This is a genomic window from Pseudomonas sp. MEJ086, from assembly GCF_030209025.1.
Taxonomy (GTDB): domain Bacteria; phylum Pseudomonadota; class Gammaproteobacteria; order Pseudomonadales; family Pseudomonadaceae; genus Aquipseudomonas; species Aquipseudomonas fulva_A.
Genome location: NZ_JARVSV010000019.1, coordinates 115023 through 198294, shown reverse-complemented (window position 1 = coordinate 198294; position 83272 = coordinate 115023). Strand labels below are relative to the sequence as shown.

The 83272-nt window shown below is 61.5% G+C and carries 69 protein-coding genes and 2 pseudogenes (1 of these 71 running past the window's edge); 43 read left to right on the top strand and 28 right to left on the bottom strand.

Annotated elements, in window-relative coordinates; genetic code table 11:
- Nucleotides 1–364: 364 nt before the first annotated feature.
- Both QRN22_RS12575 and gbca read right to left on the bottom strand, forming a co-directional pair.
- Nucleotides 365–4321, bottom strand: a complete 3957-nt coding sequence (locus tag QRN22_RS12575) for a hypothetical protein (protein ID WP_052493791.1) — start codon at nt 4319–4321, stop codon at nt 365–367.
- A 312-nt stretch (nt 4322–4633) separates the two neighbouring features.
- On the bottom strand, nt 4634–5926 hold the full coding sequence (gene gbca, locus QRN22_RS12570) for a glycine betaine monooxygenase oxygenase subunit (RefSeq protein WP_042553857.1): 1293 nt from the start codon (nt 5924–5926) through the stop codon (nt 4634–4636).
- Nucleotides 5927–6282: 356 nt separating this feature from the next.
- Between gbca and gbcB the strand changes: the two genes are divergently transcribed.
- Nucleotides 6283–7383 (top strand): glycine betaine monooxygenase reductase subunit, encoded by a 1101-nt coding sequence (gene gbcB / locus QRN22_RS12565; protein ID WP_042553858.1) that lies wholly within the window; start codon nt 6283–6285, stop codon nt 7381–7383.
- A 1286-nt stretch (nt 7384–8669) separates the two neighbouring features.
- Here gbcB and QRN22_RS12560 read toward each other — a convergent pair.
- From QRN22_RS12560 to QRN22_RS12545, 4 genes and pseudogenes are all read right to left on the bottom strand, one after another.
- A pseudogene (locus tag QRN22_RS12560) lies at nt 8670–8789 on the bottom strand (threonine aldolase); the annotation flags it as partial.
- 106 nt (nt 8790–8895) lie between these two features.
- Nucleotides 8896–9357, bottom strand: a complete 462-nt coding sequence (locus QRN22_RS12555; RefSeq protein ID WP_082045784.1) for a hypothetical protein — start codon at nt 9355–9357, stop codon at nt 8896–8898.
- Between the two features lie 49 nt (nt 9358–9406).
- A complete protein-coding gene (locus QRN22_RS12550) occupies nt 9407–10555 on the bottom strand; it encodes a PAAR domain-containing protein (protein WP_082045782.1) in 1149 nt (382 codons plus the stop codon).
- A 278-nt stretch (nt 10556–10833) separates the two neighbouring features.
- Complete coding sequence (locus QRN22_RS12545; RefSeq protein WP_042553859.1) at nt 10834–11874, bottom strand: threonine aldolase family protein; 1041 nt, start codon at nt 11872–11874, stop codon at nt 10834–10836.
- Nucleotides 11875–12075: 201 nt separating this feature from the next.
- Between QRN22_RS12545 and QRN22_RS12540 the strand changes: the two genes are divergently transcribed.
- The 9 genes from QRN22_RS12540 (at nt 12076) to fdhA (ending at nt 22501) form a co-directional block, all read left to right on the top strand.
- Nucleotides 12076–12375, top strand: coding sequence for a hypothetical protein (locus QRN22_RS12540; protein WP_042553860.1), 300 nt, complete (start codon nt 12076–12078; stop codon nt 12373–12375).
- Nucleotides 12376–12509: 134 nt separating this feature from the next.
- On the top strand, nt 12510–13220 hold the full coding sequence (locus tag QRN22_RS12535) for a TraX family protein (RefSeq protein ID WP_156152703.1): 711 nt from the start codon (nt 12510–12512) through the stop codon (nt 13218–13220).
- A 168-nt stretch (nt 13221–13388) separates the two neighbouring features.
- Complete coding sequence (gene glyA / locus QRN22_RS12530; protein WP_042553862.1) at nt 13389–14642, top strand: serine hydroxymethyltransferase; 1254 nt, start codon at nt 13389–13391, stop codon at nt 14640–14642.
- A gap of 114 nt (nt 14643–14756) precedes the next feature.
- Nucleotides 14757–16007, top strand: a complete 1251-nt coding sequence (locus tag QRN22_RS12525; protein WP_042553863.1) for a sarcosine oxidase subunit beta family protein — start codon at nt 14757–14759, stop codon at nt 16005–16007.
- A 55-nt stretch (nt 16008–16062) separates the two neighbouring features.
- Nucleotides 16063–16389 carry a sarcosine oxidase subunit delta gene (locus tag QRN22_RS12520; protein WP_042553864.1) on the top strand — a complete coding sequence of 109 codons (327 nt, stop codon included), beginning with the start codon at nt 16063–16065 and terminating at the stop codon, nt 16387–16389.
- Entirely contained in the window at nt 16386–19403 is a 3018-nt protein-coding gene (locus tag QRN22_RS12515) for a sarcosine oxidase subunit alpha (RefSeq protein WP_042553865.1), read from the top strand. Before QRN22_RS12520 ends, QRN22_RS12515 begins: the two co-directional genes overlap by 4 nt.
- Complete coding sequence (locus QRN22_RS12510; RefSeq protein WP_042553866.1) at nt 19396–20025, top strand: sarcosine oxidase subunit gamma; 630 nt, start codon at nt 19396–19398, stop codon at nt 20023–20025. The genes QRN22_RS12515 and QRN22_RS12510 overlap by 8 nt, the downstream gene beginning before the upstream one ends.
- A gap of 206 nt (nt 20026–20231) precedes the next feature.
- The gene (gene purU / locus QRN22_RS12505) at nt 20232–21089 is read left to right on the top strand and encodes a formyltetrahydrofolate deformylase (protein ID WP_042553867.1); all 858 of its coding nucleotides are present in this window, start codon (nt 20232–20234) and stop codon (nt 21087–21089) included.
- A 212-nt stretch (nt 21090–21301) separates the two neighbouring features.
- Complete coding sequence (gene fdhA, locus QRN22_RS12500; RefSeq protein ID WP_042553868.1) at nt 21302–22501, top strand: formaldehyde dehydrogenase, glutathione-independent; 1200 nt, start codon at nt 21302–21304, stop codon at nt 22499–22501.
- Nucleotides 22502–22550: 49 nt separating this feature from the next.
- Here the strand turns inward: fdhA and yihG are convergent, their stop codons facing one another.
- The 10 genes from yihG to ubiE form a co-directional block, all read right to left on the bottom strand.
- On the bottom strand, nt 22551–23441 hold the full coding sequence (yihG, locus tag QRN22_RS12495; RefSeq protein WP_042553869.1) for a 1-acylglycerol-3-phosphate O-acyltransferase, YihG family: 891 nt from the start codon (nt 23439–23441) through the stop codon (nt 22551–22553).
- 261 nt (nt 23442–23702) lie between these two features.
- Nucleotides 23703–24410: a 16S rRNA (uracil(1498)-N(3))-methyltransferase gene (locus QRN22_RS12490; RefSeq protein WP_042553870.1), complete on the bottom strand. Its 708-nt coding sequence runs from the start codon at nt 24408–24410 to the stop codon at nt 23703–23705.
- The gene (gene tatC, locus QRN22_RS12485; protein WP_042553871.1) at nt 24407–25198 is read right to left on the bottom strand and encodes a twin-arginine translocase subunit TatC; all 792 of its coding nucleotides are present in this window, start codon (nt 25196–25198) and stop codon (nt 24407–24409) included. The genes QRN22_RS12490 and tatC overlap by 4 nt, the downstream gene beginning before the upstream one ends.
- Nucleotides 25195–25626, bottom strand: coding sequence for a Sec-independent protein translocase protein TatB (gene tatB / locus QRN22_RS12480; RefSeq protein WP_042553872.1), 432 nt, complete (start codon nt 25624–25626; stop codon nt 25195–25197). The genes tatC and tatB overlap by 4 nt, the downstream gene beginning before the upstream one ends.
- 9 nt (nt 25627–25635) lie before the next feature.
- On the bottom strand, nt 25636–25902 hold the full coding sequence (locus QRN22_RS12475; RefSeq protein ID WP_042553873.1) for a twin-arginine translocase TatA/TatE family subunit: 267 nt from the start codon (nt 25900–25902) through the stop codon (nt 25636–25638).
- A 24-nt stretch (nt 25903–25926) separates the two neighbouring features.
- Nucleotides 25927–26268 carry a phosphoribosyl-ATP diphosphatase gene (locus QRN22_RS12470; protein ID WP_042553874.1) on the bottom strand — a complete coding sequence of 114 codons (342 nt, stop codon included), beginning with the start codon at nt 26266–26268 and terminating at the stop codon, nt 25927–25929.
- Nucleotides 26261–26662 (bottom strand): phosphoribosyl-AMP cyclohydrolase, encoded by a 402-nt coding sequence (hisI, locus tag QRN22_RS12465; protein WP_042553875.1) that lies wholly within the window; start codon nt 26660–26662, stop codon nt 26261–26263. Before hisI ends, QRN22_RS12470 begins: the two co-directional genes overlap by 8 nt.
- A 54-nt stretch (nt 26663–26716) precedes the next feature.
- Complete coding sequence (gene ubiB / locus QRN22_RS12460) at nt 26717–28324, bottom strand: ubiquinone biosynthesis regulatory protein kinase UbiB (protein ID WP_042553876.1); 1608 nt, start codon at nt 28322–28324, stop codon at nt 26717–26719.
- On the bottom strand, nt 28321–28938 hold the full coding sequence (locus QRN22_RS12455; protein WP_042553877.1) for a ubiquinone biosynthesis accessory factor UbiJ: 618 nt from the start codon (nt 28936–28938) through the stop codon (nt 28321–28323). The genes ubiB and QRN22_RS12455 overlap by 4 nt, the downstream gene beginning before the upstream one ends.
- The gene (gene ubiE, locus QRN22_RS12450) at nt 28938–29708 is read right to left on the bottom strand and encodes a bifunctional demethylmenaquinone methyltransferase/2-methoxy-6-polyprenyl-1,4-benzoquinol methylase UbiE (protein WP_042553878.1); all 771 of its coding nucleotides are present in this window, start codon (nt 29706–29708) and stop codon (nt 28938–28940) included. Before ubiE ends, QRN22_RS12455 begins: the two co-directional genes overlap by 1 nt.
- A 147-nt stretch (nt 29709–29855) precedes the next feature.
- Between ubiE and QRN22_RS12445 the strand changes: the two genes are divergently transcribed.
- From QRN22_RS12445 to QRN22_RS12435, 3 genes and pseudogenes are all read left to right on the top strand, one after another.
- Nucleotides 29856–30134, top strand: coding sequence for a polyhydroxyalkanoic acid system family protein (locus QRN22_RS12445; RefSeq protein WP_042553879.1), 279 nt, complete (start codon nt 29856–29858; stop codon nt 30132–30134).
- Nucleotides 30135–30570: 436 nt separating this feature from the next.
- Nucleotides 30571–30954: a hypothetical protein gene (locus QRN22_RS12440; protein WP_052493793.1), complete on the top strand. Its 384-nt coding sequence runs from the start codon at nt 30571–30573 to the stop codon at nt 30952–30954.
- A 122-nt stretch (nt 30955–31076) separates the two neighbouring features.
- Nucleotides 31077–31777, top strand: a pseudogene (locus tag QRN22_RS12435) (transposase).
- Nucleotides 31778–32070: 293 nt separating this feature from the next.
- Here the strand turns inward: QRN22_RS12435 and QRN22_RS12430 are convergent.
- The gene (locus QRN22_RS12430) at nt 32071–32565 is read right to left on the bottom strand and encodes a hypothetical protein (RefSeq protein WP_231570157.1); all 495 of its coding nucleotides are present in this window, start codon (nt 32563–32565) and stop codon (nt 32071–32073) included.
- A gap of 188 nt (nt 32566–32753) precedes the next feature.
- On the opposite strand from QRN22_RS12430, the gene QRN22_RS12425 reads away from it, so the two are divergent.
- On the top strand, nt 32754–33800 hold the full coding sequence (locus QRN22_RS12425) for a hypothetical protein (RefSeq protein ID WP_042553881.1): 1047 nt from the start codon (nt 32754–32756) through the stop codon (nt 33798–33800).
- 33 nt (nt 33801–33833) lie between these two features.
- On the opposite strand, the gene QRN22_RS12420 is transcribed toward QRN22_RS12425, so the two are convergent.
- Complete coding sequence (locus QRN22_RS12420) at nt 33834–34286, bottom strand: TIGR02444 family protein (RefSeq protein ID WP_042553943.1); 453 nt, start codon at nt 34284–34286, stop codon at nt 33834–33836.
- A gap of 49 nt (nt 34287–34335) precedes the next feature.
- Here QRN22_RS12420 and QRN22_RS12415 point away from each other — a divergent pair, with 49 nt between their 5' ends.
- Genes QRN22_RS12415 through QRN22_RS12400 form a run of 4 tightly spaced genes read left to right on the top strand, consistent with a single transcriptional unit; the run spans nt 34336 to nt 37940 of the window.
- Entirely contained in the window at nt 34336–36246 is a 1911-nt protein-coding gene (locus QRN22_RS12415) for an ATP-binding cassette domain-containing protein (RefSeq protein ID WP_042553882.1), read from the top strand.
- Nucleotides 36247–36296: 50 nt separating this feature from the next.
- The gene (locus QRN22_RS12410; RefSeq protein ID WP_042553944.1) at nt 36297–36830 is read left to right on the top strand and encodes a mechanosensitive ion channel family protein; all 534 of its coding nucleotides are present in this window, start codon (nt 36297–36299) and stop codon (nt 36828–36830) included.
- A gap of 25 nt (nt 36831–36855) precedes the next feature.
- Nucleotides 36856–37485, top strand: coding sequence for a homoserine/homoserine lactone efflux protein (rhtB, locus tag QRN22_RS12405; RefSeq protein ID WP_042553883.1), 630 nt, complete (start codon nt 36856–36858; stop codon nt 37483–37485).
- A 2-nt stretch (nt 37486–37487) separates the two neighbouring features.
- On the top strand, nt 37488–37940 hold the full coding sequence (locus QRN22_RS12400; RefSeq protein WP_042553884.1) for a YaiI/YqxD family protein: 453 nt from the start codon (nt 37488–37490) through the stop codon (nt 37938–37940).
- 208 nt (nt 37941–38148) lie between these two features.
- Here QRN22_RS12400 and elbB read toward each other — a convergent pair whose 3' ends face one another.
- Together elbB and QRN22_RS12390 are read right to left on the bottom strand one after the other, a co-directional pair.
- On the bottom strand, nt 38149–38808 hold the full coding sequence (gene elbB, locus QRN22_RS12395; RefSeq protein ID WP_042553885.1) for an isoprenoid biosynthesis glyoxalase ElbB: 660 nt from the start codon (nt 38806–38808) through the stop codon (nt 38149–38151).
- A gap of 148 nt (nt 38809–38956) precedes the next feature.
- A complete protein-coding gene (locus tag QRN22_RS12390) occupies nt 38957–39508 on the bottom strand; it encodes a DedA family protein (protein WP_042553886.1) in 552 nt (183 codons plus the stop codon).
- Nucleotides 39509–39755: 247 nt separating this feature from the next.
- Between QRN22_RS12390 and hemB the strand changes: the two genes are divergently transcribed.
- Nucleotides 39756–40769: a porphobilinogen synthase gene (hemB, locus tag QRN22_RS12385; protein ID WP_042553887.1), complete on the top strand. Its 1014-nt coding sequence runs from the start codon at nt 39756–39758 to the stop codon at nt 40767–40769.
- Nucleotides 40770–40787: 18 nt separating this feature from the next.
- Entirely contained in the window at nt 40788–43001 is a 2214-nt protein-coding gene (ppk1, locus tag QRN22_RS12380; RefSeq protein WP_042553888.1) for a polyphosphate kinase 1, read from the top strand.
- 237 nt (nt 43002–43238) lie between these two features.
- Here the strand turns inward: ppk1 and QRN22_RS12375 are convergent, their stop codons facing one another.
- Nucleotides 43239–45041, bottom strand: a complete 1803-nt coding sequence (locus QRN22_RS12375; RefSeq protein ID WP_042553889.1) for an acyl-CoA dehydrogenase — start codon at nt 45039–45041, stop codon at nt 43239–43241.
- A 171-nt stretch (nt 45042–45212) separates the two neighbouring features.
- Here QRN22_RS12375 and QRN22_RS12370 point away from each other — a divergent pair, with 171 nt between their 5' ends.
- Entirely contained in the window at nt 45213–46055 is an 843-nt protein-coding gene (locus tag QRN22_RS12370) for a 23S rRNA (adenine(2030)-N(6))-methyltransferase RlmJ (protein WP_042553890.1), read from the top strand.
- Between the two features lie 12 nt (nt 46056–46067).
- On the opposite strand, the gene QRN22_RS12365 is transcribed toward QRN22_RS12370, so the two are convergent.
- The 6 genes from QRN22_RS12365 to aceE form a co-directional block, all read right to left on the bottom strand.
- Entirely contained in the window at nt 46068–46820 is a 753-nt protein-coding gene (locus QRN22_RS12365; protein ID WP_042553891.1) for an alpha/beta fold hydrolase, read from the bottom strand.
- A gap of 32 nt (nt 46821–46852) precedes the next feature.
- The gene (locus QRN22_RS12360) at nt 46853–48133 is read right to left on the bottom strand and encodes an HD-GYP domain-containing protein (RefSeq protein WP_231570158.1); all 1281 of its coding nucleotides are present in this window, start codon (nt 48131–48133) and stop codon (nt 46853–46855) included.
- 54 nt (nt 48134–48187) lie between these two features.
- Nucleotides 48188–48835, bottom strand: coding sequence for a peptide-methionine (S)-S-oxide reductase MsrA (msrA, locus tag QRN22_RS12355; RefSeq protein ID WP_042553892.1), 648 nt, complete (start codon nt 48833–48835; stop codon nt 48188–48190).
- A gap of 64 nt (nt 48836–48899) precedes the next feature.
- Complete coding sequence (locus QRN22_RS12350) at nt 48900–51593, bottom strand: sensor domain-containing phosphodiesterase (protein WP_042553893.1); 2694 nt, start codon at nt 51591–51593, stop codon at nt 48900–48902.
- Nucleotides 51594–51924: 331 nt separating this feature from the next.
- The gene (aceF, locus tag QRN22_RS12345) at nt 51925–53913 is read right to left on the bottom strand and encodes a dihydrolipoyllysine-residue acetyltransferase (protein WP_042553894.1); all 1989 of its coding nucleotides are present in this window, start codon (nt 53911–53913) and stop codon (nt 51925–51927) included.
- Nucleotides 53914–53924: 11 nt separating this feature from the next.
- A complete protein-coding gene (gene aceE / locus QRN22_RS12340) occupies nt 53925–56573 on the bottom strand; it encodes a pyruvate dehydrogenase (acetyl-transferring), homodimeric type (RefSeq protein WP_042553895.1) in 2649 nt (882 codons plus the stop codon).
- Nucleotides 56574–56842: 269 nt separating this feature from the next.
- Here aceE and glnE point away from each other — a divergent pair, with 269 nt between their 5' ends.
- The 15 genes from glnE to QRN22_RS12265 all read left to right on the top strand — a co-directional run bounded on the left by glnE (nt 56843) and on the right by QRN22_RS12265 (nt 75052).
- On the top strand, nt 56843–59788 hold the full coding sequence (glnE, locus tag QRN22_RS12335; RefSeq protein WP_042553896.1) for a bifunctional [glutamate--ammonia ligase]-adenylyl-L-tyrosine phosphorylase/[glutamate--ammonia-ligase] adenylyltransferase: 2946 nt from the start codon (nt 56843–56845) through the stop codon (nt 59786–59788).
- Nucleotides 59789–59831: 43 nt separating this feature from the next.
- Entirely contained in the window at nt 59832–60863 is a 1032-nt protein-coding gene (gene waaF, locus QRN22_RS12330) for a lipopolysaccharide heptosyltransferase II (RefSeq protein ID WP_042553897.1), read from the top strand.
- Between the two features lie 6 nt (nt 60864–60869).
- Nucleotides 60870–61871, top strand: a complete 1002-nt coding sequence (gene waaC / locus QRN22_RS12325) for a lipopolysaccharide heptosyltransferase I (RefSeq protein ID WP_042553898.1) — start codon at nt 60870–60872, stop codon at nt 61869–61871.
- Nucleotides 61872–61891: 20 nt separating this feature from the next.
- A complete protein-coding gene (locus QRN22_RS12320) occupies nt 61892–63013 on the top strand; it encodes a glycosyltransferase family 4 protein (protein WP_042553946.1) in 1122 nt (373 codons plus the stop codon).
- Between the two features lie 124 nt (nt 63014–63137).
- Nucleotides 63138–63974, top strand: coding sequence for a lipopolysaccharide core heptose(I) kinase RfaP (gene rfaP, locus QRN22_RS12315; RefSeq protein ID WP_042553899.1), 837 nt, complete (start codon nt 63138–63140; stop codon nt 63972–63974).
- Nucleotides 63967–64704 carry a lipopolysaccharide kinase InaA family protein gene (locus tag QRN22_RS12310; protein ID WP_042553900.1) on the top strand — a complete coding sequence of 246 codons (738 nt, stop codon included), beginning with the start codon at nt 63967–63969 and terminating at the stop codon, nt 64702–64704. Before rfaP ends, QRN22_RS12310 begins: the two co-directional genes overlap by 8 nt.
- Nucleotides 64701–65450 (top strand): lipopolysaccharide kinase InaA family protein, encoded by a 750-nt coding sequence (locus QRN22_RS12305; protein WP_042553901.1) that lies wholly within the window; start codon nt 64701–64703, stop codon nt 65448–65450. The genes QRN22_RS12310 and QRN22_RS12305 overlap by 4 nt, the downstream gene beginning before the upstream one ends.
- The gene (locus tag QRN22_RS12300) at nt 65447–66877 is read left to right on the top strand and encodes a lipopolysaccharide kinase InaA family protein (RefSeq protein WP_042553902.1); all 1431 of its coding nucleotides are present in this window, start codon (nt 65447–65449) and stop codon (nt 66875–66877) included. Before QRN22_RS12305 ends, QRN22_RS12300 begins: the two co-directional genes overlap by 4 nt.
- Nucleotides 66878–66955: 78 nt before the next feature.
- Nucleotides 66956–68725, top strand: coding sequence for a carbamoyltransferase family protein (locus tag QRN22_RS12295; RefSeq protein ID WP_042553903.1), 1770 nt, complete (start codon nt 66956–66958; stop codon nt 68723–68725).
- A gap of 23 nt (nt 68726–68748) precedes the next feature.
- Entirely contained in the window at nt 68749–69801 is a 1053-nt protein-coding gene (locus QRN22_RS12290) for a polysaccharide pyruvyl transferase family protein (RefSeq protein WP_156152704.1), read from the top strand.
- Between the two features lie 294 nt (nt 69802–70095).
- Complete coding sequence (locus tag QRN22_RS12285; RefSeq protein WP_042553905.1) at nt 70096–71229, top strand: glycosyltransferase; 1134 nt, start codon at nt 70096–70098, stop codon at nt 71227–71229.
- Nucleotides 71208–72131: a glycosyltransferase family 2 protein gene (locus QRN22_RS12280; protein ID WP_042553906.1), complete on the top strand. Its 924-nt coding sequence runs from the start codon at nt 71208–71210 to the stop codon at nt 72129–72131. The genes QRN22_RS12285 and QRN22_RS12280 overlap by 22 nt, the downstream gene beginning before the upstream one ends.
- A 107-nt stretch (nt 72132–72238) precedes the next feature.
- A complete protein-coding gene (locus QRN22_RS12275; protein ID WP_197077014.1) occupies nt 72239–73312 on the top strand; it encodes a CgeB family protein in 1074 nt (357 codons plus the stop codon).
- Nucleotides 73309–74163 carry a glycosyltransferase family 2 protein gene (locus tag QRN22_RS12270; protein ID WP_197077015.1) on the top strand — a complete coding sequence of 285 codons (855 nt, stop codon included), beginning with the start codon at nt 73309–73311 and terminating at the stop codon, nt 74161–74163. The genes QRN22_RS12275 and QRN22_RS12270 overlap by 4 nt, the downstream gene beginning before the upstream one ends.
- 28 nt (nt 74164–74191) lie before the next feature.
- Entirely contained in the window at nt 74192–75052 is an 861-nt protein-coding gene (locus QRN22_RS12265) for a glycosyltransferase (protein WP_052493794.1), read from the top strand.
- On the opposite strand, the gene QRN22_RS12260 is transcribed toward QRN22_RS12265, so the two are convergent.
- Nucleotides 75049–76290 (bottom strand): hypothetical protein, encoded by a 1242-nt coding sequence (locus tag QRN22_RS12260; protein WP_042553908.1) that lies wholly within the window; start codon nt 76288–76290, stop codon nt 75049–75051. The two genes, QRN22_RS12265 and QRN22_RS12260, sit on opposite strands and share 4 nt — an antisense overlap.
- A 105-nt stretch (nt 76291–76395) precedes the next feature.
- On the opposite strand from QRN22_RS12260, the gene QRN22_RS12255 reads away from it, so the two are divergent.
- The 7 genes from QRN22_RS12255 to QRN22_RS12225 form a co-directional block, all read left to right on the top strand.
- Nucleotides 76396–77139 carry a lipopolysaccharide kinase InaA family protein gene (locus QRN22_RS12255; protein ID WP_042553909.1) on the top strand — a complete coding sequence of 248 codons (744 nt, stop codon included), beginning with the start codon at nt 76396–76398 and terminating at the stop codon, nt 77137–77139.
- Between the two features lie 140 nt (nt 77140–77279).
- A complete protein-coding gene (gene msbA, locus QRN22_RS12250; RefSeq protein WP_042553910.1) occupies nt 77280–79106 on the top strand; it encodes a lipid A export permease/ATP-binding protein MsbA in 1827 nt (608 codons plus the stop codon).
- Nucleotides 79107–79383: 277 nt separating this feature from the next.
- Nucleotides 79384–79716 (top strand): hypothetical protein, encoded by a 333-nt coding sequence (locus QRN22_RS12245; protein ID WP_042553911.1) that lies wholly within the window; start codon nt 79384–79386, stop codon nt 79714–79716.
- Nucleotides 79716–80771 carry a glycosyltransferase family 9 protein gene (locus QRN22_RS12240; RefSeq protein ID WP_042553912.1) on the top strand — a complete coding sequence of 352 codons (1056 nt, stop codon included), beginning with the start codon at nt 79716–79718 and terminating at the stop codon, nt 80769–80771. Before QRN22_RS12245 ends, QRN22_RS12240 begins: the two co-directional genes overlap by 1 nt.
- A complete protein-coding gene (locus QRN22_RS12235) occupies nt 80768–81679 on the top strand; it encodes a glycosyltransferase family 2 protein (protein ID WP_042553913.1) in 912 nt (303 codons plus the stop codon). The genes QRN22_RS12240 and QRN22_RS12235 overlap by 4 nt, the downstream gene beginning before the upstream one ends.
- The gene (locus QRN22_RS12230) at nt 81672–82817 is read left to right on the top strand and encodes a glycosyltransferase (RefSeq protein ID WP_042553914.1); all 1146 of its coding nucleotides are present in this window, start codon (nt 81672–81674) and stop codon (nt 82815–82817) included. Before QRN22_RS12235 ends, QRN22_RS12230 begins: the two co-directional genes overlap by 8 nt.
- Nucleotides 82814–83272, top strand: the 5' portion of a protein-coding gene (locus tag QRN22_RS12225; RefSeq protein WP_042553915.1) for a glycosyltransferase. 426 nt of this gene lie beyond the right edge of the window; 459 of the gene's 885 nt are visible here — the first part of the coding sequence; it begins with the start codon at nt 82814–82816; the stop codon falls past the right edge of the window. The genes QRN22_RS12230 and QRN22_RS12225 overlap by 4 nt, the downstream gene beginning before the upstream one ends.

Sequence of the window (83272 nt, the reverse complement as noted above, 5' to 3'; positions counted from 1 at the left end):
AAGCGCCACCCTACGGTTGATGCCCCTGGGGGTAGGGTGGGCTTCAGCCCACCACCGACAACGCCCACAGCCCGAAGCTCCGAGCCGCATGCTCTGAATAGCCAGCCACCATCGGTGTTGATGGCTTTGGTGGGCTAAAGCGCCACCCTACGGTTGATGCCCCTGGGGGTAGGGTGGGCTTCAGCCCACCACCGACAACGCCCACAGCCCGAAGCTCCGAGCCGCATGCTCTGAATAGCCAGCCACCATCGGCGTTGATGGCTTTGGTGGGCTAAAGCGCCACCCTACGGTTGAGGCCCCTGGGGAGTAGGGTGGGCTTCAGCCCACCAGAGGAGTCCATTGCCAATCGAACCGTTCTGGCCAATCAACCGCGCATCACCCGCCAGGCCGGTGTGTTTTCGTTGGGGTTGTAGGTCAGCTCGCTCTTGTCGGTTTTCTCCACGCCGATGGCTTTCAACCAGGTTTCCAGGTCGCCGGTACTGATCTTGCCGTCACGTTTGTCGTTCTTGGCCAGGTTGTCGAGCTGGTCGAAGAAGCCCTGATTGTCGAGCAGGAAGCGCGCCGCCTCCTTCTCGGCGTCGCTGCCATCGCCGTTGGCGATCTTCTCCAGGTCCTTCTTGCTGACGATGGCGTCCTTGCCGTTCCAGTCGTCCCAGCGATCACGGATGGTGTCGATGATGCCCTTGTGCTCGTCGAAGAAGGCGCGGTCGTACTGGTCCTCATGGGCGCCGACCATCTTCAGCCAGGTATTGAGATCGTTGGTGCTTACCTTGCCATCCTGGCCTCCCTTGCCCCACTGGGTATCGAGCTGGTCGAAGAACTCGCTGTTGTCGAGCAGGAAGCGTGCGGCCGCCTTCTCTGCGTCGCTGCCGTCGCCGTTGGCGATCTTTTCCAGGTCCTTCTTGCTGACGATGGCGTCCTTGCCGTTCCAGTCGTCCCAGCGCTCGCGGATGGTGTGCATGACTTCGCGATTGTCCTGATAGAAGTCCTTGTCGAACTTGGCCAGGTGCATGTCGTCATCCAGACGGTTGATGGATGAGCCACCTTCCTGGGGCGTTTCCTTGAAGTGCTCCCATTCATCCTTCTGGTAGTCGTAGATGCTCTGCCCTGCCGGGGCGTCGCGGCCTTCGTACTCGTAGAAGCTGTAGCGCGCGTACTCGAGCTTGTCGCCCCAGTCTTCCTGGGTCAGGCCGAGTTCGGCGAGATCCTTGAACCACTGGCCTTCCTTGTCGGTGGCTTTCTGTTTTTTCTCGTGGTCGACGAAGATGCCGATAATACCGGCGATCAGCCCGAGGCCCGCGGTGATCAGAAACAGCGGGCCGGTCGCTCCAGCCAGCGCGCCGATGCTGGCGAACAGGCCGGCGGTGCCGATCACGCCGGCCGTTGTGCCCGCCACGCCGCTGATGATCTGCAGGGCACCAGCCGCCTTGCCCATATCGCTGTTGTTGGCGATGGCGTCCTTGATGGCGTAGCCGCCCATGACGATATCCGCAACGCTGAGAATGTCCGGTGCCACGCCCAGCACCTTGGTCAGCGTGCCGCCAATCTTTGCCGCCAGGCCGGGCTTGATGGACGGCACGTCTACCGCGCCGTTGGGGCTCAGGGCGTCGCGAACGGTCGCGTTGTCGACGACGCTCTGCGCCGGAGGATTGTTGCGGATGGCATCGTTGATCGGTTCGATGGCGTCATCGAGCACGTCCGCTGCGGGTGGTGGGCGGTTGTCCTGCTCGTACATCTGTTCGATGGCCTGACGATCCAGCTCCACGTCTGCACCGGGTGCCGCCGAGGCACGCTCACTCATCACCCGCTCGAAGGATTCGACACTGGGTGGAGCGATATTGCGCTCTTCGAAGAACTCCACCGCATCTTCGTAGACCGAATAGCCTGAGGATGTCGTGGAGGGCGGCAGCGGACGACTGGCTGCGTTTTCCAGGTGATCGGCGAACTCGAGAATCGAAGCATCGTCGGGCACCTGCCCCAGACCCGCCGCGGCCTGTCTTTCGGCGATGCTCTGATTGATGGTGTCCTCGGTTATCACGAGGTTCTGCTCGTTGGCGAGCTGATTGAGGCTGTTGTAGCGCGAGTAGTCTGCGGGTGGATTGCCGCCGGCACGCTGGACGACGTCGTCCAGCAGGGCGCGAATGCCGTCGTCGTCCAGGGGGCCGATGCCTGCGGCTTCAGCCGAAAGCCTGACCTGATCGAGTACGTTGCCGCCGCCACCACCATTCAGCGAGCCGAGCTCGATGACGCTGTTGGCGCGGCTCTCTACCGCGTCGGGGATACCGGAGATGCCGCGTTCGCGCAGGAAGCCTTCGATCTTCTTGCCGATCGTGCCATTTTCCTTGCCCCAGATTTCCGGCAGCGTTTTGCTCAGGCCCAGCAGTTCGGCGGTATTGGTCTTGGTGAACTTGTCGAAGATCTTGGTCTTTTCGAACTGCGCACCGCCACTGAGGAAGGTGATGAAATCCTTGGCGATGGCCAGGCGTTCCAATGGCTCGTCGGACAGTTGACCGTTCTTGGCCGAAAGCATGTAAATCGCGCCGCCCAGCGAGCCGAACGCGGAGATGGTACCAAGTACGCCGTACTGGTTGAGCGTGCCTATGGCCCTGGTGAAGTCATCCTTGCTGACTTCCGCCGGGATGTATTTGGTTTGTAGCTGCTGGTCGAAATCAGCCTGGCTGATGGTGCCGTTGTTGAGCTGATTGCTGAGCTCGACGAAGTCGGCCATCTTGGTCTTGTCGTTGAGCAGTTCGTTGTAGAACTTCTCGATGCTGTCCTGGACGCGGCGAGGGATGTCGGCGGACTTGAGCACGGTCTTTATCAGCGCCCCCATGTCCTTGTAGGCCATCTCCTTGTATTCGTCGGGGATCGCTCCAGGGTCGCCGACCAGGGTATCGATCTCGACCAGGATACTGTTCTGCTTGAGCTCCGACTCGGCCTTGCGGGCGCGCTCCGGGTCGAGCAGTTCGAGGCTCGAAGCGAGGCGGGCGACTTCCGATTGGCCCTCGCTGTCGAGCCCCTGTTTCTTCATGTCCGCGAGGTATTCGACGAAGTCCAGACTGGTCAGGGTTTCGTAGATCTCGTCGGCCAGCTTGGTCTTGTCCTCGCCGCTGATTTTCTCGATGGCACTGTCCAGCTCGGCCTGGAATTCCTTGCCGATCTTGTCCTTCTCGCCGTCGCCGCTGGTGAACATTTCGCTGAGCAGCTTATCCACCGAGTTGCCGTTGAGGATGTCCTGCATATCCTCTTCGCTCAGCGTCTCGCCATCGGTGTCGAACTTTCGCCAGGTGGTGTCGCCACCGCGTGGGTCTTCGATGTAGGGCGTGATGCGGTGCCCGCTTTCCATGGCTGCCTTGGCCTCGATGGCCTTGACCAGCTTGTAGACGTCGCTGTCCTTGTCGACCTTGCCGTCGTCGATGAGCTTCTTGTACTTGTCGAGCAGGTTCTTGGTGGCCAGCTCGACCACCGTCATCTCTTCCTTGTCGTCCTTGTTGGCCTTCTCGCCGCTGCTCTGGCCGAGCAGATCCAGTGCATCGAGGTCGGGCAGGTCGTACTTGTCACGAAGGTCCTGGATCGAGTCGCCGCCTTTGACGTGGTCACTCCACATCCCGGCGACCCGGTCGTACATTTCCTTGTTTTCGTGTTCGGATACGACGTACTTCTTGCCGTCCTTGGTCTCGAACTGGATGACCCCGTTGCCGAACTCGTCCGGGCTACCCCAGACGGCAATGTCGTGCTCGGCCACATAGGTGTCGGCACCGGCGACTTCACGGCCATCGGCCACGCGCTGCTCGAGGGTATAGCGTGACAGGCCGATCTGCTGCACCGAAGCGAACAGCTCTGGGGTCAGTGCTTTGGAGACGCTGACGGTTTCGCCGTTGGTGGTGATGTAGGTGATCACCTCGGTGTCTTCGAGATTGTCCTGCCACTTGAACTGGGTGTAGTCGCCCGCCTTCTGCACCTCGGTATTGCGGTCGGCGATGGCGTGGTCGTCGCCCATCGCCGCGACCACCTGGGCCTTCTGCTCGGGGGACTGGTTGAGGGCATGCAGGTTGAGCAGGAACTTGTACAGCTCGGGATTGACCGAGCGGTCCACCACCACGCCCTGACCATCCAACTGGTAACGGATCTTTCCATCCTTGGGCGCTTCGACCTGGGTCTTGTCCACTGGCGGCCACGTCTCGTTGTCGGTGGCGACGCGGTCTTCCTTGGGCTTGGGATTACCTTCGGCCTTCAGGCTCAGACGCATGACGTTGTCGAAACGCAGGCCGTCACCGCCTGCCTGATCGTTGGGGCCTTTGCTCAGTGGTTTCACGCTCACGGTGGTTTCCTCGCGAAAGTGGAAGCGCGTGGCCGGGCTGCTTCGCAGAGAAAACCGCGTGTGTGCCGATGGCCGGGACTGCCTCGATTGTTTCGCTTACGGGCGTGAAATGCTGTGAAACATTCCGTTCATAAATCGAACGGGCAGGGAGAGGCCCCGCGGAGCATTGGTAGGTTAAAGGCGATAGCCGCCGTTCGTAGTCGGGCGCCAATTGGTGGGCTGAAGCCCACCCTACGGTTAGATGCGCGGCTGTAGGGTGGGCTTTAGCCCACCAAATCGAAGGTCCGCTATCGCCTTTTTGCAGCCCTTGTTTTACTGCGCCTTGACGTCGCGCAGGTAGGGCGCAGGCGCGGCGCCCAGGTTGTTGAGCATGCGGCCGCTGTACCAGTCGATGAAATTGACCACGCCGAACTCGTAGGTCTTCGAGTAGGGGCCGGGCTGGTAGGCGGTGGAGTTGATGCCGCGCTGGTTCTCTTCGGCCAGGCGGCGATCCTGGTCGTTGGTGGCATCCCATACCTGGCGCAGGCGGGCCACGTCGTAGTCGACGCCTTCGACGGCATCCTTGTGCACCAACCACTTGGTGGTGACCATGGTTTCCTGGGCACTGATCGGCCACACCGTGAAGACGATCATGTGATCGCCCATGCAGTGGTTCCACGAGTGCGGCAGGTGGAGGATGCGCATCGAGCCCAGGTCGGGGTTCTGGATGCGGCCCATCAGCTTCTGGCTGCCCTGCTTGCCATCCATGGTCATGGACACGGTGCCTTTGAGCAGGGGCATGCGCACGATGCGGTTACGCAGGCCGAAACCCGCGTGCAGGTAAGGAATCTTCTCGGCCTCCCACTTGGCCGCGGACTCGGCGACATGATCCTTGAAGGACTGGCTGGCGCGCGGGTCGTTGGTGTCGTCCCATTCCAGCAGGGTGTTGAGCAGTTCCGGGTGCGAACCGTTGCAGTGGTAGCACTCGCGGTTGTTCTCCAGCACCAGCTTCCAGTTGGCCTTCTCGTACAGGTTGGTCTGCACCGCCACCTTGGCGTTCTCCATGTCGTACGGTTCCATGTAGTGCGACAGGGTGGCGAGGAATTCGTCGATGGCCGGTGGGTTCTCGGCCAGGGAGATGAAGATGTAGCCGCCAGCGGTCTTGCAGCTCACCGGCTTGAGGTTGTAGTCCTTGAGGTCGAAGTCGGCGCCCATTTCGGTACCGGCGAACAGCAGGCGGCCATCCAGCTCGTAGGTCCACTGATGGTAGGGGCAGACCAGCTTGGCCACCTTGCCCTTGTCGCTGGTGCACAGGCGCGAGCCGCGATGCCTGCAGACATTGTGGAAGGCATGCACGCTGCCCTCGGCACCGCGGATGACGATGATCGGGTTGTTGCCGATCTGCAGCGTCAGGTAATTACCCTTGGTGGGGATCTCGCAGGTCATGCCGGCGATCAGCCATTCCTTGTGGAAGATCTCCTGCATGTCGAGCTGGAACATGCGTTCGTCGTTATAGAACGGCTGTGGCAGGGAAAAGGTGCGCTCGCGGTTCTGCAGCATGTCGGCGGCTGCGGCGCGTGCCGGTTCCAGCGGGTCGCCAAGGCTCAGTGTGGAGGTGACGGTCATCGGAGAACTCCTCGTGGCGAGCGCGCTGCGCTGGCCGTGAAAGTGGCTATTGCGGTGGTACGCAAGGTGGCGCATCGCACCCCTGGGCGCCTGCCGATTGGCGCTTTTCAGAGGGGGCTGCGGCTGGCGCTCTTATCCTGTTCGGCTGGGGGCGAGTGTGGAGCCGGGCGCGGCGTGAACCTTATCCATGGGCGACATGGCCGAATCATTTCCCGACTCGGTAGGCCAGTGTCTACGGGGCAGGTCGCCGTTAGCATGCCGATGTCGCTGGCAGGTAAATGAACGACAGGTGCGTTGCGCACAATCGCGGCAGAGACAGGGCCGGTGAGCGGCCTGCTTGCGCGAGAGAAACGACCATGTCGAACGAATTCCTCTATCCCGTCACTACCCAGACCTGGAGCAATGGCCGCCACGTGGTGCGCTGCGTCAAGGTCATCCAGGAAACATGGGATGTGCGCACCTTCTGCTTCATGGCCGACCAGCCGGTGCTGTTCTTCTTCAAGCCGGGTCAGTTCGTCACCCTGGAGCTGGAGATCGAAGGCCGGCCGGTGATGCGCTCCTACACCATCTCCAGCTCACCCTCGGTGCCCTACAGCTTCTCCATCACCATCAAGCGGGTACCGGGCGGCAAGGTGTCCAACTGGTTGCACGACAACCTGTCCGAAGGCCAGGAGCTGGCGGTGCATGGTCCGGTCGGGCTGTTCAATGCCATCGATTTTCCGGCGGACAAGGTGCTGTTTCTCAGTGGCGGGGTGGGCATCACCCCGGTGATGTCGATGGCCCGCTGGTTCTACGACACCAATGCCAACGTCGACATGGTCTTCGTGCACAGCGCGCGCTCGCCCAAGGACATCATCTACCACCGTGAGCTGGAGCACATGGCGGCGCGGATCAACAACTTCAATCTGCACGTGATCTGCGAGAAGCATGGTCTGGGCGAAGCCTGGTCGGGCTATCGCGGCTACCTCAACGAGCCCATGTTGCAGCTGATGGCGCCGGACTATCTGCAGCGGGAGATCTTCTGCTGCGGGCCTACGCCCTACATGGCGGCGGTCAAGCGGCTGCTCGAGGCCAAGGGCTTCGATATGAGCCGCTACCACGAGGAGGCCTTCGGCCCGGTACCGGCAGACGTGCGCGAGGAGGTCAAGGAACTGGCCGAGCAGGCTGCCGATGCGCCGGACGTGCCGGCTGCAGATCTCAATCAGGTGGCATTCACCAGCACCGGCAAGAGCATTCAGGTCGGCCCTGGCGAGACGGTGCACGCGGCGGCGGCGAAGCTCGGGCTGCATATCCCCAAGGCATGCGGGATGGGGATTTGCGGAACCTGCAAGGTACTGAAGACGGCCGGCGATGTGGATATGGAGCACAACGGCGGGATCACCGACGAGGACGTGGCCGAGGGATACATCCTGTCCTGCTGCAGCGTGCCACGTAACGACGTGAGCATCGATTACTGACCGCTCCAGTCATTGGTCATAAAGTAGACAGCTTTGCCTGGGCCACGCAGCGCCTGGGCTGCAGGCGGTGTCGAACAGCTTATCCACAGCCGGGCACACAGTAATTGTGCGCAAGCTTGCTGGTTGATCGCTGCCCTGCTTCTGCAGATCACCTGGCGGTGTCAACTGCCAGGCCTCACCTGGCGTGGCGACGCGGGAGGCGATCGAAAATGCGCCAATTACCGACAGGCTTCGCAGGCGTTGACGCCTGGCCATCGCTGGACAGGTTATCCACAAGTGTATGCACAACTATTATGAATAACTTGCAGCCCTGCTCAGGTTGGCGGCGGCCTTGGTGGATACGTCAACCTCATGAAATCGTTCGTTTTTTGATCGCTGGCCTGCAAGCAGCGTGGATACTGGCCTGTAGGCGAGTGGCGACAGGTTATTCACAGCTTGATCCACGGACTTTGGGGGAAAGCGGGTCGCTGGATCAGTCATCTGTACACAGCCCCGCTCTTTATCGGGCGTCATCGGCAGCGCCGTCGCCCTGGCTCGGGCCCCTGTTCAGAAAATGATCATTGCGCTGAGGGCGCCGTATTCGGTGGCGTGCAGCCCGGTCTGAACACCTTATGCACAGGTAAGCGCACAGCTTCTGTGTGTAGATAACTTTCCAACCTGTTGAAATCGAACGTTTTTCAACCGAATCGCTGCAGCCCTCTGGTAGCGGGGTGTGTAGCGGTTTACCTACAGTTTATCCCCGTCATCATCCACGGATTGTGGGGACGGCTGTCCACAATGCGCCGGCAACGCTGCAAAGGTGCTGTGGATGAATCGACCGTCAAATGGGCTGATCAAAAAAAGATCAGCTCCCTGCAGGCGCCGTGGTATTTGGGCTGCAGCTACATATGCACAGCTTGTGAAAGGGTTGCTGCACAGTGAATGTGCGTAACCCGTAAGACAACTCATTGAAATAGAACGTTTTTTGTACGAATCGCCAGAGGCGCCGAACTGCCTGGCGTGTAGCCCGTTGCCGACAGCTTATCCACACCATCGTCCACGTGATCTGGGGATGGTGTCGGTGTTTATCCCCAGTCGCCTGAAATCGCCTCTTATCAGCAGAAGTTATGCCGCCAAGGATGCTGTCGCTCGCGAACTGCAGCGCAGCTGTGCTGATTCCCGCGCACCGACAGGCCGTGGCTTTTATCCACAGAGTGCCTGAGACGTGTGGGAGGTTTTGCGAGGAGGGTGGGTGGATCAGGCGAGCGCCGCGATCCACCTTGTTTGCTTGCCGTCCGACCGTGCGCTTAGCCGGCCATGACCTCGCGGATATCCGCGGCCAGCTGACGGACGCGGGCTTCCTCGGTGTCCCAGGAGCACATGAAGCGTGCGCCACCGGCGCCGATGAAGGTGTAGAAGCGCCAGCCGTCGCTCAAATAGCTTCGCGGTCAACGTAGCGAACTGGCGCAAGGCTGGGACCTCGCCCCTGGAGGGATCTTGGGGCGGCACGAGTTGACCGCAGGGAGCTAAGGCTTATGGGGTGGGCAAGGGCTTGCAGCGCCACTCATGCGTGCCCTCTATTCGTTCAGCGTCTCTAACAGACCAGTTGCCAGCCTCATCGATCAAACAGAAGCGTTTGTAGAACCAGGCTCTTCGATTTTTCTGGTCGCCGGCCTGTAGAAAAACTTCATAAATATCTGGCTTGAGCGTTTGAGGTGGCACCTGGTTTTCTAAGGAAACAATAGGTTGGCCATATTCGATGCAGGTGTCCGATCGTAGTCGTAAGGTAGAACTTGTGGCACCGGGTGGTGTACTGGCTTCCCAGACTTGAGCCGACGGACGATTGACTTGAACCGCATATAGCACGACATGATTTTGATCGAGGCTAGCCTTGCGGGAAAACAAACCAGGCACTTCATAAGTTTCGTCGGCGCCTATGCATAGCGCGCCATTGCGTATCCATACGCGAGCGTCACCATCGTGGTGTCGAGACATTGCATGCCCGTCACATAGAAAGCCGAAGACCATTACGGAGAGTAGAGCGCTACGGTAGCAGTTTGCGGTCATTTGGATTGCTCAGGAAATCGCTAAGGACGCTCTTGTAAATATCTATGCTGGTTACTCGGCGACCGCTGGCGCTCCTTGTGGAGTTACCGGCCGACCAACAATAGTAATCGGCGATGACATCGCCTTGCTGTTCCATATTGAAATCTTGCAATTTATCGCCCGGCTTCAGTTCGTACTGATAAGGGTCACCCAGAAGCCCCCAAAGTTTGCCAGGGTGCAGCAGAAGACCATGTAGTTTCACCCAATACCCCAGTTGGTACTGCCATACATGCACCATCTCGTGTATGAACCAATGTTGGTCATTAGGCAGAAGGGAGAAGTCTTCTTTGTAGTAGTCGGGGTTGAAATACATCTCGCCATTCGGGGTCATCGCAGTATTGTCTGGCTGTAGCCCGAACGGCAGGTATTCCTCGCTGTGGATCTTGATCTTGGTGTAATCCACCGAGTCTTTGAACAGGCTTTGCGCCATGGCTAGCTCGCCACTGGTCAGCATCCGGAAACTGTCGCTTTTGCTCACTGATAAAGGCGGTACTTTCGCTCCAGCACTTGCGGCGGTTTGCACGCCATTTAGAGGAATTGATAATCCATTCGATTGGGCCGGGGCGTGCCGATCGCAGCAGTTCGTAGTGAGGGCCGGTGGCAGCAGGTTCACACTGGCAATGGCCATTTGCGTGAGCGTTCGTATAGGTTGGGTAGTGCCAGATGCATTGGTAATCCCTTTCTGAATCGAACCATCTTCCAGGATCACCCTATATGGTAGGCACGAATAGGGTTGGCCATTAGATGCAGAGAGTTGCAACTGGCAACTAAAGGCTCCAGGCATCGGCACAGGAGGGGTGAAGGGGGCAGGGATGTGCTGATTACCAACCAGTACATCTCCAGATCCCGTAATAATTGTGCCTCCATGACTGGTCGAACTGCCAAGAAAAGCGATGGGTAATCCATTGACCAGAATGGTGCTCATGCCTTCGGCTACAGTATCGCCACAAGCACTTCTATCTCCTACGCGCAGAGCCGGCAGGCCGTTGATCAAAACGTCAGGAGAGCCGGTAACGGTAGGGTTAGCGCCGTGCCCCGGGAGTTGGCAGGAGTCTTGATCGCTTTGGCGAGCTGCGGGCTTGGACATATATTTGCTTCCTGCAATAAGACCAGGCAGGCCTGGTTGGCTCCAGTGATCCGTTTACCTGGTGTTTAGAATGTACTCAATATTGCCCCAAACTACTGTTCTCATCCATGACGTGTGTCGTTTTTCACCGAAGCAGGGGCGCAGCGGGCAACCTAGTGTGTGGCTATTTCGTTTTTAAGCTGTTTGCTATGCATCTGTGCAGCGTTATGGAGGGCGATTCGCTTGTCTGGACTGGCAGGGCGCAGTACGCCCTGCCGTGGCCGGCCGGAGCGATGGGCTCAGGCGCTCATCACTTCGCGGATATCCGCGGCCAGCTGACGGACGCGGGCTTCCTCGGTGTCCCAGGAGCACATGAAGCGTGCGCCACCAGCACCGATGAAGGTGTAGAACCGCCAGCCGCGAGCGGTCAGGGCGGCGATGGCGGGTTCTGACATCTGCAGGAACACGCCGTTGGCCTCCACCGGGAACATCAGGCTCACGCCGGGCACGTCTTCCACCATCCTGGCGAGCAGTTGTGCGCAGTGGTTGGCGTGATTGGCATAGCGCAGCCAGGCGTCGTTTTGCAGGATGCCGACCCAGGGCGCCGACAGGTAGCGCATCTTCGAGGCGAGTTGCCCGGCCTGCTTGCAGCGGTAGTCGAAATCTTCGGCCAGCTCGCGGTTGAAGAACAGGATCGCTTCGCCGACTGCCATGCCGTTCTTGGTGCCGCCGAAGCAGAGTACGTCGACACCGGCTTTCCAGGTCAGGTCCGCCGGGCTGCAGCCGAGGAAGGCGCAAGCATTGGAGAAGCGCGCGCCGTCCATGTGCAGGTGTAGGCCGAGTTCCTCGCAGGTCTGGCTGATCGCGCGGATTTCTTCGGGGCTGTAAACGGTGCCGACTTCGGTGGCCTGGGTGAGGGTCACCACGCGGGGTTTGGGGTAGTGGATGTCCTTGCGCTTTAGCGCGATCTCGCGGATCGAGGCGGGCGTCAGTTTGCCCTGCTCGGTATGGGCGGTAAGCAGCTTGGAGCCGTTGGAGAAGAATTCCGGCGCGCCGCACTCGTCGGTCTCGACGTGGGCGGTCTCCGAGCAGATCACGCTGTGGTAGCTCTGGCACAGCGCGGAGAGCGCCAGGGAGTTGGCGGCGGTGCCGTTGAAGGCGAAGAACACGTCGCAGTCGGTTTCGAACAGGCTGCGGAAGTGGTCGGCGGCGCGGGCCGTCCATTCGTCGTCGCCATAGGCGCGCTGGTGGCCCTGATTGGCTTCTGCCATGGCTTCCCAGGCCTCGGGGCAGATGCCCGAGTAGTTGTCGCTGGCGAATTGCTGGGAGTTGTCGGGCATTGGAAAATCCTTGTCTGCTTCGCCCCAACCGGGCGTATGCCGCTACTTTAGCCCGCCTTGGCCAGCCTTAGAACTCGCTGGCGCGACATATTGTTCAGGGCTCGTCGAGGGCAATCATTCTGAACTCACGGCAGTCTGTGGGCTCACAAAGCAGAGAGTCGTAATCAAGGACTCGCCGATTCCAAGCTACAGGAGCCCACCATGAGCTACCGTCATCTGATCGCACTTTTCGCACCGCTCGCCTTCGCCTTGCCGGCCGTGGCAGCCGAACCCTGGTCCCCCGAAGCCAAGTCGACCTTCGTGCAGGAGTGCGTGAAAGGCGCCCAGTCCGGCCACTCGCAAGAGAAGCTGACGGCGTTCTGCGACTGCGCTGCGACCAAGGTCAGCGAGGAGTTCAGTGAGGCCGAAATGGCCGAGATGAGCAAGCAGGTGCCGCCGGATGCCGCGCTGCAGCAGCGCTTGGTCACGGCCTCGAGCAGCTGCAACACCAAACTGCAGTAAGCCTCGAACCGGCGGCGCAGGGTTTAGCCCTGCGCCGCCTTCTGATTTGCGTCGAGGCAGCCAGAGCCTCTACCGTGCAGCCTCATATCCCAGCGTGACGCGTGCACATGCCTCCAGCATCACTTGCTCAGCCAATGCCTTTCGGCCGTGACGCGGCCCTCGATCTGATCAAATGGCTGGCGCTGCTGACCATGCTGATCGATCACCTTCGCCATGTCTGGCCCTCCCTGTATTTCCTCTACGTACCTGGTCGTCTGGCCTTTCCATTGTTCTGTCTGGCCATTGCTGCCAACGTCGCGCGACCGAGAGTGGGTGATTCCGGCGCCGTATCGCTGAGTTATCTCGGCTGGTTGCTGCTGTTCTCGCTGCTATCGGAGTGGCCCTACCGGCTGCTGGTGCCCACGGCGGAATCGCTCAACGTGCTGCCGACCCTGGTGCTCGGCCTGCTGATCGCCAATGCGGTGCAGCGCCCGCAGCCCCAGGCCTGCTGGCTGGGTGGGGCGGCGCTGTTGATCGCCGTGTTCGGCCATGAGTGGCTGATGTTCGGCGCTTTCGGCGCGGTATTGCCGGCGGCGTTCCTGCTGGCGCTGCGCAAGCCTCATGGCGCCTGGCTGCTGCCGATGGTCTGCTGCCTGGCGGCCAACTACTGGGCGCCTTTCTATCGCGACGCCGCCCGGGGCGACCCGTTCGCCTGGAGCGTGCTCGCCATCTGCCTGTTCGCCCCGCTGGTCGGTCTGCTGCTGTTGCGCACCCGTCCGCCATTCCCGGTACCACCGGTACGACGCTGGGCCTATCTGTTCTATCCCGGACACTTTCTCGCGCTGGTCGCACTGCGCTTCATCTGAGTTTGCGGCATGTGCAATTGCGACACTCGGTCATGTCGCAAACGCAATCTCCCGTGGCGTGCATAGGCATCTGGTTCTCGAGGGCGAGTCATACCATCGCTGCAACAAGACTCATATCGAGCAACCGAGCCAGATGCGGCGCCTTCAGGCGCCTCGGGGAGATACGTGATGTTCAGCAAGCAAGATCAGATCCAGGGCTACGATGACGCACTGCTCAGCGCGATGAATGCCGAGGAGCGTCGTCAGGAACATCACATCGAACTGATCGCCTCGGAAAACTACACCAGCAAGCGGGTGATGGAGGCGCAGGGCAGCGGGCTGACCAACAAGTACGCCGAAGGCTATCCGGGCAAGCGCTACTACGGTGGTTGCGAGCATGTGGACAAGGTCGAGGCGCTGGCCATCGAGCGTGCCAAGCAGCTGTTCGGCGCCGATTACGCCAACGTGCAGCCGCACTCCGGCTCCTCGGCCAACTCTGCCGTGTACCTGGCGCTGTTGCAGCCCGGCGACACCATTCTCGGCATGAGCCTGGCCCATGGCGGCCACCTGACCCACGGGGCCAAGGTCAGCTCGTCCGGCAAGCTGTACAACGCCGTGCAGTACGGTATCGATACCGACACCGGGCTGATCGACTACGACGAAGTCGAGCGCCTGGCCATCGAGCACAAGCCGAAGATGGTCGTCGCCGGTTTCTCGGCTTACTCCAAGACCCTGGATTTCCCGCGTTTTCGTGCCATCGCCGACAAGGTCGGCGCCTACCTGTTCGTCGACATGGCCCACGTTGCCGGTCTCGTTGCGGCTGGTCTGTATCCGAACCCGATTCCCCTTGCGGACGTGGTCACCACCACCACCCACAAGACCCTGCGCGGGCCCCGTGGCGGCCTGATCCTCGCCAAGGCGAACGAAGAGATCGAGAAGAAACTCAACGCTGCGGTATTCCCCGGTGCCCAGGGCGGCCCGTTGATGCATGTGATCGCCGGCAAGGCGGTGTGCTTCAAGGAGGCGCTGGAGCCTGGCTTCAAGGATTACCAGGCGCAGGTCATCAAGAACGCCCAGGCCATGGCCGAGGTGTTCATCGAGCGTGGCTTCGATGTGGTGTCCGGTGGTACCGACAACCACCTGTTCCTGCTCTCGCTGATCAAGCAGGGCATCACCGGCAAGGATGCCGACGCAGCCCTCGGGCGCGCTGGCATCACGGTGAACAAGAACGCCGTGCCCAACGATCCGCAGTCACCGTTCGTGACCTCCGGCCTGCGTATCGGTACGCCAGCGGTCACCACCCGTGGTTTCAAGGAAGCCCAGTGCCGTGAACTGGCAGGCTGGATCGCCGACATCCTCGAGCATCTCGGCGATGCCGATGTCGAGGCTCAGGTAGCCGGCCTGGCTGCCGGTCTGTGTGCCGACTACCCGGTGTATCGCTAATTCGTAGGGTGGAAGGCGCTGTTTCCTTCCACCGCGCATCGGTGGATCGGTAAAGCGTGATCCACCCTACGGGCCGCCAGCCAGACGGCAACACCCAGAATTCAGGAGTCTCCCATGCAGCGCTATTCCGGCTTCGGCCTGTTCAAGCATTCCTTCAGTCACCACGAAAACTGGCAACGCATGTGGCGCAATCCGACTCCCAAACCGGTGTATGACGTGATCATCGTCGGCGGTGGCGGGCATGGCCTGGCCACAGCCTACTACCTGGCCAAGGAGTTCGGCGTGAAGAACGTCGCCGTGGTCGAGAAGGGCTGGTTGGGTGGCGGCAACACCGCACGTAACACCACCATCGTGCGTTCCAACTACCTGTGGGACGAGTCCGCGCACCTCTACGAGCACGCGATGAAGTTGTGGGAAGGTCTATCGCAAGACCTGAACTACAACGTCATGTTTTCCCAGCGCGGTGTGTTCAATCTCGGCCACACCTTGCAGGACATGCGTGACATCGAGCGCCGCGTCAGCGCCAACCGCCTCAATGGGATCGATGGCGAGGTGGTCGATGCCAAGCAGGTGGCGGAGATGATTCCCTACCTCGATTGCTCGAAGAACACCCGTTACCCGGTCCTCGGTGCCTCGCTGCAGCGCCGCGGTGGCGTCGCCCGTCACGACGCCGTGGCCTGGGGTTTCGCCCGCGCCGCCGACGCCTTGGGCGTCGACCTGATCCAGCAGACCGAAGTCATTGGCTTTCGCAAGCAGGACGGCGCGGTGATCGGCGTGGAAACCAGCAAGGGCTTCATCGGCGCCAAGCGCGTCGGCGTGGTCGCTGCCGGTAACTCCGGTCACCTGGCCAAGCTCGCCGGCTTCCGCCTGCCGCTGGAATCGCACCCGCTGCAGGCGCTGGTCTCCGAGCCGATCAAACCCATCATCGACACGGTGATCATGTCCAACGCCGTGCACGGTTACATCAGCCAGTCTGACAAGGGCGACTTGGTCATCGGCGCCGGGATTGACGGCTACAACGGCTACGGCCAGCGCGGTTCCTATCCGACCATCGAACACACCCTGCAGGCCATCGTCGAGATGTTCCCGGTGCTCTCGCGGGTGCGCATGAACCGTCAGTGGGGCGGCATCGTCGACACCACGCCGGACGCCTGCCCGATCATCGCCAAGACCCCGGTGAAGAACCTGTTCTTCAACTGCGGCTGGGGCACCGGTGGCTTCAAGGCCACGCCAGGCTCGGGCAACGTGTTCGCGGCCAGCCTGGCCAAGGGCGAGATGCATCCGCTGGCCAAGGCCTTCTCCATCGAGCGCTTCCACAACGGTGCGCTGATCGACGAGCACGGCGCAGCCGGTGTGGCGCACTGATTTTGGCGCCCTCTCTCGCTGAGAGAGGGACGATGGTTTTCTGGAGGTACCGAACATGCTGCACATCTTCTGCCCTCACTGTGGCGAACTGCGTTCCGAAGAAGAATTCCACGCTGGCGGCCAGGCGCACATTCCCCGCCCGCTGGATCCGAATGCCTGCACCGATGCGCAGTGGGGCGAGTACCTGTTCTTCCGCGACAACCCGCGTGGCATCCACCACGAGCTGTGGATTCACGCAGCAGGCTGCCGTCAGTACTTCAACGTCACCCGCCACACGGTGAGCTACGAGATTCTCGAAACCTACAAGATTGGCGAGCGCCCCAGCGTCACTGAGGCTTCGCTCGCCGAGAAGAAGGCCGTCGACCAAGGAGTAACGGCATGAGCCAGGTCAATCGTCTTTCCCAGGGTGGCCGCATCGATCGCAGCCAGCCGCTGACCTTCAGCTTCAACGGCCAGACCTATCAGGGTTATGCCGGCGACACCCTGGCCGCCGCGCTGCTGGCCAACGGCGTCGACGTGATCGGCCGCAGCTTCAAGTACTCGCGCCCGCGCGGCATCGTTGCCGCCGGCGCCGAAGAGCCCAATGCCGTGCTGCAGATCGGTTCCGCCGAAGCGGCGCAGATCCCCAACGTGCGGGCAACTCAGCAGGCGCTGTACGCGAACCTGACGGCCACCAGCACCAACGGCTGGCCGAGCGTCAACACCGACCTGATGGGGATTCTCGGCAAGGTCGGCGGCGGCATGATGCCGCCCGGTTTCTACTACAAGACCTTCATGTACCCGCAGAACCTCTGGCTGACGTACGAGAAGTACATCCGCAAGGCTGCAGGCCTCGGCCGCGCGCCAAAAGAGAACGACCCGGATATCTACGACTACCTGAACCAGCACTGCGACGTGCTGGTTGTCGGTGCCGGCCCTGCCGGGCTGGCTGCAGCCCTGGCCGCCGGCCGCAGTGGCGCCCGGGTCATTCTCGCCGATGAACAGGAAGAGCTCGGTGGCAGCCTGCTCTCTACCCGCGAGATGCTCGACGACAAGCCGGCTGCCGAGTGGGCCGCCAAGGCCATCGCCGAGCTGCAGGCCATGCCGGAAGTGACCCTGCTGGCGCGTGCCACGGTCAACGGTTACCACGACCACAACTTCCTCACCATCCACCAGCGCCTCACCGACCACCTCGGCGAAGTCGCGCCAATCGGCCAACCGCGCCAGCGCCTGCACCGTGTGCGTGCCGGCCGCGTGGTGCTGGCCACCGGCGCCCACGAGCGCCCGCTGGTGTATGCCAACAACGACGTGCCCGGCAACATGCTGGCCGATGCCGTGTCGACCTACGTGCGCCGTTATGGCGTGGCGCCCGGGCAGAAGCTGGTGCTGTCGACCAACAACGATTACGCCTACCGCGTGGTGCTGGACTGGCTCGACGCCGGTCGCCAGGTGGTGGCCGTGGCGGACGCGCGCAGCAACCCGCGCGGCAGCTGGGTCGAGGAAGCGCGCCGACGTGGCGTGCGCGTGCTCACCGGCAGCGCTGTGGTCGAGGCGCGTGGCAGCAAGCGTGTCACCGGTGCGCGCATCTGCGCCATCGACGCTGCCAGGCACAAGGTCACCAGCCCGGGCGAGACCCTCGACTGCGACCTGATCGTCAGCTCCGGCGGCTACAGCCCGGTGGTGCACCTGGCGTCGCACCTTGGCGGTCGTCCGGTCTGGCGTGAAGACATCCTCGCTTTCGTGCCGGGTGACGGTTTCCAGAAACGTCATTGCGCCGGTGCCGTGAACGGTGTGTTCGGCATGGGCGACAGCCTCGCCGATGGTTTCGAAGCCGGTGCCAAGGCGGCCGCCGAGGTGGGCTTCCAGCCGGTGAGCGGCACGCTGCCGAAGGCCGAGAAGCGCATCGAGGAAGCGTCGATTGCGCTGTTCCAGGTGCCGCACGACAAGAACACCGCGCGTGCACCGAAGCAGTTCGTCGATCAGCAGAACGACGTCACCGCCGCCGGTATCGAGCTGGCCACGCGGGAGGGCTTCGAGTCGGTCGAGCACGTCAAACGCTACACCGCGCTGGGCTTCGGTACCGACCAGGGCAAGCTGGGCAACATCAACGGCCTGGCCATCGCCGCCCGTTCGCTGGGCATCAGCGTCAGTGAGATGGGCACCACCATGTTCCGCCCGAACTACACCCCGGTGACCTTCGGCGCCATCGCCGGCCGTCATTGTGGCGATCTGTTCGAGCCCAAGCGCTACACCGCCATGCAGAAATGGCACCTGGAAAACGGCGCCGAGTTCGAGGACGTCGGCCAGTGGAAGCGCCCCTGGTACTTCCCGAAAAAAGGTGAAGACCTACACGCCGCCGTGGCCCGCGAGTGCCTGGCCGTGCGTAACGCGGTGGGCATTCTCGACGCCTCGACCCTGGGCAAGATCGACATTCAGGGCCCGGATGCGCGCGAGTTCCTCAACCGCGTGTACACCAACGCCTGGACCAAGCTGGACGTGGGCAAGGCCCGCTACGGCCTGATGTGCAAGGAAGACGGCATGGTCTTCGACGACGGCGTGACGGCCTGCCTGGCCGACAACCATTTCGTCATGACCACCACCACTGGCGGCGCTGCCCGCGTGATGGAATGGCTGGAGATCTATCATCAGACCGAATGGCCGGAGCTGAAGGTGTACTTCACCTCGGTCACCGACCACTGGGCGACCATGACCCTGTCCGGCCCCAACAGCCGCAAGCTGCTGGCCGAAGTCACCGATATCGACCTGGACAAGGACGCCTTCCCGTTCATGACCTGGAAGGAAGGCAACGTCGGCGGCGTGCCGGCTCGGGTATTCCGGATCTCCTTCACCGGTGAGCTGAGCTACGAAGTCAACGTCCAGGCCAACTATGCCCTGGGGGTGTGGGAGAAGATCATCGCCGCCGGCCAGAAGCACGGCCTGACTCCATACGGCACCGAGACCATGCACGTGCTGCGTGCCGAGAAGGGCTTCATCATCGTCGGCCAGGATACCGATGGCTCGGTCACCCCGGACGACCTGAACATGGGCTGGTGCGTCGGGCGTACCAAGCCGTTCTCCTGGATCGGCTGGCGCGGCATGAATCGCGAAGACACCCTCAAGGAAGACCGCAAGCAACTGGTCGGCCTCAAGCCGGTGGATCCGAACAAGGTGCTGCCAGAAGGCGCGCAACTGGTGTTCGACCCCAAGCAGCAGATTCCGATGACCATGGTTGGCCACGTCACCTCCAGCTACATGAGCGCCGCGATGGGCCATTCCTTCGCCATGGCCCTGGTCAGGGGCGGCCTCAAGCGCATCGGCGAGCGGGTCTTCGCGCCGCTGGTCGATGGCAGCGTGATCGAGGCCGAAATCGTCAGCTCCGTGTTCTATGACCCGAAAGGGGATCGCCAGAATGTCTAACGCCAATCTTTATCAGCAACGCCCTGCCGACATCGCCGGGCAGTCGTCCCTGCACCATGCCGGGTTGCACGAATTGGCCGGCAAGGGCCGCCAGGGCGCTGGCGTCAGCCTGCGCGAGAAGAGCCTGCTCGGCCATCTGGTCCTGCGTGGCGACGCCGACGATGCCAATTTTGCCGGTGGTGTACACAAGGCCCTCGGCCTGGAGCTGCCGGGCGCACTGACCCTGGTAGCCAACGGCGATACCTCGCTGCAGTGGCTGGGCCCGGATGAATGGCTGCTGATCGTGCCTGGCGGCAGCGAGTTCGAGGTCGAGCGCACGCTGCGCGAGACCCTGGATGGTCAGCATATTTCGGTGGTCAACGTCAGCGGTGGGCAAACCCTGCTGGAGCTGCGTGGGCCCAAGGTGCGCGAGCTGCTGATGAAGTCCAGCAGCTACGACGTTCACCCGAAAAACTTTCCGGTGGGCAAGGCGGTCGGCACGGTGTTCGCCAAGTCCCAACTGGTGATTCGCCGCACTGGCGAGGAGACCTGGGAACTGCTGATCCGCCGCAGCTTCTCCGACTACTTCTGGCTGTGGCTGCAGGATGCCAGCGCCGAGTACGGGCTGGCCGTGGAGGCCTGAGGTCTCTTTGCTGTAACCCACTGTGGGAGCGGGCCATGCCCGCGAAAAATCGCGGGCATGGCCCGCTCCCACAGAATAAATGCTGACCGTCGCTCCTGCTTTAGCTTCACCACTCCCAAAGGCCGCGCACTAGCGCAGCCAATGACGCTCCCCGTCGTGCACTGCCGGCCGGCGCATGGGAGCGATCACCACAAGGAATCGCTTTCATGAGCCGCACCCCCGACACCTGGATTCTCACCGCTCACTGCCCGAGCCTGCTGGGCACCGTGGATGTGGTGACCCGCTACCTGTTCGAGCAGGGCTGCTATGTCACCGAGCACCACAGCTTCGATGACCGGCTGGCCAGCCGCTTCTTCATCCGCGTCGAATTCCGCGTCCAGGCCGATTTCGACGAGGCGGCGTTTCTCGCCGGCCTCGATGAGCGCACCGCGCCCTTCGAGATGCGCACCGAGCTGACGCCGCCAGGCTATCGCGCCAAGGTGGTGATCATGGTCTCCAAGGCCGATCATTGCCTCAACGATCTGCTCTACCGTCAGCGCACCGGCCAGTTGCCGATGGACATCACCGCGATCGTCTCCAACCACCCGGACCTCAAGCCCCTGGCCGATTGGCACGGCATCCCGTATCACCACTTCGCCCTCGACCCCAACGACAAGCCGGCGCAGGAACGCAGGGTGCTGCAGGTGGTCGAGGACACCGGCGCCGAACTGGTGGTGCTCGCTCGCTACATGCAGGTGCTGTCCGCCGAGCTGTGCCGCAGGCTCGACGGCCGGGCGATCAACATCCACCACTCGCTGCTGCCCGGCTTCAAGGGCGCGAAACCCTATCACCAGGCCTATCAGAAGGGGGTGAAGCTGGTCGGCGCCACGGCTCACTTCATCAACAATGACCTCGACGAAGGACCGATCATCACCCAGGGGGTGGAAAGCGTCGATCATGCGCACTACCCCGAGGATCTGGTGGCAAAAGGCCGGGATATCGAGTGCCTGACGCTGGCCCGGGCCGTGGGCTACTTCCTCGAGCGGCGCGTGTTCCTCAACGCCAACCGCACCGTCGTGCTCTGACTGGCACGGGTGCCGCGCACAGAACGCTCGCTGTCGGTTTTGTCCCCATGGCAGCGCCAAGCGCTCGCTAGTCTGCCTAGACCGTTTGCGCCACCAGTCGGCGCGACCACTCGGTAGCCGTCCTGCCCTTACCGGCGGGTGCCGAGACAGACGCTTCAATACTCCATTGCAGGGCCTGCGTGCCTTGTATCCACAACAAGAAGGAGATTCATATGTCTGGTAATCGCGGTGTCGTCTATCTCGGCACGGGCAAGGTCGAAGTTCAGAAGATCGATTATCCGAAGATGCAGGATCCGCGTGGTCGCAAGATCGAGCACGGGGTCATCCTCAAGGTGGTTTCCACCAATATCTGTGGCTCCGACCAGCACATGGTGCGCGGTCGCACCACCGCCCAGGTCGGCCTGGTACTGGGCCACGAGATCACTGGTGAGGTGATCGAGAAGGGCAGCGATGTCGAGAACCTGAAGATCGGTGATCTGGTGTCCGTGCCCTTCAACGTCGCCTGTGGCCGCTGCCGCTCCTGCAAGGAACAGCACACCGGCGTGTGCCTGACCGTCAACCCGGCGCGTGCCGGTGGCGCCTATGGCTACGTCGACATGGGCGACTGGACCGGTGGCCAGGCCGAATACGTGCTGGTGCCCTACGCCGACTTCAACCTGTTGAAACTGCCTGATCGCGACAAGGCGATGGAGAAGATCCGCGACCTGACCTGCCTGTCCGACATTCTGCCCACCGGTTATCACGGCGCGGTCACCGCAGGCGTGGGGCCGGGCAGCACCGTGTATATCGCCGGTGCCGGCCCGGTCGGCCTTGCCGCAGCGGCTTCGGCACGGCTGCTTGGCGCCGCGGTGGTGATCGTCGGTGACGTCAACCCGGTGCGCCTGGCCCACGCCAAGGCCCAGGGCTTCGAGATCGCCGACCTGTCCAAGGACACGCCGCTGCACGAACAGATCGCCGACCTGCTCGGTGAGCCGGAAGTGGATTGCGCCGTCGACGCGGTGGGCTTCGAGGCCCGTGGCCACGGCCATGCCGGTGCCCAGCACGAAGCACCGGCCACGGTGCTCAACTCGTTGATGGGCGTGGTACGGGTGGCCGGCAAGATCGGTATTCCCGGCCTCTACGTCACCGAGGACCCGGGCGCGGTGGATGCGGCGGCGAAGATCGGCAGTCTGAGCATCCGCTTCGGCCTCGGCTGGGCCAAGTCGCACAGCTTCCATACCGGGCAGACCCCGGTGATGAAGTACAACCGTGCCCTGATGCAGGCCATCATGTGGGACCGCATCAACATCGCCGAAGTGGTTGGCGTGCAGGTCATCAGCCTGGAAGACGCCCCCCGTGGCTACGGTGAGTTCGATGCCGGCGTGCCGAAGAAATTCGTCATCGACCCGCACAAGACCTTCAGCGCGGCGTGATCGATGCCGGCGGGGCTCGCTGAGCCTCGCCGCTTCCACTGCCCAGCAATCAGCGTATTTCCCGCCTCAGTTGCGCGATCAGCGCATCCTTCTCTTCCCACAGGCCACTGACCCAGTTCTGCACGTACAGGCGGAATTCGTCGTCGTTCTGGTAGTCGCCCTGCCACAGCGCAGGCTCGAGCGGCCGCGTGCGGATATCCATGATGACCTGGGGTACCTGGCCGCTGATCAGCTTCCAGAAACCGGGCGGTGTGCCTTCCGGGTAGACGATGGTGACGTCGAGGATGGCGTCCAGTTGTTCGCCCAGCGCGGCCAGCACGAAGGCCACGCCGCCTGCCTTGGGCTTGAGCAGATGGCGGTAGGGCGAGCCCTGCTGCGCCTGTTTGGCCGGGGTGAAGCGCGTACCTTCCAGGTAGTTGACGACCGTGACCGGCAGATCGCGAAATTTCTCGCAGGCACGACGGGTGATGTCCAGATCCTGCCCTTTGAGGTGCGGGTGCTTCTCCAGCTTGGCCTTCGAATAGCGCTTCATGAATGGATAGTCCAGCGCCCAGAACGCCAAGCCGAGAAAGGGCACCCAGATCAGCTGCTGCTTGAGGAAGAACTTGAAGTAGGGCGTCTTGCGGTTGAACGCCTGCACCAGTGCCGGGATGTCGACCCAGGATTGGTGATTGCTGATGATCAGGTAGGAGGTGTCCTGCCGCAGCTCACCGCCGCCGCGAATATCCCAGTGGGTCGGAGTGAGCGCTGCGAAGATGCGTTTGCAGTTCTCCGCCCAGAACTCGGCGACCCACATGACCTGGCGTGAGCAGGCAGCCTTCAGTGGCTTGCCCGGCAGCACGAACTTGCCGAGGGCGATGAGCAGCATCGGCCCGATCAGAATCAGGGTGTTGAACAGCAGCAGGACGATAACGGTGAGGCCGGTGAGCAGGCGGCGCATGGCAGCTCCTTGGGGGGCGCGAGGTGTTCATCATAGGCAGACAGGATGCTGGCGCCAAATCGGTACGGTGAGCAAGGCGTTACCGGATGTCCCGTTGATAAGCGATGGCTTTGGTAGGGCAGAAGCGGACATCCAATTGTAGGGTGGATGACGCTTCACCCATCCACCGCTCTGCAATCGCAATGGTGGACAAAAAGAGCATTGTCCACCCTACGGGAATGACCGGCGGCATGCGCCATTGAGCTGCCCACGAGCGACCACTCAGAACAACCTGGCCAATAGCGCAGTAACCGCCGTTTCCACCCGCAGAATACGCTCGCCGAGCTGCACGGGCTGCAGGCCGGCCTCGGCCAGTTTGTCCACCTCGTAGGGGATCCAGCCGCCCTCGGGGCCGATGGCCAGGGTAACCGGCTGCTCGACGGCGCGGGGGCACGCCGGATAGAGGCCGGGGTGGCCGACCAGACCGAGGGTGCCAGCTGCCAGTTGCGGCAGGCGATCCTCGACGAAGGGCTTGAAGCGCTTCTCGACGATCACCTCGGGCAGCACCGTATCGCGGGCCTGTTCCAGGCCGAGAATCAACTGCTCGCGAATCGCCGCCGGCTCGAGAAAGGGCGTCTGCCAGAAGCTCTTTTCCACCCGGTAGCTGTTGAGCAGGATCAGCCGTGGCACGCCCATGGCGGCCACGCTTTGCAACACGCGCTTGAGCATCTTCGGTCGAGGCAGGGCGAGCAGCAGGGTCAGCGGCAGCTTGGCCGGTGGTGGCTGGTCGAAGCTGACCTGCAGCTCGGCGCTATCGGCCTCCAGCTGCAGCAACTGGCCGCGGCCCATCTCACCGCCGAGGCGGCCGACCCGCAGGGTGTCGCCGCTTTCGGCGCGGTGCACTTCATGCAGGTGGGTCAGGCGTCGTCCATCGAGGCGCACGCGGTCGGCGGCGATGAAGTCGCCGTCCTCGAGGAGCAGCAGGTTCATGCTTGCGTGCTGGGCGGCTGATCGGCCGGGGCTTCCTCGTCCTCGTCGGGCTCGCCGCGACGCGTACGAATCAGGCTGCCGGCAATGATGCCCAGCTCGAACAGCAGCCACATCGGCACGGCCAGCAGGGTCTGCGAGAAGATGTCCGGTGGCGTCAGGATCATGCCGACCACGAAGCAGCCGATGATCACGTAGGGACGAATCTTGCGCAGGTACTCGACATCGACCACGCCGATCCAGATCAGCAGCACCACGGCCACGGGTATCTCGAAGGCCACGCCAAAGGCGAAGAACAGCGTCATCACGAAGTCGAGGTAGCTGGCGATGTCGGTCATCATCGACACACCTTCGGGCGTCACGCTGGCGAAGAAGTGGAAGATGATCGGAAAGACCAGGAAGTAGGCGAAGGCCATGCCGCTGTAGAACAGAATGATGCTGGAGACCAGCAGCGGGATGGCGATGCGCTTCTCGTGCTTGTACAGGCCCGGCGCGATGAAGCCCCAGACCTGATGCAGGATCACCGGCATGGCCAGGAACACCGCGACGATCATGGTCAGTTTGAACGGGGTGAGGAACGGCGAGGCCACATCGGTGGCGATCATCGTCGCGCCTTCCGGCAGGTACTGGCGCAGCGGGGCGGAAACCAGGGTGTAGATCTTCTGTGCGAAGTAGAACAGGCCTGCGAAGATCAGGAAGATCGCCGCGACGCAGCGCAGCAGGCGCGTACGCAACTCGGCGAGATGGGAAACCAGCGGCATTTCCTGGTCGTTGTCGGAGAGTCGACTCATGGTTGCGGCGTCTTGTCCTGGCTGGCGACGGGCGCCGGGGCTGGCGGTGTGACAGAAGCTGGAGCAGGCTCAGCCGGAGCTACCGGAGCTACCGGAGCTACCGGAGCTACCGGAGCTGACTCGGCGACGGGCGCCGATTGCTGCGCGGGCGGTGGCACTGCCGCTTGGGGGGCTGGCGGCAGGATATCGTTCTTGACCGCCTGCATTTCCCGCTCGAGCTCGAGGATATGTTCGTTATGCAACTGGCGACGGATTTCGTCAGCGCCGATTTCGCGCTCGACCTCCGACTTGATCGCATTGAAGCTGCGTTTTATGCGGCCGATCCACAAGCCTGCGGTGCGTGCAGCGCCGGGCAGGCGTTCGGGGCCGAGCACCAGCAGGGCAATCAGCCCGACCAGCAGCAGCTCGCTGAAACTGATACCGAACATGCTCTGGCCTCAGTCCTTGCGCAGCGGTTCTTCGACCTTGCTGGCCTGGCCTTCCACGGTATGCGGCTGGTTCAGCGGCGCTTGCTGCTGATAAGGCTGCTGCGGCTGCTGGGCCTGAGGTTCGGCCGGCTTGCCCTCGTCTTCGTTCATCGCCTTGCGGAAACCCTTGATGGTCTCACCGACGTCGGAGCCGAGGTTCTTGAGTTTCTTGGTGCCGAACACCAGCACGACGACGATAAGGATGACTACCCAGTGTTTCCAATCGAAAATGCCCATGCTGCATTGTCCTCGTCAGAGTCTTTATTGAGTGTCGCTGTCGCTTCGTGCGGCTTTTTCCGCATGCCCGGACAGGCCGAAACGGCGATCCAGTTCATCCAGCACCGCCTGCGGGTGCTGATCCAGTGCGGCCAGCATGACCATGCTGTGGAACCACAGGTCGGCGGTTTCGTAGATCAGGTCGCTGCAGTCACCGCTGGTGGCAGCGTCCTTGGCGGCAAGAATGGTTTCCACCGACTCTTCGCCGACCTTCTCCAGAATCTTGTTCAGACCCTTGTGGTACAGGCTGGCCACGTAAGAGCTGTCTGGCGCCGCGCCCTTGCGCGATTCCAGCACTTCGGCCAAGCGCTTGAGGGTATCAGTCATGGCGGTGTTCCGGTGCATATATGGTGTGCGGATCTTTCAAGACGGCATCGACGGTCTTCCACGCGCCATTCTCGAATACCCGATAGAAGCAACTTTCGCGCCCGGTATGGCAGGCGATGCCGCCGAGCTGCTCGACCATCAGCACGATCACGTCGGCATCACAGTCCAGGCGCAGTTCATGAAGCTTCTGCACGTGACCGGACTCCTCGCCCTTGCGCCACAGCTTGCCACGCGAGCGTGACCAGTAGATGGCGCGCTGCTCGCTGGCGGTCAGGGCCAGTGCCTCGCGGTTCATCCAGGCCATCATGAGGATGCGCCCGGTCAGGTGATCCTGGGCGATGGCCGGCACCAGGCCGTCGTCGTTCCAGTTGATTTCATCTAGCCAGTCGTTCATTGCTTTTCCGTCTTCATATCTGGAGCCAAGTGTGCCAGCCAGGGCGCTGGCTGGCTATCGGCGCAGGATCAGGTACAGACCGCTGGCGGTCATCAGCCAGGCCGGCCAGGCAAGGCTCGGCTCGCTCAGATTGGCGACACCCAGGGCCAGTACCACGCCGCCGCCGATCAGCGCTGCACCGATCAGGCGCAGGGTCCAGCTGTCGCGTTCACGCCATGGTGGTGGCGGATCGTTGGCGTGGGGCTGGGCCATGCGTTCGAGCAGGCTGCGGGTCATGTTGGCCAGGTGCGGCACCTGCTCGACCTGGCTCTGCAGGTTGTGCAAGAGGTTGCGCGGGCTGACGCGCTGGCGCATCCAGCGCTCGAGGAACGGCTGGGCGGTCGTCCACAGATCCAGGTCCGGGTACAACTGGCGGCCCAGGCCTTCGATGTTGAGCAGTGTCTTCTGCAGCAGCACCAGTTGCGGCTGGATTTCCATGTTGAAGCGCCGCGCGGTCTGGAACAGGCGCATCAGCAGCAGGCCGAAGGAGATGTCCTTGAGCGGGCGCTCGAAGATCGGTTCGCACACGGTGCGGATCGCCGCTTCGAAATCGTTGACCTGGGTCTCCTGGGGCACCCAGCCGGAATCGATGTGCAACTGCGCTACCTTGCGGTAGTCGCGCTTGAAGAAGGCCACCAGATTGCGCGCCAGGTAGTCCTGATCCTCGGGTGTGAGGCTGCCGATGATGCCGCAGTCGATGGCGATGTACTGCGGGTTCCATGGCGTTCGCGTGCTGACGAAGATGTTGCCCGGGTGCATGTCGGCATGGAAGAAACTGTGGGTGAACACCTGGGTGAAGAAAATCTCCACGCCGCGTTCGGCCAGCAGTTTCATGTCGGTGCGCTGGTCGGCCAGGGTTGCCAGATCGGTGACCTGAATGCCGTAGATGCGCTCCATGACCAGCACCTTGGGGCGGCACCAGTCCCAGTAGACCTGAGGCACGTAGAGCAGGTCCGAGCCCTCGAAGTTGCGCCGCAGCTGGCTGGCGTTGGCCGCCTCGCGCAGCAGGTCGAGTTCGTCGTAGATGGTTTTCTCATAATCGCTGACCACGTCCACCGGGTGCAGGCGGCGGGCTTCGGCGGAGGCGCGTTCGGCCAGCTTGGCGAGCAGGAACAGCCAGGCCATGTCGGCGCGGATGATCGGCTTGAGGCCGGGGCGCACCACCTTGACCACCACTTCCTCGCCGCTTTTCAGCCGTGCCGCGTGCACCTGGGCGACGGAGGCCGACGCCAGGGGCTCGGTGTCGAAGCGTGCGAACGCCTGGCTGACCGGCACGCCCAGTTGCTCCTCGATCAGGGCAATGGACTTGGCCGGGTCGAACGGCGGTACGCGATCCTGCAGGTGGGTCAGCTCATCGGCGATATCCGGCGGCAGCAGGTCACGGCGAGTGGACAGCAACTGGCCGAACTTGATGAAGATCGGCCCCAGCTCCTCCAGGGCCAGGCGCAGGCTCTCGCCACGGCTCAGCGACGACTTGCCGCGCGGCACCCAGCGCCAGGGCAGCAGGAAGCGCGGTGCACGCAGCCAGAAGGGCAGCGGCAGAGCGAACAGCAGGTCATCCAGGCGGTAGCGGATGACCACGTAGAGAATGCGCAACAGACGACGAACGGCAAGCAGCTTCATGCGATGGGCTTATGGCGTTGGGCGAGGCGCTCGATGCGCGCGTCGAGACGGTCGAGGGAAAGTTTCAGGTCATCCAGTTCGGCGAAGCGCGCCTCGGCCTCGCGGCGGCCGACCAGCGTGCGCGATTCCTCGCTGAGGTAATCGGCCAGGCTCAGTTGCAGGCTGTGCAGATTGTCTCGCGTCCAGCCCGTGCGGCTGCGCAGGTGACCGGCCAGCAATGGCGTGGCGATCGGGCCGAGCCAGCGCGACAGCTCGTATTCCCAGTCCAGCTCGAGATCCTGCAGCACGCCGGCCAGCTCCATCAGCACGCCGCTGTCGCCATCGAGGTCGACCTCCGGCGCGTGCAGCACGGCCTGCTTGTCCCTGGCCAGCGCCAGGCGCAGCAGAGCGCTGGCCGGCGCGCGCAGGGTGCAGTCGATCTGCCCCGCCCACTGGCTGGCCAGGCGCAGGCCTTCGCCATCGGCGAGGATGAACAGTTGGAATGCCGGTGCGCGCGATTCGACCGCAATCACCCGGCCATTGAGCCGGGCCAGGCGTGGCAGGGCGGTGCTGTCCAGCGCCAGTACGCGGTTGAGACCGCGCTCGACGCCGGCGAGCAGGGCCAGGGTCAGCATCAGGGCTTGATACCGCGGTGTAGGGCGACGATGCCGCCGGTCATGTTGTGGTAGGTCACGCGGTCGAAACCGGCATCGAGCATCATCGCCTTGAGGGTGTCCTGATCCGGGTGCATGCGGATCGACTCGGCCAGGTAGCGATAGCTCTCGGCGTCGTTGGTCACCAGCTTGCCCACCAGCGGCATGAAGTTGAACGAGTAGGTGTCGTAGACCTTGGACAACAGGCTGCTCTTGGGCTTGGAGAACTCCAGCACCAGCAGGCGACCGCCGGGCTTGAGCACGCGCAGCATGGAGGCGATGGCGGCGTCCTTGTGGGTGACGTTGCGCAGGCCGAAGGCGATGGTCACGCAGTCGAAATGGTTGTCCGGGAAGGGCAGCTTTTCGGCGTCGGCCTGGACGAATGCGATGTTGCCCGACACGCCGCGGTCGAGCAGGCGGTCACGGCCGACCTTGAGCATCGAGGCGTTGATATCGGCCAGCACCACTTCGCCGGTCTCGCCGACGATGCGCGAGAACTGCCGGGCCAGGTCACCGGTGCCGCCAGCGATGTCCAGTACGCGGTTGCCGCTGCGCACGCCGGACAGCTCGATGGTGAAGCGCTTCCACAGACGGTGCATGCCGCCGGAAAGCAGGTCGTTCATCAGGTCGTACTTGGCAGCCACCGAATGGAACACTTCGGCGACCTTCTCCGCTTTTCTGCTTTCCGGAACATCCTGGAAGCCGAAGTGGGTGGTGGGTTCGCTGCCGTCGTTCTTGCGCGGATCGTTCATGTCGCCCTTTCCTGAAATCCGAGGCTCTATAAAGCCGAGTGGGGGCATTCTAAACCTAAAACCCCGGGCCAGGCTGCAAGCGCGGTAGTGGGTCACAGGTGCTTCTTGTATATTCCCCCGCCAGCGATTTCAGTCAGGAGAGCCTTGATGGCCAAAATTACCGTCGACCGTCCCCACAATCTGGGGATAGAGGCCGCCCGGGGCAAGGCCGAAAAGCTCGCCGAGCGCCTGGCGCGCGAATACGACGTGCGTTACCAGTGGAACGGCGACACCCTCGAATTCAAGCGCAGTGGCGCCGACGGACGGATCGAGGTCAGCGAAGATCGGGTCAACCTGCACCTCAATCTCGGCCTGCTGCTGTCGGTGATGAGCGGCAAGATCAAGAGCGAAATCGAAGAAGTGCTGGATCGGGAGTTGAAGGCCTGATATCCAAGCGATGTCAGGTCTTAATGTGGCGATAGCCACGCAAGGTGGGATTAGCCGAGAGCGTCGGTCGCGAATGAATTGAGCCGTTCGTCACGTACTGCACTACCTGGCCCGGCGCTATAGGCGAAATGCGAAGCCGGTCTCCCGCCCCAAAAAGGCGGTAGTGGCAAAATGCCTAATCTCTGTCAGGGACGAATCACTTTTCCAGGTACGGATTTCCATGCGCTTGTATTTCTCGCTGTTGCTTATTGCAGTGCCGTTCACTGCGCTTGCTCAAACGCCCCCCGAGTACGATTGTGGTTAATTTGGTTGACTCTCCGCTTACGTTTTCGCAAGTTGAAAAGGCGCTCGAACAGAGTCCTGTTAGTGGTCTAAAAACTCTATATTTGATGAAGAATGGCGAGTCTAAAGTGATAGAAGTGTCAAAGTGACTATAATGATGAGTCTTGAAGTTGAAAGCGGCGCTTCTTTGGGAGTTCTTTCCGAAATTCTTTGTTTTATGGGGGCTAGCTTTGAAATTTCAGAGACTCATGTTATCGGAAACTTCGAAATTTCAAATTGTTACTTTGTTTTCAGGCGTTTGCAGGCTTCTGAAAGTATCACCGCCGAGGGTGCAGGTTTGGGTTGGTGTGTGGGTATTGGAGGCGCGTTCCATTGTCGCGCAGATGTCCTTTCGGAAAGCTGGGCAGATATCAAAAGCTTCCTTGTTAATCTATCGAAAAGAATCGAGCTGGGCTTTGTTCTGTCCTTCCAGTATGAAAGCATATATGCGATTCGTGATGGGGGGGACGTAGTGTTTGTTAAACAAATGGTTGAGTAGGGGGGATGGAAAAGGAGACACCCATTAGCCGGCCCTGCTTCAAGACTCAACGGGGAAAAGGGGGACAGATTTATTTTATTGCTGATGGACTATGCTGAAAGCCTCAATGGAAGGAGGTTGTTATGCCAAGGAGGGGACGCATTGTGGTGCCGAACTACCCGCATCATGTGGTGCAGCGTGGTCACAACCGGCAGGTGGTCTTTCCGCTACGCAGGGTTATCAACGTTACATTGCTGATCTGCGCGAGTTGAAAGACGTCTTCGGGATCAAGGTCTATGCCTACCGCCTGATGACGAATGACGTTCATCTGCTGCTGGCGCCCGGTGAGGCCATCGCTGGGTTGGGGCAGTTGATGAAGGCGCTGGCAGCACGTGCCACGCGGTATAGAAATCGTCTGGAAGGGCGCACCGGCACTCTCTGGGAGAGCCGTTACAAGTCCAGTGTGGTCGAGTCAGACGCCTACTTGCTTGCCTGCTGCCGCTATATCCAGTTAAACCCGGTTGGGGCCCGGATGGTTGCCGAGGCCGGCGACTACCCCTGGTCGAGTTACCAGATGCGCACCACTGATCAAGCGGACAGTGATTGGTTGGATATTGACCCTTGCTTCATCGCACTTGGCGATACGCCTGAAAGGCGTCGTATCCGTTATATGGAGTTCATGCGCCAAGCTGTAACGTCAAGTGAAATTGAACTGATCCGGTCTGCACTTCAGAGAAGGCAGTTAACCAGTAGTGCTCGTTTTGTGGATGAAATAGAGAGAGTTCAGGGGCAACGGATAGAGCTACGGGGTCAGGGGAGGCCTAGGAAAGTGTCAGAAAAATAAATCTGTCCCCTTTTGCACTCTTTTGCACTGGCGCTGAACTGCAAAGGCCAGTCATTCGACTGGCCTTTTTTATGAGCGTCCGGCGACGCCACGCAATCCTTTGTCAGATGAGGCGCAAATCGTATGGGCGTCAGGCAATTGAGTTCGAGCGATTTCCAATCAATGAGGCAGTCATCATAAATTTCCCATGCAGCGAGGTGCGCGCGGCACGTCATCTGGAGCCCGGCTGGCTCTCGCGTGAGTGGCAGCAGGTTTGAGGGCTGCGAAACCTGCAGCCTCTCATCTGTTCCTTATCAGCGGCCCATGACTGCGGAGCGAACGGGCATATCTGCGAATTCAGGATGCATTTTCAGGAACCTGCGCAGTGTCTGCTGCTGGCGATCCACGGTGCAGACACCTACGCTGGGCGATGGCACAGAGCAACTGCCGAGCGCCAGGAGTCCGCAGTTCCTGACCCCATAAAGTGCGGCTGGTCGGCTCTCTGAGGGGCAGCCGTAGACCAACTCCCCTACGTAATTGAGCTGACCTTGCGCCACGCTGAAACGCAGTGGGCTGGAGTAAGGATCCATGACGCCACGCCTTGAGCCCAGCGAAGAGACTTCGTATTCACCCGCTGGCAACCAAACCGAGTAGTAGTCCTTTGCGCCCCAGCCGAATCGTTTGTCCGTCTTGATGTTCCGGAACTCCAGCCAGGTGCCGTAAGGACCGCTGTTGACCATCGCACCGACTACCAGGCCCGCGTTCTTTTCGGAATATACCTTCGAGTCGAGGCCCATCTCCTCGGGCATCGATGAGCACCCTGTAATGAGCACTGACAAGCAAATAGTCAGAAAACGCCGCACACCAAACATTCTTCCCCCCTTAGTTCATCGACACACGTCCAGCACGCTAGCCTGACCCGCCGCGCTGGACGCTATTGGCGTCATTTATTAGGATTGCCGCCCTCGTTTATCCTCGCATCAAGGACGATACATTCATGCCAAATTTTCGCTCATTGCGCGCGTCCGCTGCGTTGATCGGCGCTGCAGTTCTGCTGGCCGGCTGTAGCTTCAATGGTACTTATCCAGATAGCAATGCGCCCGATGCAGCCAAGTTGCGCTTCATCAGCAATATGGAAAGCGCCACCCTGAGCGTGTTCGACGCTGAACATTGCGACGGCCGAACCACTGGCTTGCTCAACAACTTGTTCGCGGCCAATACCAAGCGCCGGGCGGACATGCGTGTCGCGCCGTCGGAAGGTGCAAAAGCCTACTTGGAAGTTCGCCTCGAGCCAGGCAATGAGACGCTTCTGCTCACCAATTCGGTGAGCACGGGCAGCGTGTGTGGTAATGCCTTCAACTTCACGCCGCAGAGCGGTTCGGAATACGAGCTTACCTTCAACTACTCCGGCGGCCAGTGCGTGTCGATGCTCAAGCGCCTGGATGAGGTCAACGGCAAGGCCGTCCGTACGAGCGTTGTTTTAGTGAATAAAGGTCTTCCCAGCTGTGCAGGCCACAATGCGCTGTTTCCGAAGGCCCCGGAGGGCTTGCCTGACACCCCCGAGCGTACCGCGCTGATTGACCGCATCATCGAGGACAGCATCATCGAGAAGATGAGGCCTGCTTCGTCGGACAATGTTCAGGCGGAAGGCAAGAGCGATTCGATTGAGAAGAGCATCGCCGAGCGCAAGGCGCAGATTGGGTTCACGCTGCCTGAAACCTACTGGACGGAGTATCGCAGTAGCCTGGAGCGCTTTGCGCATGATGTCTCGATGCAGAAAGAGCGTGCTCTGCAGCGCTACAAGGAAGGCTATCGGGCGGATCTGCGCCGATTGGATATCGAGAAGATAAAAGAGCTGGTGCCGGACAGCGAGACAGCTGATGTGAGCAAGGCGCTTGCGGTCAACAACGGGATGCTGCAGTACTACGACCGCTTGAACCGGGACCTGATCAAGGAAGCCCTGAGCGAGCATATAAATCGACTGGCGGATCTTGATCGGCGGTACTCCGTATGCGAACGCTTCGCCAAATGCTGGAAGAACTGACACCGCGGATTGCTCGCTAGACACTTGGCAGGCTCATGGGCGCGCCTGATGAAGTCGCTTTAGCGCTGCTTGCGCTTCCATTGGGCTCAAGGCATCCAGCCAGGTATTCGGTTTTGTCACGTCAGTCTGCGGTGGCCACTTCAGGCAGCAGTTCTGCAGGCGCAGCAATTGTTCGCGCTCGGCATCCAGCTCCAGTTGCTTGACCCGTTGCCGCAGCTCGGCGAGTGCTGGGTCTTGCTGCGCCGATGTGCGCCAGGCCTGGCGCAGCGCTCTAAGTGGCTTGACGACGTCCTCCTGCCAGGGCGCGGCGAGCTGGCGTAATTGGTTCTCCCTATCCGGCTCGTGGGCCACGGCCTGGCTATCCAGCCACAGCCCGCAGAGCAGCAGGCAAACGTCCGCACCGGCGGCCTGCAGTTCCAGGCACGCGGCTTCGACGCCTGGGCGCGCGTAGAGGGTGGTGGCGAAGCTCCATAGGTCAGCGGTCATGCGTGCTCCGAGTATGCGGCGGGGGACTCTGATAGAATCCGCCGCCATTATGATCCGACTCCTGAACCTTACCTTACAGCGTGGCCCGCAGCGTCTGCTAGAAGACGCCGAGCTGACCCTGCACGCCGGCCACAAAGCCGGTCTGATCGGTGCCAATGGCGCCGGCAAATCCAGCCTGTTCGCCCTGCTGCGGGGCGAGTTGACCCCGGACGCCGGCGATTGCCTGTTGCCTGGCGACTGGCGCATCGCCCACATGCGCCAGGAGGTCGACAACCTCGAGCGCCTGGCTGTGGACTACGTGCTCGACGGCGACCACAACCTGCGCCGCGTGCAGGCTGAGCTGGCGACTGCTGAACAGCGCCAGGATGGCAGCGCCATCGCTCGCCTGCACAGTGAGCTGGACAGCGCCGACGGCTATACCGCCGACGCTCGCGCACGCAAGCTGCTGGCCGGTCTGGGCTTCGACAACGCGCAGATGGATCGCCGGGTCGGCGACTTCTCCGGTGGCTGGCGGATGCGCCTGAACCTGGCCCAGGCGCTGATGTGCCCATCCGATCTGCTGCTGCTCGACGAACCGACCAACCACCTGGATCTGGATGCCATTCTCTGGCTCGAAGGCTGGTTGCAGAGCTATCCCGGCACCTTGCTGCTGATCTCCCATGACCGGGATTTTCTCGATGCCGTGGTCGACCACGTCGCCCATGTCGATCAGCGCAAGCTGACCCTCTATCGCGGAGGCTACAGTGCCTTCGAGCGCACCCGCGCCGAGCGTCTGGCTCAACAGCAGCAAGCGTACGAGAAACAGCAAGCGCAGCGCGCGCACATGGAAAAGTACATCGCCCGCTTCAAGGCCCAGGCGACCAAGGCCCGCCAGGCGCAGAGCCGCATCAAGGCACTTGAGCGCATGGAGGAGCTGAGCGCCGCCCACGTCGACTCGCCCTTCGATTTCGTGTTTCGCGAGGCCGACAAGATTTCCACGCCGCTGCTCAGCCTCAGCGAAGGTCGCCTCGGTTATGGCGACAAGACCATTCTGCAACAGGTCAAGCTGAGCCTGGTGCCGGGTGCCCGCATTGGGCTGCTCGGCCCCAACGGTGCGGGCAAATCGACGCTGATCAAGAACCTCTCCGCTGAGCTGCAGCCGTTGAGTGGCAGCCTGCAGCGTGGCGAGAATCTGGTGATCGGCTACTTCGCCCAGCATCAGCTCGATGCGCTGGACGACAAGGCCAGCCCCTTGCTGCACCTGCAGCGCATCGCGCCGACCGAGCGCGAGCAGACGCTGCGCGATTTCCTGGGGGGCTTCGACTTCCGCGGGCCGCGCTGCGATGAGCCGGTGCTGAATTTCTCGGGTGGCGAAAAGGCCCGTCTGGCCCTGGCGCTGATCGCCTGGGGCAAACCCAACCTGCTGCTGCTCGATGAACCGACCAACCACCTGGATCTGGAGATGCGCCTGGCACTGACCATGGCGCTGCAGGAGTTCGCCGGTGCAGTGGTGGTGGTGTCTCACGATCGCCACCTGCTCAAGAGCACCACCGACGAGTTCCTGCTGGTCGCCGACGGCCGCGTGGCGCCGTTCGACGGTGATCTGGAAGATTACGCGCGTTGGCTGGTGGATTATCGTCAGCGGCAGGCCGCTCCGGCGGTCGCCACTTCGGCCGGCAGCGGCAACGACAAGCGAGGTCAGCGCCAGGCCGCGGCTGCCCTGCGTCAGCAGTTGGCACCGCACAAGAAAGCGGCGGACAAGCTCGAAGCCGAACTCGGCCAGGTGCAGGGCAAGCTTGCGGCACTGGAGGAGCGGCTGGGCGATAGCGGGATTTACGAGGCCGCCCGCAAGGACGAGTTGCGCCAGGCGCTGGCCGACCAGGCCGGGCTCAAGAGCCGTGAAGCCGAGCTGGAAGAGCAGTGGCTGGAAGCGCTGGAGACCCTGGAAACCCTGCAACAGGAACTGGAGGCAATAGGTTGAATTTCGACGTTATCGATCTGGCCTGGTTGACGGCCTGGAGTCAGCCGCTGATGCGCACCGGTCAGGTCATCCTGATTCTGGCGCTGGCCTGGCTGGCGCAGCGCATCCTTACCCGTGGCATCACCCGCCTGGGCCACCGCTATCCGCAACTGCCAGCGGAGTTGCTGGTGCCGTTGCGCGGCCTGACCCGCTGGCTGATCCTGGGCAGCGCCTTCATGCTGGTACTCGAGCGACTGGGAGTCTCGGCGCAGGTGTTGTGGGGCGCGCTGACCGGTTTCGTCGCGGTTGCCGCTATCGCTTTCTTCGCCATTTGGAGCGTATTGTCGAACCTGTTCTGCGCGCTGCTGATCTTCGCCCTCGGGCCGTTCCGTATCGGCGACTGCGTCGAGGTGCTGGAAAGCGCCGACAAGCCAGGCGTACGGGGCCGGGTACTGGATATCAACCTGTTCTACACCACCCTGGAAGACCTGACCGGTGACGCGCCGGGCACCTGGGTGCAGATTCCCAACAGCCTGTTCTTCCAGAAAGCCGTCAGGCGCTGGCGCAACGGCGATGTACCGGCACCGCGCAAGATCGAACCCTGATCGTTACTAATACGAGGTCGTCATTATGGCTCTGGAAACCTGGCTCGCTTTTCTCGTTGCCTGCTGGCTGATCAGCCTGTCGCCGGGTGCTGGTGCCATCGCATCGATGTCCGCGGGGCTGCAGTACGGTTTCTGGCGCGGCTACTGGAACGCCCTGGGCCTGCAGCTTGGCCTGGCGCTGCAGATCGCCATCGTCGCAGCTGGCGTTGGGGCGATCCTGGCGACTTCGGCGCTGGCCTTCACCCTGATCAAATGGTTTGGCGTGGTGTACCTGTTGTACCTCGGCTGGTGCCAGTGGCGCGCACTGCCGGCTGATATGAACGTCAGCGGCGAACGCCCCATCGGTCGACCACTGAGCCTGGTGCTGCGCGGCTTTCTGGTTAATTTCGGCAACCCCAAGGCGATCATCTTCATGCTCGCCGTGCTGCCGCAGTTCATCAACCCCCATGCACCGCTGACCGAGCAGTACCTGATCATTGGCGTGACCATGGTGACTGTCGACCTGATCGTCATGGCGGGTTATACCGGCCTGGCCGTGCGTGTTCTGCGCCTGCTGCGCACGCCGCGTCAGCAGCGCATCATGAACCGCAGCTTTGGTGCGCTGTTTGTGGGCGCCGCGGCGTTGCTGGCCACTGTGCGTCGCGCACCGGTCTGAGCATGCGTGTATGGATCGACGCCGACGCCTGCCCACGGCTGGCCCGCGATCAGGTGGTCAAGTTCGCCCTCAAGCGTAACTTCGAGATCGTCATGGTCGCCGGACAAGCGCAGCCCAAACCGGCTTTCGCCTGTGTGCGTTTGATCGTAGTGCCGAGCGGGCCTGATGCGGCCGATGATTATCTGGTGGAGCACGCCGTACCCGGCGAGTTGGTGATCTGCAGCGATGTGCCGCTGGCCGATCGGCTGGTGAAGAAAGGCGTCTTGGCGCTGGATCCGCGGGGCAAGGAGTTCGACGAGCGCAATATGGGCGAGCGTCTGGCGGTGCGTAACCTGTTCACCGACCTGCGTGAGCAGGGGCAGGTCGGTGGTGGTCAGGCCGCCTATGGCGACAGGGATCGGCAGGCTTTCGCCAACGCGCTGGATCGTCTGCTGACGCGTCTTTCGCGCGGTTGAAGGGTTCCCTACTTGCTGACGAGCTCGCGAGCTAGAGCTCTGCAAGGGCTAGGCGCCCGCACAAGAACAGGCGAGGAAGCGGAGTGTGCTCTTGTACATGAGCATGACTCGCTTCGCTCGCCCCTTCGGGGCCGCACTGAAGTGCGTTAGCCGCAAGCGCCTTTTTGAGCCTGTTTCTAACGCCGCAGAGCCGCCGCGCAGCTGGTCGTCACTCGTGTGTCAGTTCAAGCACCCGATCCACCAGTTTGTTGATCCCCGACGCGGCCTGAGAGATCGAGTTGGCCAGCATGTAGGCCGGCGTGGTCACCAGCTTGCGCTGGGTATCCTCGACGATATCTTCGACGTTGCACTCGACATGCTCGGCGCCCATCTTGCTCAGGGCCGCTGCGGTATCGGCATCATGGCCGATGGTGCAGGTCACGCCAGCGCCGAAGATGCGCGCCGCCATTGCCGGAGCGATGCAGATCAGGCCGACGGGTTTGGATGCGCTGACGAACGACTGCGCAGCGGTCAGTACGTCGGCCTGCACGGTGCAGTCGGCGCCGGCGCTGGCGAAGTCGGAAAGATTCTTGGCGGCACCGAAGCCGCCCGGCAGGATCAGCGCATCGAAGTCGTCGGCGCGCAGTTCGCGTACGTCCTTGATGTTGCCGCGGGCGATACGTGCGGACTCCACCAGCACGTTACGCGCTGGCTGCATTTCTTCGCCGCTGAGGTGGTTGAGTACGTGTGCCTGATCGATGTCCGGCGCGAAGCACTGCACTTCGGCGCCGCGTTGGTCGAGGCGCAGCAGGGTGATCACGCTTTCGTGGATCTCCGAGCCGTCATAGACGCCACAACCGGAAAGAATCACTGCGACTTTCTTGTTCATCGACCAACTCCTGATGAGGTACGAGCCGAGCCCGGATCTTGCGTCCGGCGGTCTCGCTTGGGGTAACGTGTCTTCTGTTATGACTGGTCAGTCAGCCAATTGTTACAGGCTTTTGAACGCTTGTGAGGCCGACGTCAAGTACGGTGCATCAACCGCGGCGCTGTCTACGACGGTACAGCCAGATGCCCAGGCCGATGATCAGCAGACCCGCGAAGACGTACAACTGAACCTGATGCAGCTCACCAAGCAGGCCTTCGAGTGCACGGCCGAGTTTGTAGGCGAGGGTGCCGAGCACGATGGCCCAGATCGCTGCGCCGATGGCATCGAGAATCACGTAACGGCGACGCGGGTAGCCTGACAGGCCGATGGCCAGCGGCATCACCGTGCGCATGCCGTAAAAGAAGCGAAAGCCCAGCACCCAGAGGTCCGGGTGGCGACGCAGATACACCAGTGCCTTTTCGCTGAGCGCCTGCCACTGGGGGCGATTGTCGAGAATGCGGCGGCCGTGGCGACGCCCGAGGTGGAACCACAACTGGTCACTGGCGTAGGTGCCGAGAAAGGCGAAGAACATCACCAGCTCGATGTCGAGGATGCCGCGCAACGCCAGGTAGGCAGCCAGCAACAACGACATTTCGCCCTCGAGAAAAGTACCCAGCGCCAGTGCCGGGTAACCGAAGTGCTGCAGCAGATTTTCCAGCATTAAAGGTGACCGTAGAGGAGAGGGTTCAAGGCTACGCGGTTCGACACCGTAAAACAGCAATTGTCGAGAGACTGTGAAATGGCACCGTTGCGCTTGTACGTCGATTCCCGGGGCTTTTGCAGTATCCGATGTGCCTTATCGGCTGCGACGCGCCGTCGCAGTATTCGTTATTGCCGTCATCATTTGGTCATAATGGCAGCTTATAACTGTCACACTTCGCCCGCTCGAGCGGGCCCAGGAGTCTGCCGTGAGCTTTACCCCCGCCAACCGCCTGTTCCCAGCCACCCGCCTGCGTCGCAATCGTCGCGACGATTTTTCCCGGCGTCTGGTGCGTGAGAACGTGCTGACCACCAACGACCTGATTCTGCCGGTATTCGTACTGGACGGCGAGAATCTGCGCGAGGAGGTGGCCTCCATGCCGGGCGTCGAGCGGCTGTCCATCGATCTCCTGCTGCAGGAAGCGGAGAAATGGGTGGCATTGGGGATTCCGGCTGTAGCCCTGTTCCCGGTCACGCCGGCGGAAAAGAAAACTCTCGATGGCTGCGAAGCCTGGAACCCGGATGGCATCGCCCAGCGCGCCACCCGTGCGTTGCGTGCGCGCTTCCCCGAGCTCGGGGTGATCACCGATGTGGCCCTCGATCCGTTCACCACCCATGGTCAGGACGGTATTCTCGACGAACAAGGCTACGTGCAGAACGACATCACCGTCGATGCGCTGGTCAAGCAGGCGCTGTCCCACGCCGATGCCGGTGCTCAGGTGGTGGCGCCTTCGGACATGATGGACGGACGCATCCAGGCGATCCGCGAAGCGCTGGAGCTGGCCGATCACGTCAACGTACGGATCATGGCCTACTCTGCCAAATACGCCAGCGCCTACTACGGCCCGTTCCGCGATGCGGTAGGTTCTTCGCTGAACCTGGGCAAAGCCAACAAGGCTTCCTACCAGATGGACCCGGCCAACAGTGACGAGGCGCTGCACGAAGTCGCCGCCGACCTGGCCGAAGGCGCCGACATGGTGATGGTCAAGCCGGGCATGCCCTATCTGGACATCGTTTCTCGGGTCAAAAGCGAATTCAAGGTGCCGACCTTTGTCTATCAGGTCAGTGGCGAATATGCGATGCACATGGCTGCCATCCAGAACGGCTGGCTCAGCGAGGCGGTCATTCTCGAATCGCTGACCGCCTGCAAACGAGCGGGTGCCGATGGCATCCTCACTTATTTCGCCGTGCGTGCGGCCGAACTCATACGACAGGGGCAATAGCCCCTCCAGGGTAATTCAATGAGCAACGAAGGACTCAGTGAGAACGAACAGCTCGATGTACCGGCAATCAGCCTGCCGGTGATCGACGAAGCGCCGGTGGAAGCGATAGTGGAAACGCCCGTAGTCGAAACCACGGCGGTCGCCGTGCCAGTGCCCAGCCTGGATGACAGCAGCCTGTACATCCATCGTGAGCTGTCGCAGCTGCAGTTCAACATCCGCGTGCTGGAACAGGCGCTGGACGAGTCCTACCCGCTGCTCGAACGCCTGAAGTTCCTGCTGATCTTCTCCAGCAACCTCGACGAGTTCTTCGAAATCCGTGTTGCCGGGCTGAAGAAGCAGATCAATTTTGCCCGTGAACAGGCCGGTGCCGATGGCTTGCAGCCTCATCAGGCGCTGTCGCGTATTGCCGAACTGGTCCACGAGCAGGTCGGCCGTCAGTACGCCATCCTCAACGATGTGCTGTTTCCGGCGCTGGCCAAGCACGGCATCAACTTCATCCGCCGCCGCTACTGGACGACCAAGCACAAGGCGTGGGTACGCCGCTATTTCCGCGACGAGATCGCGCCGATCATCACGCCGATCGGTCTCGACCCGACTCACCCGTTCCCACTGCTGGTCAACAAGAGCCTGAACTTCATCGTCGAGCTGGAAGGTGTCGATGCGTTCGGTCGCGACTCCGGTCTGGCGGTCATCCCGGCGCCACGCCTGCTGCCACGCATCATCAAGGTGCCGGAAGATGTCGGCGGCCCAGGCGCCAACTACGTGTTCCTGTCGTCGATGATCCACGCCCATGCCGACGACCTGTTCCCCGGCATGAAGGTCAAGGGTTGCTACCAGTTCCGCCTGACCCGTAACGCCGACCTGTCGGTGGATACCGAGGATGTGGAAGACCTGGCGCGCGCCCTGCGCGGTGAACTGTTCAGCCGCCGCTACGGTGATGCGGTGCGCCTGGAGGTGGTCGACAGCTGCCCGAAACACCTCACCGACCAGTTGCTCAAGCAGTTCGGCCTGTCGGAGCACGAGCTTTACCAGGTCAACGGCCCGGTCAACCTGACCCGCCTGTTCAGCATCACCGGTCTGGAAAGTCATCAGGAGCTGCAGTACGCGCCGTTCACTCCGGTGATCCCCAAGCTGCTGCAGAACAGCGAGAACATCTTCAGCGTGGTCAGCAAGCAGGACATCCTCCTGCTGCATCCCTTCGAGTCCTTCACCCCGGTGGTGGACCTGTTGCGCCAGGCGGCCAAGGATCCCCACGTACTGGCGATCAAGCAGACCTTGTACCGTTCCGGGGCCAACTCGGAAATCGTCGATGCGCTGGTGGAAGCCGCGCGCAACGGCAAGGAAGTCACCGCGGTCATCGAGCTGCGTGCGCGCTTCGACGAGGAGTCCAACCTGGCGTTGGCCAGCCGCCTGCAGGCTGCCGGCGCGGTGGTGATCTACGGTGTGGTGGGCTTCAAGACCCACGCCAAGATGATGCTCATCCTGCGTCGTGAGAACGGCGAGATCGTCCGTTACGCACACCTGGGTACCGGCAACTACCACGCCGGCAACGCCCGCCTGTACACCGACTACAGCCTGCTCACCGCCGACGTGGCGCTGGGCGAGGACGTGTCGAAGATGTTCAGCCAGCTGATCGGCATGGGCAAGACCCTGCGCATGAAGAAGCTCCTGCATGCGCCCTTCACCCTGAAGAAGACCCTGCTCGACATGATCACCAGGGAAACTCAGCTGGCCAGCGAGGGCAAGCCGGCGCACATCATCGCCAAGTTCAACTCGCTGACCGATGCGAAGATCATTCGCGCGCTGTACAAGGCCAGCCAGACCGGCGTGCGAATCGACCTGGTGGTGCGTGGCATGTGCTGCCTGCGTCCGGGCGTGCCCGGGGTGTCGCACAACATTCACGTGCGCTCGATCATCGGTCGCTTCCTGGAACACACCCGGGTGTTCTATTTCCTCAATGGCGGCGAAGAGAAGATCTACCTCTCCAGCGCCGACTGGATGGAACGCAACCTCGACAAGCGTGTGGAGACCTGTTTCCCCGTCGAAGGGAAGAAGCTCATCACCCGGGTCAAGAAGGAGTTGGAAGCCTATCTCACCGACAACACCCATGCCTGGGTGCTGCAGCCTGACGGCCGCTACCTGCGCCTGTCGCCAACCGGCAACCAGAACTCGCGCAGCGCACAGGCCAGCCTGCTGGAAAAGCTCAGCGCACCGCTGATTACCGCGCGCTGATTGAGTGAAGAAAAAGCAACGGGCCCATTGGGCCCGTTTCTCGTTGTGGATAACTCAACCCCACGGCTTGCGCGATCACCGCAGATCAAGCTTGGTCGTCCCTGCAGGCCCCAGTGTCGTAGGGCGGGTTAGCGGCGCCATGGCCGCGTGCTCCAGGCGCCGCCATCTCGGCGCGTCGCGTAACCCACCAAGCGGTGTCAGGTATCGCGCGATGGAGGGTTACTCGATCGCCGTCGCTCAAAACCACGCCTCGTTCATTGCCAGGCAGGTGTCGTCACGTTGCTCCAGCAGGTCCAGGTCGTGATGGCAGCCCGGCACCTCGCGTAGCAGGAAGTAGCGGGCTGCCTGCAGTTTGCCGCTATAGAAGTCGGCGTCGGCCGCATTGCCAGCGAGGCGCCCCTGCTCGGCGTGAACGGCTTGTTCCAGCCAGCGCCAGCCGATCACCAGATGGCCGAACACCTTCAGGTACAGCGCCGAGTCCGCCAGGGTGCCGTTCACGCGGCCCTGCTGGAGGTCGCCGAGCAGGCCGAGGGTTACCTGGGACAAGCGTGCCAGCAGCTTTTCCAGCGGCTGACGCAGGGCGTCCAGTTCGATGAAGGGCTCGGCACGCTGACAGGTTGCGATGATCTGCTGGCTCAATGCCTTGAGTGCCGCGCCGCCGTGCTGGCCAACCTTGCGTCCCAGCAGGTCCAGGGACTGGATGCCGTGGGTGCCTTCATGGATCGGATTGAGGCGGTTGTCGCGGTAGTACTGTTCCACCGGATGATCCCGGGTATAGCCGTGGCCGCCGAGGATCTGGATTGCCAGGGCGTTGGCCTGCAGGCAATGCTCGGACGGCCAGGACTTGGCCACCGGAGTCAGCAGGTCGAGCAGTTGCCCGGCTTGCTCACGTTGTGCCGCTTCCTCCAGTGTCTGGCTATCGTCGAACAGGCGAGCGCAGTACAGCGCGAGATCGAAAGCGCCTTCCACGTAGGCCTTCTGGGTCAGCAGCATGCGGCGCACATCGGCGTGCTCGATGATCGCCACCTGAGCGCTAGCCGGGCTCTTGCCGTCGGGCAAGCGGCCCTGGGTGCGCTGGCGTGCGTATTCCAGCGAGTACAGATAGCCGGCGTAACCGAGCATCACCGCGCCCATGCCCACGCCAATGCGGGCTTCGTTCATCATCTGGAACATGTAGGACAGGCCAGCATGGGGTTTGCCCACCAGATAGCCGACACAATTGCCCTGATCGCCGAAGTTCAGCGCCGTGGAGGTGGTGCCTCGCCAGCCCATCTTGTGGAACAGGCCTGCCAGGACCACGTCGTTGCGCGGGCCCAGGCTGCCGTCTTCGCCGATCAGGAACTTCGGCACGATGAACAGCGAAATGCCCTTCACGCCTGCTGGTGCGTCGGGCAGGCGGGCCAGCACCAGATGGATGATGTTCTCGCTCAGGCCATGATCGCCACCGGAGATGAAGATCTTGTTGCCCTTGAGCCGGTAGCTGCCATCGGCCACCGGTTTAGCGCGCGTGCGGATATCGGCGAGGGACGAGCCCGCGTGGGGTTCGGTCAGGGCCATGGTGCCAAAGAAGCGGCCTTCGATCATCGGCTGCAGGAAGCGGCGCTTCTGCAGCTCGTCGCCGAAGGCTTCGATCAGGTTGGCGGCAGCCATGGTCAGCAGCGGGTAGGACGCCGTGGCGATGTTGGCCGCCTGGAAATGCGCGAAACAGGCCTGGGACAGCAGGTTCGGCAACTGCATGCCGCCTGCCTCGAAGTCTCTGGTCGCGTTGAGGAAGCCGGCATCGACAAAGGCCTGCAACGCTGGCTTGACCTCGTCGATCAACTGCGCGGCGCCGTCGACATACTGCGGCTCGTGCTCGTCGCCCTTGCGGTTGTGCGTGGCGAACAACTCCTCGGCGATGCTGCGCGCGGTGTCCAGCGCGGCCTCGAAGGTTTCCCGGCTGTGCTCGCTGAATCGCGGGCGGCTGGTGAGCGCCTCGGCATTCAGTACTTCGTAGAGTTCGAACGCCAGGTTGCGGGCGTTGAGCAAGGTCTCGGGCATGATGGCTCTCCGGTTGAATGCAGCCAGTCTAGGGGGCTGCACGTGACCCGCCAGCATCATCGACCGCCGTGATGGCGCAGAACAAGCCGGACACTGTCGGGCTAATCCATTGCAGGCGCTGCAGCGCACGCGCAGGACGGCTACAATTCGCCTCCTGCTCAGGAGCCGACGATGAATTACCGCCACGCCTTCCATGCCGGCAACCACGCCGATGTGCTGAAACACCTGGTGCTCTGCCGCCTGTTCGCCCTGTTGGCGCGCAAGGAGGCCCCCTACGCGTATCTGGACAGTCATGCCGGTGTTGGCCTGTACGACCTGACCGGCGACCAGGCCAGCCGCACCGGTGAGTGGCGCGAGGGGGTAGGCCGGCTGTGGGACGCCACGGATATACCGGAGCCGTTGCTCGATTACCTGGAAGTGATCCGCGCGATGAATCCCGATGGCGTGCTGCGCCATTACCCGGGCTCGCCCGAGCTGGCGCGCCTGCAGACCCGCGAGCAGGATCGCCTGCACCTCAACGAGAAACACCCGGAGGACGGGCAGTTGCTCAAGGAAAACATGGCCGGTGATCGGCGTGTGGCCGTGCACCTGGGGGAGGGCTGGCACCTGCCGCGCGCCCTGCTGCCAACGCGTGAGAAGCGGGCGGTCATGCTGATCGATCCGCCGTTCGAGAAGGCCGACGAGCTGGAACGCTGCGTCACCTCCCTCAACGAGGCCATCGGGCGCATGCGCCAGACCATCGTGGCGATCTGGTACCCGATCAAGGATGAGCGTCAGCTCAAGCGCTTCTACCGCGACATGGAAAAGAGCGCGGCGCCGAAGCTGCTGCGGGCCGAGCTGTTCGTGCACCCCGCCGATGACGCGCAGCGCCTGAACGGCTCCGGCCTGCTGATCAGCAATCCACCATGGGGCCTGGAGGACGAGTTGCGTGAGCTGCTGCCCTGGCTGGCCGAGCGCCTGGCGCAGAGCAAGGGAAGCTGGCGCCTGGACTGGCTGATCGCTGAACAGGGCTGACAGCGCTGCTGTTCATCGATCGCCGCTCCGTTCTTGGCTGCTCGTGAGGGCATCCACGAACCGCGCCGGATCTTCCACCATCATCAGGTGCCCACCGGGCACACAGGTAAAGCTGGCTGCCTTTTCCAGCGCCCACTGTGGAACGTTCCAGCCATCCCTCGAGCGTTCACCGGCGATCAGGTGAACGGGGACCTGTCCTGCGAATATTTTCCTGACTGCATCCAGGTAATCGGCGTGGCCGGTGACTGCAACGACCGAGCGTGCAGTGGCCTGGATGGTCGATGCCGGTTGGTTGCCTAGAAAACTCGATGCGGTGGCGCGATGGCTTGCAGAGGCCGCTATCCCCGACTTGGCCAACCAGCCATCCGGGTTTTCCCTGAGTTGCGCGAGCATCGTGTCGGCCTCATGGGCCGTCATGCGGGCCACGCTGGCTGACCAGAAGGCATCGGCCAGCGAGAAATTTCCTTCGACATTACGAATCGACGCGACGCTTGTCGGATGAGCCGTGGCGAACAGCATCGCGATCGCGCCTCCAACGGAGTGACCTACCAGATGAACGCGCTCGATATCCCTTTCCGCGAGCCACCGTGCGAGGTGTTCCACCTGCCCGGGTAGCGTGATGGCGCAGGGATCCACATGCTGCATGGCGCCGTAGCCGAGCAGATCCGGCGCATGTGCCTGCATGCCCCGTGAGTGAAATACCGGTGCCAGGTCACGCAGGCTGCCGATCAGACCATGGACGAGAAGGTAAGGGTGTTCGGACATCTAGGCACATCCATGGATGAGTAGTCTTTTATCTACCTTCGCCGTGGATCGACGTAGTAGCTCAGTTGCTGGCGCGGATTCAGGTATTCGAGGGCTTCCGGTGGCAGCTGCGAGGCGCGTACGCTGGCGGCGATGGTCAGTGACGGCTCTGCTTCCAGATTGACGATCAGGGCTTCTTCCTTGGGAATCTGGGGGTCGTAGACGATCAGCGTCGGCTTCATCGGCAGGGTCGGGTGCATGCCCAGCACCAGGGCGTAACGCTCGTCTTCCAGCTGCACCAGGCTGCCTGGCGGGTAGACGCCCATGCAACGGATGAAGGCCTTCAGTGCGACCTCGTCGAAATGTACTCGCTGTTGTGGCAAGTACATGCGCGCCAGCGCCTCATGGGGGCTCAGTGCGGTGCGCGGGTCGAGCGGGTTGCACAGGTTGTCGAAGTGGTTGGCGATGCACACGATGCGGCTCAGGCGGCCTATCGACGCCTCGCGCAGTTGCTGTGGATAGCCGCTGCCGTCGCAGTATTCGTGGTGCTCGTGGATGATGCGCAGCACGTCGTCATCGAGCATCAGCTTCTCGCCCATGCGGCGCCCGAATACGGTGTGCATTTCCCGCAATTGCTGTTCGGCACGGGTCAGGGGTGGTGGTTTGAGCAACACCTTGCTGGGTATTTCCAGCTTGCCTATGTCATGCAGCAGGGCGCCCATGCCGAGCATATGGCTGGCCTCGCTATCCAGGCCCAGTTGACGGCCCAGCATCATCGACAGCACGGTGACGTTCAGCGAGTGTACGTAGGCGTCTTCGGCTGCCTTGCCGGTGATGCTGTGCAGCGCGACGCCGTCTTCGCCAAGCATGGTCTCGACCAGCTCGTTGACCAGCGCCCCGGCCTGTTTGACCGATTCTTCCGGCTGGTTGCGCAGGCTCTGGTTGAGTGTCTTGACCCGCTGGCTGGCCTGGGTGAACGCCCGGTCGACCTCGGACAGTCTCTTGCGCAGCACGCTGAGTGTCTTGACCCGCACCTGGCGGGCCTGCTCCTGCGGATCGGGCGGTGCCGGCGGCGCCTGTTCTACAACCTTGGCCGGCAATGCCAGTGGCCCACAGTCGCTGCGCGCGGGGTCGTAGCGCAGGCGCTTGAGACCCAGTGCACGCAGTTGCTTGAGCTGACTTTCGTCCTTGATCTTGAAATTACTGAAGGCGAACGAATGTTCCCACCAGCTCAGATCGAGTTGGACATAAAGCCCGACGCAAAGCTGGTCGGGCGAAATGTACTGATTGGTATCCGGCATTCCGTGCTTGATCTGATAGTGGCTGTTCGACAAGTCTAGCGGCCTGTGTGCATTCTGGCAGACAGTCGCATGTGGCTTTTTCGCTATTCAGGCTGGCAGGCACACGCCGGTTCCGCCCAAGCCGCAATAACCCTCCGGGTTTTTCGCCAGATATTGCTGGTGGTAGGCCTCTGCGTAATAAAACGTCGGCGCCAGGGTGATCTCGGTGGTGATCTCACCAAAGCCGGATTTCTCCAATTCGCTCTGGAACTGCGCCTGGCTGCGGCGTGCGGCCTCGAGCTGCTGCTCGTCGGTACAGTAGATGGTCGAGCGATACTGGCTGCCGATGTCGTTGCCCTGACGCATGCCCTGGGTTGGGTTATGCACTTCCCAGAACACCTTGAGCAGTTCTTCGTAGCTGGTCTGCTGAGGGTCGAATACCACCAGCACCACTTCGGCATGGCCGGTCAGGCCCGAGCAGGTTTCTTCATAAGTGGGGTTGGGGGTATGACCGCCAGCGTAGCCCACCGCGGTGGTCCATACACCGGGCTGCTGCCAGAAGCGCCGCTCGGCACCCCAGAAGCATCCCAGGCCGAACACGGCGGTCTGCAGGCCGGCCGGGAACGGCCCCTGCAGCGGGTTGCCATTCACGTAATGGGCCTCGGGCACCGAGATCGCGGTTTCGCGGCCGGGCAACGCCTGCTCGGCGCTGGGCAGTTCGAGTTTATGGGCGAGAATTTGCGAGCGTAAGACCATGAGCCATGTTCTCCGAGTCGTTGTTTGGGGTAGACCGCGGCAGCTGACAGACGTTAGGTGCCGTTCAGCGAGTAGGGCGCCGCGGATAGCGCTTGAGGCTTTCTACCAGATCGCGGCCCGCAATGGGACGGTCGAACAGGTAGCCCTGGCCGATATCGCAGTGCTGACGGCGCAGGAAGTTCAGCTGGGCTGGGGTTTCGATACCCTCGGCGACCACCTTGAGCTTGAGGTTGTGGGCCATGGCGATCACCGCGGAGGTGATTTCCATGTCGTCCTGGTTCTCGGGGATATCCTTGATGAAGCTGCGGTCGATCTTGATCACATCGATCGGGAATTTCTTCAGGTAGCTGAGCGACGAGTAACCGGTGCCGAAGTCGTCCATGGCCAGGGTCAGGCCCAGTTGCTTGAGGCGGCTGAGCTGGCTGCGCGTGTCTTCGGTGGCCTCCAGCAGCAACCCTTCGGTGAGCTCCAGCTCGAGCATCTCCGGCGGCAGCTGTTCCTCTTCGAGAATGGCGGCGATCGAGCCGACCAGGTCCGGGTCGCTGAACTGCTTGGGCGACAGGTTGATCGCCACCTGCAGGTTGCCCAGCCCGACTGCGGTGAGCTGCTTGCTCATGCGGCAGGCCTGCCGTACCACCCACTTGCCGATCGGGACGATCAGGCCGGTTTCTTCGGCCACGCTGATGAACTGATCCGGGCGAATCATGCCTTTTTCGGGGTGCTGCCAGCGTAGCAACGCTTCCATGCCCAGTAACTGCCCGGTCTTCAGGCAGAGCTTGGGCTGGTAGAACACCTCCAGCTCGTTCTGCGTCAGGGCACGGCGCAGGTTGTTTTCCACGAACAGCTTGTAGTTGGCTTCGGCATTGAGAACGTCGGTGAACACCTGCAACTGATGCTTGCCGTTGGCCTTGGCCTTGTGCAGCGCAAGACCCGCGTGCTTCATCAGGGTTTGCGGGTCTTCGCCATGTTCGGGTGAACAGGCCAGGCCCACCGAGCCGGTAACGTTGATCAGCTGGTTGTCGACGAACAGGGGTTTGTCGAGGGTTTCCAGCACCTGCTGGGCAATCAGCTGGCCGCGCTCGCTCTGGCAGTTGTCGAGCAGAATGGCGAACTCGTTGCTGGCGAAGCGCGCCAGGGTGCCTTCGGTGCCAAAACTGTTGCGCAGGCGCTTGGCCAGACTCACCAGCAGCTTGTCGCCGGTCTGGTGGCCGAGGGTATCGTTGATACGTTTGAAGTTGTCGATGTCGACCAGCAGCAGGCTGACCGGTGCGCTGCCGCTGCTGGTGAAGCGTCTTTCCAGGGCGCGGATGAAGGCGTAGCGGTTGCCCAGCCCTGTCAGGTTGTCGCTGTAGGCCAGGCGTTCGATGCGCTGCTGGGACTGCTTGGTTTCGGTGATGTCTTCGTAAATGCCGATGTAGTGGGTCAGGGTGCCGTCGTCGGCATGTACCTTGGAGATCGAGAACTGGCCCCAATAGGGCTCGAGGTTCTTGCGCCGGCTCTTGAACTCGCCCTGCCAGCTGTTCTGTTCGGCCAGACCGGATGTGCTGTCGAACAGCAGGTCGCTGAGGTTCTCCAGGGCCGGCAGTTCGGCGAGCTGACGGCCCTGCACCTCGTCGGCGCTGTACTGGGTGATCGCGGTGAAGCTGGGGTTGACGTACTCCACCATGCCATCGCGATTGAGCAGGATGAAAGCGCTGGCACTCTGCTCGACGGCGCGCTGGAACAGGTACAGGGCACTGGTGGCGTTGCGCCGTTCCTGATTGCTCAGCACGTTGGCGTATTGATCCGCCAGCTCGCTCGCGAAGGTGACTTCGTCCGCTTGCCAGATGCGTGGCCCACCGGTGTGTTCCAGGCACAGCACGGCGACCAGCTCGCCGCCAACGCGGATGCTGGCATCGAGCAGGGCGGTGATCGCCTCGGGGCGCAGGTAGTCGTCACGTAGCTCGCAGGTGCGTGGGTCGTTCTCGGCGTCATGGGCGCTCAGCGAGCGGCTTTCCTTGAGCGCACGGAGGTAGCTGGGGTAGCGACGGCCGTCGATCGACAGGGGGATTTCATAGTTGTCCTGATCGGCCAGGTACAGGGCAACGGGGTCGAGTGTGTCGCCGTTGATGTGCCAGATACCTGCCCGGGCCACGCCGTAGATCTCACAGGCGCTACGGGTGATCAGTTCGGCTGCTTCGCGTGTCGGGTCGCTGCTCTGATAGCGCTGGCTGGCCAGGCGTACGATGAGTTGTTGCTGGGCCAGGGAGCGCAATTGATGTTGCTGCAGCTCGGCCTGGCTGCGCTGGAACTGGTCCAGCGTGTCCAACCCCAGGGCGGGCGCGGGTGGCTCGGGTGTCGGCAGGCTGGAGTTATCCGCAGTAGCGTCTTCGATCACCATCAGGTAACCACGCAGCAGGTGCCGTCCGCGTTGCCTGAAGGGCTCGCCGAGCTCCATCAGCTTCAAGGGGCCGCGAGGCGTGTGCAGGGTGTAGTGCACCAGATAGTGGCTGCTTTCGGACAGCTGTAGCTGGATGGCATCGTGCAGCCGGTAGCGCGTTTCCGGCTCCATCAGGCTGGCGTAGGGCGTTTCGACCAGGGTACAGAGATCACCGGCGGGGATGCCGAACTGCTTTTCACAGGATGCATCGAGAAACAGCAGCAACCAGTTCGCCTCGTTCATCCGCTCGAAACGCATCATGCCGAGCCGAGAAGGCACGGGTAGCTGCGTCACGACCTCGGCCGCTGCACGGCTCGCGGCATCGGGATGGCTTTTCATCGAATGGCTGTATCCATCTGCTGGCGTAGGCAAACGCCCGGCATTTTCACTATAGCGCTAACAAGGGGTGTTGCCGTATCTCCCTGGCCGCCGTGAGGCGGTAATGACGCCTAGGTTGCACCATGGTTTGACGGCTGACAAGAAATCTAATGGCATTGTGACGTCTTTCTTTTAACTGGCTGATTTGGAAAGAATAATTATTTCAATTTGAGGTCTTTCCGGGCCTCGCGAGTGCCTGTGAAAGCGGCGCGCATCGCAACGGCGGGCAAAAAAAACCCCGCCTGATCGGGCGGGGTCGAGGTTACGAGCGTGGCGCTCGAAAAAGGTTCGCTTACAGCAGCATGGTGCGGATGTCGTTCAGCACATCGCCCAGGCGCTTGGTGAAGCGTGCAGCGGCTGCGCCATTGATCACACGGTGATCGTAGGACAGCGAAAGCGGCAGCATCAGCTTGGGCTGGAAGGCCTTGCCATCCCAGACCGGCTGGATGGTTGCCTTGCTGACACCGAGGATCGCCACTTCCGGTGCGTTGACGATCGGCGTGAAGCCGGTGCCGCCAATGTGACCGAGGCTGGAGATGGTGAAGCAGGCGCCTTGCATGTCGTCAGCCGAAAGCTTCTTGTTGCGCGCTTTCTCTGCCAGTGCAGCGGCTTCAGCAGCCAATTGCAGCAGGCTCTTCTGATCGACGTTCTTGATCACCGGCACCAGCAGGCCATCCGGGGTATCGACGGCGAAGCCAACGTTCACGTACTTCTTGCGGATGATCGCTTTACCACTTGGCGCCAGCGAACTGTTGAAGTCCGGCAGTTCCTTGAGCAGGTAGGCGCATGCCTTGAGCAGCAGTGGCAGAACGGTCAGCTTCACGCCGGCTTTCTCGGCGACGGCCTTCTGGGCGACGCGGAAGGCTTCCAGCTCGGTGATGTCAGCCGAATCGAACTGAGTCACGTGTGGCACGTTGAGCCAGCTGCGATGCAGGTTGGCGGCGCCGACCTGCATCAGGCGGGTCATCGGCACTTCTTCGATTTCACCGAACTTGCTGAAATCGACGGTCGGGATCGGCGGAATGCCAGCACCACCGGTTGCACCGGCAGCCGCTGCGGCAGGAGCCGACTTGGCCTTCTGCAGCTCGGCCTTGACGTAAACCTGCACGTCTTCCTTGAGGATGCGACCTTTCGGGCCGGTGCCTGGCACGGCGCTCAGCTCGACGCCGAACTCGCGGGCCAGTTGGCGTACGGCCGGGCCAGCGTGCACTTTGCTGCCATCACGGCTTGGCGTGGCTGCCGGAGCGGCCTGCGGTGCAGCCTTGGCAGGTGCCGAACCCTGAACGTTGGCCGCTTTGGCCTGTTCCGGGGCAGCCGCTGGCGCCTGAGCGGCGGCTGCAGGTTTGGCGGCGGCCTTGCCCTGGACTTTCAGAACCAGGATCAGATCACCGGTCTTGGCCTGATCGCCGACCTTGATGGACATGCTTTCGATCACGCCAGCCTTGGGAGCAGGGATCTCCATGCTGGCCTTGGCCGACTCCAGCACGATCAGCGACTGTTCGGTTTCGACGCTGTCGCCAACCTTGACCAGTACCTCGATCACGCCAGCAGCGTCTTCACCGATATCCGGAATACGCACTTCTTCACTGCTTTCGCCTGCCGGCTCTTCAGCTGCCGCAGGAGCGGCGGCTTTGGCTTCGGCAGGTGCAGCGGCGCTCGGCGCGGCAGCAGGGGCGCTGGCCGCCTGCTTGGGCTGTGCACCAGCGGCGCCTTTGAGGACCAGGATCAGATCGCCGGTACCCACCTCATCACCGACCTTGACCGACACGCTCTCCACCACGCCTGCAGCGGGCGATGGAATTTCCATGCTCGCCTTGTCGGACTCGAGGGTGATCAGCGACTGGTCGACGTCGATGGTATCGCCCGGCTTGACCGCTACTTCGATGATGCTGGCCTTGGCGCTGGAACCGATGTCCGGCACTTTGACTTCCTGAGGCTCGGCACTGCCGGCAGGCTCAGCCTGCGGCTCGGCGGCTGGTTGCGCTGCCGCGGCAGGCTCTGCCTGGGCAGGTGCCGGCTCTTGTTCGGCCGGGGCGGCTTCGGCATCGCCTTCCACGTCCAGTTCGAGCAGCTCGTCGCCTTCCTTGAGGTTGTCGCCCAGCTTCACTTTCAGGCTCTTGACGACGCCGGCCTTGGGGGCCGGAATCTCCATGCTGGCCTTGTCCGACTCGAGGGTCAGCAGGCTTTGGTCGGCCTCGATGCGGTCGCCAACCTTGACGAACAACTCGATGACTTCACCCTCACCACCGCCGATGTCGGGTACGCGAATCAATTCACTCACAATGCGTCTCCTCAGCAGTCCAGTGGGTTGCGTTTTTCGGGGTCGATACCGAACTTGACGATGGCTTCGGCCACTGCCTTGCGTTCGATCTGACCACGATCGGCCAGCGCTTCGAGCGCAGCCAGAACGACCCAACGGCGATCCACTTCGAAGAAGTCACGCAGTTTGCGGCGGCTGTCGCTGCGGCCGTAACCGTCGGTACCCAGTACCTTGTATTCCTTGACCGGAACCCACTGGCGAACCTGTTCGGCGAACAGCTTCATGTAGTCGGTGCTGGCAATGACCGGGCCCTGACGGCCGCTCAGGCATTGCTCGATATAGCTCTTCTTGGGTTCCTGTTCCGGGTGCAGGCGATTGCTGCGCTCCACGGCCAGGCCATCGCGACGCAGTTCGTTGAAGCTGGTAACGCTCCATACATCGGCGCCGATGTTGTAGTCGTTGCGCAGGATTTTCGCCGCTTCGCGAACTTCGTTGAGGATGGTGCCGCAGCCCAGCAGTTGCACGTGATGGGCGGCTTCCTTCTTGTCCTCTTCGAGCAGGTACATACCCTTGATGATGCCTTCTTCGACACCTTCGGGCATGGCTGGCTGCTGGTAGTTCTCGTTCATCACGGTGATGTAGTAATAAACGTTTTCCTGCAGGGTCATCATCCGGTGCGTGCCTTCGCGCATGATCACCGCCAGCTCGTAAGCGTAGGTGGGGTCATAGCTGCGCACGTTGGGGATGGTGCTGGCGAGGATGTGGCTGTGGCCGTCCTCGTGCTGCAGACCTTCGCCGTTCAGCGTGGTACGGCCGGAGGTGCCGCCCAGCAGGAAACCGCGGGTCTGGCCGTCGCCGGCAGCCCAGGCCAGGTCACCGATACGCTGGAAGCCGAACATCGAATAGAAGATGTAGACCGGCAGCATCGGCGTGTTGTAGTTGCTGTAGGCGGTACCGGCAGCGATGAAGGAGGAGAACGCACCAGCCTCGTTGAGACCTTCCTGAAGGATCTGGCCGTCCTTCTCTTCGCGGTAGTACATCACCTGGTCGCGGTCGACCGGCTCGTACAGCTGGCCGACTGGCGAGTAGATACCCAGCTGGCGGAACATGCCTTCCATACCGAAGGTACGGGCCTCGTCAGCGAGGATCGGCACGATGCGGCTGCCCAGCTCCTTGTCCTTGACCAGCGACGCGAGGATGCGACCGAAGGCCATGGTGGTGGAGATTTCGCGGTCGCCCGAGCCATCCAGAACGGCCTTGAGGGTTTCCAGCGGCGGCGTCGGGATGCTGATGTTGCCGCGGTTACGCTGCGGCAGGTGGCCACCGAGCTTCTCGCGGCACTTGCGCAGGTATTTCATTTCCGCGCTGTCTTCGGCCGGGCGGTAGAACGGCAGTTCTTCCAGCTGCGAGTCGTTCAGCGGGATGTCGAAGCGATCGCGGAATTTCTTCAGCGACTCGATATCGACCTTCTTGGTGTTGTGCGCGGTGTTCTTCGCTTCGCCGGCACCGGTGCCATAACCCTTGATGGTCTTGGCCAGGATGACGGTCGGCTGACCTTTGTGGTTGACCGCCTGGTGGTAGGCCGCATAGACCTTGTACGGATCGTGGCCACCGCGGTTGAGGTTGAAGATTTCCTCGTCCGACAGTTTCTCGACACGCTTGAGCAGTTCCGGGTCGTGGCCGAAGAAATGCTTGCGCACGTAGGCGCCGTCTTTGGCCTTGTAGTTCTGGTACTCGCCGTCGATCGCCTGATCCATACGGCGCTGCATGCGGCCGTCTTCGTCCTGGGCGAACAGCGGATCCCACATGCGGCCCCAGATGACCTTGTTGACGTTCCAGTTGGCGCCGCGGAACACGCCTTCGAGTTCCTGGATGATCTTGCTGTTACCGCGAACCGGGCCGTCGAGGCGCTGCAGGTTGCAGTTGATGACGAAGATCAGGTTGTCGAGGTTCTCGCGGCCGGCCAGGGAGATGGCGCCCAGGGTTTCCGGCTCGTCGGTCTCACCGTCACCGATGAAGCACCAGACCTTCTGTTTGCCGGCCGGGATGAAGCCGCGGTTTTCCAGGTACTTCATGAAGCGTGCCTGGTAGATCGCGGTGATTGGGCCCAGGCCCATGGATACGGTCGGGAACTGCCAGAAGTCCGGCATCAGGTGCGGGTGCGGGTACGACGACAGGCCGCCACCGTCCACTTCCTGACGGAACTTGAGCATCTGCTCTTCGCTCAGGCGGCCTTCCAGGAAGGCGCGTGCGTAGATGCCGGGAGAAGCGTGGCCCTGATAGTAGATCAGGTCGCCGCCATGCTCGTCGGTCGGCGCCTGGAAGAAGTAGTTGAAGCCGATGTCGTAGAGGGTCGCACTGGAGGCGAAGGTGGAGATGTGACCACCCAGATCCGGATCCTGCATGTTGGCGCGCATGACCATGGCCAGAGCGTTCCAGCGAACGATCGAGCGGATGCGGCGTTCCATGAACAGGTCGCCCGGCATACGCGCTTCGCGGGTTACCGGGATGGTGTTGCGATAGGGGGTGGTGATCGAATAGGGCAACTGCGTGCCGCTACGAGTGGCCAACTCACCCAGGCGCGTCATCAGATAGTGGGCACGGTCTTCGCCTTCCTTGTCGAGGACGGATTCCAGTGCGTCCAGCCATTCCTGGGTTTCGATTGGATCGAGGTCTTGCATGGCTTGCTCCAGAGCGGAAAGGCTTCCAGAATCGGAAGCCAGGATGCGTGGCCGGCTTTTTGAGCGGGCACATTAATTCTTGGATATACCGGTTGGGTAGATCCGGCTTTGTGTAGTTTTACTACATTTCGCTGGCGATTTCAGCTCTTCCGAACGATTGAGTAATACCAAAACTACAATCAAATCAGGCGTGAGCCAGACGCGGCGAGCCTTCGCAGGGGCTTCGCCGGTTTTCCAACAGGCCCGTAGCCCGCCGAAAAGGATAGACCATGAGCTTGCCCGCGCTGGTTTCTTTACCCGCTATCCTCCAGCCGCTGGCTCAGCGCGCCGAACAGTCCCTGACCCAGGCCTTCAGCCAATTGTCTGCCGAGGCGGCCGCCAGCTTCGCTGCCTGGCCGCCGTTGCGCAGGGAGCAGCTGCAGCGGGTGGCGGCTGCCAGTGACTTCGTTACCCAGCAGGGGCTGCGTGATCCGCAGATGCTTCTCGACCTGGCCGATAGTGGCGAGCTGGAGCGTCGGCTGGCAGTTGGTGAGTTGCGCGGGCAGTTGGCCGAGCAACTGACCGAGTGTGCTGACGAAAACGCGCTGGCACGCAGCCTGCGGCGCTTCCGTAACCGTCAGCAGGTGCGCATCATCTGGCGAGATGTCAGCCGTCAGGCGGACCTGGTGGAAACCTGTCGCGATCTTTCCGATCTGGCCGATGCCTGCATCGACCTGGCCTATCAATGGCTCTACCCCAGGCATTGCGAGCAATTCGGCACGCCGGTCGGGCGCCGCACTGGCGAGCCCCAGCACATGGTCATTCTCGGCATGGGCAAGCTCGGGGCTTTCGAGTTGAACCTGTCGTCGGACATCGATCTGATCTTCGGCTATCCGGAAGGTGGTGAAACCCAGGGGGTCAAGCGGCCGCTGGACAATCAGGAGTTCTTCATTCGCCTGGGCCAGAAGCTGATCAAGGCGCTGGATGCCATTACCGTCGATGGTTTCGTGTTCCGCACCGACATGCGCCTGCGCCCCTATGGCTCTTCCGGTGCGCTGGTCTTCAGTTTCAACGCGCTGGAGCAGTATTACCAGGACCAGGGGCGAGACTGGGAGCGCTACGCGATGATCAAGGCGCGGGTGGTCGGCGGTGATCAGGAGGCCGGCGCGCAGCTGCTGGAGATGCTGCGCCCGTTCGTCTATCGGCGTTACCTGGACTTTTCGGCGATCGACGCGCTGCGCACCATGAAGCAGCTGATTCAGCAGGAAGTGCGCCGCAAGGGCATGGCCGAGAACATCAAACTCGGTTCCGGCGGCATCCGCGAGGTGGAGTTCATCGCCCAGGCCTTCCAGCTGATTCACGGCGGGCGTGATCTGAGCCTGCAGCAGCGCTCGCTGCTCAAGGTGCTCGATACCCTCAAGGGGCAAGGCTATCTGCCGTCGCAGGCGGTCGACGAACTGCTCGCCGGTTATGCCTTCCTGCGTTACACCGAACACGCCCTGCAGGCCATCGATGATCGGCAGACGCAAATGCTGCCGGACAACGATGAGGGTCGTGCACGGGTAGCGTTCATGCTCGGTTTCGCAGGCTGGGAAGCCTTCCACGAAAGGCTGATGCACTGGCGTGGGCGGGTCGACTGGCACTTTCGTCAGGTCATCGCCGACCCGGACGAAGATCAGGACATCGGCGAGGAACCCATGGTCGGTGCCGCCTGGCTGCCACTATGGAATGACGATCAGGATGAGGAAGCCGCCTGCCGGCAGTTGGGCGAAGCCGGCTTCGCCGACGCCCAGGGCGCCTGGCAGCGCCTTGTGGGGCTGCGCAACGGCAATCAGGTGCGCGCCATGCAGCGCATCGGCCGTGAGCGCCTGGATGCCTTCATCCCGCGACTGTTGGCCGCGACGGTCGAGCAGGAGAAGCCGGACCTGGTGCTCGAGCGCGTACTGCCGCTGATCGAAGCGGTGGCGCGGCGCTCCGCCTATCTGGTGCTGCTCACGGAAAACCCCAATGCACTGCTGCGCCTGCTTACCCTGTGCGCAGCCAGCCCGTGGATCGCCGAGCAGATCACCCGTTTTCCGCTGTTGCTCGACGAACTGCTCAACGAAGGGCGGCTGTTCAGCCCGCCCCAGGCCCCGGAACTGGCTGCCGAGCTGCAGGAGCGGCTGACGCGCATTCCCGAGGAAGACCTGGAACAGCAGATGGAAGCCCTGCGCCATTTCAAGCTGGCCCACGGCCTGCGTGTGGCTGCATCGGAAATTGCCGGTACCTTGCCGCTGATGAAGGTCAGCGATTACCTGACCTGGCTGGCCGAAGCCATTCTCGATCAGGTGCTGGCCCTGGCCTGGCGGCAGATGGTTGCCCGGCACGGTACGCCGCAGCGGCCCGACGGCAGCCTGTGTGCGCCGGACTTCATCATCGTCGGCTACGGCAAGGTCGGCGGTATCGAGCTGGGCCATGGCTCCGATCTGGATCTGGTGTTCATCCACGATGGTGACCCCCAGGCCGAGACCGATGGCGCCAAACCCATCGATGGCGCGCAGTTCTTCACCCGCCTGGGACAGCGCATCATCCATCTGCTGACCGCGCAGACCAACTCCGGCCAGCTCTACGACGTCGACATGCGCCTGCGGCCTTCCGGCGCCGCTGGCTTGCTGGTCAGTTCCTTGGGCGCCTTCCGGCGTTATCAGGAAAGCGAAGCCTGGACCTGGGAGCACCAGGCGCTGGTGCGAGCGCGGGTGCTGGTGGGCTGTCAGCGGGTGGCCGCGGCATTCGCCGAGGTGCGCATCGCCGTGCTGGCCCGTGAACGCGACCAGGCCAGGCTGCAGGCCGAGGTCAGTGAGATGCGCGCGAAGATGCGCGACAATCTCGGTACTCGGGCCACCGCTGCCGGCACTGCGCCGATAGCCTTCGACGCAGCGGCGGCGTTCGATCTCAAGCAGGACGCCGGAGGTATCGTCGATATCGAATTTATGGTGCAATACGCGGCTCTGGCGTGGTCGAAGCAGCACCCGGTACTGCTCGAATTCACCGATAACATTCGCATTCTGGAAGGCCTGGATCGGCTCGGTCTGCTCCGCGATGGCGAGGCGACCCTGCTGCAGGACGCTTACAAAGTCTACCGCTCTGCAGCCCATCGTCAGGCGTTGCAGAAACAGCCTGGGGTAGTGGGTGGCGACCAGTTTCACGAGCACCGACGCAATGTGATGCGTATCTGGCGTGAACTGGGCCTGAATTGATGGCCGCCGCTCGCCGTCGGGCTTCTCTATCGATACTGAGCTTATGAATATTCTGATCATCGGCCCTTCGTGGGTAGGCGACATGGTGATGGCGCAGACATTGTTTCAATGTCTTAAAGTTCGCCATCCCGATTGCGCCATCGACGTGCTGGCGCCGGAATGGAGTCGGCCGATACTCGAACGCATGCCCGAAGTGCGCGAAGCCCTGAGCTTCCCCCTCGGCCATGGCGTACTGGAGCTGGCTACGCGCCGGCGCATCGGCAAGTCGCTGGTCGGCCGCTACGACCAGGCAATACTCCTGCCCAACTCGCTGAAGTCGGCGCTGGTACCGTTCTTCGCGGGTATCCCCGTGCGTACCGGCTGGAAAGGCGAGATGCGCTACGGCCTGCTCAATGACGTGCGCCGCCTGGACAAGGCCCGCTACCCGCTGATGATCGAACGCTTCATGGCACTGGCCTATGCGCCTGGTGCGGAGCTGCCGCAGCCTTATCCCCGGCCTTCGCTGAGTATCGATCCGGCTACCCGGGATGCGGCGCTGGCCAGCTTCGGCCTGACCCTGGACCGTCCGGTTCTGGCCCTGTGCCCAGGCGCCGAGTTCGGTGAGGCCAAACGCTGGCCAAGCGAGCATTACGCACGTGTCGCCGAGCACAAGATCCGTGAGGGCTGGCAGGTCTGGCTGTTCGGCTCGAAGAAGGATCACCCGGTCGGTGAAGACATCCGTTCACGGCTGATCCCGGGGCTGCGCGAGGAAGTGGTCAACCTGTCCGGCGAAACCAGCCTGGCTCAGGCCATCGACCTGCTGTCCTGCGCGGCTTCGGTGGTCTCCAACGATTCCGGGCTCATGCACGTGGCGGCGGCGCTCAATCGCCCGCTGGTGGCGGTGTACGGCTCGACTTCGCCGCAGTTCACGCCGCCACTGGCCGATCAGGTGGAGGTCATCCGCCTTGGTCTGGAGTGCAGCCCCTGTTTCGAACGCACCTGCCGCTTTGGCCATTACAATTGCCTGGTGCAGCTCGAACCACGCGTCGCCAATGAGGCGCTGGATCGGCTCGTCACTCATCCGGTCGAGGTATAGCGCCGGATGCGAGTGCTGTTGATCAAGACTTCGTCGCTGGGCGACGTGATCCATACCCTGCCGGCGCTGACCGACGCGGCCCGAGCCATTCCCGGTATCCGTTTCGACTGGGTAGTGGAGGAGGGCTTCGCCGAGATTCCGGCCTGGCACCCGGCGGTTTCCCAGGTGATTCCAGTCGCCATCCGCCGCTGGCGCAAGCATCCGCTGCAGACCCTGCGTAGCGGTGAGTGGTCGCGCTTCAAGCAGCGCTTGCGCGACACCCGCTACGACCTGGTGATCGATGCCCAGGGCCTGCTCAAGAGCGCCTGGCTGACCCGCTACGTCAAGGCACCGGTGGCCGGCCTGGACCGCAACTCTGCTCGTGAGCCGATCGCCACGCGTTTCTATGATCGCCGCTACAGTGTGCCGCGTGCCCAGCATGCGCTGGAGCGTACACGCCAACTGTTCGGCCAGGCATTGGGCTACAGCGTGCCCGCCGGTCTGGGTGATTACGGTTTGGATCGCGGCCAGCTTGCAGATCCGTCACCTCGCCCTTATCTGGTATTCCTGCACGGCACGACCTGGGCGAGCAAGCACTGGCCGGAAGCCTACTGGCGTGAGCTGGCCGAGCAGGTCAGCGAACAGGGTTGGTCGATTCGCCTGCCCTGGGGCAACGAGGTGGAAAAGGCGCGAGCCGAGCGTATCGCTGCAGGCATCGAGGGTGCAGCCGTGCTGCCGAAACTCAACCTGGCCGGCGTTGCCAAGGTGATCGCTGGTGCCCAGGCATGCGTCGCCGTGGACACCGGGCTCGGTCACCTGGCTGCCGCGCTGGATGTGCCTTGCGTGTCGCTGTACGGGCCGACGTTGCCCGGCCGCGTGGGCGCCTACGGCCGTTCGCAGATCCATCTGTGTGCCAGTGGCCCGGATGCCGGCAAGGGCGATCGCGACAAGCCGTGTTTCGATGATTTGCTGCCGCAGCGGGTGTTCACCGAGTTGCACGCGCTGCTGCTGGATATGGGGATAGACTGATGCCACAGAGCGAAGGGCCGATGCGCCTGGCTTTCATCCTCTACAAATACTTTCCTTTTGGCGGCTTGCAGCGCGATTTCATGCGCATCGCGCTGGAGTGCCAGGCCCGCGGTCACAGCATCCGCGTGTACACGCCGATCTGGGAAGGCGAAGTGCCGGAGGGCTTCGAAGTGGTCGTCGTGCCGGTCAAGGCGCTGTTCAACCATCACCGCAACGAAAAGCTCACTGCCTGGGTCCAGGCGGATCTGCGCCAGCGCCCGGTCGATCGCGTGGTCGGTTTCAACAAGATGCCGGGGCTGGACGTGTATTACGCCGCCGACGGCTGTTTCGAAGACAAGGCGCAGACCTTGCGCAACCCGCTGTATCGCCGCTGGGGCCGCTACAAGCACTTCGCCGAGTACGAACGGGCGGTATTCGCCCCCGAGTCGCGCACCGAAATTCTGATGATCTCCGAGGTGCAGCAGCCGCTGTTCGTCAAGCATTACGCCACGCCGGCCGAACGCTTCCACCTGCTGCCGCCTGGTATCTCCCTGGATCGCCGCGCGCCGGCCAATGCTGCCGAGATCCGTGCCGAGTTCCGCCGCGAGTTCAAGCTGGCCGATGACGACCTGTTGCTGGTGCAGATCGGCTCCGGCTTCAAGACCAAGGGGCTGGACCGCAGCCTCAAGGCGTTGGCCGCTCTGCCCCCGGATTTGAAAAAGCGCACCCGGCTGATCGTCATCGGCCAGGACGACCCCAAACCGTTCCTGCTGCAGATCACCGCACTGGGCATTGGCGATCAGGTGCAGATCCTCAAGGGGCGCAGCGACATCCCGCGCTTCCTGCTGGGCGCCGACCTGTTGATTCACCCGGCGTACAACGAAAATACCGGTACCGTGCTGCTGGAGGCGCTGGTAGCGGGTTTGCCGGTGCTGGTGACCGATGTCTGCGGCTACGCCCACTACATCCGTGATGCCGATGCCGGTTGCGTGGTGCCCAGCCCCTTCGAGCAGAATGTGCTGAACCGTACCCTCGCCGAGATGCTGGCGGATGCCGAAGGTCGCGCAGCCTGGCAGCGCAATGGCCTGGCATTCGCCGATAGCGCCGATCTGTACAGCATGCCTCAGCACGCTGCCGATGTGATTCTGGCGCCGCGTTCGTGAGCGAATCAGCCGATCTGGCAGCCATTGGCCATGCCGCCGCGTCGTTAGGCGCTCGCGGCCGTTTCAACGGGTTATCGTCACCTGCAGCAATCGCCGCGAGCGCGCGGCTCCTACAGGGGGGCTTATGCGCCTGATCCTTGCTGAACCGTTCAAGTCCCTATGGGCCGGCAAGGATGCCTTCGAAGAAGTAGAACGCCTGCAGGGCAAGGTCTATCGAGAGCTGGAGGCACGCCGTACGCTGCGTACCGAGGTCGACGGCAAAGGCTACTTCGTCAAGATTCACCGTGGTGTTGGCTGGGGCGAGATCCTCAAGAACCTCGCCACTGCCCGCCTGCCGGTGCTCGGCGCCGGTCAGGAATGGAAGGCCATCGAGCGCCTGACCGAGGCGGGTGTGCCGACCATGACAGCCGTGGCGTATGGCGAGCGCGGCAGCAACCCGGCGCAGCAGCATTCCTTCATCGTTACCGAGGAGCTCGCGCCGACGGTCGACCTCGAGCAGTTGACCCTGGGCTGGGCGCAGCAGCCACCGCAGCCAGGGCTGAAGTGGCCGCTGATCCGTCGCGTCGCCGACATGACCGGACGCATGCACGCTGCCGGGGTCAATCACCGCGACTGCTACATCTGCCATTTTCTGCTGCATACCGACAAGCCGTTCAGTGCCGCAGATTTCCGGCTGTCGGTGATCGACCTGCACCGTGCCCAGTTGCGTCCTGCGGTGCCGCGGCGCTGGCGCGACAAGGACCTGGCCGGGTTGTACTTTTCGGCGTTGAATATCGGCCTGACGCAACGCGATTTCCTGCGTTTTCTCAAGGGCTATTTCGCGGCTGCCGGCAGTGCCCGCCCGCTGCGCCAGATCCTGCGTGACGAAGCCGCACTGCTGGCCTGGCTGCAGCGCAAGGCCGAGCGCCTGCTTTCGCGTTATGCACGCAAGTATGAAACAGGGGGCAGCAGCCATGAGTGAGTGGCGCGTTACCGCGCTGGCGACCCCAGAGGCTGCCAGGGCCTTTGCCAGCCTGGATGCCGTGTTTGCCCTGCAGGGCGAACCGATCACCCGTGACCCACTGTCGGACGTGATCCGCGTGGAGTTCGACGGGCTGCGCTATTACGTCAAGCGCTACCATGGCGCGGGTAAGGGCGCTCGACGCTTCATCGGCAGGCCGCGGGTCAAGGCCGAGTGGCAGAACCTCAAGCATTTCGCCGCCTGGGGCATTCCCACTGCGCCGATCGCCGCCTATGGCCTGGAGCGCAAGGGCAGCGCATTCGACCGTGGCGCGCTGATCACCCAGGAACTGGTCGACACCATGGATATGTCGCGCCTTGCCGACAGCAACGACGCGCGCCTGCGTGATCGTGCCTGGGTCGAGGATGTCAGCTGCCAGTTGGCCAAGGCCACGCGTACGCTGCACGACCACCACTTCGCGCACAACGATCTGAAGTGGCGCAACTTGCTGGTCGACGAGCACCGTCGCCTATATTTCATCGACTGCCCAACCGGCGCATTCTGGTGGGGGCCTTTCCTGCGCCGGCGTATCGTCAAGGACCTGGCCTGCCTGGACAAGGTCGCCAAATACCACCTGTCGCGCACTCAGCGGCTGCGTTTCTATCTGCAGTACCGGCGCCGCGAGCGTCTCAACGACAGCGACAAGCAGCGCATCGGCCAGATCGTCCGCTATTTCGAGGGAAGAGAATGAAGGACTACATCGACAGCGAGGATCGCTCGCTGCTCGAACGTCACGAACTGGCCAGTTTCGAGGCGCTGTGGGCGCTCGAGCTGCACGCGGTAGACGAGCCCAACAAGGCGCCCCGTGGCGGCTGGAGCTCGGTGTACCGACTCGATCTGGATGGTCGTGGCTATTACCTCAAGCGCCAGAGCAACTACCTGACGCGCAGCTTGGAACGCCCACTGGGTGAGCCGACCCTGTCGCGCGAATTCCGTAGCATTCGCCGCTACAGCCGTCTGGGCATCCCGGCCATGAGTGCGTCGTTCTACGCCGAGCGGCGCATCGCAGGCGAGCGCAGGGCGATTCTGTTGACCCGTGCACTGGATGGCTGGCAGGACCTCGACAGCTGGTTGCCGGGCTGGACGGCGCTCGCTGCCGAGCAGCGCCTGGCCATCGTCAACGCCTGTGGCGTGCTGGCCCGTCAGGTGCATGAAAAAGGGCAGTTGCACGGTTGCTTCTACCCCAAGCATATCTTTCTGCAACCCTGTGGCGATGGCTTCGCTGCGCAACTGATCGATCTGGAGAAGACGCGTCCGCTGTTCTTTGGCGAGCGTGACCGAATCAAGGATCTCGAACCTCTGTTGCGGCGTACCAATCCCTGGAGTGATGAGGATACGGTCGCGTTCCTGGCTGCCTATCTGGGCAGCGAGCAGAACGTGGATCATTGGTTGCAGCGCCTGACGGCGCGTTTCAAGGACAAGGCTCAGCGCCCATGAAACTCGCTTTTCTGACCGACGCGGGCCGTAGCCCCGAACTGCCGCTGCTGATCGAAGCGCCGGCAGGCCATACTCTCGAACTGCACAGCCTGCTGCGTGTGCTGCCCGGTCAACGCTATGTGGGCCGGGCGCAATGGCAAGGGCGTGCGGTGCTGGCCAAGTTGCTGGTCGGCGGCAAGGCCGAGCGGCATTACGCCCGCGAACTGCAGGGCGTCCAGTTGCTGGCGCAGCAGGGCCTCAGCACGCCCCCCCTGCTCGAGCATGGATCGATCTCCGGGGAGGGCGGCTGGCTGCTGTTCGAGTTCCTCGAGAGCGCTCGCAGCCTGGCTGACGACTGGCAGGCGGTGGCCGATCAGCCCTGGCTGAGTGATGCTCAGCAGCAGGTGTTGGGCGAGGCCCTGGCAGTGATCGCCGAGCTGCACGGCAAGGGGCTCTGGCAGGAGGACCTGCATCTGGACAACCTGCTGCGTCAGGATGGCCGCCTGTTTTTGATCGATGGCGGCGGAATCCGCGCCGAAACGCCGGGGCAGCCGCTGTCGCGAGACAAGGTGCTGGCCAATCTCGGGCTGTTCTTCGCGCAGTTTCCCGGGGCCATCGACGGCTTCGTCGAAGAGCTGCTGGTGCATTACCTGCTGGTCAATGGCGAGCATGCCCTGCCGCTGGAGGCACTGCTCAAGGCCGTGAGCAAGGCGCGGGCAACGCGCATGCAGGCGTTCATGGCCAAGATCGAGCGTGATTGCACGGCCTTTCGAGCCTCCAGCAGCGCCTCGCGCCTGCAGGTAGTGCGGCGGGAAGACGATGCGCTGCTGGCGCCGTTGCTGGCCGACCCGGACGCGGCGATTGCCGCAGGGCAGCCGCTCAAGCTGGGCGGCTCGTCCACCGTGGCCCGGGTCGAGCAGGCTGGTCGACAGCTGGTCATCAAACGCTACAACATCAAGGGCTTCGGGCACTGGCTGAGGCGCTTCTGGCGGCCGAGCCGTGCCTGGCACAGCTGGTGCGAGGGCAATCGTCTGGATTTCCTCGGCATTGCCACGCCCAAGCCACTGGCCGTGCTCGAGCGTCGTACCCTGTGGCTGCGCCGTCAGGCTTATCTGATTACCGAACACACGCCGGGTGTGGATATAATTGCCCGTTTCGCGCCCTACCAGGCAGACGAGTTGCCGCCCGAGGCGGATCTGCAGGCGCTGGAGAGCGTGTTCGCCGCATTGTTGCGTGAGCGCATCAGCCACGGCGACTTCAAGGGCAACAACATCCTGTGGCAGGCTGGCCGCTGGGCGCTGATCGATCTGGATGCCATGCAGCACCATGACAGCGCCAGCAGTTTCAAGGCCGCCTATGCTCGGGATCGCGCGCGTCTGCTGCGCAACTGGTCGGCACAGAGCGCCCTTTACCAGGAGCTGGACCGGCGTTTGCCGACTATCACCTGAGCCCGCTCCAGGCAGGCTTGGCGAAACCAAACAATCGCGTTTGTCGACGTTCGGCAAGCGCACTAAGAGGCTTTATCCGTGGCATTGACGATTCTTGGCCTTTCCGGCGCCCTCAGCCATGACCCATCCGCGGCGTTGTATATCGACGGCAAGTTGATCGCGGCTGCCGAAGAAGAGCGCTTCGTGCGCGACAAGCACGCGAAGAATCGCATGCCCTACGAGTCGGCCAAGTTCTGCCTGGAGCAGGCGGGCATCAAGCCGTCGGACGTCGACGTGGTGGCGATTCCCTTCGCTCCGATCAGCCTGTTCGGCAAGGAACGCTGGCACTACGCCAAGCGCTACTGGTATGCGCCGGATCGTGCCCTCGACGCCATTCTCATGGGTAACCGTCGCTACAAGCGCTACCGCAAGAAGATCGTCTGGTGCCTGGAGCAGCTCGGCTTCGACGCCAAGAAGGTCAAGATCGAGCCGGTCGAGCATCACCTGGCTCATGCCGCCAGCGCCTATCACTGCTCGGGGTTCACCGAGAAGACCGCGATCCTCGGTATCGATGGCAAGGGCGAGTACGCCACCACCTTCTTCGGCTATGGCGAGAACGGCCGCATCCACAAGATCAAGGAATTCTACGATCCGGATTCCCTTGGTGGCCTGTATGGCGCGGTCACCGAATTCCTCGGCTTCGAGATGCTCGACGGTGAATTCAAGGTCATGGGCATGGCGCCCTATGGTGATGCCAGCAAGTACGATTTTTCCCGTTTGGCCAAGTTCGAGAACGGCGAGCTGGTGATCAACACCGACTACGCCAACGTCATCGGCCTGCGCCGCTACAAGGAAAAGGGCAAGGGCTTCTACTTCTCGCCCAAGCTGATCGAGTGGTTGGGGCCCAAGCGCGAAGGCGATATCGCCGACGATCCCTACATCCACTATGCCGCCAGCATGCAGGCACTGTTCGAGAAGCTGGCGCTGGAGATGATGGATTACTACCTGGGCGACATCATCCGCGAAACCGGCAAGATCGCCTTCGCCGGTGGCTGTGCGCTGAACGTCAAGCTCAACCAGAAGATCATCGCCCGCCCCGAGGTCAAGGAACTGTTCGTTCAGCCGGCTTCCGGCGACGCCGGTACCTCGGTCGGTGCCGCTGCCTACGTTTCTCACAAGCGCGGCGTGCCGGTCGAGAAGATGGAGCACGTCTACCTCGGCCCGGCCTATTCCAATGAAGACGTCATCGCGGCTTGTGCCCGGCACCCGCATGCGCCGAAATGGCAGCGGATCGACGACACGCCGCAGCGCATCGCGCAGATCATGGTCGACGGCAATCCCGTGGCCTGGTTCCAGGGCCGCATGGAGTTCGGCCCGCGCGCCCTTGGTGGTCGCTCCATCATCGGGTGCCCGAGCATCCCGGGCGTGGCCGACCGCATCAACGAACAGATCAAGTTCCGCGAGCGCTGGAGACCCTTCTGCCCGTCGATGCTCGATACCGTCGCCGAGCAGATGCTCAAGGTCGACCACCCGAGTCCGTTCATGACCTTCACCTTCGAGGTCAACGACGAATGGAAGGAGCGCGTCAGCGAAGTCGTGCACGAAGACGGCACTTCCCGTGCTCAGGTCCTCAAGCGCGAATTCAATCCGCGCTGGTACGACCTGATGCTGGAGCTGGAAAAACTCACTGGCAACGGCGTGTCCCTGAACACCTCGCTGAACCGCCGTGGCGAGCCGATGATCTGCTCGCCCACCGATGCGTTGAACATGTTCTTCGGCTCGGATCTGCAGTACCTGATCATGGAAGATATCTTGGTGGTGAAGGACGGCGTCTTGAGTGGCGATACGGTCAGCGGCGAGGAGCGGTAGGGGTGTCCGTTGCCCAGGTGCGATTGAAGGCGCTGCTGTTCAACGATACTTCTTCTGAAAATCACCACGGCTGCCAACTGGTGATGCGGCAGATTTTCACCTTGGCCGGGCAGGCAGGTATCGATATTCAGCGCTCCTGCCCGATGCACCACGATTGGCAGACGGACGCCGATCTGCAGCGTGACATTCGTGCTGCGGATCTGTGCCTGGTCAATGGTGAGGGCACCATGCACGACGATGCACCGCTGGCGATGCGCTATGGAGCGCTTGCCCGATATTGTCAGGAACATGGCGTTCCCTGCTTCCTGATCAATTCGGTCTGGCAGAACAATTACCGGCTCAATGCCCACGCTCACTGTTTTACCAAGCTGTTCGTGCGCGACACGATGAGCAAGGCCGCGCTGGCCGCTGTCGATGTGTCCGCGGAAGTCGTGCCCGACCTGACGTTGTCTTACCGGCACGCTGCGCCTAGCAGGCCCCGTAGCGGCATGCTGGTCAACGGTAGCGTTATCAATGAGCGGCTTGTCGAGGCATGGCGGATAACAAAGGTCAGGCAACACCTGCGTTATGTGAGCATTCGTACTCTTGCCCCTCTGCAACTGGGCAAGGGGTTCGACTTCTATTTGCGCAAGAACCTGCGCAAGCGCCTGAAGGCTTACCGGCGCATTGCCGCTAGTTATTTCCACTCTTACCCCGCCGATCTGCCTGCTTCTCTGATCGACAGGCTGCGCTGGCGTTATGCGGTGCTGTCGACGCGTCGGTTTCTAGGTCTTCTCGGTCGATCGGAGGGGGTGATTACCGGGCGCTTTCACCTGGTCACACTCTGCCTGGTCACCGGTACGCCCTTTTACGCCTTGCCTTCCAATACCCACAAGATCGAGGCCTTGCTGGCACAGGTCGGCCTGGTTGGGCGCCTTCAGCCTTCGTACGAACAGGCTGTCAATGCCGCCGGCCAGATCGCGTTCAGCGAGTCCGAGCAGGTGAGCATCGGGATCTTCCTGCAGCAAGCCCGTGTGCAGGCCGAGGCGATGTTCGCTGAGATGGCGCAGATCGCCAGAGTCGCTCAGCAACACTGAGATCTTTTCATGTGCAGGTGGACTATCCGCCTGCGCAGTCAGCTCATCGCCCCGATGGGCGCCATCTTGCCACCCCCATAGCCGGGTCAAATCCGCCATCCCCAGGCGTAATTTCGTCATTCATCGAAAACATTGAACCTGACGATCTCGTCAGTTTTCTCAACGACGTCAGTCCAAAAGTTTGACTAGGTATTTCGGGCGCCGTGGCTCGGGAATTCAATGCCTGGTCGAACGCTGACTATCGCGCGCACTGCAACGCAGCGCGCTTCGTTACCATGGACAGAGTCGGAATCGATGGATACTAATAAGACGAGTCAGGTATGGGTGCTGCAGATATGCCATGGCTACGATGGGCCGTTTCTTGATTGCGCCCGACAGTACGGGGTGCTTTTCGCGAACACGCCATACAAGGTTTTGACCGTTTACCTGACCGGGGAATACAGCGCCGAAGTGGAAAGAGGTTCTGCTTCCGATGAGGTGGTGTTTCTTGGTTATTCCAGCAGGGCCCTGAGAGGTCTCAAGCTCGGTGCAGTTCGTGCGATTCGTCGCATTGCCGCTGAGCGTAATTTCGCGCTGTGCATTGCTCATCGCTCGAAGCCTGCTTATGTGGCACTACTGGGCACGAAGCTTCCGGTGGTTGGAATCCATCATGCGTTCGGAGATTACGAGCGCCGTTCGCGCCAGCTCTTCGCCAATCTGTTTCGCAAGCGCTTGTATCTGTTCGGCGTCTCCGACGCGGTGCGCGATGACTTGCGCGCCTGTCTGCCAAGCTGGCCATTGCAGCGAATTCAGACGCTCTACAATCGTATCGATTTGCAGGCCGTTGAGGCGGAGCAATTGTCCCGCTCTTGCGCGCGTGAGGCCCTTGGGTTGCCTGAGGGGGCCTGGGTAATCGGCAACGTCGGGCGGCTGCATCCAGACAAGGATCAGGCGACGCTCATTCGTGCTTTCGCCGACGCGTTGCCGACCTTGCCGGGAAACAGTCTTTTGGTGATTGCTGGTAAAGGTAGGCTGGAGGCCGAGCTCAAGGCTTTGGTCGAGACGCTGGGCATCACCCAGCAGGTTCGCTTCCTGGGGCAGGTTCCACACGCCCGGCGTTACTTCACCGCTTTCGATGCATTCGCGCTGAGCTCGGATCACGAACCGTTCGGCATGGTCCTGCTCGAGGCAATGGCTGCGGGTTTGCCTGTGGTGTGTAGCGATTGTGGTGGTGGGCGTGAGGTGGTTGGCGAAAAAGGCCAATTGTTCGCCTTTGGGGACTGGCACGCGTTGTCCGATAGCCTGCAGAAAGTCGCATCGGTGAGCCAGGGTGAGCTGGATCACCTTCGCGAGGACATGCGTAAGCGGCTGCAAAGTCGATTCGTCGACTCGGCCGTGGCACCGTGTTTCTTCAGCGCGCTCTCTGCGTGGCCTGCGTGTCGGTTGTGAGCGAAACGGTACGCTCCATTCGCCCCCTGGTGAGCGTCATCGTGCCTTGCTACAACTACGGTGCCTACGTCGGCGATGCATTGCGCAGCATTTTGCAGCAGGACTACGAAGCCATAGAGTTGATCGTCGTCGACGATGGTTCTACCGACGACAGTGCCTTGCGGATCGAGGAGGCTTTGCAGGACTGGCGCCGGTACCCGAACATTCGCCGTGCCGAGTTTGTCCGTCAGCATAACCAGGGCGTCAGTGCAGCGCTCAACAAGGGGCTAGAGCTGGCTTGTGGGGAGTTCGTGGCGACCTTCGATGCCGATGATGTGATGGTGCCCGGGCGTCTCGCCCTGCAGGCCGATTATCTCATTGCGCATCCCGAAGTCGGTTGTCTCGGGGGGCGTGCCTTGCGAATCGATCAGCAGGGTCATGCCTTGCCCAAAAAAGACAAGGCCCGCCAGGTGCGCCGTTATGACTTTGCCCAGGCCTTGGCGGCGGCCTTGGTGGTTGGCGGCAATCTGGTTATGTACCGCCGCGATGCGATGATCGCTGCGGGGGGATATGATCCGGCACTGCGCGTACAGGATTTCCAGATGACCCTGAAAACGGCTCATTCTGGTTACCTCATCGATGTGCTTCCTGCTGCGGTCACGCTGTATCGCAAGCATGGCAATGGCTTGTCGGGCAATTATCTGGCCGAATACCGTTATGGCATGCAGTTGCTGGATCTTTATCGTGAACATCCGGCCTACGAGTCGGGCAAAGCCCGTCTGCTCACCAAGATCCTCGGGCCCGCAGTCACTCATGACAAGCGATTCGCCTGGAGTCTGTTTGCCGAAATTCCCCTGCGTCAGTGGGATCGTCAACTGCTCAAGCGCTTTCGCCACCTTCTGTTCAAGCGTCAGCGTGGTTAGGTGGCTGGTGCTTACTTAACGGTTGTCAGTACGGGATGAAAGAATTCGATATGCCTGTTGCGGTCCCTTACCGCTGCGGGCCACTGCTTTTGGATGGATATTGAATCATGCTGGAGATGCCAAGGGCGGGTGCGCCGGTTGCGAGCGAGCGCAAGTACCTGATTATCGATGGAATAGGTGGTGTGCCACTGGGCCGTGAACTGTTCGATGCGTTTTTGCAGGCCGGCAGCCGAGCTGTCCACTGGGATGCGCTGAAACAGAAACCCAGACAGTGGTACGGGTTGTCTTCGGCGCTCTTCAAGGCCCGTAACAAGGCCCGGGATCGGGAGGGTTTCTCGCACTTGCCGCGTCTGTCTCTGGAACCACTGCGCAGAGTGCTGGAGCAGGAGGCACCTACTCATGTCTTGGTGGTCGGGTTCCTCTACAAGCACTATGACGTCGCTCAAGTGGCCGAAATGGTACGCAGCGCTGGTGCCCGCTTCATCCTCTACGATACCGATAGTTGCAACCTCTATTCGAAACGTCGGGAGTTCCTGTATTTCATCGAGCAAGAGCTACCCCGCTATGACCAGCTATTTTCTTTCTCTGAAACGACTACGCGTTTTTTCCGTGAAGCACTGGGCCTGAATGCACTGCATTTGCCGTTTGGAGCGGTGGTGGTTCCAGAGTTGGGAAAAGAAAAGGATCGCGACGTCCTGTTTGTCGGTAGTGCCGATTTGCGTCGGGTTTTCCTGCTGGAAAACATCCGTGAAAATCTGGCCATACGCGGCAATCGCTGGCGCCGTAACTACTCGCTCATGTCCTCGTCGCTGCGCGAGTGCGTCGATGATCGCCCTGTCTGGGGAGAAGAGCTTCAGACGCTGTTGCAGAGCTCACGGATAGTGCTGAATATCACTCGATCGGATTTCTATGGCGCCGAGACGGGTGTGAACCTGCGAATATTCGAGGCAGTAGCTGCGGGTTGCTTCCTGTTGACCGATTATTGCGAGGAAATCGCTTCGCTGTTCACCCCTGGGCAGGATATCGAGGTGTTTCGTTCTGGTGCGGAGCTGAGCGAAAAGGTCCGTTATTATCTGGCTCATCCGCAAGAGCGCGAGCGCATTGCGCAAAATGGTCGAGCACGCTTTCTCGAACACCATACCTGGGCGAATCGCGTCGGACGTATTCTTGCCTGTGATTGACCCATGGCTTTATCAGGCTTGCCCTGTATTTCCTGAGATTATGTTTTCTTATGACTGATTCCGTTGCGGGCTCGCCTGAGTTGCCCGCTTGTTTCGATGTGGTAATTCTCAGCTTCGCCAAGGATGAAGCCTTGCGCCAGGTTAGCGAGCATTGCCTGGACTCGCTCGTCGCGTCTGAAGACCCGGCGAAGATCCGTTTCCGGGTTTGGGTGCTCGAGTCGAATGCCGACAGCCCTGTGTATCGGCAGCCTGGAGTAACGACGCTGTATCCCAGCACGCCTTTCAATTATCACGCATACATGAATCTGGGTATCAGAGAGGGCCATGCCCCCTTCGTTGCCATTTGCAACAACGACCTGTCCTTTCATCCCGGCTGGGCATCCGAGCTGCTTCAGGTGTTCGAAAGTGATCTCGGGGTCAGCAGCGCCAGCCCGGCTTGCTCTCTGCATCATCCGCGCAATGGTTTCGCTCTGCGTAGTGGTGTTTATCCCGGCTATGGAGTGTTGCGCGAAATATCCGGCTGGTGCCTGGTGTTTCGTCGTTCGATTCTGGATGTCATTGGCGAGCTGGATGAGCGTTTCTACTTCTGGTACGCCGACAACGACTATGCGCTGACGCTGCAGTCCCATGGGCTCAGGCACGTTCTCGTTACCTCCTCCGTTGTCGATCACCTCGATAGCCGGACCTTGAGTACGCATACCTCGGCGCGGCAGTGGCTGATGACCAAGCGTTCCAAGTACACCTTCGAAGAGAAATGGCATGGCAAGGGGCTGGGCTACCTGACCCGTAAAAAACTCAAGCTGTACCTGAAGTTCCCGCTCTACTATTTCGGATTGAAGAAAATCAAATGACCGGCCTTCCACTCGTGCGGAGCATCATTTGATCTCCATCGTCATCTGCAGCGCCCAGTCGGCGCGCTTGCAGGCAGTTGCCAGTAATATCGCAGCGACCATCGGGGTCGAGTACGAGCTTATCGCGGTGGACAACAGCGTCGAGGGCCGCGGGCTCTGCGAGGTCTACAACGAAGGTGCGTCCCGAGCCAGTCACGAGTTCATCTGCTTCGTTCACGAAGACGTCGAATTTCTGAGCGCTGGGTGGGGGCAGCTTGCCATCTCTCATTTCGCGGCTGACACCGAGTTGGCAATGATCGGCCTTGCGGGAAGTCGCTATAAGGCGAGAGTCCCATCCGGCTGGCACAGTGGGGACGAGGACGACCTGTGCATCAATGTGCGCCATGGCGTTTCACGTGAGGTTGCGACACTCGCTTTCGCGAAGCCGGATGCATATGCCGCAGCGAGTTGCGTTCCCGTGGTTGCCCTGGATGGTGTCTGGATGTTCGTCAGGCGCTCGGTCTGGGCCGCGGTTCGTTTCGACGAGCGTTTGAGGGGCTTTCATTTTTACGATGTCGACTTCAGTCTCCGCGTTGCCCAGGTTGGCAAGGTTGGCGTGGCTTTCGATATCGATCTGCTGCACTTTTCCCTTGGCAGTTTTCGTGAGGCCTGGGCGCTGCACGCGCTCGCCTATGCCGCAGATCCACCTGTGCAAATGCCGATGCACAGCGTTTCCGATATGAGCGAGGCGCAGATCCGCCGCAAGGAAGCATTGGCGGTGCGTTACTGGTTGCGTTTGCTGAGGCGGGCTCATCTGCCATTGTCGATTCGTTTGCGATGGCTGAGAGGTGTGAGGATTCGACGATATCCCTCGCTCTGGCGTGTGGCGCTAAGATTCCTGCTGCGCTAATGCCCGGCGTGAGTGATTTCGCGATAGCGAAAGAGCGAAGCGCCGAGGAGGTAATCGGCAAGCATGCTGACATCAACCGTCGATCTGAGCAGGGTGATGAGCTCTCCAGCGTTTGTAAATGCGGGCAGAGCCTGAGTCTCGAGATTCAGGCTCGGAGCACGGTAAACAGCGCAGGGAACACCGAACAGAGTGACTTCGAACAGACTGGTGGTGTTGAATCCCACCGCCAGATCATAGCGCTGAGTGGCTAGCGTCTGCGTAAGCGTTGAGCTGTCGTCGAGTGTCGCGCGTGCAGGCAGTGCTTCGATGAGTGCAGCATTGCCTGCAAGTAACGGATGCAGACGAATGGTCAGCTGGTAATTTTCTGGCAGTTCGGCCAATTCGCTGAGCAGTTTCACGCTGTCCGCGACATAGCGTTTGCCCGGCAGCAGGCAAAGGATATGCGGGCCAGCCGAGCTCGATCGCTCGATGGCAACTGGTTGTTGATGTGGCGGGTTGATATAGCCAGCAACCTGTGTCTCGAAATCGGCCGCCTGGCCACGATCACGATGAAATGCATCTATTTCCGCTCGGCAGAACTCGCTCCAGACCAGCAGCGTCTGCGCGGTGACATTTTCATAGTTGATGATGTCGATGGGGCTTTCGTTACGGTAGCGATGATACAGACCATGTTGTAGCGAATAGGTCCTGATACCTCGCTGTCGGCAGGCGCTGACCAGAAAGCACTCGGGTATATTGGCGCTGTTGTAGCTTACCAGCGAGGTTATCCGTTCGGTGATTCCATATCTTTCGATGGCTTTCATGTGCTTGATGGTGTAACAGAGCGCGCTGAATATATAGAGCCGCTCAACAACGGGTTGCTTGCAGGTGCGCACTATTTTCAATGCCGTATACATGGCCGACCAGTCCAGAGATTTGTAGGCATCTTCCTTGATGGCCGGTATGTAGCAGGTGCTGAGTTTCCTGTCGGATGCCAGCTCGCGACCGATACCCAGAGCCAGTCGTGTCTGGTCGTCGCGGTCGCAATGCCAGATGTAGGTATCTCCCGTCAATTCGTCGCGGCAGCTGTAGCGCGGCGTCAAACGAATCAACTTGATGGCCCTGCGAATTTTCTTCAGCGCAGGTCGATTATCGAAGAACAGATGGGCGAGTACCGCTGAGGCAGGGTTGCATATACTTTGTCCTGCATAAGTGGCGTGCTTGAGATTTTCTTTCGTTTTAGCGTAGAGGCTGTACATGATTCGACCTGTGGGGCAGCGGTGCGCTGTACTCGAAAAAACCGAAGCGAGAAGCAGAGCCTGTTCTTTCCTGCGAGATATGGATGCGTCGCAAGGAGGTGCGGTGTGGGGAAAACAGTAGTTTTTCAGAAGGGCAGTCTCGGGCGCAAACAAATCAATGCATTGCTGGCGCTTTTCGAGGGGCTGGTCGAGTTCGCGCCAGGCCGGGCCGTGGCGAAGATATATCGCGAGGATGATTCGATCTTCGTCAAACGCTACAGGCGCTCGATGAAGCCCTGGTGGAAGCGAATCCTGCGCCGGCCCTATCGTTCTCCGCTGCGAAGCGAGGCGATGCTGCTGTCGAGGCTGCAGGCACTGGCGTTCCCCGCCCCGAAGCCGCTCATGTATGCGGAGTCACGCCATCCCGGGTTTCATGAGAGCCTGCTGCTGACCGGTTTCCTGCCAGGTGTGCCTTTGGCTACCCTCAGCGGAGACCGGCTGCTGACAGGGGCGCGTCAGGCCCTTGCTCTCTTGGGGCGGTTGCATGCCCATGGCATCGTGCACGGCGACTGCAACCCATACAACTTTCTGATTGCAGAACATGCTTATGTTCTGGATTTCGAGCGGGGCGGAGATTACAGCCAGCAAGGCGCCGTGGAGGATTTCAGGAAGATAATGCTACGGTTGGACGATCTTGGGCTCGATGCGTCTGGCTTGTCCGAGGTTGCAGGCGCTTATGGTGACGCAGCCGGTACGCCGTCATTCGATGTGCAGGCATTGCTCGATGAGCTGCGTGGCATGGCCTTTGTGCGTAAGCCGACACGCTGGCGCCCGCCTCAGGAGCTGCATCTCGCTCGTTCTGTCGACTGAGCCTGCAAGGCATTTTGTCGCTCGCGGTGCGGTGCTGTTCAGCTCTGGGCTGGACGAGTCGGGTAACCGGCTTCCATGTCGATTTGGTTGCAGGGTCCCTGATGGTACAATCCTGCGCTTCGCCCCAGAGCCTCCATCTCATGCCTGATCCAAGCGCTAATCCATCGTCCATCTCCAGCTTCAAGCTGTATATGCGGCTGTTGAGCTACATGAAGCGTTACTGGTTGATGTTCGGGATCAGTATGGTCGGCTACATCATTTTCGCCTCTACCCAGCCAATGCTGGCAGGCTTGCTCAAGTACTTCGTCGACGGGCTCGCCGCGCCTGAAGCCGGGGCTGTCGAGCTGCCATTGCTGGGTAGCATGCAACTGCTTTATGGCGTGCCGCTGGCGTTGCTGCTGATTACCATATGGCAGGGCATCGGCTCCTTTCTCGGCGGCTACTATCTGGCACGGGTTTCACTGGGGCTCGTTCAGGACCTGCGCATAGCGCTTTTCAACAACCTGTTGACCCTGCCCAATCGCTATTTCGACAATCACTCCACGGGTTATCTGATTTCCCGTATCACCTACAACGTCGGTTCGGTTACAGGGGCGGCCACCGACGCGCTCAAGGTGATGGTGCGTGAAGGTCTCACGGTTGTATTCCTGTTTGGCTACCTGCTGTGGATGAACTGGAAACTGACCATGGTCATGGTGGCCATTCTTCCGCTCATCGCTCTGATGGTGAAAAGCGCCAGCAAGAAGTTTCGCAGCCAGAGTCGAAAGATTCAGAGTGCCATGGGCGAGTTGACACATGTTTCGTCCGAGACGATTCAGAATTATCGCGTGGTACGCAGCTTCGGTGGTGAGCGCTATGAGCGAGAGCGCTTCCATGAGGCGAGCGAGGACAGCACCCGCAAGCAACTGCGCATGACCCGCACCAGCGCCATCTACACCCCCAGCCTGCAGCTCGTGAACTATGCAGCGATGGCGTTTCTGATGTTTCTGGTGCTGTTCCTGCGGGGCGATGCCAGCGTCGGTGACCTGGTGGCCTACATCACCGCGGCCGGGTTGCTGCCCAAGCCGATCCGTCAGCTCTCGGAAGTCAGTTCGACCATCCAGAAAGGTCTGGCTGGTGCTGAAAGCATCTTCGAGCAACTGGATGAACAGCCGGAGCCGGATCAGGGCACGGTCGAGAAAGAGCGGGTTACCGGGGCACTTGAGGTGCGGCAACTGAGCTTCACCTATCCGGGGACCGAAAAGACCGTACTGCAAGACATCAGCTTCACCGTCGAGCCAGGTCAGATGGTCGCTCTGGTCGGCCGCTCGGGGAGTGGCAAGTCGACATTGGCCAATCTGATCCCGCGTTTTTACCAGCATGGCGAAGGGCAAATTCTTCTCGACGGTACACCGGTAGAGGAATACCGCGTGGAAAATCTGAGAAAACATATCGCCCTGGTCACTCAGCAGGTCTCGCTTTTCAATGACACCGTATTGAACAACATCGCTTACGGTGACCTTCGGCACTTGCCCCGTGAGGACGTCGAGCAGGCTGCGAGTGCGGCCTATGCCAGTGAGTTCATTGAGCTGCTTCCGCAGGGGTTCGACACCAAGGTGGGTGAGAACGGTGTCATGCTTTCCGGTGGTCAGCGGCAGCGTCTGGCCATTGCCAGGGCGCTGTTGAAAAGCGCCCCCCTATTGATTCTGGACGAAGCGACTTCTGCTCTCGACACGGAGTCGGAGCGCTATATCCAGGCTGCTTTGGACAAGGTCATGGAGGGCCGTACAACGCTGGTAATTGCCCATCGGCTGTCCACTATCGAGAAAGCCGACCTGATTCTCGTGATGGATCAGGGCCGTATTGTCGAGCGAGGCACCCATGAGTCACTGCTGGCGAACAACGGGTACTATTCGCGCCTGCACGCCATGGGACTTGATGACGAAGAAAAGGATGATGCTGAGGTTCCTGAACAGCCACCGCGTTAACCCGGTGCGCCGGTTGCAGGCGGCGGGTCGTTGGGAGGCGTTCTGAGTGATGCTTTATTAGCGCATCACTATTGCTGCAAATCCTTGCCGACATGTTGAGCCTTTTTGGCCTCCATCTTTGGGATAATGCATTCTTTGTTGTTGGCTACGTACGTAGGATAGGCGCCATGCGGCGCGTTGATCTCATCGTGTCGGGCTGAGTTCGCAGACAGATGTCGCGTGCTCCATCTGGAAACGGGAAATTAGGCCCGCCCTCAAATTTCACGTGGAATTCACAATGAGTTACTCACTATCGCCACTGTTTTTGATGAGTACGGTGATTTCTGCGTACAGCCAAGCGTCGATATGGCTTCGTATGGCCCTGTTTCAATCCGAGCAGAGCGGCGGCGCGAGTGTTCAACGGATAACTGATCATGGTTTCTCGCGCGCCTTGCCAAGTGGGAACGATGCATTGCAATTTTCATGTCCTGAGGCTTTCAGGGCGCTTCACAAGAAAAATGGCAGCGCTGCTGCGCGCAGTTGCAGAACGCTCAGCTACGGCCTGAGCATGTTCTTCTGCGCGCGTGCGCGCCCGATCATGGACGATATTCGGGTTATCAAGGAGTTCTGATGGCTGATGTTATACAAGAGGCCAGTACCCGCTTGGCCGCATTGCCGGCTGACTGCAGGCTTGCCCTGGTCCCGTCGATGGGGCTTGGCGACGGGTGCATTTATCTGGTTCTGGCTGCCAATCTCGCCAGAGCCGGTTATAACGTGACGGTACTGAGCAACCACTTCGGCGCACTCAATGAATGGTTGCCACTCTTCGAGGCGCGCTGTCTGCCCGCTCCTGACGAGACGTTCGCCGTCCTGGACGATTTCGATCTGGTTATTTCCGACCTGGGCAGCATGCTTACGCGTCACGGTGAGGCTGCGAGTGAACTTGCGCGACGCTATGTCTTCGTTGGCACGCTGCGTGTGGACCCTCGTTTCATCGAGCAACCTGCAACTGAGGCGTTGGCGCGGCTGCCCGCGGAAAAGTCGCTTTTGCTGGCGCCCTTGGCTGCGGCTGCGGGCCCGCTGCGTTGCCTGCCTGATGACCATGCCAGCATGGTCGAGCAGGCCGTAGCCTTTTGCCGCTCTCGCTTGGGGCTGGCTCACGCCTGCGACGATATCGGCATGCAGGTGCCTTCGACGCTAGCGCACCGTCGCCACGCGCAGCGCGTGATGCTTCATCCGCTCTCCTATAACGCAAAGAAGAACTGGCCCGCTGAGAAATACCTGGCGTTGGCCCGGCGATTACGTGCCGCTGGCTATCAACCGCAGTTCGTTCTGTCGCCTAAAGAAAGGCACGAATATCTGCATGTATTCGAACCTGAATTCGACGTGCCTGAATTCTCCGACGCCAAAGCCCTTGCCGGTCATCTCTATGAGTCCGGTTATGTAATTGGCAATGACTCCGGAGTGGGGCATCTGGCTTCTGCTCTTGGCATCCCCGTCCTGACGTTGTACCGCAAGCGTAGCGATGGGTTTTGCTGGCGTCCGGGGTGGGGGCGAGGTCGGGTTGTGCGCCCGGCCTTTTCGTTGAGTTTTCTGCGGAATCACTGGGCTTTTTTCATGAGTGTCAATCGCGTCGCTCGCGGCTTTCGAGCATTGAGCCAGCAGGTTAAGGTGGGGCAGAAATGAGTGGCTTTGCAGCGATCACTATCGTCATTCCTGCCTATAACTATGCCTCTACCCTGGCCAGGACAGTTCGCTCCGTCATGTCTCAGCTGGGCGAAGATGATGAGCTATTGATCATCGATGATGGGTCGACGGATAACACGCCACAGGTCGTCGAGGCTTTGGAGGCGGAGTTTCCCGGACGGTTCAGGTCACTACGCAAGAGCAATGGTGGATTGGCATCTGTGCGCAATCTCGGGATCGAGCTGGCGCGTCATGACTGGTTGGTATTTCTCGATGCGGACGACGAGATGGCACCGGATAGCCTGTCGCTGATCCGTGCGCACTTGGCCCTGAATGAGCAGTCTCGCATGGTCATCGGCGGACATTGGTCGGTTGATCAGGAAGGTCGCCGTCGCCGGCATTCTCCCGAGCGTCTTCCTGATACCCCCCTGCTGCGTGTGCGGGCCTACCTGCTGGACAAGACACTGAGCATTTCCAATGGCGCCTGCGTGATGCATCGCTCGATTTTTCAGGCGGGAAATTATCCCGAGCGCTTCCGTAATGCCGAAGATATTCCGGTCTTTGCGCAAACACTGGCGACCTATCCCGTTTCGCTTTTGCCAGAGCCGCTGGCGATGATTCACAAGCACAGCGACAGTCTTCGCCACGACTTCGTGTCGAGCCTCGCGGGAGGCGTTGGGCTGGTCGATGAGGTTTTTGATCGACTGCCGGCGGCGCTGCAGGAGCTACGCGCGCCTTTTTATCAGCAGCGTTGCCTTTCCCTATTTCGTAGTGCCTACCTGGCCGGAGATTTCAGGGCAGCGAAGCAGTTCTACTGCCAGGCCGTGAGCAGTGATTGGAAGGTGCTATTCAAGCTCTCCTACTCCCGAAAGGCGCTTCGCCTCTGGATGGGGCGACCTTATGGCTAAGGTTCTGAAAGTCCTGCAACTGCAGACTCGCTATAACGCTGCGGATACCAACTCCGATCTGGGGGAGCAGATTCTGCAAGGCTTGCCAGCCGAACGTTTCGATGTGGTCAACGCTTATCTCGAGGGACGGCCGGCGGAAGATGCTCAACATTCCGGCCGACGCCAGGTGTTCTTCGAATTCACTGAAAAGGACATGAGCGGGCTGCGTCTCAAGGTACGCAGGCGCTTGCTGGCGTTCTGTCAGGAGGAGGGCTTCGATGTGGTGCTGTTGCATCGCTTCAAGACCGTCAACCTGTTCATGCACCTCAACAAGACATTGCGCATCCCGCGATGCATCGGGGTGTCACACGGTTTTGGTGAATACGATCGCTTCTATCGGCGCTGGCAGGCCAGGCGATCGATCGACGAGTGCTGGCGCTTCGTTGGCGTGTCGCCGGCTGTAGCCGATTATCTGATCGCGTTGCGCTGTGGTTTTACCAGCGCCAATACGGTGGCGATAACCAACGCCCTGGATATCGACCTGGCTGAATCTCTTCAGCTGTCGCGCGACCAGGCACGGCAAGCTTTGGAGCTACCATCCGAAGCCCTGATCATCGGTGCGATAGGTCGGTTGGTGCCCATCAAGGGACACGTGTATCTCATTCGGGCATTTTCCGCCCTGAGTGACGAGTACCCGAACGTGAACCTGGCAATCATCGGTGGTGGCCGCGAAGCTGACAACCTGGCGGCGTTGATTGCCGAGCTTGGGTTGCAAAAGCGCGTGCATCTCTGTGGTACTCGGCCAGATGCCATGCGTTATGTGAAGGCATTCGACGTTTTCGTCATGCCCTCGCTGCAGGAGGGGCTTGGTCTTGCGTTGCTGGAAGGCATGTGCGGTCGATTGCCGGTACTCGGCTCTGACATTCCTGCGATGCGGCCCTTGCTGAGCGGGGCGGGTGGGCGTTCGTTTGCGCCTGGCGATGTCTCTTCCCTGACCGAGCAACTGCGTGCCTGTCTTGCTGACAGCGAGGCTGCGCGTGCCGAGGATGGGGAGCGTGCTTATCAGTACCTGCGGCGTGAGCACGACATCGAAGATTTTCGTAACAAGTACCGTGCGCTCCTCGAGGGTGATCGGCCGGTCGAAGGAGCGTTTACATGACAGAGATTCAGGCCGCGCTGCCGCTGGTTTCAGTACTGATTTCCTCCTACAACCATGCTGACTTCATCGAGGCGAGCATCCGCAGCGTCTATGCGCAGGATTATCCCAATATAGAGTTGCTGGTGGTCGACGATGGCTCGCGCGACGACAGTGTGACGGTGATCAGGCGGCTGCAGGAAGAACTCGGGTTCGATTTCGTGGCCCAGGCGAACAAGGGGCTCTGTAGCACGCTCAATGAGATGATCGCTCGCAGCGCAGGTCGCTATATCGCTCCGCTGGGCTCGGATGACGTCATGCTCCCCGAGCGTCTGTCATTGCAGATCGCATTCATGGAGCAGCATCCAGAAACCGGCATCTGTGCCGGTGGTATCGTTCTGATCGACGGTGACGGAAAGCCGCTGCCTGACAAGAAGCAGCGTCATCGCCCCGCTCGGCGGCTCGATTTCGATGATCTG

Bases quoted from the DNA above. Each gene is read 5' to 3' on its own strand.
- QRN22_RS12440 (WP_052493793.1), top strand. From the start codon at position 30,571: ATGATGAGTCTTGAAGTTGAAAGCGGCGCTTCTTTGGGAGTTCTTTCC.
- QRN22_RS12475 (WP_042553873.1), bottom strand. From the start codon at position 25,902: ATGGGCATTTTCGATTGGAAACACTGGGTAGTCATCCTTATCGTCGTC.
- rhtB (WP_042553883.1), top strand. From the start codon at position 36,856: ATGGCTCTGGAAACCTGGCTCGCTTTTCTCGTTGCCTGCTGGCTGATC.
- aceE (WP_042553895.1), bottom strand. From the start codon at position 56,573: ATGCAAGACCTCGATCCAATCGAAACCCAGGAATGGCTGGACGCACTG.
- QRN22_RS12510 (WP_042553866.1), top strand. From the start codon at position 19,396: ATGTCTAACGCCAATCTTTATCAGCAACGCCCTGCCGACATCGCCGGG.
- ubiB (WP_042553876.1), bottom strand. From the start codon at position 28,324: ATGAAGCTGCTTGCCGTTCGTCGTCTGTTGCGCATTCTCTACGTGGTC.
- QRN22_RS12520 (WP_042553864.1), top strand. From the start codon at position 16,063: ATGCTGCACATCTTCTGCCCTCACTGTGGCGAACTGCGTTCCGAAGAA.
- ubiE (WP_042553878.1), bottom strand. From the start codon at position 29,708: ATGAACGATCCGCGCAAGAACGACGGCAGCGAACCCACCACCCACTTC.
- QRN22_RS12535 (WP_156152703.1), top strand. From the start codon at position 12,510: ATGCCTTTCGGCCGTGACGCGGCCCTCGATCTGATCAAATGGCTGGCG.
- QRN22_RS12400 (WP_042553884.1), top strand. From the start codon at position 37,488: ATGCGTGTATGGATCGACGCCGACGCCTGCCCACGGCTGGCCCGCGAT.
- QRN22_RS12545 (WP_042553859.1), bottom strand. From the start codon at position 11,874: ATGCCCGACAACTCCCAGCAATTCGCCAGCGACAACTACTCGGGCATC.
- rfaP (WP_042553899.1), top strand. From the start codon at position 63,138: ATGCGCCTGATCCTTGCTGAACCGTTCAAGTCCCTATGGGCCGGCAAG.
- QRN22_RS12370 (WP_042553890.1), top strand. From the start codon at position 45,213: ATGAATTACCGCCACGCCTTCCATGCCGGCAACCACGCCGATGTGCTG.
- tatB (WP_042553872.1), bottom strand. From the start codon at position 25,626: ATGTTCGGTATCAGTTTCAGCGAGCTGCTGCTGGTCGGGCTGATTGCC.
- QRN22_RS12260 (WP_042553908.1), bottom strand. From the start codon at position 76,290: ATGTACAGCCTCTACGCTAAAACGAAAGAAAATCTCAAGCACGCCACT.
- QRN22_RS12425 (WP_042553881.1), top strand. From the start codon at position 32,754: ATGCCAAATTTTCGCTCATTGCGCGCGTCCGCTGCGTTGATCGGCGCT.
- QRN22_RS12470 (WP_042553874.1), bottom strand. From the start codon at position 26,268: ATGACTGATACCCTCAAGCGCTTGGCCGAAGTGCTGGAATCGCGCAAG.
- QRN22_RS12230 (WP_042553914.1), top strand. From the start codon at position 81,672: ATGGCTAAGGTTCTGAAAGTCCTGCAACTGCAGACTCGCTATAACGCT.
- QRN22_RS12525 (WP_042553863.1), top strand. From the start codon at position 14,757: ATGCAGCGCTATTCCGGCTTCGGCCTGTTCAAGCATTCCTTCAGTCAC.
- QRN22_RS12415 (WP_042553882.1), top strand. From the start codon at position 34,336: ATGATCCGACTCCTGAACCTTACCTTACAGCGTGGCCCGCAGCGTCTG.
- QRN22_RS12430 (WP_231570157.1), bottom strand. From the start codon at position 32,565: ATGCCCGAGGAGATGGGCCTCGACTCGAAGGTATATTCCGAAAAGAAC.
- QRN22_RS12285 (WP_042553905.1), top strand. From the start codon at position 70,096: ATGGATACTAATAAGACGAGTCAGGTATGGGTGCTGCAGATATGCCAT.
- glyA (WP_042553862.1), top strand. From the start codon at position 13,389: ATGTTCAGCAAGCAAGATCAGATCCAGGGCTACGATGACGCACTGCTC.
- QRN22_RS12445 (WP_042553879.1), top strand. From the start codon at position 29,856: ATGGCCAAAATTACCGTCGACCGTCCCCACAATCTGGGGATAGAGGCC.
- QRN22_RS12375 (WP_042553889.1), bottom strand. From the start codon at position 45,041: ATGCCCGAGACCTTGCTCAACGCCCGCAACCTGGCGTTCGAACTCTAC.
- QRN22_RS12350 (WP_042553893.1), bottom strand. From the start codon at position 51,593: ATGAAAAGCCATCCCGATGCCGCGAGCCGTGCAGCGGCCGAGGTCGTG.
- QRN22_RS12310 (WP_042553900.1), top strand. From the start codon at position 63,967: ATGAGTGAGTGGCGCGTTACCGCGCTGGCGACCCCAGAGGCTGCCAGG.
- QRN22_RS12300 (WP_042553902.1), top strand. From the start codon at position 65,447: ATGAAACTCGCTTTTCTGACCGACGCGGGCCGTAGCCCCGAACTGCCG.
- msrA (WP_042553892.1), bottom strand. From the start codon at position 48,835: ATGGTCTTACGCTCGCAAATTCTCGCCCATAAACTCGAACTGCCCAGC.
- QRN22_RS12555 (WP_082045784.1), bottom strand. From the start codon at position 9,357: ATGTCTCGACACCACGATGGTGACGCTCGCGTATGGATACGCAATGGC.
- yihG (WP_042553869.1), bottom strand. From the start codon at position 23,441: ATGCGCCGCCTGCTCACCGGCCTCACCGTTATCGTCCTGCTGCTGTTC.
- QRN22_RS12490 (WP_042553870.1), bottom strand. From the start codon at position 24,410: ATGAACCTGCTGCTCCTCGAGGACGGCGACTTCATCGCCGCCGACCGC.
- waaC (WP_042553898.1), top strand. From the start codon at position 60,870: ATGCGAGTGCTGTTGATCAAGACTTCGTCGCTGGGCGACGTGATCCAT.
- tatC (WP_042553871.1), bottom strand. From the start codon at position 25,198: ATGAGTCGACTCTCCGACAACGACCAGGAAATGCCGCTGGTTTCCCAT.
- QRN22_RS12275 (WP_197077014.1), top strand. From the start codon at position 72,239: ATGCTGGAGATGCCAAGGGCGGGTGCGCCGGTTGCGAGCGAGCGCAAG.
- QRN22_RS12455 (WP_042553877.1), bottom strand. From the start codon at position 28,938: ATGCTGACCCTGGCCCTGCTCGCCGGCGTCGAGCGCGGTCTCAACCGC.
- waaF (WP_042553897.1), top strand. From the start codon at position 59,832: ATGAATATTCTGATCATCGGCCCTTCGTGGGTAGGCGACATGGTGATG.
- QRN22_RS12515 (WP_042553865.1), top strand. From the start codon at position 16,386: ATGAGCCAGGTCAATCGTCTTTCCCAGGGTGGCCGCATCGATCGCAGC.
- hisI (WP_042553875.1), bottom strand. From the start codon at position 26,662: ATGAACGACTGGCTAGATGAAATCAACTGGAACGACGACGGCCTGGTG.
- QRN22_RS12245 (WP_042553911.1), top strand. From the start codon at position 79,384: ATGAGTTACTCACTATCGCCACTGTTTTTGATGAGTACGGTGATTTCT.
- glnE (WP_042553896.1), top strand. From the start codon at position 56,843: ATGAGCTTGCCCGCGCTGGTTTCTTTACCCGCTATCCTCCAGCCGCTG.
- QRN22_RS12410 (WP_042553944.1), top strand. From the start codon at position 36,297: ATGCGCACCGGTCAGGTCATCCTGATTCTGGCGCTGGCCTGGCTGGCG.
- QRN22_RS12420 (WP_042553943.1), bottom strand. From the start codon at position 34,286: ATGACCGCTGACCTATGGAGCTTCGCCACCACCCTCTACGCGCGCCCA.
- QRN22_RS12235 (WP_042553913.1), top strand. From the start codon at position 80,768: ATGAGTGGCTTTGCAGCGATCACTATCGTCATTCCTGCCTATAACTAT.
- QRN22_RS12365 (WP_042553891.1), bottom strand. From the start codon at position 46,820: ATGTCCGAACACCCTTACCTTCTCGTCCATGGTCTGATCGGCAGCCTG.
- gbca (WP_042553857.1), bottom strand. From the start codon at position 5,926: ATGACCGTCACCTCCACACTGAGCCTTGGCGACCCGCTGGAACCGGCA.
- ppk1 (WP_042553888.1), top strand. From the start codon at position 40,788: ATGAGCAACGAAGGACTCAGTGAGAACGAACAGCTCGATGTACCGGCA.
- QRN22_RS12320 (WP_042553946.1), top strand. From the start codon at position 61,892: ATGCGCCTGGCTTTCATCCTCTACAAATACTTTCCTTTTGGCGGCTTG.
- QRN22_RS12540 (WP_042553860.1), top strand. From the start codon at position 12,076: ATGAGCTACCGTCATCTGATCGCACTTTTCGCACCGCTCGCCTTCGCC.
- QRN22_RS12390 (WP_042553886.1), bottom strand. From the start codon at position 39,508: ATGCTGGAAAATCTGCTGCAGCACTTCGGTTACCCGGCACTGGCGCTG.
- fdhA (WP_042553868.1), top strand. From the start codon at position 21,302: ATGTCTGGTAATCGCGGTGTCGTCTATCTCGGCACGGGCAAGGTCGAA.
- elbB (WP_042553885.1), bottom strand. From the start codon at position 38,808: ATGAACAAGAAAGTCGCAGTGATTCTTTCCGGTTGTGGCGTCTATGAC.
- QRN22_RS12550 (WP_082045782.1), bottom strand. From the start codon at position 10,555: ATGTCCAAGCCCGCAGCTCGCCAAAGCGATCAAGACTCCTGCCAACTC.
- msbA (WP_042553910.1), top strand. From the start codon at position 77,280: ATGCCTGATCCAAGCGCTAATCCATCGTCCATCTCCAGCTTCAAGCTG.
- gbcB (WP_042553858.1), top strand. From the start codon at position 6,283: ATGTCGAACGAATTCCTCTATCCCGTCACTACCCAGACCTGGAGCAAT.
- QRN22_RS12240 (WP_042553912.1), top strand. From the start codon at position 79,716: ATGGCTGATGTTATACAAGAGGCCAGTACCCGCTTGGCCGCATTGCCG.
- purU (WP_042553867.1), top strand. From the start codon at position 20,232: ATGAGCCGCACCCCCGACACCTGGATTCTCACCGCTCACTGCCCGAGC.
- QRN22_RS12305 (WP_042553901.1), top strand. From the start codon at position 64,701: ATGAAGGACTACATCGACAGCGAGGATCGCTCGCTGCTCGAACGTCAC.